Below are 115,343 nucleotides of genomic sequence, written 5' to 3'. Positions count from 1 at the left end.
TGCAAGCTGAGGAAGTTCAAGTTATCTAACTTGTACTGATTCAGTAAAAAACCCCGCCCTTAAAAGCGGGGTTTTTTTATGCCTGTCGTTTAAAGACCTTGTAGGAGCGAGCTTGCCTCGCGATCTTTTGATCATTTAAAAAGATCGCGAGGCAAGCTCGCTCCTACAGGGGTTTACGGGGTATCAGTCGTCGCTGGTGGTAATGGTCGGCATGGCCTGGGTGGCGGCTTCGCTCAGAACAATCCGTGCACCGACGTGTCGGGCCAGTTCTTGGTAGATCAAGGCTATCGGGCTATTGGGGTCGGCAATCGCGGTCGGCTTGCCGTTATCAGCCTGCTCGCGGATTTCCATCGCCAGCGGCAATGAAGCCAGAACTTCCACGCCATATTGGGTCGCCAGTTTCTCGCCACCACCTTCACCGAACAAATGCTCTGCGTGACCGCAGTTCGAGCAAATGTGCACAGCCATGTTCTCTACAACGCCCAGGACCGGAATGTTCACCTTACGGAACATTTCGACACCCTTGCGCGCGTCGAGCAAGGCCAGGTCTTGCGGCGTCGTCACAATCACAGAACCCGCCACCGGGACTTTCTGTGCCAAGGTCAACTGGATATCGCCCGTGCCGGGCGGCATGTCGATCACCAGGTAATCGAGGTCATTCCAGGCGGTTTGGGTCACCAACTGCAACAGGGCGCCCGACACCATGGGGCCGCGCCAGACCATCGGCGTGTTGTCGTCAGTCAGAAAAGCCATCGACATGACCTCAACGCCATGCGCCTCAATCGGCACAAACCATTTCTGATCACGGATTTTCGGGCGGGTACCCTCAGCGATACCGAACATCACGCCCTGGCTTGGGCCATAAATGTCGGCGTCCAGAATCCCCACCCGCGCACCTTCACGCGCCAGCGCCAGCGCCAGATTGGCAGCCGTGGTGGATTTACCGACGCCGCCTTTGCCTGAGGCAACGGCCACAATGTTTTTCACATTGGCCAGCCCCGGGATTTGCGCCTGCGCCTTATGCGGGGCAATCACGCAAGTAATCTCAACCTTGGCCGAGGACACGCCATCCAGATTGCTAATGGCCATTTGCAGCATTTGCGCCCAGCCATTCTTGAACAGGCCGGCGGCATAACCCAGTTCGAGCTGAACATTGACATGCTCGCCCTGGACTTCAATGTGACGTACACACCCGGCGCTGACCGGATCCTGGTTCAAATATGGGTCGGTGTATTGGCGAAGGACGGCCTCCACCGCTGCGCGATTGACTGCGCTCATGGGCAACTCCCGAAAAAGGCTGAGTGAAACAAGTCGCTATCGTACCTGTAATAAATCACCTGGCGCAGGCTTTTGAACCGCTCAAAAACACCAGAAAGCATCAGATAGCCGCCCACGGGGTGAAATATATTGCCCGGCGCTTTATAGTGGCCGACCACCGTCTCATCAAGTAGCCGAGCCCCATGTCCGAGCCACGCAAGATCCTCGTCACCAGCGCCCTGCCCTATGCCAATGGTTCAATCCACCTTGGCCATATGCTTGAGTACATCCAGACCGATATGTGGGTGCGCTATCAAAAGCAACGCGGCAACCAATGCACTTATGTCTGCGCAGACGACGCCCACGGCTCGGCCATCATGTTGCGTGCCGAGAAAGAAGGCATCACACCTGAGCAACTGATCGCCAACGTGCAGGCCGAACACTGCGCCGATTTCTCCGAATTCCTCGTGGAGTTCGATAACTATCACTCGACTCACGCCGAAGAAAACCGTGAGCTGTCGAGTGCGATTTACATCAAGCTGCGCGAAGCCGGCCATATCGCCACGCGCTCGATTACTCAGTACTTCGACCCGGAAAAGAAAATGTTCCTGGCCGACCGCTTCATCAAGGGCACCTGCCCTAAATGCGGCACTGATGATCAGTACGGCGATAACTGCGAAAAATGCGGCGCAACTTACGCTCCGACGGACCTGAAAAATCCGAAGTCGGCGATTTCCGGTGCCACACCGGTTCTCAAGGATTCCCAGCACTTCTTCTTCAAGCTGCCCGACTTCGAAGCCATGCTCAAAAGCTGGACACGAAGCGGCGCACTGCAAGATGCGGTCGCAAACAAAATCGCCGAATGGCTGGATAGCGGCCTGCAAGAGTGGGACATCTCCCGCGATGCGCCGTATTTCGGTTTCGAAATCCCGGGCGAGCCAGGCAAGTACTTCTACGTCTGGCTGGACGCGCCGATCGGCTACATGGCCAGCTTCAAGAACCTGTGCGAACGCCGCCCAGAGCTGGACTTCGACGCGTACTGGAACAAAGACTCCAGCGCCGAGCTTTACCACTTCATCGGCAAGGACATCGTGAACTTCCACGCCCTGTTCTGGCCAGCTATGCTCGAAGGCGCAGGCTATCGCAAGCCTACCGCGATCAACGTTCACGGCTACTTGACCGTTAACGGTCAAAAAATGTCCAAGTCCCGTGGCACGTTCATCAAGGCGCGTACCTACCTTGATCACCTGTCGCCGGAATACCTGCGCTACTACTACGCGTCCAAATTGGGCCGTGGCGTCGATGACCTGGACTTGAACCTCGAAGACTTCGTGCAAAAGGTCAACTCTGACCTGATCGGCAAAGTGGTTAACATTGCCAGCCGTTGTGCAGGCTTCATCCACAAAGGCAATGCCGGTGTGATGGTTGAAGGCAACGCAGCGCCTGAGCTGACCGAAGCCTTCTTGGCTGCAGCACCAAGCATTGCCGATGCTTACGAAGCCCGTGACTTCGCGCGCGCCATGCGTGAAATCATGGCGCTGGCCGACCGTGCCAACGCCTGGATCGCCGAAAAGGCGCCTTGGGCCATGGCCAAGCAGGAAGGCAAGCAAGACGAAGTCCAGGCCGTGTGCGCCTTGGGCGTCAACTTGTTCCGCCAGTTGATCATCTTCCTCAAGCCGGTGTTGCCGCAGTTGGCAGCCGATGCCGAAGCGTTCCTGAATGTGTCTCCTTTGACCTGGGACGACCACAGCACCTTGGTCGCCAACCATCAGCTAAATGCCTTCAAACCGCTGATGACGCGTATCGATCCGGCGCACGTGGAAGCCATGGTCAACGCGTCCAAAGAAGACCTGATCGCCAGCCAGACCGATACCGGTACTGCTGCGCCAAAAGGCAATGGCGAGCTGACCAAAGAGCCTTTGGCAGCCGAAATCGAGTTTGACGCGTTTGCCGCTGTTGACCTGCGCGTCGCCTTGATCCTCAAGGCCGAGGCTGTCGAAGGGGCTGACAAGCTGCTGCGTCTGACCCTGGATATCGGCGACGAACAGCGCAACGTGTTCTCGGGCATCAAAAGCGCCTACCCGAACCCGGCTGAGCTGGAAGGTCGCTTGACCATGATGATTGCCAACCTTAAACCCCGCAAAATGCGTTTTGGGGTTTCTGAAGGCATGGTCATGGCGGCGGGCCCTGGCGGTGAAGAAATTTACCTGCTAAGCCCGGACAGCGGTGCCAAGCCTGGTCAACGCATCAAGTAACACGCCCTCCTCATCTGCCAGCGGCCTGCACGTCGCTGGCAGATGTTCGTTGTAGCCTCCCCTCCCGCCATGTCGGATAATCAGCGCCGTTCGTTTAACCGCCTCGCACTCATTACTCACTGCGCAGGATGACTGTCGCCCGGGCGCGGCTCGCTGTCGCTGGACTGATCACACCATGAGCCTGATTCAACGTATTGACGCCTTATTACCGCAAACCCAATGCGGAAAATGCGGGCATCCTGGCTGCAAACCCTACGCAGAAGGCATCAGCCAGGGCGAAGCCATTAACAAATGCCCCCCCGGCGGGACTGAAACCATCGCTGCGCTGGCCAACCTGTTGAGCATTCCCGTTATAGCACTCGACACCGAGCGCGGCGTGGCACCAGCCCAGGTGGCCTTTATTCGTGAAGCTGAATGCATTGGTTGCACCAAGTGCATTCAGGCCTGCCCGGTGGACGCCATATTGGGCGCCGCCAAGCTCATGCACACGGTGATTGTCGATGAATGCACCGGCTGTGACCTGTGCGTTGCGCCCTGCCCTGTCGACTGCATCGAAATGCGACCGCTACCCGCCAATGTGATCCCCATCGTCGGCGGGCTTGCACAGACGCAAGAGCAGCTCAATGCACGCACTGACAAGCGCAACCACGCCCGTAGCCGTTTCGAGCGACGTGACGAACGTCTACGACGAGATGAACAGCAACGTCAGGCAGAACGCCTGGCGCGGGCTCAACGAGCACCTGTGGCGCCTGCTGACACCCTGGCGCTTGAGCCATCGCAGACAGAGCCCTCCTTGCTCAGCGATGCAGCGCTTAAAAAAGCCAAGGTCACCCTGGCCATGGCTCGCGCCCAACTGCATAAATCGCTCAAAGCCTTTGGTCACCCGCCGACGGCCCCGCAGCAGGCACAACTGGTTGTCCTGCAAGCACAATTTGAGGCTGCCGAAAAAGGCCTGGCGCAACTGGAGGCCGCCCCGGTGATAGCGGTGCCTGCGCCCAGCAGCGGTACTGCAGATCTCAAGCGGGCAAAAATTCAGTTGGCCATGCACCGGGCAGCACTTAAAAAGGCGCAGACGCAGGCACACACCAGCGCTGAGCTCGCACTTTTGAATGACGCCGTGCTACGAGCAGAACAGACACTCAACGCTTTAGCCCCAACCAAAAGCTGATAGCTTGCCGTCACGAGATACGTTTCTCTTCGATTAACGGACTGCTCTCCAGGAAAAGTTTTTACCCATGAATGCCGCAAAGCGCCTTGAAATCTTCCGTCGGTTTCACGAAGACAATCCAGAGCCAAAAACTGAACTGGCCTACACATCGCCTTTCGAACTGCTGATAGCAGTCATTCTTTCGGCGCAGGCCACTGACGTCAGCGTGAACAAGGCCATGGCAAAATTGTTCCCGGTCGCCAATACCCCAGAAGCCATCTACGCTTTGGGGGTGGAAGGGTTGTCGGAATACATCAAGACCATTGGCCTGTACAACAGCAAGGCCAAAAACGTGATTGAAACGTGCCGCTTGCTCATCGAGCGACATGCCAGTGAGATACCCCAAACGCGGGAGGCGCTTGAAGCACTTCCAGGTGTAGGACGAAAAACAGCCAATGTGGTGCTCAACACCGCTTTCAGGCAACTGACCATGGCCGTAGATACCCATATCTTCAGGGTCAGTAACCGAACCGGAATAGCGCCAGGCAAAAATGTGGTCGAGGTTGAACAGCAATTGATCAAATTCGTGCCTAAGCCGTACCTGCTCGATGCCCATCACTGGCTCATCTTGCATGGTCGCTACGTTTGCCAGGCACGCAAGCCACGCTGCGGGAGTTGCCGCATTGAAGACTTGTGCGATTTCAAGGAAAAAACCTCCGACGATTGAGCGATAGAGGTTTTATGGGCGGATCGATTGAGAAAAACTTTTTTACCCGTAAAGCGTTTATCGCTATAAGGGGCGCCATTGAATGTCTTAGCCTGGAGTGAACTGAATGAGCACTGGCAAAGAACAACTGGAAGTAGAGGATTTTCCAACGACCGACCCGGACGACGCTGAATTGACAGAGCGCCCAGTCGAAGTCGCTAAAACCAACTTGGCTAAACGCCGTACGATAGACGCCTTGCTGGCTGAAAAAAGACTCCAGAAAGAGCTCGAAGACTATCCCTACGACTTGTAATCGTCAGCGCTTAACACCAAAAACCTCCTGCCCGGAGGCTTTTGGTGTTAAGGGGGTTGTGGAGCAAGCCGCTCCTCACCCCTGCCACTCACACCAAGCCATTTCGCTGTGCCAGCTCAATAAGATCAACCAGTGAGCGAGCATTGAGCTTGAGCAGTAGACGCGTTTTGTAGGTACTGACTGTTTTGTTGCTCAGAAACATGCCATCCGCTATTTCCTTATTACTCTTACCGCGCGCCAACTGCTGCAATACCATCATTTCTCGACCAGAGAGACGGTTCACCATATCGGCTTCACTGGCATTCCCCAAGCTTGAGCGCACTGAATGCAACGCTTGGTTAGGAAAATAACTGTAACCGGAAAGCACAGCCTTGATGGCACTTAAAAGCTCGGTTAAATCCTGCTGCTTGCATACATAACCTGCCGCACCGGCCTGCATGCAACGCATTGAAAAATGACCGGGAGCTTGTGAAGTCAGCACTAGCACCTTTATAGGAATCGCGGGTGTTGAAAGTCGCGCAATAACTTCAAGCCCGTCGAGTTTGGGAATACCAATATCCAGAATTACAATATCCGGCGCGTACTCACGCGCCATTTGCAAAGCATCCACTCCATTATCCGTCTCTGCGATAACTTCGTAGCCATGTCGTTCCATGAGCATACGCACAGCAAGACGAATTACAGGATGATCATCCACGATCAGCACTTTATTCATGGGTAATTCCAATTTTTTCGCTGTTCGAATTTTAGAGTCAGCACAATAGCCTAGTCACAACACCCTGGGCATAGTGCCCCCCCCCAAGCACCAACAACCAAAGACATTTCCTACGCACAATAAAGATTTGCCCTACGAATAAATCACTCATAAAGATCACACTCCCACCCTACCCCTCACTTAACCGACACACGAGGAAATCACACAGGCCGATCTTTATATTAAGAGTTCAATTCTAATAACTATCGGCAACATCCTTGATCAAGCTTCAAAAAAGACGTTGGCTTACATCCTGAATACCAATAATTGGCCTGACCCAAGTACTACCAAACCCTGGCGCCCATCATCCTTTATTGCTAACTCATTCAAACAGCAACCAACCTCCTTTTCCTTCAAATGCAGCAGTTTCAAAGGTCAAAACCAAAAACAGCTGATACGATATACAACCGCCTGAGCCCAAACACACCATGTTTCAACCCTCTACTTTAGTTATTCATTCGCTCAATTTAACCGTACTCCAATAGAAAGACCGACTCAACCCAATCAAAAAAAAACATCCCCCTTCAGCTCCTGGTCAATCTCTATCCAGAACTCATATAGATAAACAGTACCTCTCACCCCCCCTTTGGAAAAAACCAATCCAGTTAAAATCTACTCTTTTTTTAGAAAAAAATATTACCATTTCAAACTTAAAGAAGAAGACTACAAGGCATTCGGAAAGCCCTTAAAATACGATCGAACGACATACCCCTCCCCCCCTTTCAAACCGGCACCTCGACCCTGACCAAAAATTAATTTAACGGAATACTAAAATGTTACTTATTCCCTCCACGCCATATCTCACATAAAAAAACTGAGCTCCCAGTTCTACTAGCACAAATCACCTCTTAACCCGGACTAATCCTACAAAAAAGCAAACCAATTCCTCGATCACAGGACGTCCTATAGAAATAATAAATACAAAAAACTTTTGATTTGCAGTTTCATAAAGCCACGACTAAATTTAAGACAAGCCCCTGCCGCATACCTTCAACTTCGTATCTGCACAGGTTATAACTGCGACAACTGCTAGCACTCGATACAAAAGCAACACGCTTGTTAAAGCACTTCTATAGCTTTTACTCTAACCAGAATTTATCCGCAGGCCACACCATGATAAAAAATAAAATACGGGTGAATAACCCGCTCACTGTCATTGCTATTTTTTCAATGTTAACTGAAGCCTCTGCAGCGGTTTCATTGCCGTATATCGACAGGGAAAATCAAAAAATATATGTCTGGTTCTTAATTGTGTTCCCTTCAGTTTTGATCACCTTGTTTTTTTTGACCCTTAATTTCAATAACAAAACCCTTTACACCCCCATGGACTATCCCAAGGAGAACGTCCGCGAAACACCCGAACCGCTAGGGCCGGAGGGCCGCATCGCGCGCGCAAGACCAGCCGAAGCCCCCTGTGCAACTGCATCCCTGTCAGCACCACTGCTCTCCAAACCAGGGATAAAATTCATTTCCTACAGCCCTAAAAATTTTATCTTTCTGCCACAAGGACACAGGGACTACGACTCAATAATAGAAAAGGCTACACATAAAAAAACTCACTCAATACATGAGGGTCATCAATTACCGCAGAATGAAGAAGTTCCAAGCAGTTTGTATCTGATCGATTTCAGCCACCCTTCTTTAAGACTGAACAATGACCACACCTTGGGGGATATTCTGCAGACTTACTACGAAATGGCACATCCAAAAAAAGAGCGCCTGCACAAGAACGATATTTTACTCCTGCTAACCAGTAGCCCATTGACGGCTCAGTGGAGTCACCAGCAACGCCTCGAACTTGATACAAACATCTCATCGCATTTAGGAGATGCCATGGTCATTACTTACAACACGCAAACCCGCCAGCTCAATACATTGAGCTGAAAAGATGACTAACCCGCCTTTATTTATGATTTTCAAGCATAAAAAAACCCGACCAATGGCCGGGTTTTTTATGCAGGTGCGGTTAGAACAACTTGCGACCCCGGTTAGCAGCAATACGCATACGCAAGGCATTCAACTTGATGAAGCCAGCAGCGTCGGCCTGATTGTAAGCGCCGCCATCTTCTTCGAACGTTGCGATATTGGCATCAAACAGCGAATCGTCAGACTTGCGACCGGTAACAATCACATTGCCTTTGTACAATTTCAGACGTACCACGCCGTTAACGTTCACCTGAGAAGCGTCGATCATTTGTTGCAGCATCAAACGCTCAGGGCTCCACCAGTAGCCGGTGTAGATCAGGCTGGCGTACTTGGGCATCAACTCGTCTTTCAAGTGGGCCACTTCGCGGTCCAGAGTGATCGACTCAATGGCGCGGTGCGCACGCAACATGATGGTGCCGCCCGGGGTTTCGTAGCAACCACGGGACTTCATGCCGACATAACGGTTCTCAACGATGTCGAGACGACCGATACCGTTTTCGCCACCGATGCGGTTCAGCGTGGCCAGAACGGTCGCAGGTGTCATTTCAACACCGTCCAGCGCAACGATATCGCCATTGCGGTAGGTCAGTTCCAGATAAGTAGGGGTATCCGGCGCGTTTTCTGGCGACTTGGTCCAACGCCACATGTCTTCTTCGTGCTCGGTCCAGGTGTCTTCCAGTACACCGCCCTCGTAGGAGATGTGCAGCAAGTTGGCATCCATCGAGTACGGGGATTTTTTCTTGCCGTGACGCTCGATCGGGATCGCGTGCTTTTCTGCGTAATCCATCAATTTTTCACGCGACAGCAGATCCCACTCACGCCAAGGAGCGATCACTTTTACGCCCGGCTTCAGTGCATAGGCACCCAGCTCGAAACGAACCTGATCGTTACCTTTGCCGGTTGCGCCGTGAGAAATAGCATCAGCACCGGTTTCGTTAGCGATTTCGATCAGACGCTTGGCGATCAGCGGACGCGCAATAGAGGTACCCAGCAGGTACTCGCCTTCGTAAACAGTGTTGGCGCGGAACATTGGGAACACGAAATCGCGGACAAACTCTTCGCGCAGGTCGTCGATGTAGATTTCCTTGACGCCCATGGCTTGCGCCTTGGCACGTGCAGGCTCAACCTCTTCGCCCTGACCCAGGTCAGCGGTAAAGGTTACGACTTCACAGTTATAAGTATCCTGCAGCCACTTCAGGATCACCGAAGTGTCCAGGCCGCCCGAATAAGCCAGAACGACCTTGTTTACGTCCGCCATGCCATCACTCCACGGGTTGTTCTAAAAGCCGAGCAGTCTACCGCCCGCGGGGCTTAATTTACAGAGGGGCGACAGCTTAAGACGACAAAGCGACAGTAACTTTCAGCAACACGACGCCAAAAAACCTCAAGACAGCGTCGCAGGATTGGTATTTCCCACCGCAGGGGGCGGCTTGGGAGGCTCTGGCATGCGCTCCAGGCGCACACTGACACGGCGATTTTTCGCCCGATTAGCCGCACTGGTATTGGGCACCAATGGGTATTGCTCGCCATGAAAACGCATCGTGATCTGCGATTCCTGCAGGCCGTTTTCCTGCAGGTAGTTCATGACCGCCAGAGCGCGACGCCGGGACAGCTCTCGGTTGGTCAACCGATTACCGGAATTATCCGAATAACCGTCCAGCATGACGTGGTTAACCGTGGGGTCGGCCTTCATGTACTCCAGCATGATCTGCAGATCAGCGCGGCCCTTGGCATCCAGTTCATTGCCGCTCCCCGGAAAACCGATCTGGCTTTGCCGGACCTGATCGAAATTCTTGGCCAGGAGCTTGGTGGTACAGGCTTCATAATCGCCATAAGCCTGGCGAAATCTCACGGGCAGAAGGCGGACTTCCGACAAACCGCCCGTCGCCGAGTAATGCCTGATCAGCGGGCTACGCCCTTCCAGCAATCCGCGAAACAAACGACCGGCCTGCGCCTGCGAGCTATTGAACAGCACATTGCCACGCCCGATGCGCACGGTGCCCAGATCGATATCACCGCGCCCCGGCTGCCACGGCGCCGCTGCAGCTAATAACGTTGCCGAACCTTCGCCCAATACCGAGTTGTAGGCATTGAGACGGAAGACAGCCTGCTCTCCGGCGCGGCGCACAAACACCCCGGCGCCAAAATCAGTGATCGGCTGGATCAGGCGGCACTCAAATTTGTCACCTTCCACTTTCCACTCCACATTCTCCAGTCGGGTCTGGAAAGTCAGGGCCATGGCAGGAACGCTGGCAAACAAGCTGAGGAGGATGAAATAACGCTGGCGCACTGAGGGCTCCGCAGATGGGTACTGGCAAAACACCGTTCACCGTTTTTACGACATACCTCGAATGTATCGGTTAACGCAGCTAAAACTTGATAGCGAGTGCCTGAGAGAGTCTTTTCCGGTAGCATTCGCATCAGTTTGACCCGCCTGGAATCCCCCAATGTCTGACCGCCTGACCCTGCTGCGTCCCGACGACTGGCACATTCATCTTCGCGATGGTGCTGTGTTGCCTCACACTGTGGCGGATGTTGCGCGCACCTTTGGCCGCGCCATCATCATGCCTAACCTCGTACCTCCGGTGCGTAACGCAGCTGAAGCCGATGCCTATCGACAGCGCATTCTCGCTGCTCGCCCGGCTGGCAGCCGTTTCGAACCGCTGATGGTGCTCTACCTCACCGACCGAACACAGCCAGAAGACATTCGTACAGCCAAAGCCAGCGGCTATGTACACGCTGCCAAGCTGTATCCGGCTGGCGCAACAACCAACTCCGACTCGGGCGTGACCAGCATCGATGCGATCTTCCCGGTCCTGGAAACCATGGCCGAAGTGGGTATGCCTTTGCTGATCCACGGTGAAGTGACCCGCGCCGATATCGACGTGTTCGATCGCGAAAAGGTCTTCATCGAAGAGCATTTGCGTCGTGTTGTGGAGCGATTCCCGACGTTGAAAGTGGTGTTTGAACACATCACCACGTCGCACGCGGTCCAGTTCGTCAACGAGGCTTCGGCCAACGTAGGCGCAACCATTACCGCGCATCACCTGCTGTACAACCGCAACCACATGTTGGTTGGCGGTATTCGCCCGCACTTCTATTGCCTGCCGATCCTCAAGCGCAACACCCACCAGGAAGCCCTGCTGGATGCGGCCACCAGCGGCAGTGCGAAGTTCTTTCTGGGCACTGACTCGGCACCGCATGCCCAGCATGCCAAAGAAGCCGCCTGCGGTTGTGCCGGTTGCTATACCGCCTATGCTGCTATCGAGCTCTATGCCGAAGCGTTTGAACAGCGCAATGCGCTGGACAAGCTCGAAGCCTTTGCCAGCTTGAATGGCCCGCGTTTCTACGGCCTGGCACCGAGCACCGAATACATCACCCTGGTTCGCGAAGAGTGGACCGCCCCAAGCAGCCTGCCTTTCGGTGAGCTGAACGTAATCCCGCTGCGCGCCGGTGAAAAACTGCGCTGGCGCCTGCTGGAGGAAAACGCGTGAGCGACGACCATTTTGATGACGAGCACGATGGCGGTCATGGCGGCGGTTCGCGCCATCCGATGGCCGAGCGCTTTCGCGGCTATCTGCCGGTCGTAATCGATGTTGAAACCGGCGGTTTCAATAGCGCTACCGACGCGCTGCTGGAAATCGCTGCCGTCACCATCGGCATGGACGAAAGAGGCTTTGTGTTCCCGGAACACACCTATTTCCACCGTGTGGAGCCTTTTGAAGGCGCCAACATCGAAGCCGCAGCCCTGGAGTTCACCGGCATCAAGCTGGATCATCCGCTGCGTATGGCGGTCAGTGAAGAAACAGCGCTGACCGACATCTTCCGGGGGGTGCGTAAAGCGCTGAAGGCCAATGGTTGCAAACGCGCCATTCTGGTGGGGCATAACAGCAGCTTCGACCTGGGCTTTCTGAATGCGGCCGTGGCGCGTCTGGACATGAAACGTAACCCGTTTCACCCGTTTTCGAGCTTCGACACCGCAACCTTGGCTGGCTTGGCTTATGGCCAGACCGTTCTGGCCAAGGCCTGCCAGGCAGCTGACATCGATTTTGACGGACGTGAGGCGCACTCGGCGCGTTACGACACCGAAAAAACCGCTGAGCTGTTCTGTGGCATCGTCAACAGCTGGAAACAAATGGGCGGCTGGAAAGACTTCAACGACTGATCACGTCTTTCGGGCTAATCACCGCGCATAAAAAAACCGGACCCAGGGTCCGGTTTTTTTATGCCGCCAAAAAGCTTACAGCTTGCCAGCATTCTCAGTCAGGTAAGCCGCAACGCCTTCAGTCGAAGCGGTCATGCCTTTGTCGCCTTTCTTCCAGTTAGCCGGGCACACTTCGCCGTGCTCTTCGTGGAATTGCAGTGCATCAACCAGACGCAGCAGCTCGTCCATGTTGCGGCCCAGTGGCAGGTCGTTAACGATCTGGGAGCGAACAACGCCCTTGTCATCGATCAGGAATGCGCCGCGCAGTGCTACGCCGCCTTCAGTTTCAACGTCGTAGGCTTTGCAGATCGCGTGGTTGATGTCGGCAGCCATGGTGTATTTCACCTGGCCAATACCGCCATTGTTCACCGGGGTGTTGCGCCATGCGTTGTGAGTGAAATGGGAGTCGATAGAGACTGCAACCACTTCAACGTTACGCGCCTGGAAATCAGGAATACGGTGATCCAGAGCGATCAGCTCCGATGGGCAAACGAAGGTGAAGTCCAGTGGGTAGAAGAACACCAGGCCGTATTTGCCTTTGATAGCAGAGGACAGCGTGAAGCTATCAACGATTTCGCCATTGCCGAGTACGGCTGCGACGGTGAAGTCAGGGGCTTGTTTGCCTACGAGTACGCTCATTGGATATCTCCTGGGTGCGACGTGAAAAACGGGACCCGGCTGCAAAGCCCTTGAGAAACAACAGGCTTGCGACCTGATCACCGCGTAAAAAGAGCGGCATCATACACCGTTCGTCTGCACAACCTGAACAAACCCCCGCCGTGCCCCAATCTACTTTGACAATCATTCTCGTTAACATTAAGATCCGTTTCATTGAATCCCAACCAGCGATGGTTCTTATTTATGTACGTTTGCCTCTGCACTGGCGTTACTGACGGAAAAATCCGCGATGCAATCTACGAAGGTTGCTGCAGCTACCGAGAAGTGCGCGAAGCCACCGGCGTCGCCAGCCAATGCGGCAAATGTGCTTGCCTGGCCAAGCAAGTGGTTCGCGAAACCCTGACCTCGCTTCAAGCCAGCCAGGCAGCCTTGGGTTTTCCAGCAGAATTTTCTGCAGCGTAATTATCAAGTTTCTAATGAACCGGACTTAACGTCCGGTTTTTTTATGCCAAAAATTCAAGTACTTAGGGCCAAAACGCGGAACACAAACATTCTTATTCCGATTAATTTTCATTTATTATTCAAACACTTAGGTTTGACAGTCGTTAATACGCAGATCAAACTCTGCCTTATATACGGTTAACTAAGGCAGGCCCTCGCGATGAAAGGCGATATTTCAGTCATCCAGCACCTCAATAAAATCCTCGGTAACGAGCTGGTTGCGATCAACCAATACTTCTTGCATGCACGTATGTATCAAGATTGGGGCCTGGAAAAGTTAGGCAAACACGAATACAACGAATCCATCGACGAGATGAAGCACGCTGACAAGCTGATCAAGCGCATCCTGTTCCTGGAAGGCCTGCCGAACGTTCAAGACCTGGGCAAGCTGCACATTGGTGAACACACCAAAGAAATGCTTGAGTGCGACCTGCGCATTGAGCGTACCGGCCACGCTGACCTCAAAGCAGCCATCGCCCATTGCGAAGTTGTTGGCGACTTTGGTAGCCGTGAACTTCTGGAAGATATTCTGGAATCCGAAGAAGAACATATCGACTGGCTGGAAACTCAGTTGGGCCTGATCGATAAAATCGGTATTGAGAATTACCTGCAATCGCAGATGGGCGAGTAACTAACGCCCACAAAAAAACCCCGCCCTGTTTATACAGAGGCGGGGCTTTTTTATGGGCTGCTACTTGATCACTCAAGTAGCAGCAACGTCAGCCATTAAGCTTCAGTTTTGGCCGCGGCCGCTTTTGCAGTCGCTTCTTTGATCAACGTCTGCAAAGAGCCGTCTGCAAACATTTCAGCCATGATGTCGCTACCGCCAACCAGCTCACCGCCTACCCACAGTTGCGGGAAGGTCGGCCAGTTCGCGTATTTAGGCAGGTTGGCACGGATTTCAGGGTTCTGCAGGATGTCCACGTACGCGAACTTCTCACCGCAGCCCATGACGGCCTGGGCCGCTTTAGCCGAAAAGCCACACTGCGGGGCATTCGGAGCGCCTTTCATGTAAAGCAGAACGGTATTGTTGGCAATCTGATCTTTGATAGTTTCGATGATATCCATGGAGCACCTCGGCTGAACTTTCCGACTCAGTTGTCGGCACGGTGGCGCATTGTAACGGAAAGCCGAGCATGACGCTCGGTCTCCCAGACAGACAATCGTCGCAACTTCATCTCACAGTCCAGCTGTGCACACGTGGGCAGTAATGCCCCGCGTTCACTGAGAATTGCAAAACAACCTGAGGGCAGTGTACAACTGGGCAGCTGAGGTGAGGCGAATCACTTAACCGTGGTTTCAGCCGCGTGCTCATGCAGCGCAAGACTCGCATAAACCTCAAAACGTGACCCATATTGGCAAGACGCGACATTTCCTTATAAGATCGCGCCTTCCCCTATTTCGTCGCCCCGTGCGGCTTTCGCCGCAGGTCTCGCCGTTTTTTCCGAAAAACCCGGCTTTGAGTTCTGCGGTCGTTGCAAAGAAGGTAGTTAATGATGAGCGCAAGGCACTTTCTCTCCCTGATGGATTGCACGCCCGAAGAGCTAGTCAGCGTCATCCGTCGCGGTATCGAGCTAAAAGACCTGCGTGATCGCGGCGTTCTTATCGAACCTTTGAAAAACCGCGTCTTGGGCATGATTTTCGAAAAGTCATCGACCCGCACCCGTCTGTCATTTGAAGCCGGCATGATCCAACTGGGCGGCCAGGCTATTTTCCTGTCCCCTCGCGATACTCAATTGGGCCGCGGTGAGCCGATTGGCGACTGCGCAATTGTAATGTCGCGCATGCTCGACGCCGTGATGATCCGTACTTTTGGCCACAACACCCTGACCGAATTCGCCGCCAATTCGCGCGTCCCGGTGATCAACGGCCTGTCCGATGACCTGCACCCGTGCCAGTTGCTGGCCGACATGCAAACCTTCCTCGAACACCGTGGCTCGATCAAAGGCAAAACCGTGGCCTGGATCGGTGACGGCAACAACATGTGCAACAGCTATATAGAAGCCGCCATCCAGTTCGACTTCCACCTGCGCGTTGCCTGCCCTGAAGGCTACGAGCCGAACCCTGAGTTCGTTGCGCTGGCCGGCGATCGCGTGAGCATCGTGCGTGACCCGCGTGAAGCGGTGCGCGATGCACACCTGGTCAGCACAGACGTCTGGACCTCCATGGGCCAGGAAGAAGAAACCGCCAAACGCCTGAAGCTGTTTGCGCCCTACCAGGTTGACCGTGCCCTGCTTGACCTGGCCGCCGAAGACGTCCTGTTCATGCACTGCTTGCCCGCTCACCGTGGTGAAGAAATCAGCCTCGACCTGCTGGACGACCCGCGCTCTGTAGCCTGGGACCAAGCGGAAAACCGTCTGCACGCGCAAAAAGCGTTGCTGGAGTTTCTGGCCAAACCTGCGTACCAACCCGCATGAGTCAGCCGCTATTGCTCAACCTGCGGGATCTGGCCTGTGGCTATCAAGGCCAGAGCGTGGTGCAGAACCTCAATCTGCACCTCAATGCTGGTGATATTGGTTGCCTGCTCGGCTCCTCGGGTTGCGGCAAAACCACAACGCTGCGGGCGATTGCCGGTTTTGAGCCGGTTCACCAGGGTGAAATCCAGCTTGCGGGCGAAGTCATCTCCAGCGCCGGTTTTACCCTGGCCCCGGAAAAACGTCGCATCGGCATGGTGTTTCAGGACTACGCCCTGTTCCCACACCTGAGCGTGGCCGACAACATTGCGTTTGGTATTCGCAAGCACCCGAACAAAGACCGCGTGATCGAAGAACTGCTGGAACTGGTCAATCTAAAAGACCTGGGCAAGCGCTTCCCGCACGAGCTTTCGGGTGGCCAACAGCAACGCGTTGCCCTCGCCAGGGCCTTGGCTCCGGAGCCCCAACTGCTGTTACTGGACGAGCCCTTCTCGAACCTTGACGGTGAACTACGCCGCAAGCTGAGCCATGAAGTGCGCGACATTCTAAAAGCGCGCGGTACCAGTGCCATTCTGGTGACCCACGACCAGGAAGAAGCCTTCGCCGTCAGTGATCACGTAGGGGTGTTTAAAGAGGGTCGCCTGGAACAGTGGGATACGCCCTACAACCTTTACCACGAGCCTCTGACGCCATATGTAGCGAGCTTTATCGGCCAGGGCTATTTCATTCGTGGGCAATTGCTCAGCCCTGAGTCGGTACAGACCGAGTTGGGCGTATTGCGCGGCAACCGGGCTTATAGCTGGCCAACCGGCGGGGCTGTTGATGTCCTGCTGCGCCCGGATGACATCGTCTACGCCCCTGATAGCGCGCTTAAAGCCAAAATCATCGGCAAGACCTTCCTTGGTGCATCGACCCTGTACCGCTTGCAACTACCCACGGGCAGCCAGCTAGAGTCGATTTTTCCAAGCCATGCCGATCACGCACCCGGCACGGAAGTCGGCATCCGGGTGGCGGCAGAACACTTGGTGATGTTTCAGGGCAGCGGCAGCACAGCGGCTCAGATCCCTCACTCGGAATCCGGCGTAAGGCGTTTTAGCACCGCTCAGTGATACGAATGGTTTGTCCCGCGATCTTTTGATAGTTAAAAGATCGCGAGACAAGCTAGCTCATACCTTTTTATTCCCGCCCGATCTCTGCAAACTTGGCCTGCGTGTGCTCAGCCAGCACGGCCGGAGCCAGCTCCACTTCCAGCCCGCGCCGTCCGGCGCTGACATAAATCGTCTCGAACGCCTTGGCGCTTTCATCAATAAACGTTCGCAGACGCTTCTTTTGCCCCAGCGGGCTGATCCCGCCCAACAGGTAACCCGTGGCACGTTGGGCTGCCGCAGGGTCAGCCATTTCGACTTTTTTGACCCCGGCCGCCTGCGCCAGCGCTTTAAGGTCAAGACTTCCGACGACCGGTACAACCGCAACCAATAATTCACTCTTTTCACTGCTGGCCAACAGCGTCTTGAACACTTGAGCCGGTTCAAGGTTGAGCTTTTCTGCTGCCTCCAGCCCGTAGGACGCGGCCTTGGGGACATGCTCATAGCTGTGTACTCGATGTTCGGCGCGAACTTTTTTCAGCAGGTCCAATGCAGGCGTCATGACAGCCCCTGTGATGAATTGACTAAAGAATCCAGGGCCGGATTTTAAGCCATTAGCCGACAAAAAACGCGCTGGAACGGGCTTCCCGGCACTATTTAGCGCTGAAACGTTACACTCTTTCCTGCCAATTTGTATTTTTTTCTTACATAAAACCAGCACCAAAAGCTCATGTGAAAGTCAGAATGTGGCGCATCGTTCACTTTCGACCTTTGACAGCAGTGTTTGTTGTCTATATTTTTCGAATCTGAACATACCGCCTATTACCTATGTTCTGTTACCGACCCATGATTTTCCTAAAAAACGGCATCTGTTTTTTCTGTACCGCTGCACTGCCACCCCTGACTAACGACGTCAAAAAACAACAAAAAAGAGGTTTCAAATGACGACTGCAACGCAGCACCCCAAGCTTTCAGGTCAGTGCCTCGCCGAATTTCTCGGCACTGCACTGCTCATATTTTTCGGTACAGGATGCGTTGCGGCTCTCAAGGTCGCGGGCGCCAGCTTTGGCTTATGGGAAATCAGCATCATCTGGGGCATTGGCGTCAGCATGGCGATTTACCTGACAGCCGGGGTTTCCGGTGCACATCTGAATCCGGCGGTCAGTATTGCGCTGTGCCTGTTTACCGATTTTGATAAACGTAAGCTGCCGTTCTACATCCTTGCTCAAGTCGCCGGGGCCTTTTGTGCGGCGGCGTTGGTTTATACGCTCTACAGCAATTTGTTCTTCGATTATGAACAAGCGCACAACATGGTTCGCGGCAGCCAGGCCAGCCTCGAATTAGCCTCGGTCTTCTCTACTTACCCGCACCCGGCGCTCTCCACGTTGCAAGCTTTCCTCGTTGAAGTGGTGATCACCGCCATCCTCATGGGCGTGATCATGGCCCTCACCGACGACAAAAATGGCCTGCCACGCGGCCCGCTGGCGCCATTGCTGATTGGTCTGTTGATTGCCGTAATCGGCAGCTCGATGGGCCCGCTGACCGGTTTTGCGATGAACCCGGCGCGTGACTTCGGACCTAAACTGATGACTTTCTTTGCTGGCTGGGGTGAAATTTCCTTCACTGGTGGCCGCGATATTCCTTATTTCCTGATTCCAATTTTTGCACCCATCGTCGGTGCCTGCCTCGGCGCGGCCATTTATCGCGGGCTGATTGCCCGTCACTTGCCCCAGCCTGAGTCCGCACCTGCGCACGCTCCAGCGGTCGCCGAGGTTAAAACCCAGGCGTCCTGATATCGACTTATGAAACGGGGCGCATGAGACTACTGCCCGTAACCTGCTCGCGCCCGGAAACCATTACTTCATTCTGCAAGGCAACCCCATGACCGACATTCAGAATAAGAACTACATCATTGCGCTGGACCAAGGCACTACCAGTTCGCGAGCGATCATTTTTGATCGTGACGCCAACGTGGTCTGCACCGCGCAACGCGAGTTTCAACAGCATTACCCGCAAGCCGGCTGGGTTGAACATGACCCGATGGAAATCTTCGCCACCCAGAGCGCGGTCATGGTCGAGGCGCTGGCCCAGGCCGGTCTGCACCACGACCAGGTAGCGGCAATCGGCATCACCAACCAGCGTGAAACCACGGTGGTGTGGGACAAGATCAGCGGCCGCCCGATCTACAACGCCATCGTCTGGCAATGCCGTCGCAGCACCGAAATCTGCGAACAGCTCAAGCGCGGTGGTCATGAACAGTACATTCGCGAAACCACCGGCCTGGTGACTGACCCCTACTTCTCCGGTACCAAGCTCAAGTGGATTCTCGACAACGTCGAAGGCAGCCGCGAGCGCGCGCGCAAGGGCGAATTGCTGTTCGGCACCGTCGACAGCTGGCTGATCTGGAAATTTACCGGCGGCAAGACCCACGTCACCGACTACACCAACGCCTCGCGCACCATGCTCTTCAACATCCACACCCTGGAGTGGGATGCCAAGATGCTGGATGTGCTGGATATCCCGCGCGAAATGCTGCCAGAGGTTAAATCCTCTTCCGAAATCTATGGCCGCACCAAAAGCGGCATCGCCATCGGCGGGATTGCCGGTGACCAGCAAGCCGCGTTGTTTGGCCAGATGTGCGTCGAGCCGGGTCAGGCTAAAAATACCTATGGCACCGGTTGCTTCCTGCTGATGAACACCGGCACCAACGCGGTTCAGTCGACCCACGGCATGCTGACCACCATCGCTTGCGGCCCACGCGGCGAAGTGGCCTATGCGCTGGAAGGTGCGGTCTTCAACGGCGGCTCGACAGTGCAATGGCTACGCGACGAGCTGAAAATCATCAACGATGCACACGACACCGAATACTTTGCCAACAAGGTCAAAGACAGCAATGGCGTGTATCTGGTGCCTGCGTTCACCGGCCTGGGCGCGCCTTACTGGGACCCGTATGCCCGTGGAGCACTGTTCGGCCTGACCCGTGGCGTACGGGTAGACCACATTATTCGTGCAGCCCTTGAGTCGATTGCCTACCAGACTCGCGACGTACTGGACGCCATGCAGCAGGACTCGGGCGAACGCCTGAAAGCCTTGCGCGTTGACGGTGGCGCGGTGGCCAACAACTTCCTGATGCAATTTCAGGCTGACATCCTCGGCACCATGGTCGAACGCCCACAAATGCGTGAAACCACAGCCTTGGGCGCCGCCTACCTGGCCGGTCTGGCCTGCGGCTTCTGGGGCAGCCTGGATGAATTGCGCAGCAAAGCGGTGATCGAGCGCGAATTCGAACCTCAGCTTGAAGAAGCGAGCAAAGAGAAGCTCTACGCTGGCTGGAAAAAAGCCGTAGAGCGTACACGCGACTGGGAACCCCACGAAGAAAGCAACTAAGCCTGCACGGTTAAATTGTCGGTAAAACACCCAACGGGCGCCCTTCGCGCCCGTTGTCATATCTGTATTCATGGCACCTGCGTGTAGCAGGTCGGGCCCTTCCTGCGGCATCATGAGCGACTTTTGCTTCGCCGCCCAAAGGAAACTCCATGAATCTGCCTCCACGCCAACAGCAGATCCTCGAACTCGTTCGCGAGCGCGGCTATGTCAGCATCGAGGAAATGGCTCAGTTGTTCGTTGTTACACCGCAGACCATCCGCCGCGACATTAACCAGTTGGCCGAGGCCGATTTGTTGCGTCGTTATCACGGTGGCGCGGCCTATGATTCCAGCGTTGAAAACACGGCCTATGCCATGCGCGCCGACCAGATGCGCGATGAAAAACGCCGTATCGGTGAAGCTATCGCCGCCCAGATTCCTGACCACGCCTCGATTTTCATCAACATCGGCACCACCACCGAGTCGATTGCCCGGGCACTGCTCAACCATAACCACCTGAAAATCATCACCAACAACCTGCACGTTGCCTCAATCCTCAGCGCCAAAGACGACTTTGAAGTGCTGATAGCCGGCGGTAACGTACGCCGAGACGGCGGCATCGTGGGCCAGGCCAGCGTTGACTTTATTAATCAGTTCAAGTTTGATTTCGCCCTGATCGGCATCAGCGGTATTGATTCGGATGGCAGCTTGCTGGATTTCGATTACCAGGAGGTGCGCGTTTCTCAGGCAATTATCTCCAACGCCCGACAAGTGATTCTGGCGGCGGACTCCAGCAAATTCGGCCGTAACGCCATGGTACGACTGGGCCCGATCAGCTTGATTGATTGCCTGGTGACCGACCAGCACCCAGTGCCTGAACTGACCCAATTGCTGGCACAGAACAAAATCCGCCTCGAAGTGGTTTAACCCACACCAAGCCCCCACTGTGAGCTGCCGAAGGCTGCGATCTTTTAATACCACTTTAAAAGATCGCAGCTTTCGTGCCTCAGCAGCTCCTACAGCGCCCTGCGACACTCTAAATGTTCGAAAATCTTCCTTTCGACGCTCTTCGATGAGTTTTTTCAATCGAAGTAAGCTGGCTGTGCGCGTCTTTATCCGCTAACATTTTCGAAAATGAACATTAATGTTCGAATTCAAATATGCGTGAACAACGCGAGGCCCCGACATGCCCTTGACCACCTTGCCTGCCACCCCCCTCTCAGAGGTATACGACGTTGCCGTGATTGGCGGCGGGATCAATGGTGTCGGCATTGCGGCTGACGCTGCAGGGCGCGGCCTGTCGGTATTCCTGTGCGAAAAAGACGACTTGGCCAGCCATACCTCGTCTGCCAGCAGCAAGCTGATTCACGGCGGCCTGCGCTACCTTGAACATTACGAGTTCCGCTTGGTGCGCGAAGCCCTGGCCGAGCGTGAAGTGTTGCTGGCCAAAGCCCCGCACATTGTCAAACCCATGCGCTTTGTATTACCGCATCGCCCACACCTGCGTCCGGCGTGGATGATTCGTGCGGGTCTGTTTTTATACGACAACCTGGGCAAACGCGAAAAACTCGCTGGTTCTGTGAGCCTTAAGTTCGGCGCCGACAGCCCGCTCAAGCCTGAAATCACTAAAGGCTTCGAATACTCCGATTGCTGGGTCGATGACGCTCGCCTTGTCGTACTCAACGCCATGTCTGCGCGTGAAAACGGCGCTCACATCCACACCCAGACTCGCTGCGTCGGCGCGCAACGTAGTAAAGGCCTGTGGGAATTGAACTTTGAGCACGCTGACGGCAGCCTGTTTTCGATTCGCGCCAAAGCCTTGGTAAACGCTGCTGGCCCTTGGGTTGCCAAATTTATTAAAGACGATCTGAAACTGGACTCGCCGTACGGCATCCGCCTGATTCAAGGCAGCCACCTGATCGTGCCCAAATTGTATGACGCGCCTAACGCGTTTATTTTGCAGAACGAAGACCAACGGATCGTGTTCACCATTCCTTACCTGGACCAGTTCACCATCATTGGCACCACAGACCGCGAGTACACAGGCGACCCGGCCACGGTCAGCATCACCGAGGCAGAAACCGATTACCTGTTGAACGTGATCAACTCGCACTTCAAGCAGCAACTGAGCCGTGACGACATTCTGCGCACTTACTCCGGTGTACGCCCATTGTGCAATGACGAGTCGGACAACCCGTCAGCGGTAACCCGCGATTACACCTTGGCTCTGTCAGGCGCTTCGGGCGAAGCCCCGCTGCTGTCCGTATTCGGTGGCAAATTGACCACTTACCGCAAACTGGCCGAGTCGGCCATGGCGCAACTGACACCGTTCTTCACCCAGATCAAACCGAGCTGGACGGCCACAGCGACCTTGCCGGGCGGCGAAGACATGACCACGCCTCAAGCCCTGAGCGCGGCCCTGATCAGCAAACACAACTGGCTGGACGCAGCCATTGCCAAACGCTGGGCAATTACCTACGGAAGCCGCTCCTGGCAGTTGCTGGACGGCGTGCAAAGCTTGAGCGAGATGGGTGAGCACATCGGCAGCGGCCTCTATAGCCGCGAGGTGGACTACCTGTGCCGCCAGGAATGGGCACTGGATGCGCAGGACATCCTGTGGCGCCGGACTAAATTGGGCCTGTTCACCACTGCCGCCGAGCAAGAGCGCCTGGCGCACTACATGGCCAGCCTGAACCTCAAGCAGCGCAAGGTTGAAGCGGCTTAACCCCTGTACGCATGAATATGCCGTTGCAGGTGTAAACCCCGCGATCTTTTAAACATAGAAAGATCGCGGTGTTTCTTCTCCCCCACCGATAAGCGGTATTTCCCCATTCGGTTTTCCGAACACCTATCGCCGTACTATTCGGCTTTCCGGGCGCCCCTCCTCCCACGCCCCGCCTAAAAAACTTTAAAACCTTTACAAATCAATAATTTAAAGTTTAATTCCGTCTCTGGCATGACTCATGCTCTACACTCAGGGCCGAATGCGAAAACAGCGTTTAATCTGTTTAGCGTTTCGAAGTATCTAAAGGGCTCGTGAACGGGCTCAAATAAAAAAAACAATGTCGAGGAAAAATCGATGCGCATCGTTCCGCAACTTTTGAGTGCAGCCATTGCTGTAGCTCTGATTAGCACTCCAGTATTCGCCGCTGAACTGACCGGCACACTGAAGAAAATCAAAGAATCCGGCACCATCACCCTTGGGCATCGTGACTCCTCTATCCCGTTTTCTTACATCGCTGATGGCACCGGCAAGCCGGTTGGCTACTCGCACGATGTGCAACTGGCAATCGTTGAAGGGCTGAAAAAGCAACTCGACCTGCCGGACCTCAAGGTCAAATACAACCTGGTCACCTCCCAGACCCGTATCCCGCTGGTACAAAACGGTACCGTTGACGTTGAATGTGGCTCCACCACCAACAACGCCGAACGCGCTCAGCAAGTGGATTTCTCGGTCGGCATTTTCGAAATCGGTACCCGTCTGCTGTCCAAAAAAGACTCGCAGTACAAAGACTTCGCTGACCTGAAAGGCAAAAACGTCGTCACCACCGCAGGTACCACCTCCGAGCGTATCCTCAAGGCCATGAATGCTGACAAGCAGATGGGCATGAACGTGATCTCGGCAAAAGACCACGGCGAAGCCTTCAACATGCTTGAGTCGGGCCGTGCTGTTGCCTTCATGATGGACGACGCCCTGCTGGCCGGTGAAATGGCCAAAGCCAAGAAGCCGGATGACTGGGCCGTAACAGGTACACCACAGTCGTACGAAATCTACGGCTGCATGGTGCGCAAAGGCGATCCGGACTTCAAAAAAGCTGTAGATGACGCCATCGTGGCTTACTACAAATCAGGCGACGTTGAAAAATCCTACGCCAAGTGGTTCCAGTCCCCTATCCCGCCAAAAGGTCTGAACCTCAACTTCCCGATGAGCAAAGAGCTCAAAGAGTTGATTGCCAATCCAAATGACAAGCCTGCGCCAGAAAAACCAGCAGCCTGATACCTGAACACCTAAGCGTGTGAGTGCGCATAAGCGCACTCGCAGGCTTTGTTCTCCTGCTGCGCACTGGCTTCTTATTGATTAGTGAGCACTCGAACCGTTGGTTATCGAGCGGTTTGCGTGTGCCCGACAGCACTGTCGGTGTGAACGGATTCCCTGAAGCACGTGCTTGTCTATAGACCCATCTGAGGGGAGACCCTGAATGAATTACAACTGGGACTGGAGCGTATTCTTCAAGTCCACCGGCGTAGGCAGCGAGACGTATCTCGACTGGTTTATTACCGGACTGGGCTGGACCATCGCGATCGCTGTTGTCGCCTGGATTGTCGCGCTGATACTGGGTTCGCTGCTGGGCGTGATGCGCACCTTGCCGAACCGTTTTATCGCGGGTATCGCCACGGTTTACGTGGAAGTTTTCCGAAATGTACCCCTGCTGGTACAGCTGTTCATGTGGTACTTCCTGGTACCCGATCTGCTGCCGCAAAACCTGCAGGACTGGTACAAGCAAGACCTCAGCCCTACGACCTCGGCCTACTTGAGCGTGGTGGTGTGTCTGGGTCTGTTTACCGCTGCACGGGTGTGCGAACAAGTGCGTACCGGTATCGAAGCCTTGCCGCGCGGCCAAGAGTCGGCTGCCCGTGCCATGGGTTTCAGCCTGTCGCAAATCTACTGGAACGTGCTGCTGCCCCAGGCTTACCGCATCATCATTCCACCGCTCACCTCTGAGTTCCTCAACGTGTTCAAGAACTCCTCGGTGGCGTCCCTGATCGGTTTGATGGAACTGCTGGCGCAAACCAAACAGACGGCCGAGTTCTCCGCCAACCTGTTTGAAGCCTTCACCTTGGCCACGCTTATCTACTTCACCCTGAACATGAGCCTGATGTTGCTGATGCGTCTGATCGAGAAGAAAGTCGCCGTACCCGGTCTGATGTCTTTGGGGGGTAAATAATGGACTTCTTCGATTTCAGCGGTATCGTTCCAGCCCTGCCGGGCCTGTGGAACGGCATGATCATGACCTTGAAGCTGATGGTGCTCGGGGTTATCGGTGGCGTTGCACTCGGCACCGTGCTGGCATTGATGCGCTTGTCGTCCAGCAAGTGGCTGGCCAACCTGGCCGGCGCTTACGTGAACTACTTCCGTTCGATCCCGCTGCTGCTGGTGATTACCTGGTTCTACCTGGCCGTGCCGTTCGTGCTGCGCTGGATCACCGGCAAAGACACGCCAATCGGTGCTTTCGAGTCGTGCATGGTGGCTTTCGTCATGTTCGAAGCCGCCTACTTTTGCGAAATCGTACGGGCCGGTGTGCAGTCGATTCCCAAAGGCCAGATGGGCGCAGCCAAAGCGCTGGGCATGAGCTACGGCCAGGCCATGCGCCTGATCATCCTGCCTCAGGCGTTTCGCAAGATGACCCCGTTGCTGTTGCAGCAAAGCATCATTTTGTTCCAGGACACCTCGCTGGTTTACACCGTGGGCCTGGTTGATTTCCTCAATGCTTCGCGCTCCAGTGGCGATATCATCGGCCGCTCCAACGAATTCCTGATTTTCGCCGGTCTGGTGTATTTCATCATCAGCTTTTCCGCCTCGCTGCTGGTCAAGCGTCTGCAAAAAAGGTTTGCCGTATGATCTCGATCAAGAACATCAACAAGTGGTACGGGGACTTCCAGGTACTGACCGATTGCAGTACCGAAGTCAAAAAAGGCGAAGTGGTTGTAGTCTGCGGCCCGTCGGGCTCGGGCAAATCGACCTTGATCAAGTGCGTCAACGCCCTTGAACCGTTCCAGAAAGGCGACATCGTGGTTGACGGCACATCGATTGCCGATCCGAAGACCAACCTGCCAAAACTGCGTTCGCGCGTTGGCATGGTGTTCCAGCATTTCGAACTGTTCCCGCACATGACCATCACCGAAAACCTGACCATTGCGCAGGTCAAGGTCCTGGGTCGCAGCAAGGCAGAAGCCACCAAAAAAGGCCTCGAACTGCTGGAGCGCGTAGGTTTGTCGGCCCATGCCCACAAGCACCCCGGCCAATTGTCTGGCGGTCAGCAGCAGCGTGTCGCAATTGCCCGCGCCTTGGCCATGGACCCGATCGTCATGCTGTTCGACGAACCGACCTCGGCACTCGACCCGGAAATGGTGAACGAAGTCCTCGACGTTATGGTTCAACTGGCCCACGAAGGCATGACCATGATGTGCGTGACCCACGAAATGGGTTTTGCACGCAAAGTGGCCAACCGGGTGATCTTTATGGACCAGGGCAAGATCGTCGAAGACTGTGAGAAAGAAGAGTTCTTTGGTGACGTAAGCGCCCGTTCCGAGCGTGCCCAGCACTTCCTCGCCAAAATCCTGCAGCACTAAATAACGCTACTGTAGCCGCTGCCGAAGGCTGCGATAAGGGCCGAAGGACCTTCGCTTTTAATAGAGCCGGGGCTGCGATGCAGCCCATCGCAGCCTACGGCAGCGGCTACATGTCCGTAATACATTAGTGCGCAGTGGTTGACCCAAGGCATCTGTGATGAAATGCGACCCCAACCTTTATCGCGGTGCCCCGCCCTCACTTGCCGTGAAACCACGTCTGCTTCGTCACTTGCTGCTGCCGCCGCTGATTATCCTGATGATGATCGGGTTAGGTTATGCGGGTTACCGCATCAGTGAACATTTTGGCATCACCACCCTGAGCGAAAGCGGTGAGCGCCAGCTTGAACTGCACGCGCGCACCGTCGAAAGCGAACTCAGCAAATACACTTACCTGCCCAGCCTCCTTGAGCTGGAGTCCAGTGTGTCCACATTACTGGCTGACCCGAGCGTGCAAAACCGGGTCGCCGTCAATCAATACCTCGAAGGCTTGAACCGCCGCAGCCGCAGCCGGGCCATTTATGTGCTCGACACCACCGGTCGGGTCGTTGCCACCAGTAACTGGCGGGATATCGACAGTTACCTGGGTGAGGACTTGTCTTTCCGCGCCTATTTTCAGGACGCGGTACGCGGTCAGCCCGGGCGTTTCTATGGCATCGGCAGCACCACGGGCGAGCCCGGTTATTACCTGGCCCATGGCCTGGAAGAACAAGGCAAGATTATTGGCGTCGCGGTGATCAAAGTGCGTCTCGAAGCGCTTGAAGAACGCTGGCAACGCGCCCGCCTCGAAGCCTACGTGAGTGATGAAAACGGCATCATTATCCTGTCCAGCGATCCAAGCCGACGGCTCAAGTCGGTACGCCCGCTGACCGCTGACATCAAAGAGAAGTTAGCCCGCAGCCTGCAGTACTACTGGTGGCCGCTGATCGAACTCGAACCCCTTGAGCGCGAGCATCTGGGCGATGGCATTGAAAAAGTCACCTTTACCGCCAACAGCGAAGTGGTGACCGACGACAAAGAAGTCAGTTACCTGGCCCAGACTCGCAGGCTTAACGACACGCCGTGGGACATCACCCTGCTGACGCCCTTGCAGGACCTGCGCCGCGAAGCTGCCAACCAGGGCATGCTGCTGGCAGGCGCGTTTGCACTGCTGGCCATTCTGCTGATTGCCTGGAATGAACGGCGCAAAGTCATCGCCACCCGGCTGGCAGCCCGTGAGGCCTTACAAGAGGCCAATAGCCAGCTGGAACGCAAAATCACTGAGCGCACAGCCCACTTGCGCGCCAGTAACGAACGCCTCAAAGGCCAGATTCGCGAGCGGCGCCAGGCCGAAGAAACCCTGCGCCGTGCCCAGGACGAACTGGTCCAGGCCGGAAAACTGGCGGCCATCGGGCAAATGTCCACCAGCATTGCCCATGAACTGAACCAGCCCCTGGCGGCCCTGCGCACCCTGTCCGGCAATACCGTGCGTTTTCTGGAGCGCGGCGACCTGACCGTTGCGGCCAACAACCTCAGCACCATTAATAACCTGGTTGACCGCATGGGCCGCATCACCGCCAACCTGCGCTCGTTTGCCCGACGCGGCGACGATCATGGCCAGGCCAACCTGAACAAAGCGGTCGAAGCCGTATTGCAACTGCTCGTCAGCCGTCTTGAAGGCTCCGGCATTGAACTGCATCGACACTTCAGCGATGCCGCCCTCAAAATCGATCAAACCCGACTTGAGCAGATCCTGCTCAATTTGATCGGCAACGCCCTCGACGCTCTTCAGGAACAGCCAACGGCTCCACAGCTATGGCTTGAGGGCGAGCACAGTGACGGCAAATACCGATTGCGTGTGCGCGACAACGGCCCGGGTATTGATCCCGAAAACCGTAAGCATCTGTTTGAACCGTTTTTCACCACCAAACCCGGCGAACAAGGCCTGGGCCTTGGCTTGACGCTGTCTGCCAGCCTCGCCGCAGCGGCGGGCGGCAACCTTAGTGTCGAGTTCCCGCAGACCGGTGGTGTTGCGTTTGTCCTCCTTTTACCGCTGGTGCAACCCGCTAAGGCCGAGCCGATATGAACCACGAGCTGACCGTCCTGATTGTTGAAGATGACCCTCACGTACTCTTGGGATGCCAACAGGCGCTCGCACTGGAAGACATTCACAGCGAAGGCGTCAGCAGCGCCGAACAGGCGCTGGAACGGGTAGGTGATAACTTCCCCGGCATCGTCATCAGTGACATTCGCTTACCAGGCATCGATGGCCTGGAGCTGCTCAAACGCCTTAAGGCCCGCGACCGCAGCCTGCCGGTGGTGTTGATTACCGGGCATGGCGATATTTCCATTGCCGTGGGCGCAATGCGCGACGGCGCCTATGACTTCATGGAGAAGCCGTTCTCCCCGGAACGGCTGGTCGATGTCGCACGCAGAGCGCTGGAGCAACGCAGCCTGGCCCGTGAAGTGTGGTCGCTGCGCCGGCAACTGGCCGAGCGCGACTCGCTTGAGGGACGTATCATCGGCCGCTCCCCGGCCATGCAGCAATTGCGCGAATTGATCGCGAACGTCGCCGATACGTCAGCCAACGTGCTGATTGAAGGCGAAACCGGCACCGGCAAAGAATTGGTCGCCCGTTGCCTGCACGACTTCAGCCGCCGCCAGCCCCGGCAATTTGTCGCGCTTAACTGCGGCGGGCTTCCGGAAAACCTCTTTGAAAGCGAAATCTTCGGTCACGAAGCCAATGCCTTTACCGGTGCTGGAAAACGCCGGATTGGCAAAATCGAGCACGCTAACGGCGGCACGCTGTTTCTCGACGAAGTCGAAAGCATGCCGCTCAACCTGCAAATCAAATTGCTGCGGGTGTTGCAGGAGCGGACCCTGGAACGCCTGGGCTCGAACCAGAGCATTGACGTCGATTGCCGGGTCATTGCCGCCACCAAGTCCGACCTTGATCAACTGGGCAAAGCCGGCCAATTTCGCAGCGACCTGTATTACCGTTTGAACGTGGTCACCCTCGAGCTGCCGCCTTTGCGTGAGCGTCGCGAAGACATCCTGCAACTGTTCGAATATTTCCTCCAGCAGTCGTCCCTGCGTTTCGACCGCACCGCGCCAGAGCTGGACAATCAAACCTTGTCCAACCTCATGAGCCATGACTGGCCGGGTAACGTGCGCGAACTGCGCAACGTGGCCGAGCGCTTTGCCCTGGGCCTGCCCGCGTTTAAAAAGCCCGGCAGCAATGCCTCGCAAGGGTTGGGCTTTTCCGAGGCCGTCGAAGCCTTCGAACGGACCTTGCTCAGCGATGCCTTGCAACGCAGCGGTGGCAACTTGACGCAAGCCAGCCAGGAACTGGGCATGGCCAAAACCACGTTATTCGACAAAGTTAAAAAATACGGGCTCGCACACTGATGGATCTGATTCTTAAAGCGGCATTAGGGGCAGCGGTCGTCATCATCCTGGCGATCCTGGCCAAAACCAAAAACTACTACATTGCAGGGCTGGTGCCGCTGTTCCCGACCTTCGCCTTGATCGCCCACTACATCGTCGGCAAAGGACGCTCGTTAGACGACCTGAAGACCACCATCGTGTTCGGCATGTGGTCGATCATTCCGTACTTCGTTTACCTGGCCGCTTTGTACGTGCTGGTAGACCGATTGCGTCTTGAAGCTTCGCTGGCATTGGCAGCAGTGGCCTGGCTGATAGCTGCCACCGTGCTGGTGAGCGTTTGGGTACGGTTGCACTGACACACATTACCTGCAGGAAGGGCCACCCCGTCTTCGACGCCGCGCTGTCGCGCAGCAAACAGGCCACCGAATATCTTCAGCATCCCCCAATCGGTTCCCTCTCCTTCGGGAGAGGGCTAGGGTGAGAGGGCTCTTGTACTTCTGTACATATCCATTGCTGTGGCAACGGCCACTTAGGGTTCCGCCCTTACGGCGCGTCACTTTGCAAAAAGCGTGTAGAGACCGGACACATGGTTGACGGGGCCTTTTAGATCAAGACCTCAAGCCAGATCAAGATCAAAAGATCGCGAGCAAGCTCGCTCCTACAGACGCAGATTGGCAAAGCAGGCACGCACCTTGCATTTACCCTGAAAAGCCCGCCCGGCATAGTCCGGCGGCGATTGAATGGGGTAAATCACACATTGAACATTCTCGATCTCGATCACAGCCTGACCGCTCAAGCGCCTATTGCGCAGCGATTGGCCGATGGCCGCGCAACCCGCCTCGATTTATTGGCCCTGGGCCCAAAATTGCGTCTCTGGTCAACCGAGCGCAATTACCAGCGCTTCGTCAAACAGCTGCAACAACGCCCGAAACCCCGTGCGAACACGCCAGAAATCTTCTTTGTCGGCTCCGGTGACTATCACCATCTCACCCCGGCCCTGCTGGCTGATCTGAGCGAACCGGTGACACTGATTCACTTCGATAACCACCCCGACTGGGTTCGCTTTGCGCCCCGCCGCCATTGCGGGTCGTGGATCAATCGCGCACTGAAACTGCCGAATATCAAACGCATCATCACTCTCGGCCCGTGCAGCGATGACCTGGAGAACCCGCAGTTCAAGGGCGGCAACCTCGGTGCCATACAACGAGGCGACTTGCAGCTCTTCCCTTGGCAACACGCGCCCACCAAAGTCTGGGGGCGGATCGGTGATGCCGCTGGCCATGAACAACGGGAAAACCTCCTGCACTGGCGCAACCTGGCTGATCAGGACTGGCCGACCTTTATCGAGCAACTGACTCTGGGGCTGCCGACAGACGCCATTTGGATCACCATAGACAAAGACGTGCTGGCCAGTGAAGACGCGGCCACCAACTGGGACCAGGGCGGCATGCGCTTGAGCCACTTGTTGCACGCCATCCGCGCCCTCGCCGCGAGCAAGCGTGTACTGGGCATTGATGTGTGCGGCGAGTTTGCCAAAGCCCCGCACAGCAACGTGCTCAAACGCTGGGAGGCCAAGTCCGATCAACCGCCGCCGGAGCGCTGGAGTGACACTGACCTCTTGCGCAACTCAACCACTAACGACGCGCTGATTACGCTGTTTGAGGAGTTGTTCCCGTGACGCTGATTGTGATTTTGCTGGTGGCGTTTTCTATCGTGCTCGATGTCATCGGCCAATTGTGTTTCAAGGTCGGCCTCGACCGTTTGCCTGAGCTCGAAGGCGGTTTTCGCCTCAATGCGTTCTGGGGCCAGGTGTTTAACGCCCCCCTGCTGTGGGCCGGGATCGGCGCCTATGTGATCGAATTTTTTGTCTGGCTCGAAGCCTTGTCACGTGCACCGCTGAGCCTGTTATTCCCCGCCGCTGCGCTGGCGTATTGCGGCGTGGTGTTCGCCGGCAAGGTGTTTTTGGGGGAACACGTCAGCCGTCGGCGCTGGATAGGAACCCTGGTGATCACCCTTGGCGTGATGCTGGTCTGCATCGCCGGAGCTTAAGGAGCTAATGCGTGGAAAAAACTGAACCGATGAACACAACAGCCGACGGCTGGCTGCATGGCCGCTTGGGCACCGTGGTGCTGTGGGCGCTGCTGATCATCCTCGAAAGCGGCGGGCAAATCGCTACCAAAGTCGGCGGCGACCAACTCGGGCAGATGGATTTCACCCTGCAATGGTTGCAAGCGGTCATGACCAACCCGGGTGTTTGGGTTGCTATCGCTTGCTACATCGGGGCCTTTTTTGTGTGGATGCTGATTCTGCGGCGCAGCAGCCTGTCGCTGGCCTTCCCGCTGAGTTCGCTGGTGTTTGTGGGGGTTTTGCTGGGGTCGTGGCTAGGGCTGGGAGAACACATCAGCCTGCTGCACTGGGCGGGCGTGGCGGTGATTATTGTCGGCATTGCGCTGCTGGCCGATGGTGAACCAGAACACTGACTGTAGTCGCTGACGAGGCACGAGGCTGCGATGCAGGCCGCAGGACCGCCGCCTGGAGGTCGCTTCGCAACCTGTCGCAGCCTCGTACCTCGTCAGCGGCTACATGTTTAAAACTTGTAGCTCACCGCTGTCTGTACCGTGCCCTGGTTCACATCGCCTATTTCTTTGACGATGCTGCTGTCGGCCGCCGAGCCGACCAGACGTATCCAGCTCGCGCTGGCCACCAGCGACCAATGTTGCGCCAGCGGGAATTCAAAGTTCTGAGTCAGGGTGACATTCTGGAAACCGCCACTGGCGTTGTACCGCGCAATGCCCGACGCCTGGGCCTCACTGGCATTGACCCCAAAGAAGGTCGACATCTGCCGGCCATCGGCAAAGTGCGCTGACAATTGGCTGCTGCCAATAATCCCGAAGCCCAGCGGATAACCCAACTCGCCGCCCACCTGGCCCAACACACCGCCCTGCCCGCCAGCGGCGCCCACCGTTTGGCCCACTTGCACATATAAACGCCAAAAGTCAGCCGGGCTGTATTGAACAAAGCCGCCCAGTTGCGCCATGTCGGACACATCGCGCAAGCCGCGCAACGAGCCGTTGGCATTACGCCCCGGCAAATAGTTGATAAATGGCCCCGCCGTCCAGCCATTGGCGTTGAGCGCGTTCCAGGTCAGGCCGTCGTCGGTGTCCAGACTGAAATCGCCCCAGTCCACATCAAAATAAGGCAGCGGCACTGTCTGGTAGCGGCTGCCACTCGGGTCGTATGGCTGATAGCCCACCCCTACGCCTGCTTCACCACTCGGGCCATCGGCCGCGTGCGCACCAGCGCTTAGCAGAGTGAACAGCACAAAAGCAGACAAAGGCGTTTTCATAAAACGGGTTCCATAGAAATTCATGCGCGCATCAATCGCTTTTTTGGCCGAACGACGCAAGCACTGATGTTGTTTGTAGCGAGCTACAAAAATTGTAGCTCCACGACGCCAATTTGCTCGCACCCGCCGCCAAGGCCCGCGCCCGCGGGGCTTTGGCAAGTTGGCACAGTCGATGCAATTGCCTGTTCATGCGCAAACAGCGCCTCTCCTCAACAGGACAATGCAGATGATGCAATGGCATATCGTGTGTGATTTCGACGGGACCATTACCCGTACCGACGTCATCGACAACATTCTTCAACGCTTCGCTGACCCTAGCTGGGAGACGATCGAAGAACAATGGGTGCAAGGTGAAATCGGTTCGCGTGAATGCCTGAGCCGCCAGCTGTCGCTGGTCAAAGCCTCGCCAGCCGAATTGCTGGCCTATTTCGATACGGTGGAGATTGACCCGGACTTCCCGGACTTCGTCGATCACGTCATCGGCCTCGGCGCGACCCTGGAAGTGGTCAGCGACGGCATCGAGCAAGGCATCGCGCGCATCCTGGCACGCAATTACGTGACCCTGCTGCCGATCCTCGCCAACCGCTTGCGTCAGGTTGACCAGAACAGCTGGCGCATTGACTTCCCTTACTCCAGCGACGCCTGCCGCGCCGCCTCGGGCAACTGCAAATGCAAGTCCACGCCTAGCGGCAAACGCGTGCTGGTAATTGGCGATGGCCGTTCCGACATGTGCGTGGCCTCGTCCGCCGACTTCGTGTTTGCCAAAGACAGCCTGGCCGACCACTGCGAGCGCAACGGCATCCCGTACGCACGCTTCGACTCTTTCGCTGAACTCCCGGCCTTGCTGGCCAAATTGCCAAGCAACGCCGCTAACGCCCCTCATTATTCTCGTGACCAGCAGGAACTCTTCAATCATGTCTGATATTCGAATCGCTACCGCTGAAGACCAGATTCTTCTGGAAAAAGAAGCCAAGTACTGCTCGTACGGCGATACCGTTCACTACATCGAGCCACCACGTATTTTCAGCCGCTGCGAAGGCTCCTACGTTTGGGACACCGAAGACCAGGCCTACCTCGACCTGCAAATGTGGTACTCGGCGGTTAACTTCGGTTACGCCAACCCGCGCCTGAACAACGCGCTGAAACAACAGATCGACACCCTGCCGCAGATCGCTAGCCAATACCTGCACAAAGGCAAGATCGAGCTGTCGGAACGCATCGCAGTCGACGCCAAAAACAAGTTCGGCCTCGACGGTCGCGTGCACTTCAACGTCGGCGGTTCGCAGTCCATCGAAGACTCCCTCAAAGTAGTGCGTAACGCCAGCAACGGCAAAAGCCTGATGTTCGCCTTCGAAGGCGGCTACCACGGCCGTACCCTGGGCGCGTCCTCGATCACCTCGAGCTACCGCTACCGTCGCCGCTACGGTCACTTCGGTGAGCGTGCCAACTTCATCCCGTTCCCGTACCACTTCCGCGGCCCTAAAGGCATGACCAAAGAAGAATACGGCAGCCACTGCGTACAGCAATTCGCCCGTCTGTTCGAAACTGAATACAACGGCGTGTGGGACCCGAAAGTCGGTCAAAGTGAATACGCAGCGTTCTACGTCGAGCCGATCCAGGGCACCGGCGGCTACGTGATTCCACCGATGAACTTCTACCGCGAACTCAAGCAAGTGCTGGATCAACACGGCATCTTGATGGTGGTCGACGAAATCCAGATGGGCTTCTGGCGTACCGGCAAGCTGTGGTCGATCGAACACTTTGACGTCAAACCTGACGTGATCGTCTTCGGCAAGGCACTGACCAACGGCCTGAACCCGCTGGGCGGCATCTGGGCCCGTGAAGAGCTGATCAACCCTAAGGTATTCCCGCCAGGTTCGACTCACTCCACCTTCGCCTCCAACCCGCTGGGCACCGCCGTGGGCCTGGAAATGTTCAAAATGACCAGCGAAGTCGACTACGGCGCGATGGTCATGGCCAAAGGCAAATACTTCCTGGAAGGCCTGCAAGAGCTGCAAAAACGCTACCCGATCATCGGCGACGTCGACGGTCTGGGCCTGGCCCTGCGCTGCGAAATCTGCGGCCCGGACGGCTTCACGCCAGACAAGGCAACCCTGGACTACATGGTTGAAGAAGGTATGAAGGGCGACATCGAAATCGACGGCAAGCGTCTGGGTCTGATTCTGGACGTGGGCGGCTACTACAAAAACGTCATCACCCTGGCACCGTCGCTGGAAATCAGCTACGAAGAAATCGACCTGGGCCTGGCTCTGCTCGACCGCCTGCTGCACCGGGCGATGAAACGGTGAACGCGTCAGAGATCGATCTGGGCGAAGGCGACGCCGGTTTCGTTCTCGGCACAGGTGAGGTCGGGATCCTGTTGATCCACGGCCTAACCGGCACCCCGACGGAACTCCGTCGGGTGGCCCAGGGCCTGGCCAAAGACGGTACGTGCACCGTGTACGTACCGACCCTGGCCGGGCACTGCGGTGACAACAGCGACCTGCAAGCCACCGGCTGGCAAGACTGGTACGAAGGCGTGCGCAAAACCTTCGCCGGCATTCGCCAACGTCACCAGCAGGTGTTCGTTGGCGGCTTGTCGATGGGCGCCGTGATGTCGATGTACGTGGCCTCCGAACACCCCGGACAGGTCGCCGGTTTGCTGATGTATTCCACCACCTTGCGTTACGACGGCTGGAGCATCAACAAGCTGGCGTTCCTGACCCCGCTGCTGATGGCGATTCCGGGTGGTGTGCACCTGTGCAGCTTTGAAGAAAAACCGCCTTACGGCATCAAGAACGAGCGCTTGCGGGCGATTGTCGAGCGCCAGATGAAAGCCGGCGAAAGCAGCAATGCCGGGTTGCTGACGATGGAAGGCGTGACCGTGCGCGAACTGCACCGGATGAACGCCGTGGTGAAAAAACGCATGCCGTCGATCACCACGCCTGCGCTGGTGTTGCACTCCATCGAAGACGACATCACCAGCCGCTGGAACGCTGATTACGTGGAGCGCCACTTGGGCGGCCAAGTGACCAAAGTGTTGCTCGACAACTGCTACCACATGATCACCGTCGACCTGCAATACCGCCGCGTGATCGAGTTGAGTGCCGCCTTCGTAAAAAAGAACAGCAACGTCACCGCGCAACCGATTGAGTATTTGCAACAAGCCTGACCCCAAGGACGCCTCATGATTACTGCCCACGCCTTTTCATCACTCCAGGCCATCGAGCGCGAGGCCTGGAATGACTGTTTCCCAGGTGCTCTGGAGGATTGGGACTACATCATGGCGGTCGAAAAAGCCGGCATCGAGGGCTTCGAATGGCGTTACCTGACGCTGTTCGAAGGCTCGACCTTGATTGCAGCGGCCACCGCATTCACCACCCGCTATCGGCTCGACACCACGGTTCAAGGCATCGGTAAACGCTTTACCGAGCAATTGAATCGCGTGATGCCCGGGTTGATGCACTTACACTTGTATGCCATCGGCTCGCCGGTGACAGAACAATGCAGCGCGGGCACAGCCAGCCACATTGCCGCCTCCGAACGCCCCGCCCTGCTCGCCCAACTCCTTAAGCTGGCCCACAGCGACGCCGCCCAACTGGGCATCGGCCTGATTGCCGTGAAAGACGTGCCCAGCCACGACAATGACTGGGCGCACAGCTGCAAGGCGGCGGGTTTTCAATCCATGCCCAGCCTGCCCAGCGCCATGCTCCCGGTGCCCTATGGCTCGGTCGACAGCTACCTTGGCTCTCTGGGTAAATCGACGCGCAAAGACATGCGCCGCAAGCTGCGGGCGCCAGAACCGCGGGTGGAATGGCGCAACAATATCGACGACGTCTTGCCCGAGGTCATGCGCTTGTACGAAGCCACCCTCGAACGCAGTGATTTGCAATTTGAACGCTTACCGCCTGCCTATTTCACCGGTATTCTCGAGCAATTGGGTGACCGGGCGCTGTGCGTGTTGTATTGGGTCGACGACCACCTGGTCGCCTTCAACCTGGTGCTGATCGACGAGCATCGGTTGATCGACAAGTTTTTTGGTCATGACCTGACACTCAGCCGCGAGTACAACTTGTATTTCAGGAGTTGGGTAGTGAATGTCGACTACTGTATTCGCAACAACATTGCCTTATACGAATGTGGTCAGGCAGGCTATGCCAGCAAGATTCGCCTGGGTTGCACGTTTCAGAACAACACCCTGTTCTTCCGTCATCGCAACCGCTTGATCAATGGCGTGCTCAAACTGGTCAAACTGTTCATCCGCCCAGACCGCCACGACCCTGCTCTGGCTGCCGCGATAAGCGAGACATAATGCCCATCACGCCTGAATCTTCGCGCAAACCCCAGCCCTTCAAGGTGTCGCGCTGGACGGTGCAGCGCAAATTGGTCCTGGCGTTTTGGCTGGTCAGCGTTGTGCCAACCATGATCGCCGCAGAACTGGCCGCCACCACGCTGTCGCAGATTTTCGACAGCAACGTGCGGGTCTGGCTGCAGGAATCGACCAAAATCGTCAAAGACGAAATCAGCGAGATCCTTCAGGACAACGCCCGCGTCGCCAAGCTGTTCCAGCAATACACCCACCCGCCGTCCTCCAACAAAGCCATTCGCCACGACAAACTCACCGCCGACATTGCCGACGCGATGGGCATTGATGTAGTGGCACTGATTCGCACCAGCGACCATAAAGTGGTGTTCAGCACCGCCAGCGACAACATCGTCGACCAGATCAGCCTGGCCCCCAACGCCGTCTTGCAGACCATCAATGTCGGCGGCGTGCCGACCGGCACCGTGGTGTCGACGTTTCCTACCGCTCAAGACGGCGAGGACTTCCAATTGCTGGTGGCGACCTTCATGGACAGCAGCTTCCTGACCAGCGTGGCCGATGTGCACTCCCTCGACCTGCGCCTGTACCTGTCCAATGCCAATGGCTTTGCCGAGATTTTCTCCAGCCAGCACTTTGATGAACACAAGCCCACGCTCTCTCACAGCATCGAGAAAACCCTGCGCGAGACCAAGCTGCCCAGCGAACAATTCACCAGCCGCTACAGCGGTCTGTACTGGCCCATCCTTAACGACAACGGCGAGTTGCAAGGCGTGATTTACAGCGGCCTGCTGCGCCATTCCAGCCTCGTCGGGCTGGTCAATCAGACCAACCTGTTTGCGCTGATTTTTCTGCTCGGTTCGCTGCTGTCACTGACCGTCGGCTGGCTGGTGTCTGAGCGCCTGACGCGGCCGCTGCGCGCCTTGTCCGAAGGCGTGCGCGCAGTGACAGCGGGGGATTACAACCAGCGCGTCGCGGTGTCGGGGCACGATGAACTGGCCGAGTTGAGCAGCACCTTCAACCACATGACTGCGCGCCTGGGCGAATTACAACACCTCGAAGGCCAACTGCGTCGGCGCGACCGCCTGCATGCCCTGGGCGAAGTGGCCATGGGCCTGGCACACGAGATCCGCAACCCGCTGGGCATCATTAAAACCGCCACCCAGTTGCTGCACCGCCGGGCCGACCTGGGCGAGACCGACAAACGCCATCTGGAGTACGTGGTCAGTGAAGTCACACGCATCAACGAACTGATCACCGAGTTCCTCGACTTCGCCAAACCCAGCGCCCCTGTGCGCTCGCAGCAACTGGCGCGGCCATTGGTCGAAGACATCCTGGGCTTCTGCGAGCCCGAGCTGAAGAGCCACAGCATCGAGGCCCAGATCGACGATCAGGCCCCCGGTGCGACCCTGTATGCCGACGCCCGGCAGTTGAAACAGGCGTGCCTGAATTTGATCATCAATGCCATCGACGCCATGCCTGACGGTGGCTACCTGACCTTGCGCATTGCGCAGGACGACAACGGCGATACCGTGTTGAGCATTATCGATACAGGCCAAGGTATTGAAGCTGACATGATCGAACGCATTTTCACCCCATTTGTTACCACCAAAGCCTCGGGCACCGGCTTGGGCTTGCCCAAAGTCTTTTCGATCCTGGAAAACCATGACGGCCGCGTTGAATGCCTCAGCGAGAAAGACGCAGGCACCACTTTCAACTTGTATATTCCGGCCCACGGAGGGGATGAGTCATGAGCCATAACGTACTGGTAGTCGACGATGAGCCCAAACTCTGTGACCTGCTCAGCTCGGCGCTCACCCAGAACGATGTTCACGTGTTTACCGCTGGCAACGGCCTGCAAGCCCTGGCCATTCTTGAGCAGGAAGACATAGACCTGGTGATCAGCGACTGGCGAATGCCCGGCATGGACGGCCCGCAGTTACTGGCCGAAGTCAAAGTGCGCTACCCGCAATTGCCGGTGATCGTGATGACCGCCTACAGCACGGTGAAAAACGCCGTGCAATCGATGCGTAACGGTGCCTACGACTACATCGCCAAACCCTTCGACATCGACGAGCTCGACATCACTGTCAGCAAAGCCCTTCAATTTCGCGACATCGTGCGTGATAACGCGCGCATGCGCGCCGAACTCGATGAACACCAGCACATAGACAGCCTGGTGGGTGAAAGCCCGAGTTTTCGTCGTGTCCTGCAGGCCATCGACTCGGTGCGCGACAGCAGCGCCACCATCTTGCTGACCGGCGAAAGCGGCACCGGCAAAGAAATGGTCGCCCGCGCCATCCACCGGCATGGCAGCCGGGCAGACAAGCCCTTTGTTGCGGTCAACTGTGCAGCCATTCCAGAAGGGCTGTTGGAAAGCGAGATGTTTGGCCATCGCAAAGGCGCTTTTACGGGCGCGGTGGCCGATCGCGTCGGGCGCTTTATGCAGGCCGACAAAGGCACGTTGTTTCTCGATGAAGTAGGCGACATGCCGCTGGCCTTGCAGGCCAAAATTTTACGCGCGTTGCAAGAACGGGTGATTGAACCCGTAGGCGACCCGCGAGAACGTAAAGTGGACGTGCGGGTGATTGCCGCGACCAACAAAAACCTGCTGGAAGCCGTGGCCAACAAAGAGTTTCGCGAAGACTTGTACTACCGCCTGAATGTCTTCCCGATCCCGCTGCCCGCCTTGCGCGAACGCATTGAAGACATCGGCCCGCTGGCGCGGCACTTTGCCCACAACCTGGGCGCTACCGCAGGTAAACGAATCACCGGTTTTAGCCCGAGCGCCTTGCAGGCAATGACGCAATACAACTGGCCGGGGAACATTCGCGAACTGCAAAACTGCGTTGAACGCGCCACCATCGTGGCCCAGAGCAGCACAATCGAAGACAGTGATTTACCGCCTTACCTGTTCAGTGCCCAACCTTTGCAGAGCAGCACCCTGATGACGCCAGAAGTCAGCGTACCACCGGACCTGGAAGCCGCTCTGGCCGAGGTTGAAAAGGCCTACATCCTGGCCGCCTTGCAACAGGCCCAAGGCGTTCAGGCGGCGGCTGCTCAACTGATTGGTATCTCCGAGCGCAGCTTTTGGTATCGCCTGAAAAAACTCGATATACATGTCGACAAGATTGCCAGGTAAGCGCATGACCTCGCGATCTTTTAATTTTTGAAAGATCGCGAGACAAGCTCGCTCCTACAGGGTAGCCAGTTCAACCATCGACACCCACGGCAACATGAGACAAACTCAACGCTTTCGTGTTGATCATCAAGTTTACTCATGGAGTCACCGTGCTGGAAATTCGTCACCTCAAAACCCTGCACGCTTTACGCGAGTCCGACAGCCTGGTTGAAGCAGCCGAGCGCTTGCACCTGACTCAATCGGCGCTGTCTCATCAATTCAAAGAATTGGAAGAGCGCATGGGCATGCCGCTCTTTGTGCGCAAGACCAAACCCGTGCGGTTCACCAGCGGCGGGTTGCGCCTGCTGCAACTGGCTGACGCCATGCTGCCATTGCTGCGTGCGGCTGAACGCGATATCACGCGGCTGGTGGGCGGCACCGCCGGGCGCTTGCACATGGCGATTGAATGCCACAGTTGCTTCCAGTGGCTGATGCCCACCATCGACCAGTTCCGCGATGCCTGGCCTGAAGTTGAACTCGACCTGGCGTCGGGCTTTGCTTTCGCGCCTCTGCCTGCGTTGGCGCGGGGTGATCTGGACCTGGTGGTGACATCTGACCCGCAAGAAATCGCCGGGCTGACTTACGTGCCGCTGTTTACTTACGAAGCCATGTTAGCGGTGGCCAACCAACATCCGTTGGCCAGCAAGCCGTTTATCGTGCCGGAAGACCTGAGCACAGAAATCCTCATCACCTATCCGGTGGAGCGTGACCGCCTCGACATCTTTACTCGCTTTCTGGAGCCTGCGGATATTGAACCGGCGCACGTGCGGACCTCCGAGCTGACGGTGATGATGATGCAGTTAGTGGCCAGTGGCCGAGGCGTGTGCGGGATGCCGCATTGGGCGCTGCATGAATACAGCTCACGGGGCTATGTGCAGGCCAAGCGCCTGGGTGAGAAAGGCTTGTTCGCCACGCTGTATGCCGCTGTGCGCACCGATATGCTGGATGCGCCTTACATGCGCGACTTCTTGCTGACCGCAAAAGACACGTCGTTCTCGACGCTGGATGGCGTAAGCGCAGTGAAATAAAGCACAGCTCCTGCCCTTATTCCTCGGGCGTCGTCAGACGCCGCATATGCACCCGGTCATAATAGTCGTCGCCAACCCGAATCGCACTGTCTTCCAGCCCCGATTGCTCAAAACCACAACGCCGATACAGTGCCAGCGCCGCCGTGCTGCTGGCACTCACGGTCAGTTCAACCGCTTTGATATCAGGTTCTTGTTCGGCCAGCGACAGCACCGCCTGCACCAGTTGCTCGCCCACCCCTTGCCCGCGAAAGGCGTGGGGTACGTACAGGCCAAACAACGTGGCTTTGTGCTGCGCGTCTTCCCAGGGCTCAAACGCCAATCCGATAATGCCCACCAGTTGCGCGTCAATAAAAGCACCAAACAGGGCGCTTAACTCGTCATCCAATTGCCCTTCCCACCAGCTCAGCGGCAATTTTTCACGGTCAGCAATACTGGACACAAAGGCCTCAGGGTGCAGCGAGTACGCCTCCAGCATCAACTGGCGATAAGCCTTGGCGTAGGAGGGATCAAGCAGTTCAATAGCCATTACGGTGGGTCCCAATCATGCGGTTTTACGTTGTTCCAACAGCAGCCTGATCGCCAGCCCCGCCAATACAAAACCCATCACAAAACGTTGCGCGATCAACCACGTGGGGTTACGCGCAAACCACACGGCGATACCGGAAGCAAACAAGGCGATCAGCAGGTTAACGCTGAAGCTGACAGTGATTTGAGTAAAGCCCAGCACCAGGCTCTGGATAAACACCGAGCCATGCTCAGGGGTGATGAATTGCGGGAATATCGAGAGGTAAAACATCGCCACTTTGGGGTTCAGCACACTGGTCATAAACCCCATCAGCATCAGCTTTGGCGTTGAGTCCGGCGCCAGGTCACGCGCTTCGAACGGCGAGCGCGCCCCAGGTTTCAAGGCTTGCCAGGCCATCCACAACAAGTACAGCGCGCCTGCCCATTTCAACGCCTCATACGCCATCGGCACGGCCAGAAACACGGCTGTCAGGCCCGCTGCCGCAGCAAACATATGCACGAAGAAACCGGCCACTACGCCGACCAGGGAGGTGATCCCCGCTTTACGCCCCTGACAGATCGAACGTGAAATCAGGTAAATCATGTTCGGCCCTGGCGTCAGCACCATCAACAAACAGGCCGCAGCAAAAATCAGCAGATCATGAGCAGGAATCATGGGCAGTCCTTGGGTGTGATATCAGGCCAGCGATTGGCGATAAAACGGCAGGATCAGGTCACGTGTCAAGGGCGCCAGAATCAGATCGCCATCGGCTGCCGGATCAATCCAGCGCACCTCTTCAATCTCGGCGGCCGGGGTGACCGGCTCGTCGATAGTGACCTGGAACAACTCGGCCTCCACGGTATATCCCGGCTCGTTGACGGCGGCTGCCGAAAAGTTACCCAGGTATACGGCGTCCGTGGGCTCAATGATCAGGCCAAGTTCCTCATGCAGCTCACGGGCCAAGGCCTCGGCAGGCTGCTCGCCTGCATCAATCTTGCCACCGGGCTGCATGAAAGCCTGAGTACCGCGCTTGCGTACGAGCAAGGTCTGGCCATTGGGCTCGATCAATAAAGCAGCAGCAATACGGATGGTTTTGGACATGAAAAAAGACGCCTTGAACATAAAGGCGGCAAGGATCACACGAGTCTCAAGTCGACCACAACCGATGCATTGTCGAGCGCTGTATTCAACACACTGAACCGCCTACTGACTGACTGCGGTGTTCTTTTCGTCAGGCGCAATGGACTACTTTCTCGACTTCTCTTTCAATCTGCGCCCCTTTTGCAATTTCAGCGGTGCGCAGGTCGTAAGCTGTTTGCAGATTCAGCCAAAATTGCGCCGACGTGTCCAAGGCGATAGCCAAGCGCAACGCCACATCCGCGCTAATGCCACGACGCATCAATACAATTTCATTCACTGTCGGTGCAGAAACCCGTAAGGCTCGCGCCAGTGCAGCGGCTGTCAGGCCAAGCGGATCCAGATACTCCTCTTTGAGAATCTCTCCGGGATGTATGGGCCGCATGCCGTTTTTAAACATGATTCACCTCAGTGGTAGTCCACAATTTCGACATTTTCCGCGCCGTTGGGGCCCCAAAAAAAACAGATCCGATACTGACCGTTGATTCGAATACTGTATTGGCCTTCTCTATCCCCATACAGTGGCTCTAACCTGTTTCCAGGTGGCGAGCGCAAATCGGCGAGTTCAAGGGCAGCGTCCAGCATGGTCAGTTTTCGCTCAACCACCGAAGCTATTGCGAGCCACCGTCGGGTTCGGCCGGTCTCAAAAAAGATTCTGGTGTCTGCGCATCTGAAGCTTTTTATCATAATTTAACGCTTAACGTTATTCGTTAATAATCACTGTACTCTTAATCCCCCAACACTCGATGTACGAAAAGTCGACCCGCGACAGACGGTCCGCGTAAATAGCAGCCATAAAAAAGGGCCGCCTCATTATCTGAAGCGGCCCTGAGGTAAATCAGCTGGCCTGATTACGCTTCGGCTTTTTTGCCTGAGCCAAAGGTGGCGAAGCGTTTGTTGAACCCGGCGATCCGGCCTTCGGACTGGGTCTTGCGCTGCTGGCCGGTGTACACCGGGTGGGAAGCGCTGGACACGTCAAGGGCCACGTATGGGTAGGTGTTGCCGTCGCTGTGGGTGTGGCTGCGATCGGTGTCGACCGTGGAGCCAATCAGGAAGAAAACGTCAGCGGCGGTGTCGTGAAACAGTACGGTGCGGTAGTCGGGATGGATACCAGGTCTCATAAAGCCTCCGGGGCGTCTGGGTGTTTTTGACGTGTTATACAGTAACATAACAAATACACCCAAACGAGAACCGATTGCAATAAGGTTAGACCCAAGGTTTATCAGGACGCTTCCTGGAAGTCCATTTCCGGGGGTTGTTTGGAGAAGCCGCGAGTCAGGAAGCCCAGGTAAATACAGCCAATCACCAGCCAGGTCAGGCCCAGGTAGATGGCGAGGTGGTCAAGGCTGATCATCAACCACAGGTCTGCCAGCAGGCCGATGGTCGGGAACACCAGAAACAGCACAACTTCACGCAGGCCACGGGTTTTGCCGCCGATCCAGTAGTGGAAGATCACCGACAGGTTCACCAGGGTGAACGCCAGGAAAGCACCGAAGTTGATGAACGACGTCGAGGTGGTCACGTCCAGTTTGAGCGCCAGCAAGGCAACCACAGCACACAGCAGAATGCTGTTCACCGGCGTGCCGTATTTGGCGTGCAGGGTGCCGAAGAACGACTTGGGCAATACACCGTCACGGCCCATCGCAAACAGCAGGCGCGAGCCACTGGCCTGAGCCGACAGGCCCGAAGCAAATTGGCCGACGATCAAACCAATCATGAAGACCGACACAAACAGGTCGCCACCAATATTGCGGGCGATCTCGTAGGCCGCCGAGTCGACGTCCGCGAACTGGAACGACGGGTGAGCGATCTGCACGAAGTACGACACGCCAACAAAGATCAGCCCGCCGATCAAGGTGATCAGCATGATTGCCCGTGGAATGGTGCGACGTGCGTCGCGGGTTTCTTCAGTGAGGGTACTCACCGCATCAAAGCCCAGGAACGAATAGCAGGCGATGGCCGCACCGCTCATGATCAACGGCATTTGCATCTGGCCATTGAAGAACGGTTCGATGGTCCACAACGGCTTGCTGGCGTCACCACCGATGTAATGCACACACAGCGCCACAAACGCGATCAGCACCAATGCTTGTACCAGCATCAGCAACGCGTTGACGCCATTGGCCAGCTTGAGGCCAACGATGTTGATCAGGCTGGTGATACCGATAAAGGCCAAGACCCAGAGCCATTGAGGCACCGAAGGGAACGCCGAGTGCAGGTACGCCGCGCCGATCAGCCAGATGGCCATTGGCAAGAACAGGTAGTCGAGCAGCACCGCCCAACCGGCAATAAAGCCAAGCTTGGGGCTGATGGCCTTGCGCACGTAGGTGTAAGCGGAACCGGCCACCGGGAAGGCCGAAGCCATACGCCCGTAACTCATGGCGGTGAAGAACATCGCCACCAGGGCAGCCAGGTACGCGGCCGGCACCATGCCGCCGGTGGATTGCGCCAGAATGCCGAACGTGCCGAGGACGATGATCGGTGTCATATAGGCGATGCCAAACAGCACCACCGACCCTAGCGACAGGGTGCGTTGCAAACGAGCCATGGGTGAATCTCCGCGCGATTATTGGTTTTATGGCAGAACTGAAAGTCGGTGAAGCTGATTTTTTTTATGGTCGAGCCTTCCCGCGCACAGCGCAGGAAGGTCGCCTTGGACGCTCCGCGTCCCAATTACGCAGGGATCAACAGCTCCCGTGTCCCGTCAGCGCGCTCGATGACCTCACCCGGTAATTTCAAGCGCTGGTCGTCCAGGTAGCGGTAGTCCTTGCGCGCCGCTTTCAATTGCGCCAGATCCAGCTCTACGCGGAATTGGCCTTCTTCACGCCCTGCTTCAAACAACAGTGTGCCGAATGGGTCCACCAGGGCGCTGCCGCCCGCAAACAGCAGCCCGCCATCGCCCTCTTCCACCCGGTTGACCATCAGCGCGAACGCCTGGTTTTCCTGGGCGCGGGCCATGATTGAGGTGCGGTGCGTCGGACCGTACGGGTCCATGTTGCCGTTGGTGACGATGAGCAGTTCGGTGCCCAGTTGCGCCAGGGCACGGGCGCTCTCCGGGAACTCGATGTCGTAGCAGATCAGCAGGCCGACGCGCACGCCGTTCCACACGCAAGTGCTGTAGCGATCGCCAGCGTTGAATACGCCACGGTCCGAGGCCCACAGGTGGGTCTTGCGATAACGCAAGGCCACGCCTTCGGGGGTGATCATCAGCGTGGTGTTGTAGAATTTGCCGTCGTCGTTTTCGGCCATGCCGATGACCACGGCAATGTTGCGCGCTTTGGCGGCCTGAATAATGGCCTGCACAGTCGGGCCGTCGATCGGTTCGGCAACCGCTGCTACTGTTTCGGCAGAGGGGAAACCCATCAGGTGCGTTTCCGGGAACACGATCAACTGTGTGTCGGCCGCGCACGCTGCAATGGACGCAAGGGCCCGTTCAAGGTTGTAGGCGGTGCCGTTGTCACGGCCTGCCAATTGAGCAAATTCGACCTTCATGGGTATTCCCGTTCTTTTATAAGTGTTCTCGTTGCCGCAGTATGCTTAGCCACAACCTGCCAGGGAATCACGCGGCGGGGGTAACCCGATAGGGGTAGATTGATGACCATGTCGCTTGAAGACATCGCCTGGCACCGTTCAGTCGGGCAAATGATAGACACTCTGGATCAGGCCAACTTCTGGACTCAACTGGTGCGCCTGCTGGAGCACTATGTGCCGTTTGACAGTTGGGTGGTGCTGCTGTTCAGCAGCGAGCACAAACCGCTGGTATTTGCCGAGTGCCCGGGGCAAGACGGCAGCCCGGACCAGTTGTTTCAGGATTACCTCAACGGCCTGTACCTGCTCGACCCGTTCTATATCGCCAGCCGCGAACACTCGCGCACCGGCCTGTTGCGCCTGGCCGAAGTGGCCCCGGAGCATTTCGAACTCACCGAGTACTACCAGCGCTACTTTCGCCTGAACGTGGTGGCCGATGAGATCCAGTTCAACAGCCACCAGCCGGACGGCCGTACCTTGTGCCTGTCACTGGGCTCGCGCCAGCGTTTTGACCCCGAGCAGATCGCCCTGTTGTCGCTGATCCAGCCTTGGGTACTGAGCCTGCTGCGCCAGCGTCTGCCGTACGAACTCAAACAGGTGAATACACCAGAGCCGCCAGAGCTCAACGACGAATGGGGCACACACCTGACCGCCCGCGAACTGGATGTAGGCCGCTTGATGCTCAGCGGCTGCTCCAGCAAAGAGATCGCCCGCAAGCTGGATATCTCGGTAGAAACCGTGAAAGTTCACAAAAAACACATCTACCGCAAGCTGGGGATCAAGTCGCAATCAGAGCTGTTCTCGATCTTTTTGCAGGCTCAAAAGGACCAGGGCGCGCCCCAGACAACCTAAGCTCACAGCTCCTCAGCCCGGCCGCAGAGCCCTTAGTCCTTGTCCGGGCTTTACCGACAGGCGCAGAATGCCTGACCGACCTGAGCGTCAAATCCAAGGAAAACCGTATGAGCCTGTCGTTACTAAGCCGTTACGCCTTCTTTGCCTTCTGTGTCATTTTCACCCTCGCCAGCCTTCCTTTTATGCATCACGAATGGCTGTGGCCCTTCACTGCGGTGACGCTGGCCCTGAGCCTGCTGGGTATTTTCGATTTGCTCCAGGGCCCCCACGCGGTGCGTCGCAACTACCCGATTCTGGGCAATATTCGTTATCTGGTTGAAGCCATTCGCCCGGAGATCCGTCAGTACCTGCTGGAGTCCGACAGTGACGCGCTGCCCTTTTCACGTGCGCAGCGCTCGTTGGTGTATTCGCGGGCCAAGAATGAAACGGCCGACAAACCGTTCGGCACGCTGATTGATGTGTACGAACCGGGCTTTGAATTTATCGGCCACTCCATGCGCCCCGCGCCATTGACCGACCCCAACAGCTTTCGCATCACCATCGGCGGCCCGCAGTGCACCCAACCGTATTCAGCCTCGATTTTTAATATCTCGGCCATGAGCTTTGGCTCGTTAAGCGCCAATGCGATTCGCGCCCTGAACAAAGGCGCCAAACTCGGCAACTTTGCCCATGACACCGGCGAAGGCAGCATCAGCGCTTATCACCGTGAAAACGGCGGCGACCTGACCTGGGAACTGGGCAGCGGCTACTTTGGCTGCCGCACCTCGGATGGCCGCTTCGACCCGGAGCGCTTTGCCGCCCAGGCGCAAACTCCACAAGTACGCATGATCGAAATCAAAATGAGCCAGGGCGCCAAGCCGGGCCACGGCGGCATTTTGCCCAAGCACAAGGTCACCCCGGAAATCGCCGAAACCCGTGGCGTACCCATGGGCGAAGACTGCATCTCGCCGTCACGCCACAGCGCTTTCTCAACCCCCATTGAAATGATGCACTTCATCGCGCAACTGCGTGAGTTGTCGGGCGGTAAACCGGTGGGCTTCAAGTTCTGCCTGGGCCACCCGTGGGAGTTCATGGGGATCTGCAAAGCCATGCTCGAAACCGGCATCCTGCCTGACTTCATCGTGATTGACGGCAAGGAAGGCGGCACTGGCGCCGCCCCCGTGGAGTTCACCGACCACATGGGTGCACCGATGCGCGAGGGCCTGCTGTTTGTGCACAACACCCTTGTCGGCCTCAACTTGCGCGACAAGATCAAACTCGGTGCCAGCGGCAAAATCGTCAGCGCCTACGATATTGCCAGCGTGTTGGCCATTGGCGCCGACTGGGCCAACTCGGCACGCGGTTTTATGTTCGCCATTGGCTGCATTCAGTCACAGAGCTGCCACACCAACAAATGCCCGACCGGCGTTGCCACCCAAGACCCGCTGCGCCAGCGCGCCCTGGTAGTGCCCGATAAAGCTCAGCGGGTGTTCCAGTTCCACACCAACACCCTTAAGGCGCTGGCCGAAATGCTTGCGGCGGCGGGCCTTGAGCACCCGGCACAACTGAACGCCAAGCATTTGGTACGACGCATCTCGCGCACAGAAATCAAGCTGTTCTCGCAGTTGCACGTGTTCCTCAAGCCCGGCGAACTGCTGACCGGCGAGGCCAATGGCGAGTTCTATTCACGCATGTGGCAAATGGCCCGAGCGGACAGTTTTGAACCTGACGTGATCGCCGCTGCGTGATCGGATGCCTGTTCCCGAACATCAAAAGTTTAATGTTCGGGTACAGGTCCAACACAGCAGTAGAGCAATAAGGTATTACATAGTTAACAACAACACTTGAATACTTGCTCAACTGACCGGCCGCACCATCAGTTATTTAACCTATTAATAGTCCCGGCATTGTTTCTAGACTGGCATGACTTCCCCTACTGCGGATATAACTCATGTCGACTGCTCCGTTAACCCACACATCATTAAAACCGCCTGATTTAAAAGACCTGGGTATTCATCACGACCTGATCAAAGCCAAAGCACAATCAGCGATCAATAACTTTCATGCTTCATTGATTCCAGCCCTGCACAACCAAGCCTATCCGCCGATGTCCGGTTACAACCTTCTGAGTGCTGAACAGCAACAAGGTCTTCGCGAACATCAGGCACTGTCACGTACTAACCTGATCAATCTTCGCCATTACCTGGACAACATCAGCAGTGTCGAGGCCTTTGCCGAACCCCTGTTGCAAGACGCCTTGTTAAAAGCGTTCGGGATTGCCTGTGATGTCAGAAAAAACGTGATCACCCTCACGACGCTCAATACCTTCACAGGGGAGATTACAAGCCGTGCCACACAGACGCTCTTGCAAGCCGCCCTGCACAATTTTTTGCCGGAGCAAGCTGAAACTGGCGGCATACCGAGAGGCTCACATCTCTGGGATTACAAATCCACGCGCTCCAGCGACCCGGCGCCAAAACTGCTTGAGATTGACCCCGTTGCCTTCGCCCGTTTATGCCGGGAACTGGATATCGGTAAACGCTATCAGGAACATCTGGCAGCCATAATCAGCCCGCCACACGCGCAAGACAAACTCGCGGTCGCCTCTGCTTTTATCGACCATGAGCGCAGCATGCTGTTATTACAAGCCGATGTGGCCTTGATGAATAAACATATCAAGCCCGAGACCCACGCCACCTTGATGCGTTTTGGTGCGGGAGATGAACGGTCCTTATTTGGCACTCTGCCCATAAGTTGTAACTATATGAAACTGGATGAAGTGCAATTTTTATCCATGGTCCTTTTTCATGGCGACCCTCTTGAACAAGAACAGCGTTGTATTGTTTATATCCCTGGCGACCCGGTCAGTTGCCTGAAAGAGTACGACAACTTAAGAGCCGCCCACGCCGACTTAATGATTAAATTGCAAGATGCCACTTACCGTGAGTTCTTTATTCACCTGGCCCCGCAATCACAGAAACTTGCACTGACCAAGCGTTTTAACAACCGTTTTACAAAAGGCGGCAGAGACCCGTTGGGAATGACCCAGCAGCCTGTCTCCGGTAATCTCTTCCAGCATTTGTATACCCGCAAGATCCAGCAATTGATGGCGGATACACGGTTCCTGGCCGTGCCGACCGATGACATCAATCGCATCGCCTTACTGGATCGGCTAGAGCATTACCTGGACGTCAGCCTGAATGTGCTGAACGTCGCTGCATTCTTTGTGCCGGGGCTGGGCGAAGTCATGGCGGTGGTTTTTGCAGCGCAGATCATGGGCGACGTTTACCACGGCATTGAAGCCTGGGAGCAAGATGACAAGGACCTCGCCTGGGCCTACACCAAAGGTGTGCTGATCAATCTGGCCACTGCCGCAGCCATTGGCAAATTAGCCTCTGAATTCGCCCGCCCGTTGCCGGTAAAACCCGTGCCGCTGATCGAAGAACTGGCGGTCTTTACCCAGGAAGAGGGCCAAACCAAGCTCTGGAAGCCCGATATCACCCCCTTCGAACATGACATCAGCCTGCCACCGGCGCTAAAACCCGACGCCAAGGGCCTGTATTACCACATGAGCCGGTATTACCTGAAGCTGGAAGACAAGCACTACAGCGTCGAAAAAACCGGCGAACAGACGTATCGATTGCGCCATCCCACAGAGCCCACAACCTACGGGCCCGAACTGTCGCATAACAACCATGGCGCCTGGAAACACGCGGAAGAAGAGCATGCTGACTGGGATGAAAATACCTTGTTCAGGCGCTTGCACCCCACCTTGAGCACCGTTGACAGTGAAACGGTTGAACAGATGCTGCATGCCTGCGGTGTTGACGAAGCTGAACTGCGTCAGGTGCACGTCGACCAAAGCCCGCCTCCGGCACTGCTCAATGACAGCACCACACGCTTGGCCATCGACCAGGACTTGCAACGTTTTATCCAGCGGATGCAGGCGGGAGATCGAACGGCCGATCCACAGATTCAGCTCCAATTGCTGGTTGAAAAGGATATGTGGCCCCCCACCAAAGCTTTGCGCTTTATCGATATCGAGGGAAAAACCATCACTGAGTACGGCAATAACGCGACCAGGAAACTGCCCATCATCCAAGTCCTCGACAGCCAGTTGCGCCGAGGTGAGATGTTGAAAGTCGTGCTCGAATCCCTGGCTCCCGAAGAAGTGACCGCGCTGGTGGGGCTCAGTACTGAGCAGGGTGAGATTGGCAGCAGCTTGGCGGAAAAGGCCAATGCTTTGCACACACGCCTGACCCAGCGAGCCAGACAGCGCGCAGACAAACTCTTTGCCTCGCGCTACACATCACCGCCTATGCCTGACTCCCCTGCTGCCCGGCAATTACTCAAGCGATTCCCCACACTCCCCGGCCCGGTGGTCGATGAGTTGCTGGCCTCTGCCACGCAAGCCGAGTTTGAGGTCCTCGACAAGCAAATACGGGTGCCCGTGCGCATTGCCGAGGAAGCCACTATTTATGCCCAGGAGCTGCGCCTGACCCGTGCCTTTGAAGGCCTTTACCTTGAATACCTGAACAATGCCGACACGCAAAAGCTACTTTTGCACAGCCTTGCGGACATGCCGGGCTGGTCGAAAGACGTGCGCATCGAAGTGCGTGACGGCGAGTTTTCAGGCCCGTTGCTCGACCATGTGGGTGCAGCCGATGCACCGATCCGTAAAGTGCTGGTCAAGGAGGGCAGCCAGTATCAAACCTACGACGCCAACAATCTTAACCTGCATGGCCTGGATGACCTCTATGCCAGCGTGATGCATGCCCTTCCCGATGCGCAGCGCCGAGCGCTGGGGTTTCCCCATCCGGCACAAGGCCCGGCCCTCAAGGCAGCGCTGGCGCAACGCCCCCCCATGAGCCGCGACGCCCTGCGGGAGGTGCTACGAATACCCCGTGGTCAAGACACTTCACCCATGCAACGGGCAAAAGGACGCCCCGTCGATTCATTCCCTCAACCGGCTACTGCACGCTGCGCCCGCTCACCGTTCGCCTGTTTCAGATCAAACCCGCGGCGAGTCAGAAGCCTGATAACCGAGTTGTACCCAACCCATACAGCCGAGGCGGTTGAAGAGTTTTTGGGGCTTGAAGACCTCTACAGTCGCGAAGGCCTGCAGCGCCTTGAGGCCTTGAAGACAGAGTTTAGAACGCTGGTCAGAGACCTCGAAAACTGGAAAGCCAAGCCGCCGGAGCTGGCTCAGGTCAGTCACCACCATGTCCGTTTGGTTCATCCCATGGACAAGCAACGGGTCATCAACAAGCTGATCAAGTGCTGGCAACGCAGAATCACCAGACCCCGAGGCAGCACCGAGATACCGTCAGACGTAACGCTGGACATTGACGGTATCCACTTCGGTGCACTTCCCGAACTCACCGCAGACTTCAGCCATGTCAAACAACTGCAGTTCAGCAACTTTTACCTGCAACCCGGTTTCAATGGGTTTCTGAGGCGTTTCCATGGTCTGACTTCGCTCAAATTGAGTTCAACGCATCTGCTTGAAATACCTTCGAGCATTTTCGATCTGGACTCATTGACCCATCTGAACCTGGGCGGCAACAGCATTACTCTGTCCGTTGAAGAGGCCGGCAAACTCAGCGAAATGACCCAACTTAACGTGCTGGACCTTAACAACAACCCACTGGGTGAAGTGCCCGACTTCACCCACATGAATCAATTGCAGCAACTGAACCTCAGAAACACCCGCCTCAGCACATGGCCCTCGGGCCTCGAAACGCTGCAGGAACTGACGAATCTTGATCTTCGCGAGAACAACCTGACAGCTTTACCGCAGAGTTATTTCCAGTTGCCTCCAGAACGCTTGCGCAGCACCTATGTTCATGGCAACCCCCTGCCCGCCGCCACGCTTGAAGCAGTGTTGGCTTACCGAGAACAACTGGGCTTGCGCTTTGAAGCGCGCGTGCATGCGCGAGGCGCTGAGCCACATCCGGCAGACGTCTGGCTGGATAACACGCAGCATTCCGAGCAACGCCTGGACCAACTCGAACTCTGGTCAGCCGTGCAGGCCGAGCCCGGCAATCGGGATTTTTTCAGGGTGATTCATGACCTGTCGGAATCGCCTGACTTTCGCTTTGCACGCGAACAACTAACCCAACGGGTGTGGCGTGTCATCGCGGCGGCCGCTGAAGACACTTCGCTCAGGCACGAATTTTTTGGCGGTGCGGTTGAGCATCAAACCTGCATTGACCGCGTCCAGACGGTATTCAGCCGATTTGGCTACAAGGTGCTGCTGCATGAGATCGGTCTACTGCAAGGCGTCGCCAAAGAGACCGAACTGCTGAAGTTGATCAAGGGGCGCACACGCCTGCTGCAACTGGATGACATCGCGCAAACCCAAATCGACCTCCAGACCAGCGCCTACAACACAGCGCGCGAGGAAGCTCGGCTCTCACCGGGACAGATCGCAGAACTCAAACCTGACCCGCTCGAAGTGCAACTGATCTATCAAGTTGACCTCGGCGATCGCCTGGAATTGCCGTGGCAGCCAGCCCATATGAAGTTTCGTAACCTGGCGAAAATCACTCCCGCGCAAATTGAAGAAGCCTTCAACCTGGTCATTAACCAGGAGAAAATCCCCGGCTACCTGCCGAAAAAAATGCTCGAGGAAGAGCCCTGGGTGGATTACCTGACTGAGCACTACGGCGCAGAGATTGAAGCTGAGCGTGAGCCGCACCTACAGCGCATCAAAGACATCGATCAGTTGCAGGAGCTGCAAGAACAGTGGACCGAAAAGCAGGCCGAAGGCGACAGCGACGCTCTAAAAGCGCTGACCAGTGACTTAAAAGCCTTAGCGCAAACGCTGGGGGTGGATGAGCAAAAGGTTTTTACCAAAGCGCCGATGCTCGATGAGGACTACTACGCGTTACAACTCAAGGCCCGTGCTGAACTCGACGAAGTGATGGTCAAACTCACGCAAACCCTACTGGATAAAAAACAACTGTCCGTCAACCAGGACGAATAAATCCGAACTTCAGTGACAATCAGTAATACCCGAACTTTGCATTTCTCGCCCAATAGCTTCACCCTGCGCGCCGCCGATGTGCGGCGCGAAACTTCTGTTTATCGCGTAAGACTTTATTACCTTCTGCTTGAGAATTTGCCGTGATGATTAACGGACGCGACCACCGCATAGACTTTTTTCGCGGGCTGGCGCTGATCTTTATTTTTTGGGACCACATCCCGCACAACCCGCTGGCTGAACTGACCGTGCGTAATTTCGGTTTCAGTGATGCGGCGGAAATTTTTGTCTTTCTGGCCGGTTATGCCGCCGTGCTGGCCTACGGCAAAATTGCCCGGCGTGATGGCTTGTTGATCGCCAGTGTGAAGATCTGGCGCCGCGCCTGGGTGCTGTATGTGGTGCATATCTTCTTGCTTGCGGTGCTAATGGGCATCGTCTTTTTTGCCAACAGCCACGTTGAAACCCGTGACCTGGTGCAAGAAATGGGTTTGCAGTACTTCTTGAGCAACCCGCAGCAGGCACTCACCGATGAGTTGCTGCTGCGCTTCAAGCCCAACCTGATGGACCCGCTGCCGTTGTACATCGTGCTGCTGATCGGCTTGCCGCTGGTCCTGCCCATGCTGCTGCACAAGGCGCGCTACGTGGTGGGTGTTTCGCTGGCGCTGTACTTGATAGCGCCGTACTGGAACATGGCCTCGCAAGAAGGCGGCGTGTGGTTTTTCAACCCGGTTGCCTGGCAGTTCCTGTTTATTCTCGGCGGCGCGCTGGCGCTGTATGGCCAGGACAACCCTGCGGTGGATCATCGGCCGTTAAGCCGTCAGCCGTTGTTTCTGGGCGCGGTGGTTTACCTGCTGGTCACCGGACTGGTAGCGGTGTCATGGAAATGGCCGCACCTGCACGACGCGGTCATGCCCGTGGTGTTAGGCGAGTGGGTGTACCCCATCAGCAAGACCAACTTGTCACCTGTGCGTCTGTTGCACTTTTTGGCTTTGGTGTACGTGGTGGCCAAAATCGTGCCGCACGGCCAATGGCTGAACCAGTGGTTCGCCCGACAAGTCTGCCGCATGGGTCGTTATTCGCTGGAGGTGTTCTGCCTGGGCGTGATCCTCGCCCCGCTGGCAGACATGTTCAATGCACTGGGCGGCGACGGCTGGGCTGTGCAGGTGTTCAGCGCCCTGATGGGCGTAGGCCTTATGGCCGTGCTGGCCCAGTGGCTGGACTGGAACAAACGGCTGGGACAGCCGCCTAAGGCATGACGTGTGCCTCGCGATCTTTTGGTCTTTAAAAGATCGCGAGGCGTGCTCGCTTTTACAGGCAGCGTTTTAAGCAGACCTTAATGAGCTGAAGAAGCCACTGCGGTCTGATCTTTTGGCGACAGTTTGAACACGTAGAACAACACCGTCAGCAGGATCAGGAACGCCGGGCCTACAAACAGGGCCACGCGGGTTTCTTCGAAGTAGGCCATCAGCCCGACCACCATCAGCAGGAAAGCCAGCGCCGCAAACGAGCTGTAAGGGTACAGCCACATGCGGTACTTGAGGGCGGCCGCCTCTTCACGGCTGAGGTTTTTGCGAAAACGCAATTGCGCCAGCAAGATCATCAACCAGGTCCAGATCGCACCAAAGGTCGCAATCGCCGTCACCCACACAAACACCTTCTCCGGCGCCAGGTAGTTGAGCACCACGCCCAGCAGCAACATGGCAATCGACAGCAGCAGCGCGTTGCGCGGTACGCCGTTTTGCGAGGTGGTGGCGAAGTTGGCCGGGGCCTGACCGTTTTGCGCCAGGCTGTAAAGCATGCGCCCGGTGCTGAAAATGCCGCCGTTGCAAGACGACAAGGCTGCGGTGATCACCACAAAGTTAATAATGCCGGCTGCGGTTTTGATGCCCAGGCGCTCGAACGTCATGACGAACGGGCTGCCTTGGGTACCGATTTCATTCCACGGATAGATCGACAGGATGACGAACAGTGCGCCCACGTAGAACAGCAGAATGCGCCAGAACACCGAGCCAATCGCGCTCGGGATGGTCTTTTGCGGGTTGCGGGCTTCACCGGCGGTCAGGCCGATCATTTCAACGCCCAGGTAGGCAAACATCACCATTTGCAACGACATCAGCACGCCCTGAATCCCGTTCGGCATAAAGCCGCCTTGGGTCCAGAGGTTGGAGATGCCCAGCGCTACGCCGTCATTGCCGAAACCGAAGGCAATGATGCCGATGCCGCCGATCACCATCGCGATGATGGTGACGATCTTGATCAAGGCAAACCAGAACTCGAACTCACCGAATGCTTTAACCGCGATCAGGTTGATCGAACCCATGCTCAGCAGTGCCGCGAGGGCCCAGATCCAGCGCGGGACATCCGGAAACCAGATGCCCATGTACACCGCCACGGCGGTGATTTCGGCAACGCACGTCACCAGCCACAAGAACCAGTAGTTCCAGCCGGTCAAAAAGCCCGCCAATGGGCCGAGGTAGTCTTGCGCGTAGCGGCTGAAAGAGCCAGCTACCGGGTTGTGCACGGCCATTTCGCCCAATGCACGCATGATCACCAGAATGGCCAGGCCACCCAGGATGTAAGACAGCATGATGGCCGGACCGGCCATTTCGATCGCTTTGGCCGAGCCCAGGAACAGGCCTACGCCGATACAGGCGCCAAGCGCCATCAAGCGGATATGGCGTTCGCCCAGTTCGCGTTTGAGCGGGCCGCCCTGCGCGGTTTCACCGTGGGGCTGGTGGTTGCCGACTGGCATAAAAGTACAACCTCATAATTGTTATTGGATGTGCATCACTAGAGCGTTCCAAGAGCTTGGCCGGTTGCCAGACTCCCCTTGCAAAGGCCTCTAACCTCGTGGGTCGGACGTTCAAAAGGGAAATACCCTACTGAGATCGGCGGCGAGTATTGCACAGGGTTGGTGCACAGTCATTCCCCTACCTAGGGCGTATTTACCCTGAGCAAGGGCTCTATCCCGTCACTTTGCGCGCCTGTAAAAACCTGTAGCCGCTGCCGAAGGCTGCGATGGGCAGCGCAGCGGCCCCATTTTCATCTGGCCCACCCCCTAGCAAGATGAGAACAATTACCGTTCGTCAATTCTATTTGCGTAATCTTAAGATATATCTTAAGTTACTTCGCACACACAGAGGACGAAGAAAATGAGAGAGCATCACCACCCCCACCACCACCGCGAACACAATGTCGGTCAAGACGGTTTTGAAAAACGTGCCGGTCAACGCGGCGGCCGAGGCCCGCGGGTATTTGCCCCCGGCGATCTGAAATTACTGCTGCTGGCCCTGGTTGCCGAGCAGCCTTGCCATGGCTACGACCTGATCCGCCAGATCGAAGGCATGTTCGATGGCGCCTACAGCCCGAGCCCGGGCGTGATCTACCCGACCCTGACCTTTCTGGAAGAAAGCGAGCTGATTGAAGGCGACGCCGCAGGCGGGAAAAAACGCTACAGCGTGACCGACGCCGGTCGCCAGTCCCTGCTGGATCAAGCCATCGCGCTGGACGGTGTGCGCATGCGTATCGACGTCAGCAAGCGCTCGCTGCGCGGCCATGACCGGCCTGCCGAAATTCACGAGGCGGTGCACAACCTGCGCCATGCCTTGCAGATGCACCATGGTCGCTGGAACCCGGCAGAAATTGCCCGGGTACGCGACTTGCTCAACAACACCGCCAAAGCCATCGTCGATGGCCCTGTTACTGCCCAGCCTGCGCAGGAGAACGCTGAATGAATACCGCTAACCCCCAAACCATTCACCGCGTCATGCATGAAATCAAACGTCGCAAGTTAGAGGTGCTGCGCGTGGTCGACCTGACCCCGCGCATGCGCCGCATCACGGTAGGCGGCCCCGAGCTGGCCGGTTTTACCAGCCTGGGCAGCGACGACCACGTAAAGCTGTTTTTCCCGCAGACCGCCGAAGAACAAAGCGCTCTGGAGAACGTGGAACTGAGCGGCGGGATCAAAAACAAAGTCATGCCGCCCATGCGCGACTACACCCCGCGCCGCTACGACCTGGACACGTTTGAACTGGATCTGGATTTTGTCTTGCACGGCGACGGCCCTGCCTCCACCTGGGCCGCGCAAGCCCAACCGGGCCAGTTCCTGCACATCGGCGGCCCACGCGGCTCAATGATCGTGCCGGATATTTTCGACAGCTACCTGTTGATCGGCGACGAAACCGCCCTGCCGGCCATTGCCCGCCGTCTCGAAGAGCTACCGGCCAATCGCCGTGCGCTGGTGGTGGTTGAAATTGAAAACGCCCAGGAGCAACAGCCGCTGAACAGCGCTGCGTCGGTTGAAGTGATTTGGGTGCACCGCGACGCGCCAACTGAAGACCTGCTGAGCACCGTCGAACACCTGAAGATTCCAGCAGGCGACCTGTACACCTGGGTCGCGACTGAAAGCGCACTGTCACGCAAAGTGCGCCGCGTCTTGCTCGACACCCACGGCCTGAACGATGAATTCGTTAAAGCCGTCGGTTACTGGCGCCTGGACGACAGCCCGGAAGAGTAAAACCCTACCTTGTCTCGCGATCTTTTGAACGATCAAAAGATCGCGAGACAAGCTCGCTCCTACAGAGAGGATCGGCCGCGCCAGCGGTCAATCGCCACCATCAGCAACGCCACCGCCACAAACCCCACCAGAATCCCCAACGCGTTCACAAACGTCTGCGCATACCCCAGTTTGTTGACATCAATAAACGGGTACGGGTACATGCCCAGCGTATGCCCGCGCCACAGCAAATAGGCAAAGTACACAATCGGGTACAACGCCCACACCGCGATATGCCTCAGGCGCAATGAGCCTTTGGGCACGCAAAACCACCAATACAGGCTGAACAGCACGGGCATGACATCGTGCAACAGTTCATTGGCCAGCCAGTGCAGCCCCTGCGGTTGCCAAAGGTTGCGCAGCAACAAGCTGTAGGCGGCGCCCACCACGATGATGCTCACAGCAATCCCGCTGGTGACCCACGGCTGCAAGAAAAACCTCCGACCCTTGGAGTCCTGCGTAAGAGCGGCGTAGGTCAGCACAGTGGCGGTCAGGGTATTGCTCAGCACCGTGAAAAAGCTGAAGTAATTAACCAGCCCACCCAGCAGGCTTGCGCCGGATGTCCAGCGGGCAATCAATACCATGTCGAGCTGAATCGCCAGCCCGCTCCAGCCCAGAATGGCCATTAACGCGAACCAGCGGTGAGTGTGCGTTGCACGCATACGCCGATCAGAGCTCACGCTTTGTGCGGGCGTATTTCACGTAGAGCTTCTCGACCTTCTCACGCGCCCACGGCGTTTTACGCAAAAACGTCAGGCTCGACTTGATGCTCGGATCGCTTTTGAAGCAGCGAATATCAATGCGCTCGGCCAGCCCTTCCCACTCGTAATGCGCCACCAGCGCAATCAGGATCTGTTCCAGCGTGACGCCGTGCAGGGGGTTGTTGTTGGGTTCAGTCATGCCGAGCCTTTTTAAGCAGAAGTAGGAAAGCCGCGCACCTTAGCTCAGGGGCCAGTCATTTGGAACACGGTGAGTTTAGCGGGGCCTGAGCCCTTGCAGAAAAAGTTCCGCTTGGCGCGACCAAATGCGATGTTATATTGTAACGATACAGTCGTTATCAGAGCGCTCAGCGCCACGCTTTTCATCACCCTTGCCAAGGAATCTGCAATGTCCTCCCCTGCTTTGCCACGCCCACTGCGCCGTCTGCGTTTGACGCCGCTCGCCACGGCCCTGCTTATCGCCTCCCCCGCCTATGCCCTGGAGCTGCAACCCCAAGTCATCACCGGCAACCCGCTGGGCAGCAGCCAGCTGGCTTCTCCCACTACCGTTTTGGAAGGTGATGACCTGACACTGCAGCAACAAGGCAGCCTGGGTGAAACCTTGAACAAGCAACCGGGTGTGTCGTCGTCTTACTTCGGCCCGGGCGCCAGCCGACCGATCATTCGCGGCCTGGACGGCGACCGGATCCGCATTTTGCGCAATGGCGTGGGCGCGCTGGACGCTTCGTCGCTGTCCTACGACCACGCCGTGCCACTGGATCCGGTCAACGTTGAGCGCATCGAAATCGTCCGTGGCCCGGCCGCCCTGCTCTACGGCGGCAACGCCATCGGTGGCGTGGTCAACACCTTCGACAACCGCATCCCCACCGAAGCCATCAACGGCATTCAGGGTGCAGGCGAGTTGCGTTATGGCGGCGCCGACACCACGCGCAGCAGCGCAGGCAAGCTGGAAGCCGGTGACGGCACGTTTGCCCTGCACCTGGACGCCAACGCCCGTCAGTTCAATGACCTGAAAATCCCCGGTTACGCCCGCGATCGTCACGCCCCGGAAGGCGAAGACGACAGCGATCAAAAGAAAGGCCGCCTGAGCAATAGCAGTGGCCGACAGGACGGCGGTGCGGTTGGCGGTTCCTACACATGGGATGACGGCTACGCGGGCATCTCCTACAGTAACTACGACTCCAACTACGGCTCCCCTGCCGAAGACGACGTGCGCATTCGCATGAAGCAGGATCACTACGCCTTCGCCTCGGAGATCCGCAACCTGCAAGGCCTGTTCAGCTCGCTCAAACTGAACGCCGGCTATACCGACTACGAACACCGTGAAATCGAAGGCGGCGAAGTCGGCACCACCTTCAAGAACAAAGGCTACGAAGCGCGTGTTGAAGCGCGTCATGTGCCGATCGGCCCGTTGAACGGGGTGATTGGCGCGCAGGTCAACCGCAACGAATTTTCGGCCCTCGGCGAAGAGGCCTTCGTGCCGCAGACCGATACCACCACCGGCGCGCTGTTTATTCTTGAAGAGCTGCAAGCCACCGAGCGACTCAAACTCAGTCTCGGCGGGCGCCTGGAACACACCGTGGTTGACCCGAATGCCAAAGGCAATGAGCGCTTCGAAGCGGCCGACAATTCCAAGCGCTTCACCGCGGGCAGCCTGTCTTCAGGCGCGGTGTTCACCCTGACACCGATCTGGTCGCTGGCCGCGACGCTGGGCTACACCGAACGCGCGCCGACTTTCTATGAGCTGTATGCCAACGGCGCCCACGTTGCCACCGGCACTTACGAGTTGGGTAACCCTAACCTGTCAAAAGAAAAGGCCGTGTCCAGCGACCTGGCCCTGCGCTTTGACAATGGCACCCACAACGGCAGCGTTGGCGTGTTCTATAGCCACTTCTCCAACTACATCGGCCTGCTCGGCACGGGCCGCACCTTGAACGACGAAGGCGAGCCAGACGCCAGCGGTATTCCGGAATACACCTACTCCGGCGTACGTGCACGTTTCGTAGGGTTTGAGGCCAAGGATCACTGGAAGCTGGGTGAAAACGCCTACGGCAAATTTGCACTGGAGCTGTCGGGCGACTACACCCGCGCCACCAACCTCGACACCGGCGAATCATTGCCCCGTATTGCGCCGTTGCGCCTGAGTAGCGGTTTGCTATGGGAACTCAATCGCTGGCAGGCACGGGTCGATGTTGAACACGCCAGCAACCAGGGCCGCGTACCGGACAACGAGTCAGGCACCAATGGCTACACCACCCTGGGCGCCAGCGCCGGTTACAACTTTACGGTGGGTCGCAGCCAGTGGCTGGCCTTCGTCAAAGGCGACAACCTGACCGACCAGACCGTGCGTTATGCCAGCTCGATCCTGCGAGACATCGCCCCGGCACCGGGCCGCAGTGTTGAAGTAGGCCTGCGCACGACGTTCTAAGCCATACCCCTGCCGCTGTAGGAGCGAGCTTGCCTCGCGATCTTTTGATCTTTAAAAGCAAAAGATCGCGAGACAAGCTCGCTCCTACAGTTTTTTTTCTAAACCATTCCCTACCTCATTTCCCGCAAACACCGTCGAACGTGAGGCAAAAAGCCCCTGAGACGAACGGTCGCAGGCGACTGTTACCAAATCCGAAATGATCCATGTCAATTAAAGTGCTGTTTCTAAACGTTTCGTCGCTTTATCATTTCCGCATCAAGGGCTGAAACGTTTCACGCCAGCCCTTACATTCTGAAAGTGTGAGTCCTGCCTGCAAAGACAGCGCTACCCACTTCACCGCCCGACCAAAAAGACCTTCATCTCGACCTATGTCCACATTTCTGACTTTGCGCAAAGACAGCGCGCTATTCCCTATGGCCGGGCAAAAAGCCCTGACCCTGATCGGCGGCATTACTGCCCTGGGTTTTGCCAGCTTCGTACAGGCCGCACCGGCGTTCGACAGCGATTCAAAATGGATGTTCGGCGATTGGGACGGCTCTCGTACCGCACTGGAAAAGCAAGGCTACAGCTTCTCGCTCGACTACGTGGGCGAAGTCGGCTCCAACCTGCACGGCGGCTACGACCATGACCGCACCGCGCGTTACAGCGATCAGTTCGGCCTGGGCACGCACCTGGATTTGCAAAAAATCCTGGGCTGGCACGACGCTGAATTCCAGCTGACGATTACCCAGCGCGATGGCAACAATATCAGCAATGACCGGATCAACGACCCACGGGTCGGCGGCTTCACTTCGGCCCAGGAAGTCTGGGGCCGTGGCCAGACCACGCGTTTGACGCAGATGTGGTACCAGCAAAAATTCTTCGACCAGAAGCTCGACATCAAGGCCGGACGCTTTGGTCAGGGCGAAGACTTCAACAGCTTCCCTTGCGACTTCCAGAACCTCGCGTTCTGCGGCTCGCAGGTCGGTAACTGGGCCGGCAGCATCTGGTACAACTGGCCGGTCAGCCAATGGGCGCTGCGCATCAAATACCACCTCACGCCCGAGCTGTATGCGCAGGTCGGCGCCTACGAGCAAAACCCGTCCAACCTGGATCGCGGTAACGGCTTCAAGCTCAGCGGCAGCGGCACGCAAGGCGCGGTATTGCCAGTTGAGCTGGTGTGGACACCGACACTTAATGGCCTGCCGGGCGAGTACCGCGCGGGTTATTACTACAGCAGCGCCAAGGCCACCGACGTCTACAAGGACGCCAACGGCCAACCGGCAGTGTTAAGCGGCGCAGCCTATCGCAGCAGTTCGAGCAAGCACGGCCTGTGGCTGGGCGTGCAACAGCAACTCACCAGCCGCGCCAGCGATCAATCCCGTGGCTTGAAGGTGTTTGCCAACGCCACCCTGCACGACAAAAAAACCAACGCCATCGACAACTATGTCCAGGCAGGCGTTGTGTACAAAGGCGTGTTCGATGCACGCCCCAAAGACGACATCGGCTTTGCCATGGCTCGCGTTCACGTCAACCCGGCCTACCGCAAAAATGCCGAAGCCACCAACCAGGCTCGCGGCGTTTACGACGCCAGCAATCTGGACTACTTGCCGCCTCAGCACACTGAGTACAGCGCCGAATTGTATTACGGCGTGCACGTTACCGACTGGCTGACGGTGCGACCGAATCTGCAATACATCCGCCATCCGGGCGGTGTTTACACCGTGGATAACGCCCTGATCGGCGGTTTGAAAATTCAAAGTTCGTTCTGACGAACGGGCTGCAAGACAGCAGCGGTACGCTTGAGGTGTGCCGCTTGCCGCTAAATCCTACCTTCAACGGAGAACCTCACTATGAGCACTGATGGTGCTTTGAGTAGAAGCCGCTTGCTGCCGACATTGCTCGGTATCCTGCTGGTGTTAATGGGCCTGGCCATGTTGGTCGGGGGTATCAAGCTGGTGACACTCGGCGGATCGACGTACTACCTGCTGGCCGGTCTCGGCTTCGGGCTGTCGGGCGCCCTGCTGATCGCCGGGCGCCGTGCGGCGCTGGCGTTGTACGCACTGGTGTTGTTCGCCAGCACCGTCTGGGCGCTGGTCGAAGTCGGCCTGGACTGGTGGCAACTGGTGCCGCGTCTGGCCCTGTGGTTCGCCATCGGTATCGTTTTGCTGCTGCCATGGTTGCGTCGCCCGCTGTTGCGCGGCCAGTCGGCACCGGTAGCAACGGGCGCGCTGAGCATCGCCGTGGTCCTGGCGGGCGTGGCTGCACTGGCAAGCCAGTTCACCAACCCTGGCGAGATCAAGGGCGAGCTGGGTCGTGACGCCGTTCCGGGCATGGCCAACACCGCACCCGACATGCCTGAAGGTGACTGGCAGTCCTATGGCCGTAGCGGCTATGGCGATCGTTACTCGCCACTGAAACAAATCACCCCGCAAAACGCCCACAGCCTGGTGCCTGCCTGGACCATGCGTACTGGCGACATGCCAGGGCCGAATGACCCGGGTGAAACCACCGCTGAAAACACCCCGCTGAAAGTCAACGGCATGCTCTATGTGTGCACGCCGCACAGCCAGGTGATTGCGCTTGATCCGGACAGCGGCAAGGAAATCTGGCGCTACGATCCGAAGATCAGCACGCAAAATGCTGCCAACTTCAAAGGCTGGGCACACATGACGTGCCGTGGTGTGAGCTATCACGACGAAAATGCCTACGCCAAAGCCAGCACTGAACAAAGCGCTGCCGAGCCGGCTGCAGCCACGTCGAGCAATTCCTGCCCGCGTCGTCTGTTCCTGCCAACCGCCGACACCCGCCTGATCGCCCTCAATGCCGACACCGGTAAAGTCTGCGAAGACTTCGGTGACCACGGCTCGGTCGACCTGCGCCACAACATCGGCAGCTTTGCACCCGGTGGTTACTACTCCACATCGCCACCTGCGGTCACCAAAGACCTGGTGGTGATTGGCGGCCACGTGACCGACAACATCTCCACTGACGAGCCATCCGGCGTGATCCGTGCGTACGACGTGCGCACCGGCAAGCTGGTCTGGAACTGGGACAGCGGCAACCCGGAAGACACCACGCCGATTGCCGAAGGCCAAACCTACACCCGCAACTCGCCAAACATGTGGTCGATGTTCGCGGTCGACGAAAACCTCGGCATGCTCTACCTGCCAATGGGCAACCAGATGCCTGACCAATATGGTGGCGACCGTACCGAAGACTCCGAGCGTTACAGCGCTGGCGTAACGGCACTGGACATCACCACCGGTAAGGTTCGCTGGTACCGTCAGTTCACTCACCATGACCTGTGGGACATGGACGTGGGCGGTCAACCGACCCTGATGGACCTGAAGACTGCTGACGGCGTGAAACCGGCGCTGCTGGCCTCGACCAAGCAAGGCAGTATCTACGTTGTTGACCGTCGTAATGGCGAAGACATCGTGCCGATCCGCGAAATCCCGGCACCGGGCGGTGCTGTCGCCGGTGACCACACCGCGCCGACCCAACCGCGTTCGGACCTCAACATGATTCCGCCGCAACTGACCGAGCGTGACATGTGGGGCGTGACCCCGTTTGACCAAATGCTCTGCCGGATCAACTTCAAATCCCTGCGTTACGACGGCATGTACACCCCGCCTTCGCTGCAAGGTTCGATCGTTTACCCGGGCAACTTCGGCGTGTTTGACTGGGGCGGCATCTCGGTTGACCCAGTGCGTCAGATCGCGTTCCTGAACCCGAGCTACATGGCGTTCACCTCCAAGCTGGTACCCCAGGCTGACGTAGCAGCCATGGGCCCGCGCAAAGGCGAAACCTCGGGCGTGCAACCGAACAAGGGCGCTCCGTACGGCGTGATCCTTGAGCCGCTGCTGTCGCCGGTTGGCCTGCCTTGCCAGGCGCCGTCGTGGGGTTACGTTGCAGCGGTCGACCTGACCAACAACAACGTGATCTGGAAACACAAAAACGGCACCGTGCGTGACAGCTCGCCAGTACCGATCCCGCTGCCAATGGGCGTTCCAAGCCTGGGCGGGACCGTGACCACGGCCGGTGGCGTTGCTTTCCTGAGCGGCACCCTGGACCAATACCTGCGTGCTTACGACGTGAACAACGGTAAAGTCCTGTGGGAAGGTCGCCTGCCAGCAGGCGGTCAAGCCACGCCAATGACCTACGCAGGCAAGGACGGCACCCAATACGTGCTCGTCATGGCCGGTGGTCATGGTGGTCTGGGCACCCAGAAGGGTGACTACATCATGGCGTTCAAACTGGCTAAATAAGCGTTACAGCCAGGTCTGAAAAAGGCGGCTATCGAGAGATAGCCGCCTTTTTTTGGGGGGTTGGCGTCACGATACTCGTGCTGCAAGTTCCGCTTCGCGGGCGGCGATGGCGAGTTCCAGTTCCGGGGAGCGCTTGGCCCATTGCTCGGGTGGGAGGGGTTTGGACCATTCGATGATGTCGGGGTGGTCGAGAGTGGGAGGAGGCGAGAGCTTCCACATCTGAAGCATAATTGCGACTGGAGCCGCAAAAAATATCAATCCTATCAATAACCAAGCTGCTTTAAAAAGCTCGCCAGCACGCAAGTGCTGCCAAATACTTTCTGAGTATTCGCAGCATATCCCCCAGATAATCCCGCGTCCTTTCAGAACCTTGCGCCCCCCTTCAAAATCATTAGTTTCAGGTAATGCATGAGGACCAATTTCCATAAAACTTCGCATGCACTCCCACACTGACATTGCCGCTTCATTGCCGCCGCAATTAAAACCCCAGTAAAAGTGCTTATTATCTTCTTCAGCATGAGGGTCTGGATTATCAAAGCCTATAAACAACATCCCTGAGATATTTCGACCTGCTTGACTGACTGACGAGCTCTGCGCCGCAGCGGCGGTTACCGTTTCCCAAGGCACAATCCAATACTCGCCATCTTTACGCGGTACGCAGACTTCACGGCGCTGACGGTTAAAGCGGATAGGTAAGGGGGTTGGGCGGTAGAGCATGTTAATCAGCATTAGCGCAGGAATACCTGTACTGACTCCGCCTATGACAAACATAATTTTACTAAAGTCAGGCGCTATGCTCAAAAACCCAAAAGCCATCCCGAAATAAAGCAATGCCATCGGCCATAAAATCATCAAAGCTGAACCAATACTGTAATTACCAATATCTATAAATATGTCGTTTTTTCTCCAAACAATGTTCAGTGTATCGGTTGGCTTCTCCCCGGTTGGTATTGGCAAGGGAGCCAAATAATCTCGCTGTGAAAACAAGCCAGTTTTACTTGTCCCAGCGGTTGGTGCGCTCATCGCTTGATGCCTGGCTGCAAAAAAATTGAACACTGTTGACCGCCCAACGGATAGCGCTTAGCGATATCCAACTCTGGCGCTGGGTCATTACGCAAGGCTATTACTCCAGTCGCGGAACTCAATGTGAATGCCACTCCTCGATCTCCGCCCACAAAATTGTGGAGTCCTAGCATTGAAGTCAAAGGTGTGTTGTATCGCAAGCGCAAAAATACGGTTGTGGGTTTGGAGCCATACAGGTCAGGGACTGTGTTGAATGGGCCACTCAAACGTAAACCCTGCCCTTGATTAGGAGGAATCCACTCACAACGACTGGCGTGCATCCAATAGCTCCCAATATCTTGCATTGGCTCTTCAGGAGAGTATTTCCGCTCACCACTTTTTATCCGCTCGCGCATTGCCAGGGTATCTAGCGGATTGCCAACCATGCTTATTTCCAGATAAACATTACTGGGTTCAGCTCCTGGCAGATCAATGGTGAGTTTTTTGATCGGACTGCTCGCTACACCGGACTGCAAAGAACTCATCACACTGCTTTGCTCTACGGATTCAAAGCTGATTCTGGGAACATAAAGAATCCCGTACAAACGATTAAGTTCGTCTTGCTGAGCATCCAAACTTATTGGATTTAGATCGCGGGCGCGAGACTTTGCCCAGCAGCAATTATTTAATAAACTTTGCATCGGCGTTTGCTGAAAATACCAGGCAATCAGATACAACACGCCAAGTACAGCAATTAACAAATTAAGCGGCCCCATCCATAACAAGTACCCTCCCACTGCTGCGCTTACTGTGAGTCCTCCAGAAACAGCTCTAAAGGTATATATCAAACCTAACATAGCCTGAGTTGCAAAGGCGATAACTTGCCCACCTACTATATTTCGACGCATCTTTAACCACGGATCAATAGTACCGTGAGCATTTTCGATCTGTTTCTGTAAAGACAGAAACTCCATAGCAGCAGCACCTGCGGATAGACCACCAATCACACCCCCAAATAGAGTTAAAACAGGGACAGCGGCCCAACTATTGTTTAACGTTTTAAATATAAACGCCCTCTCCTTAAAACCTCCCCTCACCTGATTATCAATCACCGCGACCAAAGCCGCCCCGGCATACAACGTCGCCGACGCAGTGTCGTATACCCGCTGCTGATCCATCCCCTCCAGTACTCCGGCCTGCCCCAGATAATTACTGGCATTCCAGCTATTGAGCAGCAACGCCGTCAGGGCGATCAGGCCTCCGCTGTTTTTAACGGCGGGCGAGTCGACAATTTTTGCAATGTGGCCACGGCCGATGGCTTTACCAGTTGTGTTAACCCACTGGGCGAGATCTTCTGCTGCCTTGCCAAATTGCTGTAGAACCTGATGCTTCCCTTGAATAATTAGCCGTAAGCCAATTTGATTGGCTACACGCACAACCGTCATCATCGCCAGCCAAGGTCCTTTCAATGGTTCGCCTACTTTGCTGCTGAGCAGCAGCAAAGAGGCACTCAGGCGTTTTATTAGAACGCTCCAAAGACTATTGGCATCGTTAGAGATCACTGAGAGATTCGACAGAATATTGATACCTTGTGGCCCCAACGCCTTGCTCAACGCCGCCATCGCATTGGCCTGATTTTCAACTTCTAGCGCAGCCATCAATTCTGTCGCACGGCTGTTGGTATTGACCGCGCCTTCGAGCGTGGGGCTCCAACCGTAAAACAGCTGCCTCAGCGCCCCGTCATCCGCACTGCGCACATAGTCCGCATATTGCTCGGCGCCAACTGTGCGCAAGCACTGCGCGCTAAGGCAGGCCAAAGCCAGTTCGTCCAGCCATTGGCGATGGTCGCTGTCTTGATAATCCACAAACCACGTACCGCTATGGTGACGCGACAGGTAAGTGCCACGATCGGCATAGAGGGTTTCGTGTCGCTCTTTCAGGTGATCAAAGTGTCTCGGGGCCGTTTTGTCGAGCCAATAGTTCATGGCGGGCAGGTCGATGTATTTCTCGACCTTGTCGGAGGTGTGTTTGTTTCTCAGGTTGTTGACTTTGCTTTCCTGGTAATCGCGCACTACTTGCAGCACTTCATCATGCAATTGAAGTGGGATGAACCCGCGGATTGGCGCTACTGCGGCTTGTTCACGCAGGTGTATTTCTGCCAGTCGGGTATCTGCTTCTAGATTGCTGTGGGTGGTGCCGCGTCGAATGTTGGCGGTGTAACGTTGTCTCGCCAGTTGCTCCAGTCGGGTGCGCGCATTGAGCAACATCTGCGCCTGCTCACGCGTCAGTTCAATGTCCTGTTCCCGATAGCGGTAAACCAACATACCGATCACTTCGTCGGGATCCTCCGTAATCAAACTCCGCACAAACCCGCCAATACTCAGCCGCAGGTTGTTATCGGCCTGCCACTGTTCATGCCGCGATTCGATCAGTTCTTGCTCATGATTGATGTCGCGCAAAATACCCAGGTCATCGTCAAGGCAGGCCAATACCGTGAACAACCCGCGGGCCTGCACATGAGCCTGCTCCATCAGGTCTTGCGTGCGGATGGCAGTCCATTGCTCAGCGCTCCATTCCCCCGGCGGCGTGACGTCGTCCGACACAGCCGGGTAGCCCGCCGACGCTTTTTCCCGCTCATGCAGCCAATGCATGGCATCGGTGTAAGCCTTGATGTTGTCGGGTGTCGGGGCTGCCATGACCTTCTTGCCTAGTTGGTCCGCACTCGCGCGTAAAGCCGGTTGATGACGCTGGTAATCAATCGCCATCGACAAGTCATAGGTGTCCGGAATCAACTCGGCCATCACACTTTTCGATTCGCTCAGCGGCACGCAATGCGGCGCTTGCAGCATATTGGCCACTTGCCGCAGGTCGAGCTGGCGCATGCGTTTGGCGCGTTGTTGAGGGTCGTGCAGGTCGGCGCAGGCGGCCGGGTTGAGGGGGATTTCGCTGTAGAGCAGCCAGGCGTCTTGTTGCTTGGCCAGCGCCAAGCCACTCAAGGTGCCGGACTGGACGACGGTGTCATCCTCATCCAGACCCTGGCTGAGCAGCAGGTTGTTTTCAGCCACTGCATAGCGCTGCAACGGGCCGCGGCCTTGCCACACATAGACAAACCCTGCGCGCAACAGGCGCGCAGCCATCGGGTGGCTTTGGGTCTGAGTGCCGGGCTGGCACGCCGGATGGCTGGCGGGCTCTTCGCTGAGGGCGTAGCGCACCGGCACGACAAATAAATGCGGCTGGCTGGCCGGGCACTGTTGAACGGTGCTGTTGATGTCAACGTGTTCGCAGGCACTGGCGGCGCGCCGGGCTTCGGCCAGATTAACCAGTGTGGCAAGGCTTTTATCCAGGCTCATACGGCGTTATCGCCGCACGCAATGTGCCTGGAGAACTCGTTTAAGACTGGATCAACGTGAATAGAAAAGTGTCTGTTATTGGGCATCCATGACTCCTCTGAAGTGAGGACTCACGTCGAAAAGACCGCCTCAACACAAAGGGGTGAACGCTAAAGGATCGGCTCGAGCGTGGATGTAGGAGATATCTCTAATTCAAGATCGAAAAAAGATCGCGAGATACCGTCATGCCGTAGCCTGCAACTCATTCAACCAGCTCTCAAACGCCGCAGCATCCAGCGGGCGGCTGATCAGGTAGCCTTGCGCCGTGTCGCAATGCCAGCGCTTGAGCAAGTCGAGGCTGTGGGGGTATTCAACGCCCTCGGCCACCACCTTTAGCCCCAGGTTATGGCTCATTTCAATGGTCGAGCGCACGATTACGGCATCTTCACTGGCTTCGTCCAGGTTGCGCACAAAGGACTGGTCAATTTTCAATTCCTGAACCGGCAACCGCTTGAGGTGGGCCAGGGAGGAATAGCCCGTGCCAAAGTCGTCCACCGACAAACTGATCCCGCAATCGCGTAGCCCTCTGAGCACCGCCAGCGAATGCTCAGGGTCGTGCATCACCGCGCTTTCGGTGATCTCGAAAGTCAGTTGCTGCGCTGCCACCTGATACTGCGCCAGCAAGGCCTGCACTTGCGGGGCCAGGCCATCACCGCGCAAATCGTCAGCCGAGATGTTGATCGACAGTTGCAGGTGCAGCCCACGGAGGTTCCACTCGGCCAGTTGCCGAATGCTTGCTTCAATCACCCAGTCGGTCAGCAGTTTCACGCTCCCGGAGCGTTCTGCCAGCGGGATAAATTCTGCCGGTGAGACCACACCAAACACCGGATGCTGCCAACGCACCAAGGCTTCGGCCTGGCTCACATGCCCGCTGCGCAGGTCGAGTTTGGGCTGGTACTGAATAAACAGTTCGCCGTCGCTGGCGGCATGGCGCAAGTCCCGGATCAACTGGATTTGCCGCTGATGCGCGAGGTCGCGGTCCTGTTGATAGACCTGCAGATAGCCGGTCAAGGCCGCTGCATCACTGCGCGCAATGGCTGCGCGGGCCACCAGTTCTTCGGCGGTTTGGCCGTGGGTCGGGTACATCGAGATGCCCATGCGAACATCCAGTTGCACATCATGCCCGTCGAGGTTCAGAGGCTGGCTCAACAACCCATACAAGCGATCCGCCATTGCCACCCCGGCATCGACCTGGGTGTTTTCCAGCAGCAACAAGAATTCGTTGCCGGTGATACGAGCGGCCGTGCTGCTTTCGGGCAGCGCCTCGATCAGCACATGGGTGGTTTTCAGCATGATCAACTCCAGCCCTTGCGGGCCGGAGCTTTCGCTGATCAAACGGTAGTTTTCGATCCCCAGATAGATCAACACCACGCTGCGTCGGGCAGTAATGGCGCTGCCCAGACGTTCCATGACCAACGCCCGGTTGGGCAACCCGGTCAATGGATCGTGCAATGCGTTGTGCGCCAATTGTTGTTCACGCACGGCAATCCCGTTTTGCATGGCATTGAATGCCCGGGCCAGAAAGCCCAGTTCATCGCGGCGTTTAAGCACCACCGGCGTCGAGTAGTCACCCCGCCCGATACGCTGCGCCGCTGCGGCCAGCAGGCTGACCGGGCGCGACACTTCACGCGCCAGCCACAAAGCGCCCAGCAATGAGGCCAGCAAGGCCGCGAGGGAGATCCACAAAAACTTGCGGTCCAGCGAGGTGAACGCCTGTAACGTCTGGTCCAGCGGGCTTTGCAGCAAGGCCATGACCTGGCCGTTGGCGGGGTCGCCCGAGTTGGCCATTTGCAGCAACTGCCCTAAAAAACGTTTACCGGCGAACTCGCTGAAGTGCGTCAGGGGCCCCGGCGGGTTGTCGCGCAAGAACCTGACAATACTCTTGGCCATCGCCTCTGGCTGGGTGCTGGCCAACGGCCCGGAACGCCCGTCTTTCACCCCCAAAAACGACACTTCAAGGTTGCTCAACGTGCGTAACTCTTGGGCAAACATTTCGTCCATCGGCATCGCTGACACCACCCGCATCACGGGCAAAGGCGCCAGCACCACGCCTTGCACCATCATGTAGGGGCGCCCGTCGAGTACCCCGATCAGCTTGATCTGTGAGCCGCGCCGCGCCTGGCTCAAGGCTTGGGCATACGGAAAAGTCTGGCCTGGCGGCAGGCTCGCCAGGGTACTGATGATGATCTTGCCCTGCAGGTCGAGCACGAACAGATCACTGTCGCGCAGGCTGGCCTCGAAGGTTTCCAGGGCGTGTTCAATTTCTTGCGGGCGACCATCGATGACGGCTTCACGAAAATCCTGGTCATTGGTCAGCCAGTTAAGGCCGTACTGAATACGCCGCGCACGAAAATCGACAAACCGCTCGAACACCCGGGTGCCGTTTTTCAACTGATTTTCAGCTTGATCGCTGGCCGCCGTGACGGTCGCCGCCTTTACCGCGAAATACACGGCACCGATCACGACCAGCAACAGCAGCGCGAGTACGAAGCTGATATGAGCCTGAAAGCTATTGCGCAATTTCATCGGCGGGCCTCAATCCATTGACGATGTACTGCCTGTGTAACGAATCCCTGAGGCATGCGGGCACTCTCTCGCCAACTTAAAAGTCAAATAACTGACTTTTAGCCCAGCTTTGATAATTTTCCAGCCTCGTCGTCACTAACAAGAAGATCGCCTAATAAATACGGGCCGTCTACCGTCAAGTTGTTGGCGACAAAGGCATAGCTTTTTACGGACATGTAACAACGCAACACGCGCACGGAAAGAAACGGCGCCTTGGCCTATGGTTGGGTGTTGGCTGATTTACGCGGTGAACAAAACTTCACCATTGAAACCTCTGGCTCCGTGCCCCATCTAAAGCACATACCCCATTGCGCAGGTGCCCCATGAGCGACCAGCAAAATTTTAAAGAGAACACCGTCGAGCACGCTGATATAGAACACAACGAAGCTGAATCAACCGCTCACAAGGGCGGGACCGAACTGGCCCTGCCGGGTCAGAACCTGCCGGACAAGGTGTACATCATCCCGATTCACAATCGGCCGTTCTTCCCGGCACAAGTGCTGCCGGTCATCGTCAATGAAGAACCCTGGGCCGAAACCCTCGACTTGGTCAGCAAGTCGCCTCATCACTCGCTGGCGTTGTTTTTTGTCGACACGCCCACTGATGACCCGCGCCATTTTGATACCACCAGCCTGCCCGAGTACGGCACGCTGGTGAAAGTGCACCACGCCAGCCGCGAAAACGGCAAATTGCAATTTGTGGCACAAGGCCTGAGCCGCGTGCGCATCAGCATGTGGCTCAAACACCACCGTCCGCCGTATCTGGTAGAAGTCGAATACCCGCAGGAAGCCAATCAGCCCACCGATGAAGTCAGGGCTTATGGCATGGCGCTGATCAACGCGATCAAAGAGCTGCTGCCGCTTAACCCGCTGTACAGCGAAGAGCTGAAAAACTACCTCAACCGCTTCAGCCCTAACGACCCTTCGCCCCTCACCGACTTTGCTGCCGCCTTGACCTCGGCCACAGGTAACGAGTTACAAGAAGTGCTCGATTGCGTGCCAGTGCTCAAGCGCATGGAAAAAGTCTTGCCGATGCTGCGCAAGGAAGTCGAAGTCGCCCGCCTGCAAAATGAAATTTCCGCCGAAGTTAACCTCAAAATTGGTGAACACCAGCGTGAATTTTTCCTTAAAGAGCAGCTCAAGGTCATTCAGCAAGAGCTGGGGCTGACCAAAGATGATCGCAGTGCCGACATCGAGCAATTCAAGCAACGCCTTGAAGGCAAGACCCTGCCCGCCCAGGCCCGCAAGCGCATAGACGAAGAAATCAACAAACTGTCGATTCTTGAGACCGGCTCGCCCGAGTACGCGGTAACCCGCAATTACCTGGATTGGGCCAGCTCAGTGCCGTGGGGCGTGTTCGGCAAGGACAAACTGGACCTCAAGCACGCGCGCAAGGTGCTCGACGCCCACCACGCCGGGCTGGATGACATCAAAGACCGCATTCTCGAGTTCCTCGCCGTAGGCGCTTATAAAGGCTCGGTCAGTGGCTCGATCGTGTTGCTGGTCGGCCCGCCGGGCGTGGGTAAAACCAGTGTCGGCAAGTCGATTGCCGAATCGCTGGGCCGTCCGTTCTACCGCTTCAGCGTTGGCGGCATGCGCGACGAAGCCGAGATCAAGGGCCATCGTCGAACCTACATCGGTGCCCAGCCGGGCAAACTGGTGCAGGCGCTCAAAGACGTTGAAGTGATGAACCCGGTGATCATGCTCGACGAGATCGACAAAATGGGCCAAAGCTTCCAGGGCGACCCGGCGTCCGCGCTGCTGGAAACCCTCGACCCGGAACAAAACGTCGACTTCCTTGACCATTACCTGGACTTGCGCCTGGACCTGTCGAAAGTGCTGTTTGTGTGCACCGCCAACACCTTGGACTCGATCCCCGGACCTCTGCTCGACCGCATGGAAGTGATCCGCCTCTCGGGGTACATCACCGAAGAGAAAGTCGCGATTGCCAAGCGTCACCTGTGGCCTAAACAGCTGGAAAAAGCCGGTGTCGATAAAGCACGCCTGAGCATCACTGACAGTGCGCTGCGCTTGCTCATAGATGGCTATGCCCGTGAAGCCGGTGTGCGCCAGTTGGAAAAACAACTGGGCAAGCTGGTGCGCAAGGCCGTGGTCAAGTTGCTCGACAACCCTGACGCGGTGATCAAGATCGGCCCCAAAGACCTCGAAGCGTCGCTGGGCGCCGCGGTGTTCCGCAACGAGCAGGTCATCAGTGGCGTCGGCGTGATCACCGGCCTGGCCTGGACCAGCATGGGCGGCGCGACCTTGCCAATCGAGGCCACGCGCATTCACACGCTCAACCGCGGCTTCAAGCTGACGGGGCAATTGGGCGAAGTGATGAAAGAGTCTGCTGAAATCGCCTACAGCTACATCAGTTCCCACCTGAAGCAGTTTGGCGGGGATCCGCGTTTCTTTGACGAGGCCTTTGTGCACCTGCACGTGCCGGAGGGCGCCACACCTAAAGACGGCCCGAGTGCCGGGGTCACCATGGCCAGCGCCTTGCTGTCCCTGGCGCGCAACCAGGCGCCGAAAAAAGGCATCGCCATGACCGGCGAACTGACCCTCACTGGCTATGTCCTGCCGATTGGAGGGGTTCGCGAGAAGGTCATTGCGGCCCGCCGGCAGAAAATCCACGAGTTGATCTTGCCCGAGGCTAACCGCGGCAAATATGAGGAACTGCCGGACTACTTGAAAGAAGGCATGACCGTGCACTTCGCCAAGCGCTTCACCGACGTGGCCAAAGTACTGTTTTAAACGCTACATGTACTGCCCTCCGAGCCAATAGGGCGCAAACCCTTGCGCCAAAGAGGCTCGCATAAACAGGTTTGGTCGCTGGCCAAACCTGTTTAGCTAAACACCTGTTATTTCTGACAGTAGACACATCTGTATTTCCCAACGTTAATAGCGTCTCAGCCGACAGGTATTAACGTTGGGAACTGCTATGCCACTTCACCATCCTGCGTATCAAAATCCCGATGCCCTTTGGCGCAACGCTACGGGCCCAAGCGCTTTCAACCCCAGAACCCGCGGTGAACTCAAGGCCGAGCTACTCGACAGGCCCACGTTTGCGGCGCAAGAAATGACCTTCGCCAGCAGCCACAAAAAAATCACCCTGACAGCTGAGTTCGACGAGTTCGGTTCCAAGGCCTATCGCGCCATTGCCCTGAACCTGGACATCAATATCCAGTCGGGTATTTACCTGTTTAAAAAGGGCGAGCCGGGTCCTGTGTTGGGCATGTCCTACATCGAATACGTCGAAGTCGATGGGCGCGAGATGTATCACTTGAACCAGGCCAATGTCGGCACCTTGCACCTCAGCGTGATCGAGAGTTGCTACAGCGCCCGCCTGTTTACCTTTGAAGGCACGGACCATAAAGGCGAAGCCCTTGAAATGTGCGGTGATTTCACCATCAGCCCACCCCACGCCACCTTCTGACCTTCCGGCTTGAGGCCGACGACAAATGGCGCAGCCGCCATCATGGGGTATGCTGCGCACTTGTCTTTGTCCGACCGGAGCCTGCAATGTCCCTCGCACGTTTAGTCCCGCTGCTCAGCCTCGGTTTGCTGGCCGCCTGTGCGCACCCGCCTGCGCAAAACGTTACTGTTGAAGAACAAAGCGAATGCCCGATTCAACTGCATGTAGGGCAAAACCTCATGCTGTCGCTGCCCAGCAACCCTACCACCGGCTACCGCTGGGCCATCCAGGACTCGGCGGGCGGCGTGCTGCGCAGCCTTGGCCCGGAGGTCTACAACAGCAGTGATGACGGCCAGTTGCTCGGCAGTGGCGGGCATTCGACCTGGCGTTTTGAGGCCTTTGCTGCGGGCACCGGCCGCCTGCGCCTGACCTCTCAGCAACCCTGGGAGCCCGAAGCAGAACCGGCGCAAACCTTCGATTGCCCCATCACCGTGAACTGAGCCGGCACGGCTTATCAGACAGACCGCGCATCCCGGCGCCAACTTGGCTAAAATGCGCCCCCGTTTTAACTATCCAGCGCCGGAACTGTCGTGAGCAAAGAAGTCGTGAGCAAAGAACCTGACCGTATTTTCGCCCAGCCCCTGGCCCAGGTCCCGGACTTCGCCTTTAACGAAGACGTGGTGCGGGTGTTCCCGGACATGATCAAGCGCTCGGTGCCAGGTTACCCGACGATTGTCGAAAACCTGGGCGTGCTCGCGGCTCAATTCGCCCAACCCGACAGCGTGCTGTACGACTTGGGCAGCTCACTGGGCGCGGTGACCCAGGCTTTGCGCCGCCATGTTCGCACCGATGGCTGCAAAGTCATTGCCGTGGACAACTCCACCGCCATGGTCGAGCGCTGCCGTGAATATCTCAACGCCCAGAACTCAATGTTTCAGGAGTTGCTGCCGGTCGAGGTGATCGAAGGCGACATTCTGGCCCTCGAATTTCAGCCGGCCTCGGTAGTGGCGCTGAATTTCACCCTGCAATTTATCGCCCCTGACCAGCGCCTGGCTTTGCTCAGCCGGATTCGCCAGTCGTTGTTGCCGGGTGGCGCGATGATCCTCTCCGAGAAGCTGCGCTTCAGTGATCCCGAAGAGCATGCGCTGCTGACCGACCTGCACATCGCCTTCAAGCGGGCCAACGGTTACAGCGACCTTGAAATTGCGCAAAAGCGCAGCGCCATCGAAAACGTCATGAAGCCCGACAGCCTCGAAGAACACCGCGAACGCCTGCTGGCGGCCGGGTTCTCGACAGTCGTGCCGTGGTTCCAGTGTCTTAACTTTGCCTCGTTGATTGCCTTGCCATGATTGATCTTTCCCCCCTCGCCCGCCGTTTGGCCGGGACGCCCTTGGCTGAATGGGCCAACACCCTGCAAGCGCAGCTCGACGTCAAAATGGAGAAAGGTCACGGCGACCTGGAACGCTGGCAAAGTGCGCTGGACGCCCTGCCCAACGTCCTGCCGACCGAGATCGATCTGCTTAACGGTCTGACCCTGGACACAGACTGCGACGACGCCACCCGCGCGCAAATGCGCCAGGCGCTGCTCGGCCTGTCACCGTGGCGCAAAGGCCCGTTTGACTTGTTCGGCGTGCACGTCGACACCGAGTGGCATTCGGACTGGAAATGGTCACGCGTGGCGCCGCACATCGACCTCAAGGGCAAGCGCATCCTCGATGTTGGCTGCGGCAATGGTTATTACATGTGGCGCATGCTCGGCGCAGGCGCCCACAGCGTGATCGGCGTCGACCCGAACTGGCTGTTCTTCTGCCAGTTCCAGGCCGTTCAACGTTTTTTGCAGCAAGAAGCCGCCTGGCACCTGCCCTTCCCGTTCGAAGACCTGCCGCCCAACCTGGAAGGCTTCGACACGGTTTTTTCCATGGGCGTGTTCTACCACCGCCGCTCCCCCATCGAGCATTTGCTGGCGTTGAAAGACTGCCTGGTCAAAGGGGGCGAACTGGTGCTGGAAACCCTGGTGATCGAAGGCGATGTCAACCAGGTGCTGGTGCCCGAAGACCGTTACGCGCAGATGCGCAACGTGTGGTTTCTGCCTTCGATCCCCGCCCTGGAACGCTGGCTGCGCCGTGCCGGTTTCAGCGACGTGCGCTGCGTCGACGTGAGCATCACCACCGTAGAAGAACAACGTGCGACTGAATGGATGAAATACCAGTCGCTGAGCGACTACCTGGACCCGAACGACCACAGCAAAACCATCGAAGGCCTGCCCGCGCCAATGCGCGCCGTGATCGTCGCTAAAAAATAAAACCATCCACCCCCCTGTGGGAGCGGGCTCGCTCCTACAAGGGGCGGCGGATTATTTCGCCCGTCGGGCCTTGAAGAATTCGCTGAGGATGGCGCCGCATTCGTCGGCCAGCACTCCGCCTTCAAACAGCACCCGATGGTTCAAAAAGCCCTGGCTGAAGAACTGCCCTTGGCTTTGCACAATCCCGGCCTTGGGCTCCAGCGCACCGAACACCACTCGCGACACCCGTGAATGCACGATCAAGCCTGCGCACATGCTGCACGGCTCGAGCGTCACGTACAGCGTGCTGCCGGGCAGCCGGTAGTTGCTGGCCGCCGTGGCTGCGGCGCGGATGGCGATCATCTCGGCATGGGCGCTGGGGTCGCTGCCGCTGATGGGGCAGTTGAAGCCACGGCCGATGATTTCACCGTTTTGCACCAGCACCGCGCCCACCGGCACTTCACCCAAGGCTGCGCCTTGCGCCGCCAGCGCCAGCGCTTCACGCATAAAGTCTTGATCGCGGCTGCGGTCGATAATCTGGGGTTGACGCCCTTGTCGCATCAGGAAACCTCAATAGCGGCCATGAGGCCGGTTTCCATGTGGTCAATCACATGGCAGTGGAACATCCACACGCCGGGATTATCGGCCACCAGGGCCACGCGGGCACGCTCGTTTTTGCCCAACAGGTACGTGTCGGTGAAATACGGCGTGATTTTTTTGCGATTGGACGCCAGCACCTTGAAGCTCATGCCGTGCAGGTGGATCGGATGCTGGTACTGAGTCATGTTCTTGAATTCAAACACGTAGCTCTGGCCCAGCTTGAGCTTGGCAATCGGCCGGTCAGCGCAGGTTTTGTCCTTGATGTCCCAGGCTACGCCGTTGATCTGCCACAGGCTCGGCGGCTGATCCGCGCCCAGGTTCTCGGACACAGAACCGACCCACTCAAAGTTGAAATTGATCTTTTCGGCCTTGTCGACATCAGGCTCGGCAATCGGATTAGCCGGCAACGCGGGCGGCCATTGTGCAGGTGCATCGTTATTAGCCACCGACAACAGTGTGCCCAAACGCACCGGGCCATCGCGCAACGACAGTTCTTCACCCGCCGCCGGTGCCTTGATCGCCAGGCAAATACGCATGCCGGGGCCCAGCCAATATTCTTTGCCCAGCGGGCGCGGCGCGATGGGGTTGCCATCCAGCGCATAGATTTGTGCCTCGACACCGGGAATATTCAGGCGATAGGTCAGGGTGTTATCGAGGTTGAGAATCCGCACGCGGGTAATCTGCCCGGCGGGCAATTCAATGGTCGGCACATGGCTGCCATTGATCGTCGACAAGCGCCCCGCCGTACCGCCACGCGCGGCCTCACGGGTGATGCTGAAAGGCAGAAAGTTGCCTTCTTCATCGACGTGCCAGTTTTTAATGCTCAGCGTGCGCTCGTGCTTGAAGCCCGTAGGCTCGCGCTCTTCGACAATCAGCGGGCCGACCAGACCACGGCCCAGTTCTTCGCTGCTGTTGACGTGGGGGTGATACCAGTAGCTGCCCGCATCGGGCACGCGGAACTTGTAATCGAAGTATTCGCCGGGCAGTACCGGCAATTGCGAGACGTACGGTACGCCGTCCATTTCCAGAGGCAGGCGGATGCCGTGCCAATGGATCGTGGTCGCAACCGGCAGATGGTTGATAAACCGCACGCGCAGCCATTCGCCTTGGCGCACCCGCAACTCAGTGCCCGGCGCCGAAGGGCCAAAGGCCCAGGCCTCGGTCTGATGACCCGGCACCAACTCAACGTCCAGCGGCGCGGCAATCAGCTCGTAATCGTGACCGGCCTGCTCATCGGCCATCTTGCCCAACCAGTAACGCGAAGCGCCCCCTGCGCCAACACCCACCACGACCAGGCCGGCTAAACCACCGAGTATTTGTCGACGGGTAAAGGACATGGACTTAACTACCTCTCGTATCCGGCGCGGGCTTAGCGCCCGCAAAAGGCGAATACGATACACCTGCAACTGCGAAACAGTAAGGGTGGGGTGACGACGGACTGCAAAAGCCCCTCTCCCTAACCCTCTCCCAAGGGAGAGGGAACCGACTGGGGGATATTGCAGAGGTGCAGCACCGTGAAATGACTCCATTGAATCCATAATCGATTCGATTTCTCAGGTCGATGCATCTTGTGGAACAACTCGGTCAGTCCCCTCTCCCGCCGGGAGAGGGTTAGGGAGAGGGCAGTATTCAGTCGTTAACGCCCACCAAATGCACCACACCGCCCGCCAGGGTCATCAGCCCCGGCACACCCGCCAGTCGCAGAGCCTGAGGGTCAACACGTGACGTGTCATTCAACTCCACACGAATGCGGGTCAACGCCACGCGCTGCTCGGACTTGAGGTTGCTGGCGCCGCCAAGGGCCGCGACCACCGCGCTCTCCAACGTCGATTTATAGGGGGCGGGCTCATCCGCCACCAGGTCCGGGGTCAGTGCTTTCCAAAAAGCCTGCTGCAATTTTGCAAACATGTTCAGTTCTCCAGCACCAATGAATGAGCAACGTTAGCCGCGTGTGACGGCTGCAGGGCGGCACGCACCTGCTCTGCACTTTCCAGCCCCAGCACCTGCTGCGCCAACACTTGGCAGTCCTTGAGCGTCAGCTCGCGAACCCGCGCTTTAATGGTCGGGATCAACGGAACGCTCACCGATAACTCGTCCACGCCCAAGCCCACCAGCAGCGGCACCGCCAACGACTCGGACGCCAGCGCGCCGCACACGCCCACCCACTTGCCGTGGGCATGCGCGGCCTTGACGGTCGTGGCGATCAGGCGCAGTACCGCCGGGTGAAAACTATCGGCCTGGCTGGCCAGACGCGGGTGATCGCGGTCCATCGCCAAGGTGTATTGGGTCAGGTCATTGGTGCCAATCGAGAAGAAGTCGACTTCAGGGGCGAACACGTCAGCCATCAGCGCGGCGGATGGAACTTCAATCATGATCCCCAGTTTGGGCAACCGCGTAATGCCCAGGCGTTGCGCTTGCTCTTCGAGCAACTGGCGGGCGAGGCGCAACTCAGACACCTGAGTGACCATCGGCAACATGATGTGCAGGCGGGTCAGGTCGGCACTGGCCAGGATCGCGCTGAATTGCTCACGCAGCAGTTCAGGACGCTCCAGACACAGGCGAACCCCGCGCATGCCCAAAAACGGGTTGGCCTCAGGTTCTATCGGCACGTAGGCCAGCGGTTTGTCACCGCCGACATCCAGCGTGCGCACCACCAGGTTGTATTCAGGGCCAACCGCACGGGCGATGGCGCTATAGGTCGCGACCTGTTCGTCGTGGCTCGGCGCGCTGCTGCGGTCCAGGTACAAGAACTCGGAACGCAACAAGCCCACGCCTTCACCGCCCAGGCTCATGCCCTGCTCAGCCTCGGCCAGCGAGGCGATGTTGGCAGACACTTCGATATGCCGACCATCGCGAGTGTCCGCCCGCAACGCCGCGTGCGCCAGATCCCGTGCCTGGCGCACGCGCTGCTGCTCACGCTTGGCCGTCAGCGCTGCAACCGCCGCTTCGCTGGGGCGCACATGCAACTCGCCCTGTTCAGCATCGAGCAACACCGGCGTGCCGCTGGCCAAGCTCAGGACCTGCGCAGGCAAGCCGCACATGGCCGGCAAGCCCAAGGCCCGCGCCAGAATCGCCACATGGCTGGTGGCGCCGCCGCCCACGGTGGCAAACCCCACCACCTTGGTTTTATCAAGCCCGGCGGTTTGTGAAGGGCTGAGCTGGTCGGCGATCAAGATGGCGTTGTCGGGCAGCGCCTGAACCGCGTCCTCGACCCGCAGAATCAACTTGAGCACGCGCTGCCCGACATCTGCGAGGTCTTGCGCCCGTTCCGCCAGAAACGCATTGCCCAAATTGCGGAAAACCTTTTCGTTGGCTTCAACCGCAGCGGCCCACGAAAACGCCGCGCTTTTGCCCGACGCCAACAGCGGGTAAGCCTGCTCCAGCAAGCTTGGGTCTTGCAGCAGTTCACGGTGGGCATTGAAGATTTGCCCTTGCGGGCCTTGGCTGAACTCACGGCCCAAGGTGTCCAGTGCGGTGTCCGCTTCGAGCAGGGCGCGTTGCAATTGCGCCCGTTCAAAGGCTTCACCCGCCCCCGCCTCCGGGTAGTCGAGGGTCTGCGCGGCGATTTGCACCACCTGCCCAAACACCGCCCCGGAAGACGCGCAAACACCGCGCAATAAGGTGTCATCCACCCGCACCGGTTCAGGTGCCGGTGCGTAAGTAGTTTCAGTGGCCACCTGGGCTACGGGCGTCACCGCCTCGCCGCAACCGGCCACCAACAGATCTGAAAGCACACGAATCGCTTGCTCGGCATCCTCGCCGGTGGCGCTGATCTGCACCACATCGCCGTGGCTGGTTTGCAAGGTCATGATCGCGACCAACGATTTAGCGTTGATGCGCTGCTCGTGTTTGTGCAGCTCGATGGTGGCCGCAAAGCCCTTGGCGGCCTGGGCAAACACCGCCGCCGGGCGGGCATGCAAACCGTTCGGGTTGGGCAGCGCAATGGCCAGCGAAAACAGCGTGTCACCCTGGCTAGACGCTTGATGCGTCGAGACTTGCGCGGCCGCGCCCACACGCAGCACCGGCTGGCCAGCCTCGACCAGCACGTCGTTGCCCGACACGTCGGTAATGCTTTCACCGCTGACCACCAGCATCAGGGTGAGCAAGCTGCGCGCATGTTGCGCGACGTAATCGGCATCAAACTCGATCAACGCTTGCCCGGCCACCACCTGCTGGCCTTCCTCAACCAGGCAGGTGAAGCCTTGGCCGCCGAGGTTTACCGTGTCCAGACCAATGTGCAGCAGCACTTGCACCCCGCTGGCATCGGTAATGCTCACGGCATGCCCGGTGTGCTGCAGGTTGCTGATCACACCGGCCAGCGGCGCGCAAAGCACCTGCGACGTCGGGTCGATGCACAGGCCATCGCCCATCAAACGGCTGGAGAACACCGGGTCAGGCACTTGCTCAAGCGGCATCAGGACACCCGATAACGGCGCCAGCAGTTCCAGTTGTTGGGTTGTAACCATGACTTCACCTGCAGTTGATTCGGTTAAATGCCGATGGAGCGCGAGCCCCGCAGCGTCGCTTATTTCCACCAGTACTCGATCTGTACACCGGCGTTGGAACCATGCCGCGCCGAGCCAAAGGCGCCGCTGTCAGACAATGCAGAACCTGCATCAAACTCATTGGCCGCACGTTGCGCGGCGGCGTTCCAGCTCGCGTAGGTGTAATACAAGCGGATTTCCGGGCGTGCCCAGAAGCTTGGACCGTTGGGCGACCAGGTCGGCGCAAAGGTGAACTTGCTCAGCTTGCGCGTGCCGTCGGCGGCCCGCACCTGATCATGCCCAAACTCGGTCACCAGCTTGAACTGCTCGGTGATCGCGTAGGTCGGTCGCACGCCTAGCGAGAGCCACTCCTGATTGCCGCCGTCCGGGCGGAAGTCCTTTTGATACACCGCCTCGATCTGCCCGCCGAAACGCGGGGTCACTTGCCAATCAAAAAACTCGACGATCCGGTAACGCTTGCTGCTGTTATCCAGCCGGGTATCGCCGGTGTAGCCCAGCCCCGTGCCGGAGCCTTCGCCGTATTGCAGGGCCAGTTTGTTCTTGCCGCCCAGAAACTCGCTCTGGACGTGCTGCGCCGTGATCGCCCAGCCACTGTGGGCTTCGGTGCGCTGGGGTTTTTCCAGATAGCTGAGGCCAAATTCCAGTTGCCCGCCCGGGTTGGTGTTGAACCCGGCGACGTTAAAATCGTGACGCGTGACGTAGTCTTCCTGATACAGGCTGTCTTTGCGCGACAGCGCGTAGCTGTATTTCAGGCCGCCGATCAACACGTCCTCGATGCCCGCACCGGTGGCGCTCTGGTTCCAGTAGTAGAAGTCGGAAATATGAATGTCGTTACGCTTGTAGTAACGCCGCCCGGCCCATACCGAGCCGCCATTGAGGCTCGGCAAGTTGGACCACTGCGCGTACAACTGCGGCAAGCGCGCCGAACCGTTATCGCCCTGGAACGTCAGCTGGCGGTTGTATTGGTTGTACAGCGAGGCCATACCGTCAACGCTGAGAACCGAACCGTCATCAAAGTTATAAACGTCCTGGCGCAACTCCAACTCAGCATACTGCTCGCATTCATTGCCCAACCGGTACTTGGCCTCGGCGCCAGGCAGCTTGAAACACGACTGCTTGCCGCCTTCCAGCGAGTTGCCGATGCCACTGCGCAAGTACCCGGCGAACTCCAGGGCGTTGGCCGAAAGCGGCGCCAGCAGGCACACGCAAGCGGTGAAAATACTGCGATTGAGGGTTGTGTTCATGAGTGGCCTTTTTATTTTTATTGTGATGAAACCGATAAAGCCTCTGTAGGAGCGAGCTTGCCTCGCGATCTTTTAAAAGATCAAAAGATCGCGAGACAAGCTCGCTCCTACAGGGTTATTGCGTTGTCAGGTGCACGGCAAACGACTCGTAGGGGCGCAAGGTGATGCGCTGCGTGCGCGTCGGCTGGTCGTCGTAGTTGCTGATCAACAGGCGTTGGGCCATGTCTTGGCTGATCACGCCGTCAGGCAAATCCACCACGCACTCGGTGCCGTAGAAGTTGTTAAGCACCAGCACGCTTTCACCCTCGCCCTGACGCACATACGCCCAGACCTGCGGGTGCTCGGCCAGCAACTGGCGGTATTCACCGAGTGACAGCAGCGGCTCTTCTCGACGCAGCGCAATCAGGCGGCGGTAGTGATGCAGTACCGAATCCGAGTCATTCAATTGCGCTTCGACGTTGATCTGCGCAGCGTTTTCAGGGATCCCGATCCACGGCTCTGCCGTGCTGAAACCGGCGTTGGCCTGCTGGTTCCATTGCATCGGCGTGCGGCTGTTGTCCCGTGACTTTTGCAGGATCGCCGCCATGCAGTCCTCGTGGGACACCCCGGCTTCGCGCTTGAGGCGATAGATGTTCAGGGTTTCGACGTCGCGGTACTGCTCAATGCGCTCGAAACCCGGGTTGGTCATGCCGATTTCTTCACCCTGATACACATACGGCGTGCCTTGCAGGCAATGCAGGGCGGTGGCGAGCATCTTCGCCGAGACCACGCGGAACTCACCGTCATCACCAAAGCGCGACACCGCACGGGGCTGGTCGTGGTTACACCAGAACAACGCGTTCCAGCCGCCACCGGCCTGCATGCCCACTTGCCAGTCCGACAAAATGCCTTTGAGCGCGAGGAAGTCGAAGTCGGCGCGCACCCACTTTTGCATGTTCGGGTAATCGACTTTCAAGTGATGAAAGTTGAAGGTCATCGACAGCTCTTTGCTCTCTGGCCGCGAGTAGCGGATGCAGTGCTCAAGGCTGGTAGAAGACATTTCGCCAACACTGACCAGGTCGTGCCCGGCGAACACTTCGCGGTGCATCTCTTGCAGGTAGTCATGCACGTTGGGGCCGTCGGTGTAGAAGCGCCGACCATCAGTGTTGTCTTCCGGGAAGTGCGCAGGCTTGGAGATCAGGTTGATCACGTCCAGGCGGAAACCGCCCACACCCTTGTCACGCCAGAAGCCCATGAGTTTGTAGACTTCGGCGCGCACCTTGGGGTTGTCCCAGTTCAAATCGGCCTGGGTGTGGTCAAACAGGTGCAGGTAGTACTGACCGGTTTGCGCCTCGTATTCCCAGGCCGAACCGCCGAACTTGGACTCCCAGTTGTTGGGTTGGTCACGCCAGATGTAGAAGTCGCGATACGGGTTGTCGAGGCTGCTGCGCGCTTGCTGGAACCACTCGTGTTCGATGGAGGTGTGGTTGACCACGATGTCGAGCATCAGCTTGATCCCACGGGCCTTGGCCTCGCTGATTAACAACTCGCAATCGGCCATGCTGCCGTAGCTCGGGTCGATGGCGTAGTAGTCGCTGATGTCATAGCCGTTGTCGCGCTGCGGCGAGCGCAGAAACGGCGTCAGCCACAGGTAATCCACGCCCAGCCATTGCAGGTAATCGAGCTTGTCGACCACGCCCAACAAGTCACCGGTGGCGTTGCCCGCGTGGCTGTGAAAACTTTTTGGGTAGATCTGATAGATCACCGAACGCTGCCAGTCTTGCATGAGAGGCTCCTTGCATAATCTTTGTTGAAGGGGCCGCTTCGCAGCCCATCGCAGCCCATCGCAGCCTTCGGCAGCGACTACAGAACGAGGGTCAGGCCACGCGGTAGCCGGGGCGGATGATTTTCAGGCTGAGCGCGCACGTCAGGACAAACGGCACGATGATCGCGACCAGCATGCCGATGACGAACATCGGGATGTACTGCGGAATGATCGAGATAAAGCCCGGCAAGCCGCCGACACCAATCGCCGAGGCCTGGACCTTGTTCAGCGACAGGAAAATGCTGCCCAGCGCCGAGCCGATCAGGGCCGCGTAGAACGGAAATTTGTAACGCAGGTTGACCCCGAACATCGCCGGTTCAGTGATGCCGAAATACGCGGACACTGCCGAGGTAGACGCCATGCTGCGCTCGCGCACGTTGCGGCTCATGTAGAACACGCCAAGCGCCGCGCTGCCCTGGGCCAGGTTGGACATCACGATCATCGGCCAGATAAACGTGCCGCCTTGGGTCGAGATCAATTGCAGGTCAACCGCGAGGAACATGTGGTGCATGCCGGTGATCACCAGCGGGGCGTACAACAGGCCGAAGATCATGCCGCCGAGCACTGGCGCCAGGTCAAACAGCATGACCACGCCTTCGGTGATCAGGATGCCCAGGTGACGGGTCACCGGGCCGATGATCGCCAGCGCCAGCACGCCGGTAATGACGATGGTGGTGATGGGCACGACCAGCAATTGAATGGCATTGGGCACCCGTGCGCGCAGCCATTTCTCGATCACGCTCATCACGTATGCAGCCAGCAGGATCGGCAGGATTTGCCCCTGGTAGCCGACCTTCTCGATCTGGAACACCCCCAGAATGTTGAAGTACGGCAGGCTTTGACCGTCCAGCCCGGCCACGGCCTTGCCGTAGTTCCAGGCGTTGAGCAGGTCGGGGTGTACCAGCATCAGGCCGAGCACGATGCCGAGGATTTCACTGCCGCCAAAGCGCTTGGCCGCCGACCAGCCCACCAACGCGGGCAAGAACACGAACGAGGTGTTGGCCATCAGGTTGATCAGGCTCCACACCCCGTCCAGCGACGGGTAGGCATCGAGCAGGGTTTTGTCGGCAATGAACATGCCTTTGGCGCCGAGCAGGTTGTTCACCCCCATCAGCAGGCCGGCAATGATCAGCGCGGGCAGAATCGGCATGAACACATCAGAGAACACCCGCACCAGACGCTGCATGGCGTTGGCCTTGTCGGCGCCCTTTTGCTTGACGTCGGCAATGGTCGACGCGGCGAGGCCGGTTTGCTCGCGCAAGGCGGCGTAGACCTTCTCGACGTCGCCGGGGCCGATGACCACTTGGTACAGGCCACCGGTAAAGAAGGAACCTTTGACCAGGTCAATCTGATTGAGGGTTGCGCTATCGACCAGGCCGGGGTCTTTCAGCGCGAGGCGCAGGCGGGTGACGCAGTGCGCGGCTTGCTCCAGGTTGTCGACGCCACCCAGGCATTGCAGCAACTCACCGGCAATCTTCGAATAATCGTGGCTCATGCGTTGTCTTCCGCTTGAAATTTTTATTATGGAGCGTCGTTTTGGCAGCACGCCGAAGCGAAAAATACTCGTCTGTACGAGTTAAAGCAACAACTGGTACAGACGAGTTTGAAAAATAACCCGTGGGCTCTGCTTTACTGTGCAGTAGTTGGCAATCAGCAACATCAGCCACCTCTGAAGAATGCGCCTGAATGTTCCTAAAACAGAGCCTTAACCGCAGAGCTTGCGCTGCTCCCCCCCTGCCCTTAAGGTTCGGGCCTTGAACACCTTCGGCATAGAGCCATCGTTATGACTAAATACAGCCAGATCTACACCGATCTGCTTGCAAACATCACCACTGAGCGCCTGGCGCGCGGTGCGCGCTTGCCGTCCGAAACAGAATTGATGACCCGCTACGATGCCAGCCGCGGCACTGTGCGCAAGGCGATTGAACAGCTTCAGGAACGCGGCTTTGCGCAGAAGATCCATGGCAAAGGGACGTTTGTGTTGTCTTCCAGCCCCATTGAGTTCCAGCTGGGCGGTATCGTCAGCTTCCAGGAAACCTACCCGAGCCTGGGCAATGACGTCAGCACTGAAGTGGTTGAGTTTGAGCACTTCCCGCTGGAGGGCGCGCTGACAGACAAGATCGACGCCGAGCCAGGCAGCCTGATCACTCGCGTCAAACGCGTGCGGCGCATAGATGGCAAACAGGTGATTCTGGACATCAACTGCTTCGTCAGCGAGCTGATTCCGGGGCTGACACCGGAGATAGCGCAGCACTCGATCTACGCCTATATCGAGCAAACCCTGAACCTGCAGATCAGCTTTGCCCAGCGCACCATCGAAGCGGTGCCGCGCAGCAAGGATGATCAAATACACCTGGATCTGGATGGGCAAAGCCACGTGATTGTGGTGAGCAACCAGACGTTCCTGCAGGACGGCCGGCAGTTTGAGTACACCGAGTCGCGGCATACGTTGGACAAGTTTTACTTTTCGGACATTGCCCGGCGCTAAACGTGTAGGAGCGAGCTTGCCTCGCGATCTTTTAAGCAGTCAAAAGATCGCGAGGCAAGCTCGCTCCTACAGTTTGCCGTGCGCAGTGTTTAGTGTTTGAACATCACGTGACGGATGGTGGTGTAGTCCTCCAGGCCGTACATCGACATGTCCTTGCCATAGCCTGAGAGCTTGGCGCCGCCGTGGGGCATTTCGCTGACCAGCATGAAGTGCGTGTTGACCCAGGTGCAGCCGTATTGCAGGCGGGCCGCCAGACGATGGGCGCGGCCGACATCGAGAGTCCACACCGAAGACGCCAGGCCATAGTCGGAGTCGTTGGCATACTGCAAAGCCTGCGCTTCGTCGTCGAATTCGGTGACAGACACCACCGGCCCGAAGATCTCATGGCGCACCACTTCATCGTCCTGACGCGCACCCGCCAAAACGGTCGGTTCAAAGAAGAACCCCGGCCCCGCCACGCGCTTGCCGCCCGTCACCACTTCAATGTGCGACTGCTCACGGGCACGCTGGACAAAGCCTTCGACACGCTCCAGATGCTGCAAGGTGATCAACGGCCCGAGTTCTGTCTCAGGGTCGTCCTGCAACCCATGGCGAATACTGGACACAGCCTCACCGAGCTTTCTTACAAACTCGTGGTACACGCCCTTCTGCACATAAATACGGCAGGCGGCAGTGCAGTCCTGGCCGGCGTTGTAGAAGCCGAAGGTACGGATGCCTTCAACCGCCGCGTCGATGTCGGCATCGTCAAACACGATCACCGGGGCCTTGCCGCCCAGCTCCATGTGCATGCGTTTAACGCTGTCGGCCGTACCGGCGATGATCCGGCTGCCGGTCGCGACCGAACCGGTCAGCGACACCATGCGCACTTTGGGGTGGCTGGTCAGCGGTTTGCCGACACTTGGGCCACGACCAAAGACCACGTTAATGACACCCGCAGGGAAGATGTCCGCCATCAACTGCGCCAGTTTCAACGTGCTCAACGGGGTCTGTTCAGACGGTTTGATTACCACGGTATTACCGGCCGCCAGCGCCGGCGCGAGCTTCCAGGCGGCCATCATCAACGGGTAGTTCCAGGGCGCAATGGACGCCACCACGCCCACCGGATCACGGCGGATCATCGAGGTATGGCCCGCCAGGTATTCGCCTGCTGCACTGCCTTGCAGGCAGCGGCTGGCGCCCGCGAAAAAGCGGAACACATCGGCAACGCCGGGCAGTTCATCGTTGAGCGCAGCGGTGTAGGGTTTGCCGCAGTTATTGGACTCCAGGCGCGCCAGTTCCGGAGCTTGGGCGTCGATGGCGTCGGCCAGCTTCAGCAACAATTGCGAGCGGTCCTTGGGCGTGGTCTGCGACCAGGCGTCGAACGCCGCGTCGGCCGCACACACCGCAGCATCGACCTGCGCCAGGCTGGCCTCGGGGATTTCTACCAACGTGGCACCCAACGACGGGTTAAGCACCGGGAGTTTTTCGCCTTCACCGGCGATGAGTTGACCATTGATCAGCAGGCAAGTTTGCATGGTTTCTCCTGTGGGCGGCGTGAGCCACCCCATCAAAAAGGCGCAACCTCCCCGCATGCGCCGCAATCAAGGCGCACGTGGGTAGTTGCAAGGGCTAAGGGGTCGGGGGCGTCAGAGCGCGGGTTCAGGCACGGCGGTGCTGAACAGGCGGGTACGGAAGGCCAGGTACACCAGCCCCAGCACGACCCAGCATGAGCCGAGAATCAGCGCGTCGGCGTCCAGGCTGATGAGCATCCAGCCCGAGGTAATGGCCCCGATCAACGGGAACAACACCCCGCGCAGCACACCGGCTTTGTCGCCCAGCGCACGGTCGAAGGTCAGTTTCAGCGCGCACAGGTTGACGGCGGTAAAGGCCAGGAATGCGCCGAAGTTAACCAAGGACGTGGCGGTGGCGATGGTCAGGCCAAAGCCGACAAAACCAAAGGCGCCGCACAGCACGATGTTGAACACCGGGGTCTTGTAGCGCGGGTTGAGCACGCCAAACAGCTTTTGCGGCAATTGGTTGTCACGGCCCAGGGCATACAGCAGGCGCCCGACACTGGCCTGGAACGACAGGCCAGCAGCAAAGTGGGCAATGATGATGCCGGTCAGAACCACTGCAAAAAACAGGTCGCCGCCGATGGTCTTGGCGATTTCAAACGCCGCGCCGTCGATGTTCTCGAACACGCCCACCGGATGCGCCAGGTACATGAAGTACGAGGAGCCGACATACAGGCTGCCGCCGATCAAAGCCACCAGCAAAATGGCCCGCGGGATGGTGCGTTCTGGTTCAACGGTTTCTTCGCTCAAGGTCGACAGGGCGTCAAAGCCAAGGAACGAATAAGCCGCAATGGCAGCACCGGCCATGGTCGCCGAGAACGGTACATCGGCATTGAAGAACGGTTTGACCGACAACAATCCGCCCGGACCATTGATCGCGCTGACATAGTGCCAGCACAGGGCGATGAACACGGTGATGATGGTGAGCTGGATCAGCATCAGGATGATGTTGAAACGGTTAGCCACCTGGATCCCGAGGATGTTGAGCAACGAGGTGGACACGATAAAGCCGGTGATCCAGACCCACTGCGGTACATCCGGGAACGCCAGGCTCAGGTAGCTCGCCCCCAGCAGCCAGATCAGCATCGGGATAAAGAAGTAATCGAGCAGCGCCGCCCAGCCGACCATAAAGCCGATATTGGGGTTAAGCATTTTACGGGTGTAGGTGTAAGCCGAACCCGCTGCCGGAAACACCCGCACCAGTCGCCCGTAGCTCAACGCGGTAAAGATGACGCCGATGGACGCCACCACATAAGACAACGCCACGGTGTTTTGGCTGGCCTGGGCGATCACGCCGTAGGTACCAAACACAATCAGTGGCGCAATAAAGGCCAGGCCGAACAGCAACACAGACACCGGACCCAAGGTGCGGCGCAGATGCGGAGTCGAAATCGATGCGCTCATGACGATGCCCTCAAGCTGAGTAGTGGTAGGCGGCACGAATCACATCGAGGTAGCTCTCGACGGTCATGTCTTTGATGTTGCTGGCATCGGAAATATTGCTCTTGGACTTCTGCGCGATGGCCGCGAAGTCTTCTTCGCGCACCCCGGCCACGTCGGCGAAACGCGGGATGCCCAGCTCGCGGTTCATGCGAAACAGTTGATCGACGCCCGCTTGGGCCGCATCCACAGCGCTCAGGTTGGGGTCGATCCCCAGGGCATACGCCACATCGGCGTGGCGGCGCAGGTCGGCGTCGCGGTTATGGCTGAACACAAATGGCAGGAAGATCGCGTTGCCGATGCCGTGCGGGGTGTCGTACATGCCGCCAATGGCTTCGGAAATACAGTGCACGCTGGCGATGTCGGCATTACCGAAGGCCATACCGGCGATCAGGCTGGCAATCAGCATTTGTTCGCGGGCTTCACGGTTGTCCGGTTCTTGCACGGCGGGCTTGAGGTGTTGCGCGATCAAACGGATCGCGTGCAGCGCCAGGCCGTCACTGATCGGGTTGGCGGGTTTGCCGGTATAGGCCTCGATGGCGTGGGTCAGCGCGTCCATCCCGGTGGCCGCGGCAATGTGCGGCGGCAGCGTGGCGGTGATGTCTGAGTCGAGCAGCGCCAGCACCGGGCCGATGCGGTAGTCGAGCAGGCTCATTTTGAACTGGCGGCGGGTATCGGTGATCACCGAGAAAAAGGTCACTTCGCTGCCGGTGCCTGCGGTGGTCGGGATCGCCACAATCGGCAGTACCGCGTTCTTGAGGGCAAACGCGCCTTCGTAGTCTTCAACGATGCCGTCATGGGTCAGCAAAACGCTGATGGCCTTGGCGGCGTCCATGGCACTGCCGCCGCCGACCGCCAGTACGCCGTCGATGCCTTTACCGCGATACAGTTGCGCGGCACGGTTAACGTCTTCGCTGCGCGGGTTGGGTTTGACGTCGGCGATTTCGTCATAGCGAATGCCGGCCTGTTCCAGGCTGGCATAGATGCTGTCGAGCAAACCGGCGTTCTTCACGCCCGGGTCGGTAACCAGCAGCACGTGGCTCAAGCCCAGGGCGAGCAGATGTTCGCCGGTACGCTGGCGCAGGCCAGGTTCCATGACGATTTTGGTGGGTAATAGAAACTGGAATTGCATGGGGACGTTCCTCTCGCTCTGTGGCGCTTTGCAATGTTGTAGTTATGGCAGACGAGTCAGGGAGCCGCAGGGGCGGCCACTATCGGTTTTTATTGTTGAAGGTGCCGCATGGCGGTATGGGTCGAAACACTAAGACACAGGTAGCAGATCAACAAATACTTAAAACTCAAGGGAGCATTCGATTAAATCGAATGCTCTGCGATCACCTGCAGGGGCTGGGCGTGGCGCATACCCCGTAGTCGTTGACGAGCACCGCGAGGCTACGATCGATTGCGAAGCGATCGTAAATCCTGAAAAGCAGGTTTGGTGTCGACGATTACAAATGCTGGCCGTGGCGGGCCATGATGTGGCGCACCACGCTGTAGTCCTGCAGCGAATCGCTGGACAGGTCTTTGCCATAGCCCGAACGCTTCAGGCCGCCGTGGGGCATTTCGCTGACCAGCATGAAGTGGCTGTTGATCCAGGTGCAGCCGTACTGCAAGCGCGCTGCCACTTGCATGGCCTTGTCGAGGTTTTGCGTCCAGATCGACGAGGCCAGGCCGTATTCAGAGTCGTTGGCCCAGTCCACGACCTGCGCCAGTTCATCAAAACGGGTCACGGTCACCACCGGCCCAAACACTTCGCGCTGGACGATTTCATCGCTTTGTTTACAACCGGCCAGCAGCGTCGGCTGGTAATAGAAGCCCGGCCCCGGATGCGCAGCGCCCCCCGTCACACATTCAATGTGCGGCTGACCCAGCGCACGCTCGACAAAACTGGACACCCGATCACGCTGACGGGTGCTGATCAGCGGGCCGATCTCGTTGTCGGCATCGCGCTTGCCGGCAAAGCGGATACGGCTCACGGAATCCCCCAGCGCCGCCACCAACTTGTCGTAAATACCGGCCTGCGCATATACCCGGCACGCCGAGGTGCAATCCTGCCCCGCGTTGTAATAGCCGTATGTGCGCACCCCTTCGACCACGGCCTCAAGATCCGCATCGTCGCAGACGATCACCGGCGCTTTGCCGCCCAGTTCAAGGTGGGTGCGCTTGAGGGTTTTGGCCGCGGTGGAGAGGATTTTCTGCCCGGTGACGATATCGCCGGTCAATGACACCATGCGCACTTTCGGGTGGCTGACCAGATGGCTGCCGACGTTTTCACCGCCGCCACAAATGATGTTCAGCACCCCGCGCGGCAGGATTTCGGCCAGCATCGGCGCCAGGGCCAGAATCGACAGCGGTGTGTGCTCGGAAGGTTTGAACACCAACGTGTTGCCCGCCGCCAGCGCCGGGGCGATTTTCCAGGCGGCCATCATGATCGGGTAGTTCCACGGCGCAATCGAGGCCACCACGCCGATCGGGTCACGGCGCACCATGCTGGTGTAGCCGGGCAGGTATTCGCCACTGAGCTGGCCGGTCTGGCAACGCACGGCACCCGCAAAAAAACGGAACACATCCACCGTGGCACTCAAGTCGTCCTTGCGCGCCAGATGCAGCGGCTTGCCGCAATTCAACGCTTCGAGACGAGCAAGGTAGTCGGCGTTTTTTTCAATCGCACTGGCGATTTCCAGCAGCAGGTTAGACCGTTGCTGCGGCGTGGTCCTCGCCCAGCCGTCGAAGGCCCGGTGTGCGGCAAGGATCGCGGCCTCGGTCTGCTCGGCGCTGGCCTCGGCGATCGACGTCAGCACCTCACCCGTGGTCGGGTTGATGATGGGTTCGACAATGCCCTGCCCGGCGACTGATTCACCGTCGATCAACAGTGCGGTGAACAATGGTGTCTGCGCGGCGGGCATGGTAGGGCTCTCTTGTGGTGTGCGGTCGTGGTGCGCCCCGCTCTGTGGGCTGGACCGTTTTATAGAGGCTGCAAGATTAGTCTTGGCGCAGTGCGAACGACAAACACTAAATCCAGATTAAATCGCCAGCTTGCGCCCGCCATGGGGCTGCTCGCGGGCGACGGTCAAAAACGGATCGACCAACGGCGGCCGCGCGGTCCCCCGGCGCCAGGCCAGGCCGACGTCGAGTGTCTGGTTAAGGTCGGCAATGGGCCGGGCCTCGATGATGTCGCCTTCCAGCGACCAGGGCCGGTAGGTCATGTCCGGCTGGATCGAGATCCCCAGCCCCGCCGCGACCAGGCTGCGCACCGCTTCGGTCGATGCCGTGCGCAAGGTTATGCTTGGTTGCAGACCCGCCTGCGCCCACAAGCGCTGGGCATTGCTGTCCATCTCATCGACGTTCAGTTGGATCAACGATTCTTTGGCCACGTCGGCCAGGTTGATGCTGTCCAGTTCCAGCAAGGGATGCTGGGCCGGCAGCCACACACGGTGCGGCGAATGGGTCAGCACCTCGGACTGCAAGGCGTGGCGATCTTCAAGATTGGAAAGGATCAACACCCCGACATCAATCTCGCCACTGACCAGCAAATGCTCGATATACGGGCGTTCGTCTTCCATCACGCGGATTTCGACGTTGGGGTAGGCGCGCTGAAAACGGGTGAGCAAATCCGCGAGGTAATAACCCGCCACCAGGCTGGTCACGCCGACGATCAACTGCCCGGCTACCTGATCGGTGCTCTGCTGCAAGCTGCGCTTGGCGTTGTCCACCGTGGCCAGGATCAAATGCGCCTGGCGCAAAAACTGATGGCCCTGGTGGGTCAGGGTCATGCCCTTGGCGTGGCGATTGAACAGGCTGACGCCGATTTCCTGCTCCAGTTGCTGGATCGCCAGGGTCAAGGTCGATTGAGAGATGTACACCGCTTGGGCGGCAGCCGAGATGGAGCCCGTCTCGGCCACGGCGATGAAGTGACGGATCTGACGCAAAGTCATCATGAAAACACCCCTCCAGCGGACTGATTTTTTGTGATGGGCGAGTGTATATCTTTTTTATCGATAGCTCGGCACAAACCTCAGCGCTGCTTTACTGACCGTTACCCTTATTCACATTTGCTTACGACAGTCGCAGGCAGGGATCGCAGTATCATCCTGACACCTGACCACCGAGAACTTTAGTCATGCCCACTGCTGCCTCCAAACGCTGGCTGATCCTGATCGCCGTGATGCTGGCCTTTGTGCCCATCGTGATTGATATGACCATTCTGCATATTGCTGTGCCGTCGCTGACGCTGGCGTTGGGCGCGTCAGGGGCGCAGGTTCTGTGGATCATCGATATCTACCCGCTGCTGATGGCCGGTTTGCTGGTACCCATGGGCACCCTTGCCGACCGCGTGGGTCATCGGCGCATCCTGCTGTATGGCCTGAGCGTGTTCTGGGTGGCTTCGTTGCTTGCCGCGTTCGCGCCGACGCCGGCCATGCTCATCGGCGCGCGGGTGCTGCTAGCGCTGGGCGGCGCGATGATCATGCCGTGTGTGCTGGGCATTATTCGCCGCACCTTCGAAGACGAAAAAGAACGCGCCTTGGCCCTCGGTCTGTGGGGGACTGTGGGCGCGGCGGGCGCCGCGGTGGGCCCGCTGATCGGTGGCGCACTGCTTGAGCACTTCTGGTGGGGGTCGGTGTTTTTGATCAACGTCCCGATCATGGCGGTGGTGATCCCGGTGGTGTTCGTGCTGTTGCCACGCGTCGAGCACACCACACCCGGCAAATGGGCCGTCGGCCAGGCGCTGGTGCTGATCGCCGGGATCATCGGCGTGGTTTACGGCATCAAAGCCAGTATCGGCGCCACGCAATCGCTGTTGTTCGCCATGCTGGTGCTGGCGGCCGGGCTTGCATTGCTGGTGCTGTTCGCACGCCAGCAACTGCGCTCTGCCACGCCGATGCTGGACCTGTCGCTGTTCGCCCACCCGGCGCTGCTGGGCGGCATGATCATGGCGCTGGTGACCATCGGCGCGCTGGCAGGCGTGGAGCTGACCCTGGCCATGGAGTTGCAATACGTGCTGGACAAAACGCCGTTGCAGGCGGGGATCTTCCTGATCCCGATCATGGCCGCCGCCGCGCTGGGCGGGCCGGTCGCTGGTTATTTGTCCAACCGCTTTGGCTTGCGCGGGGTCGCCAGCCTGTCACTGGCCCTGTCTGCCGGGGCGTTGGGGTTTCTTGCCTTTGCTGATCTCAATGCCCCCGGCATTGCGGTGCCGGCCATGCTCGCGGTATTGGGCTTGGCGCTGAGTATCGGCCTGACCGCCTCGTCGATCGCCATCATGGGCTCGGTAGACGCCAGCAAGGGCGGCGCGGCCGGTTCATTGGAAGCCACCGCTTACGAGCTGGGCACCGGCCTGGGCATCACCGTGTTCGGGGTGTTCATGTCCAAAGTGTTTGGCAGCACCCTGTCGCTGCCCGCTGAACTGGCGCCAGCCCTTGCCGAGCGGGCCGCCAGATCCATTGGCGACACTTACGTGGTGGCCGGTGAACTGCCTGCCGTCCAGGGCAATGCCTTGATTGAAGCCGCCAAGCTGGCGTTTTCGAGTACCCACTCGGTCCTGCTCACCACATCGGCCGTGGTCATCGCCCTGCTGGCGGTGGTGGTGTTTGTGCTTTTTGGGCGGCAACGCCAGCAGATTTAGGGGGCATGGGCCGGGGTAGTTACAAAAAGGTGCGTACTTGTGGGAATGTCGAGGCGACCATAGATTGCGCGCCTCAACCCCTGGAGCCCGATACCATGCGCACCCTGATCATTCTTGCCCACCCTACCCTCGATAAATCGGTGATAAACCACGCCTGGCTGAAAGCCCTGGCGGCCAGTGACTTGGAGGTCACTGTGCACCGCCTCTATGACGCCTACCCGAATGGCGGCCCCCTCGATGTAGAAGCCGAACAGGCGCTGGTCCGCGCCCATGACTCGATTGTCTGGCAGTTCCCTTTTTACTGGTTCAGCACCCCGCCACTGCTCAAGCAATGGCAAGACGAAGTACTGACCCATGACTTCGCTTACGGCCACGCAGAAGGGCAACGCCAGTTGGCCGGCAAGCGCATCGCCATGGCGATTTCGGCAGGCATCAAGCAAGAGGATTATCTGGACAGCGGGCGCTACCGCTACAGCCTCGACGAACTGCTACGACCGCTCCAAGTCACCATTCGCTACATCGACGCGCTGGCCGTAAAGCCATGGGTGTTTTATGGCGCCGAGCACGACATTGACCTGACGCAACTGGAAGAAAACGCCCAAGGGTACGTGAACTACCTGCGCCAACTGACCCAAGCGGCCTGAGTCAGGCCTCAGTGACCTGCGCTGCAGATTCAGCGGGCAGCGGGTTGCCCGCATGCAGCGCGCCCCACTGACACATCGCCTCGATAATCGGCTGCAAGGTGCGACCCAGTTCGGTTACCCGGTAAACCACCTTGGGCACCTTGCCCGGGAACGCCTCCCGGTCGATCAGGTGGTCGCCCTGCAACTCCTTGAGTTGCTCGGTGAGCACCTTCGATGACAAGGGCTGCATAAGGCGCAGCAACTCGCCGGTGCGTTTGGGGCCTTCCATCAGGTGACAAAGAATCGCGCACTTCCAGCGCCCACCGATGGCCTGAATCGTTGCATCGATAGGAAAGTTGAACACCCTGTTGGTCATCGCCAGCATCTCCGCATAAGCCTCACAGCCCGTAATTAGACACACTGCGGCCCACATAAGCAAAACACCAACTGTAGGAGCGAGCTTGCCTCGCGATCTTTTAAACATCGCGCCCCGACCGGCAGCGCTCCTCTATTCACTTCTAAACCACCCCGCCGCACAAATAGTTGTACAAATTAATTGACTTGTACAACACGCTCCCTATTCTCTAAAAACCTGTACAAGATATTTTCTTTGTACAAGAAAAGGAGGGAGTCAGATGCTCGATGCCATAGACACCGCCCCACTCGGGATCAGCCGCTTAGCCCGGCATGGCGACCTATCGGGTTGCGGGAGGCTCTGTGTCTGACTTCCTGCACGATTTCGCCCGCCGTTTTGCCGCACTGGATGCCAACAATCTGCACACGCTCCATGAGCTGTACAGCGACGATATTCAGTTTCGGGATCCGCTGCATGAGATCCACGGCCTGGCAGCGCTGCAAGCCTATTTTGCGCAGCTCTACGCCAACGTCAGCGAGCTGGGCTTCACCTTTCACGGTTATGACCAGGTGCAGGACGGTAGCGGGTATCTGCGCTGGACCTTGCACTATCGGCACCCGCGCCTGAGCCGTGGCCAACGCATAGACGTGGCTGGCTGCTCGCATCTGTTATGGCACGAGAAGGTCTACCAGCATCGCGACTATTTTGATGCAGGCGCCCTGCTCTATGAGCACCTGCCGCTGATGGGCCCCGCGATTGGCTGGTTGAAAGGGAGACTGGCATGAAGCGTATCTGGCTCACCGGCGCCAGCAGCGGCATTGGCGCTGCTCTGGCAGAGATCCTGTTGAATCAGGGCCATTTGCTGGCCGTGAGCGCGCGCAATGCCCAGGCCCTGGAGACATTGCACGCGGCGTTCCCGCAACAGGTCCTTGCGCTACCCGGCGACCTGACGGATCCGCTCCAGGTTCGAGCCATCGGCGAACAGATCGGGCAAGTCTGGGGTTATCTGGATCAGGTCATCTTGAATGCCGGCACCTGCGAGTATCTGGACGCGGGCCACTTCGAGGCCAACATGATTGAGCGCGTGATGCGCGCCAATGTGTTTTCGGCGGCCTATTGCGTGGAAGCCGCGCTGCCGCTGTTGCGCAAGGCTAAGCGGCCGCATCTGGTGGCCGTGTGCAGTTCGGTGACCTACCTGCCGCTGCCCCGCGCCGAGGCGTATGGCGCTTCCAAGGCGGCGATGCGCTATCTGTTTCAGTCGTTGCGCATCGACGTGGCCCACGAGGGTATCGATGTCACTGTCGTCAGCCCGGGCTTCGTCGATACGCCGCTGACCCAACACAATGACTTCCCGATGCCGATGCGCTGGCCAGTGAACAAAGCGGCCACTTACATCGCCACCCGCCTCGACAAACGACCGCTGGAAATCGCTTTCCCAGGTCCTTTTATCGCCGTCCTTCGCTTACTGGCGGCTTTGCCTCAGCGCCTGCAATTGGCCCTGGGCAAACGCATGGCGCGTCCTGACACAGAAGAATCTTCATGAAAATAGCCATCATCGGCAGCGGTATTTCCGGCCTGACCTGCGCCTATCTGCTCAACCGCCAGCACGACATCACTGTGTTTGAGGCCAGTGACTGGGTGGGCGGCCACAGCCATACGGTTGACGTTGAAGTGAAGGGCGAACGCTTTGCCATCGACACCGGTTTTATTGTGTTCAACGACTGGACCTACCCCAACTTCATCCGCCTGCTGGATCAACTGGGCGTGGCCTCGCAACCCACCGAGATGAGCTTCTCGGTGCGCGATCCGAAGTCGGGCACCGAATACAACGGCAACAACCTCAACAGCCTGTTTGCCCAGCGGCGCAACCTGTTGTCGCCGGGCTTCTGGGGCATGTTGCGCGACATTTTGCGCTTCAACCGCGAAGCCCTGCGCGACCTGCACGAACAGCGCATCGCCGCCGACACCACCCTCGGCGCCTACCTGCAACAGAAGGGCTACGGTCAGCGCTTTATCGATCACTACATCGTCCCGATGGGGTCGGCGATCTGGTCGATGTCGTTGGCCGACATGCAGGGTTTTCCGCTGCAGTTCTTTGTGCGCTTTTTCAAGAATCACGGGCTGCTGTCAGCGACTAACCGCCCGCAATGGCGTGTGGTCAGCGGCGGTTCGCGCAGTTATGTGACGGCGCTGAGCACCAGCTTTGCTGAGCGCATCCGCCTGAACTGCCCGGTGCAGCAGGTAGAGCGCGATGCGACCGGGGTCACCCTGCACAGCGCCGCAGGCACTGAACGTTTTGACAGCGTGGTGTTCGCCTGCCACAGCGATCAGGCCCTGAGCCTGCTGGCGGCGCCCAACCAGGCCGAGCGCGAGATACTTGGAGCGCTGCACTACGCCGACAACGACGTGGTGCTGCACAGCGACACCCGTGTGTTGCCGAACCGCCGTCTGGCGTGGGCCAGCTGGAACTACCGTCTCGGCGGCTCAACCCGGCAACCCGCCGCGCTCACCTACAACATGAACATCCTGCAAGGGCTGCAGAGCGACACGACCTTCTGCGTCAGCCTCAATCAGAACGAGGCGATTGACCCAAGCACCATCCTCGGTCGCTACCGCTACGCCCACCCGCAATACACCTTGGCAGGCGTACAGGCGCAGGCACGCTGGGCAGAACTGCAAGGGGTGCAACACAGCTACTTTTGCGGGGCCTACTGGGCCAACGGCTTTCATGAAGACGGCGTAGTCAGCGGCTTGCGCGTGGCGGCGGCGTTCGGAGAACAGCTATGAACAGCGCGCTCTACCGCGGCTGGGTCAGCCACCGTCGGTTGCTGCCGCGCGCCCACGCATTTCGCTACCGCATGGGCATGCTCTACCTCGACCTTGCCGAGCAAGCGCAGGTGCTGGGCCTGTCGTGGCTGGCCGGGCGATCGCGCTGGGGCGCATTTACCTTCCGCGAAACAGACTACTTGCCCCACGCCACGCGCCAGGGCGTAACGCTCAGTGATGCCGTGCGAGCGGTTGTCGAGCAGGCCTTGGGCCACGCCCCACAAGGGCGTATCTGCCTGCTGACGCAGCCGCGCAGTTGGGGTTTATCGTTCAACCCCATCAGTCTGTTTTACTGCTTCGAAGCTGATGGCAGCCTGGCCGCCATCCTCTGCGAAGTCAGCAACACCCCGTGGCGAGAACGCTACCACTACGTGCTGCCGACCCACGCCAGCGGTGAGTCAAGCCACCGGGTACCTAAGAGTTTTCATGTCTCGCCCTTTCTGCCTCGCGACCTGGAGTACCGCATGCGTTTCTCTGCGCCGGAGCAACAGCTGAACGTGACCATGCAGGACTGGCAGGGCGAACAAAAAGTCTTTGAGGCGGGCATGGGCCTGGAGCGCATCGAACTGACGCGCCACAGCCTGCATCGCCACCTGCTGGAGTTCCCCTGGATCACCGGCAAAACCGTACTCGCCATTTACTGGCAGGCCCTGCGCCTGCTGCTTAAACGCACGCCCGTGTTTTCCCATGAAGCCGCCAACGGTGAACAGCGCACCGCCCACTTGGAGTCTCGCCATGACAAACCCTAGTCTGAACCCCACCAGTACCGGTGATTCTGCAGCCAATGGACTAGGCGCACGTCTGCTCAAAAAAGGCGTGTTGCGCAAATTGGCCCAACTGCGCCACGGGCATTTGCTGGTCACGGTCGACGGTGAGCCCCTGAGCTTTGGCCAACCCGGCGCGGAGCTGCACGGCACACTCGAAGTGCATGACGCGGCCTTCTGGCCCATGGTGGCCTTGAATGGCTCCATCGGTGCGGGCGAGGCGTATATCCATGGGTATTGGAGCAGCCCCGACTTGACGGCGGTGATCCGCATTTTTGTGGCCAACCTCGACGTGCTGGATGACATGGAGCGCGGCCTGGCATTGCTACGCCGCCCGGTGGCAAAAGCCCTGCACTGGCTCAACCGCAACACGCGCCAAGGGTCGCAACGCAATATTTCAGCGCACTACGACCTGGGCAACGCGCTGTTCGAAAAACTGCTCGACCCGACCATGATGTATTCCGCGGCCATGTTCCGCTCCGCCAACGACACCCTCGAACAGGCTCAACTGAACAAGCTCGCGTGCATTTGCGAAAAACTCGACCTCAAGCCCAGCGACCACCTGCTGGAAATCGGCACGGGCTGGGGCAGCATGGCCTTGTACGCGGCCACCCACTACGGCTGCAAAGTCACCACCACGACCCTGTCCCATGAGCAGTTTGCGTACACCCAGAAACGGATTGCCGAACTGGGCCTGCAAGACCGCGTCACCCTGCTGTTGCAGGACTACCGTGATCTGACGGGCACCTACGACAAGCTGGTCTCCATCGAGATGATCGAGGCCGTCGGCCACCGCTTCCTGCCCACCTATTTCAAACAGTGCGCCCACCTGCTCAACGATGACGGGCTGATGCTGTTGCAGGCCATCACCATTCGGGACCAGCGCTACGAGCAGGCGAAAAAAACCGTCGACTTTATCCAGCGCTACATTTTCCCCGGCGGCGCCTTGCCTTCGGTGACCGCCATGCTGAGCACCATCAGCCGCGACACCGACCTGAACCTGCATCACATGGAAGACTTCGGCCTGGATTACGCACGCACGCTGCGCCTGTGGCACGACAACCTGCGCAGCAACCAGCACAGCCTGGAAGCGCTGGGCTACGACCAGACGTTTTATCGCCTGTGGGAGTTTTACCTGTGCTACTGCGAAGGCGGTTTTCTGGAGCGCAGCATCGGCACCGCGCATCTGCTGCTCGCCAAACCTGGCGCCAGGCCGCAGCCCTATGGGCTAAAAGCCTGAACGGGCGTGGCCGGCTGTTTCTGAATGCCGGGCTTTTCCAACTGGGATGGTTCGCGTGTGTGTGGGGCGCTCAACGCCCCTGGCTGTTGCTGATTGCAATCGCCTGTCTGGCGCTGCAACTGGGGTGGGTGGCAAAGGCTTTCAATGAGTGGCGCGGCGTGCTGCGGGTGGCAGCCTGCGGTTGGCTGCTGGACAGCGCGCTGATGCACCTCGGGTTGTTCACCTTTGCCGGGGGCACCGTGGTGCTGCCGTTATGGCTGGCGCTGCTTTGGCTGCTTTTCGCCAGCACTTTGAACTACAGCCTGAACTGGACAAAACATCCATGGTGGCTTGGCAGCCTGCTGGGCGCTGTCGCGGGGCCGTTCTCCTATTGGGGCGGCGCGACGGTGGCAGGTGTAGGCCTGCCGCTGGGTATTTGGCCCAGCCTTGTAGTACTCGCATTCATTTGGGCGATACTGATGCCCGCGCTGCACTGGGTGGCCGGGCACCCGGCCCGTTGTAGTCGCTGACGAGGCACGAAGGCTGCGATGCGGGCCCATCTCAAGGTTTGGCCTCGCCCAGCAATTGGGCACGCAACTGCGGGTTGCGGGTTCGCGGGGCCAGCCAAATCGCAAAAAAAGCTTTGGCGAACGCATCATCCTTGACCACATGCTGCAACGTGTCGCCGACGTAAAAACGCACGCCCTCGCCCGGCATATACACACCGGTGATGCGGTCACCGGGGCGTACATCGACAAACGCTTGCTGCATTTCCCGTTCCCAGCGCGCCGCCAGCTCCGGGCTCAGAGAACCCGGGGTGAGACGGCGTATTTCCTTGAGGCTGGCCTCGACCAAATCATCGCGACTGATCGCACGGCTGTAGGTCAGCTCCAGCGCAAAAGGCGTGTCGGCACCCAACGGTTGGCGCGGGCTCCAGAAACGCGCGTTGTAAATCGAGAAGCCGAACATGCGCATCTCCCCGCTACCCAGAAGGTGAGCATCGGGTAAATCCTCACGCCAATCCGCCAGTAGCTCTGCGCTCTGGAGCAGCACAGCAAGGCAGATCACGCAGCGGGTCAAGCGGTCCATCGGCATAACCATGCGAGACCTCCAGAGCACTCAATGGACGCCTTGAAAACTTATACGAAATTATCGATTTGTACAGGTTATGTATGAAAGGAGGGTAAAAGAGCGCGACGCCGGAAAGCAAAAACCCGCAATTAAGCGGGCTTTGACGTGGTTGCATCACGGAGCGATTACTTGGCAGTGGCAGCTTTAGCCGGAACACCAACGGCTTTGCGTTCACCAGTTGTAGACACTTCATACACGCTCGTAACCCAAGTGTCGGCGATCACGGTTTCTACCACGTAACTCTTCTGGGCTTGTGGTGTGAATTGCTGCGCAACGGGCTGTTCTTTGTCGAACGGTGTCGGCATGGGGATACCGTTGAAGGTGAACTGCTTGGCCTTGACCTGCCCTTCTACGTATAACGTTTTGTCAGCCTCGACCAGCTTGCTGATGCTGTCAGTGCCACCGGCCATTCGCTTTAGATACGCCGGTATGCGCTTGAAGTAAGCCGTGTCATAAACCCGGTCACCTGCGCTATCAATACCAATATTGGTATACCCGTACATGTAACTGACCGGGTGATCGCCCTCACCGCCGATGGTGCGGAACGTCACGCTGGCTTGATGATCATTCATGACCAGTGGCACCACCGGTGCTGAAGTAAGATCACCCGCCTTGCGGCTACTGCAACCGGTCATCGCAACAGCGAGTGCGATGGCTAACGGAAATGCCAGATAACTTTTCATTCGATCCTTGAACACGTTAAGAGAAGGACCGTATTGAACCATTTGCTGAAGGAAAGTTCCCTGTACGCTGTGGGAGCTTCACACCTTATCCGAGCTCAACCCTAAAGGATTAGCGCTATGAGCACGAAGTACCTGTTGCTGAGTTTTTGCGCTGTGTTACTGGTCGGCTGCACAGGCAGAGGCTTTCAACCGCCGCCCGGGGACTACACGCAGTGGTACAAAAAGGGCGTCACCCAAGCGGGCGTCGACAACGCTATGCGTGCTTGCGGGTATACCAACCTTGATGGCGTGGGCGACACCTCACCAATTGATGTTGTGCTGACGCGGTTCTACTGCATGAAGGACGCGGGGTTCAAGCGCAGGGATAACTTGGACCTGTGCAAGCAAGGCCGCATTGGCGAATCACCGGTGTGTGAAGGTCGGCGGTGATTGGAGAAGTACGCAGGAACCAAAAGCCCGCAGTGATGCGGGCCTTTGGTTATCACTTAGAGGGGATCATTCCCACTCAATCGTCGCCGGTGGCTTGCTCGATACGTCGTAGGTAACGCGCGAGATGCCTTCGATTTCGTTGATGATGCGACCGCTCACGGTTTCGAGCAGTTCGTAAGGCAGGTGAGCCCAACGCGCGGTCATGAAGTCGATGGTTTCGACGGCACGCAGGGCAACTACCCAAGCGTAACGGCGGCCATCGCCTACAACGCCAACCGATTTAACCGGCTGGAACACAACGAAGGCTTGGCTGACTTTGTGGTACCAGTCGGCTTTGCGCAGTTCTTCGATGAAGATGTGGTCAGCACGACGCAGCAGGTCGGCGTATTCCTTTTTCACTTCACCCAGAATACGCACGCCCAGGCCCGGGCCCGGGAATGGGTGGCGGTAGACCATGTCGTACGGCAGGCCGAGTTCCAGGCCCAGACGGCGGACTTCGTCTTTGAACAGCTCGCGCAGGGGTTCTACCAGCTTGAGGTTCATTTCTTCCGGCAAGCCACCTACGTTGTGGTGCGACTTGATGACGTGGGCTTTGCCGCTTTTGGCGCCAGCCGATTCGATCACGTCCGGGTAGATGGTGCCCTGCGCCAGGTACTTGATGTTGTCCAGTTTGTTGGACTCGGCATCAAATACGTCGATGAAGGTGCGACCGATGATTTTGCGCTTTTTCTCGGGGTCGTTTTCGCCAGCCAGGTTGTTCAGGAACTGGTCGGCAGCGTTGGCGCGGATCACTTTAACGCCCATGTTCTCTGCGAACATGGCCATCACCTGGTCACCTTCGTGCAGGCGCAGCAGGCCGTTGTCGACGAAGACGCAAGTCAGTTGGTCGCCGATGGCCTTGTGCAGCAACGCTGCTACTACCGAAGAGTCAACACCGCCGGACAAGCCCAGCAGGACGTTGTCGGTGCCGACCTGGGCACGGATGGTGGCGATGGCGTCTTCCGCGATTTTCGACGGCGTCCACAGCGCATCACAGCCGCAGATGTCGAGGATGAAGCGCGACAGGATGCGACCGCCCTGCTTGGTGTGGGTCACTTCCGGGTGGAACTGCACGCCGTAGTAAGCACGTTCGTCGTTGAACATACCGGCAATCGGGCAGCTCGGGGTGCTGGCCAGAACGTGGAAGTCGGATGGCATTTTGGTGACTTTGTCACCGTGGCTCATCCACACGTCCAGACCGAACAGGCCGTCAGCGTCGATGTGGTCTTCAATGCCGTCGAGCAGGCGGCTTTTGCCGACCACGTCTACGCGGGCATAACCGAATTCACGCAGCTCGGAACCTTCAACCTTGCCACCCAGCTGTTCAGCCATGGTCTGCATGCCGTAGCAGATACCGAAAACCGGCACGCCGAGGTCAAATACCGCTTGCGGGGCACGCGGGCTGTTGGCTTCGTGTACAGACTCCGGGCCACCGGCAAGGATGATGCCTTTAGGGGCAAATTCGCGGATCGCTGCGTCGTCCATGTCGAACGGGTGCAGTTCGCAGTAAACACCGATTTCACGAACGCGACGGGCGATCAACTGGGTGTACTGAGAACCGAAGTCCAGAATCAGGATGCGGTGGGCGTGAATGTCGAGGGACATGACTAAATCTCGATAAATTTCAGAAACGACACGGGGCTGAATCAAACAGCCCCGGTGATTTAATTCGTATCGCACCCGGGTTGGAGCCCGGATGCGACCACTATCAACCTACGCGATAGTTAGGTGCTTCTTTGGTGATCTGCACGTCGTGGACGTGGGATTCAGCCATGCCAGCGCCGGTGATGCGCACAAACTCAGGCTTGGTACGCATTTGCTCGATGTCGGCGCTGCCGGTGTAACCCATCGAGGAACGCAGACCGCCCATCAGTTGGTGAATGATCGCGGTGAGCGAGCCTTTGTACGGCACGCGACCTTCGATGCCTTCCGGCACCAGCTTCTCGGCACCCGCGGAGGAGTCCTGGAAGTAACGGTCGGAAGAACCCTGGGATTGCGACATCGCTCCCAGCGAACCCATGCCGCGATAAGCCTTGTACGAACGGCCCTGGAACAGTTCGATTTCGCCCGGTGCTTCTTCAGTACCGGCAAACATCGAACCCATCATGACGCAGGAAGCACCGGCAACGATGGCCTTGGACAGGTCACCCGAGAAACGGATGCCGCCGTCGGCGATCAACGGTACGCCCGAGCCTTCAAGGGCTGCGGCCACGTTGGCAATCGCGCTGATTTGCGGAACGCCAACACCGGCTACGATACGGGTGGTGCAGATCGAGCCTGGGCCGATACCGACTTTAACGGCGTCAGCGCCAGCTTCTGCCAGGGCCAAAGCCGCAGCACCAGTGGCGATGTTGCCGCCAATGACCTGTACCTCAGGGAAGTTCTGCTTGACCCAACGTACGCGGTCAATCACGCCTTTGGAGTGACCGTGGGCGGTATCAACTACCACCACGTCAACGCCAGCAGCCACCAGGGCTGTGACGCGATCTTCGGTGTCCTTGCCAGTACCGACAGCAGCGCCTACGCGCAGACGACCTTGGTCATCCTTGCTGGCCAGCGGGTACGCCTTGGCTTTTTCGATGTCGTTGACGGTCATCATGCCTTTGAGGGCAAAGCTGTCGTCGACGATCAGCACGCGCTCGATGCGGTGCTTGTGCAGCAGTTCACGGGCTTCGTCCTTGTCGGCGCCTTCCTTGACCGTGACCAGACGCTCTTTAGGCGTCATCACTTCACGTACGGTGGCTTCCAGACGGCTTTCAAAGCGCACGTCACGGGACGTCACGATGCCGACCAGGTCGCCATTGTGCAGTACAGGTACGCCGGAAATATTGTGCTGGCGGGTCAATTCGAACAGTTCACGCACCGTGGCGTCAGCTTCGATAGTGATGGGCTCTTTAACCACACCGGCTTCGTAGCGTTTGACCTTGCGCACTTCGTGAGCTTGCTGCTCGATGGTCATGTTCTTGTGGATGATGCCGATGCCGCCTTCCTGAGCCATGGCGATTGCCAGACGGGCTTCAGTGACGGTGTCCATTGCGGCGGAGACCAGCGGAATATTCAGTTCAATGCCACGGGTCAAACGAGTCTTTAGACTGACTTCGTTCGGAAGAACCTCGGAATAACCGGGAACGAGAAGGATGTCATCGAAGGTGAGTGCTTCTTGGCTGATACGCAGCATCGCTGGGGCTCCCGAGCGGGAAAATGGAAGCGCGCCATTGTACTCAAAACACCTGTGGCTCTCAACGGAAACCTTTAGAGAGTTTTGCGCTAAAAGCCATGATTTATTGACCCGCGAGGCAGAAAAAGCCCTTACAACTCGACTTTGACCCACGCCACCGGCTGATCCAGCCAGTCGGCAAACTCGTCAATGAAGCTCTGTTTGAATCCCGCCTCGGCCCAGTTATTGAAAATAAACCCCAGGTTGGAGAAGCCGCACGGCTGCAAAAACAGAAAGCCATTGATGTCGTCTTCATGGCCACACAAAGGGCAAACAAAGTTGTCCGTGTGCCCTGGCATCCATTCTTCTAGGCTGTCGAACAACGCCTCGCCGACTTCCTTACGGCACTCGGCGCAGCCTGCTTCTTCCAGAAAACCTTTGACCGGCGTGTAGATGCAACGCTTGGTGATGATCTCCAGACCGTTGATCGGGTGGCCAAACGGCAGCGCTTCAGGGTGCAACACCACGCTGGCGGCACCCGGTGCGATGGCATAGGCCATGGCGCTGCCATTGCGCCCGCATGTGCTGAGCTCTTCTTCAATGATGTTTTTACGCACCAGCCAGCGCACGATCGCGCGGGCACGCGGCTCATGGACCGGCAAGGTGGAGATTTTAGGAACGATGATGCTTTGCGAATTCATGGGTACGGCACATATAAGAAAAAAGAAATCTATCACCCGTGGGAGCGGGCTTGCTCGCGATGGAATCTGCGCGGTGGGTCTGGCTAACCGAGTTGTCTACATCGCGAGCAAGCCCGCTCCCACGAGGTGTCGGAAAGGATAATTCTGTGGTCAAGCGCTCAAGTAGCGCGCAATCAGCGCAACGCCGCTGGCCAGCACCAGCCAGGTCACCAGCCGGACAAAGGCCTCGCGGGACAATTTGATCGCCAGTTTACGCCCTATCCACAGCCCCAGCGCCATGGCCGGTAACAGAAAGGCGGCCAACCATAACAACTCGCCATCGGTGTACACGCCCGCGATCACGAACAGGCTCAAACGCACCACGGTGCTGCAACTGATCAACGCACTTTGCGTGGCCCGCGCAGCGTCCTTGGAGAGCCGTGCATTCAGGTACAGCGCGTATAAAAAGCCGCCGCTACCAAATAGCGCACCAAATAACCCGCCTATGACCCCGGTCGGCACCGCCCACCCCGCCGCCACTTGGCGGGGCCGCACTTTTACCGCCAGGCTGTACACCGCATAGGCGCTGACAAACACGCCCATCAACAGCAGCAACAGGTCCGATTGCAGGTTGAGCAAGAACACCACGCCGATGATGCAACCCACGGCCATGCACGGTAGCAAGCGCAGCAACTCCGGGCGAGACACGTCACGACGGGCGGGCAACCAGTTACCAAAGGCGGCGACGAAATCCAGCAGCACCAGCAGCGGGATGATCTTCGACAGCGGCAGGCACAGGATCAAAATGGGCCCGGCCACCAGTGCCGTACCAAACCCCGCCACGCCAAACACGATGTAAGCCAGCGCCACAGCCAGCTCAATCAATACCCACTCACCGCCGGTAAAAGGCAAATCCATTGCTGCGCTTCCTTATTTTTGGAGCGCGGACTTTAACCAGCAGGTGCAGTCAAAACAATCCGCCCTTATGATGGCCGGCATGATTAAAGATCCCTTTGCACGACTCAATCTCGACCGGGAAGTCCTGACCGTCAGCCAGCTCAACGGCCGCGCGCGGGTCTTGCTCGAAGACGTGTTCAGCAATATCTGGGTCGAGGGCGAAATCTCCAACCTCGCCCGCCCGGCGTCTGGGCATATTTACTTCACCCTTAAAGACAGCGGTGCCCAAGTGCGCTGTGCGTTGTTTCGCAACAACGCCGCACGGGTGCGCCAGGCGCTGAAAGACGGCCTGGCGGTCAAAGTACGCGGCAAGGTGTCGCTGTTTGAAGGGCGCGGTGATTACCAGTTGATCCTCGATACCGTCGAGCCCGCTGGTGACGGCGCATTGCGCCTGGCCTTTGATGCCCTGAAAGAAAAGCTCAGCGCCGAAGGCTTGTTCAGTGCCGATCGCAAAGTCCCGCTGCCGGCTCACCCGCAGCGCATCGGCATCATCAGTTCGCCAACCGGGGCGGTGATCCGCGACATCATCAGCGTGTTCCGCCGCCGTGCACCGCAAGTAGAACTGACCCTCATCCCTACTGCCGTGCAGGGCCGCGAAGCCACCGCGCAAATCGTACGGGCGCTAAAGCTGGCCGATGCGCGGGGCTTTGACGCTTTGATTCTGGCCCGGGGCGGCGGTTCGCTCGAAGACCTCTGGTGCTTTAACGAAGAAGCCGTTGCGCGGGCAGTGGACGCCTGTGTGACGCCGATCGTCAGTGCCATCGGGCACGAAACCGATGTGTCGATCAGTGACTTTGTTGCTGACGTGCGGGCGCCGACGCCGTCTGCTGCGGCCGAATTGCTGGCGCCGGATGCCAGCGACCTGCAACACCGTGTCGACAGCCTGCAGCGCCGACTGGTCATGCGTATCCGCGACCGCCTGATGCGCGACCGCCTGCGCCTTGATGGCCTGGCACGACGCCTGCGCCATCCGGGCGAACGGCTGCGCCAGCAGGCACAGCGCCTCGACGACCTGGACATGCGCATGCGCCGCGCGTTTGAGCGCAGCCTCAATACCCGCCGTGAGCGCTTGATACGTCTCGAAACACGCCTGTCAGCGCAGCATCCGGGTCGTCAGCTAGCCTTACTCCGCCAGCGCCTGGACAGCCTTGCTGAACGCTTGCCACGGGCGATGCGCGAAGGCCTCAAGGCCCGTCGCCTGACGCTGCACAGCCAGATGCAAACCCTGCACGTGGTCAGCCCGCTGGCCACCTTGGGTCGCGGCTACAGCATTTTGCTCGATGAGCGCGGCAATGCCATTCGCAGCGCCGAACAGACCCACAATGGCCAGCGCCTGAAGGCACGACTGGGCGAAGGCGAATTGCAGGTGCGGGTTGAAGACAACCACCTGACACCCGTGACCCTTTCTTTACTGGATTGAGCTGATGCCACGCTTTTTAACTGCTGCTTTATTGCTGTGCCTTGCTTTCAATGCCTCGGCCGCCGACAGCTACATCACCCGACTGCTCAACAAGCCAGTACCGGGTGGCGTGGCAGTGATCGACCTGGGCACCGACGCGCAACGCCCAGAGGCCAAATACGACGGCAAACCGGTGCTGGTAGTCAAAGAGCAAGACACCTGGCGCGCCATTGTCGGCATCCCGCTGACCGTCAAGCCGGGTACGCAAACCCTGAATGCCAACGGCCGAAACCTGAACTTCAGCGTGGGCAACAAGAAGTACCCCGAGCAGCACATCACCCTGAAAAACCAGCGCCAGGTCAACCCCAACCCGGATGACCTCAAACGCATCGACAACGAGTTGGCGGTACAGATCAAGGCGTACCGCACCTTCAGCCCGAACACGCCCAGTAACTTGCTGCTGGACAAGCCCGTCAATGGCCCGCTGTCGAGCAAGTTTGGCGTGCGCCGTTTCTTCAATGGCGAAGAGCGCAACCCCCATGCGGGCCTGGACTTTGCTGTGCCCGCAGGTACACCGATCAAAACCCCGGCCGCCGGCAAAGTCATCCTGATCGGCAACTACTTTTTTAATGGCAACACCGTGTTTGTCGATCACGGGCAGGGCTTTATCAGCATGTTCTGCCACATGTCGAAAATCGACGCCAAGCTCGGCCAGCAACTGGCGCGCGGCGATGTGATCGGCAAAGTCGGTTCAACCGGCCGCGCCACCGGGCCACACATGCACTGGAACGTCAGCCTGAACGACGCCCGGGTAGACCCGGCGATCTTTATCGGGGCCTTTCAGCCTTAGCGAATACGCGGGGTTTGGTCACTGCTCGTGAGCAAACCTCCCCGCACTAGTTATGTATGTCAGGCGCAGTCAAGCCGGGGCAGATACTCCTCACAACTTTCTCTGTGAGGTGTAACCCATGAGTGATGTATTTCATTTATCCCAAGACTTGAGCGCCGACCTGATTGCGGTCAGCGCCCAGGACGAACAAGACCGTATCAATAAATGGGTGCAAATCGACACTCAGATCCAGACCCTGCTGGCTGTACAACCCACCCTCCACTCATTCATACACAGCGAGCTGAAGGCGACGTTTACCCACGCCACGCAGACGCTTGATCCTGAGCAATTGCTGATCAGTGAAGAGGGTGATACGCAGCTCACCGGTGTGCTGGATATCCTGCTACAAGCGCTGTGTGACGGCCATGCGCCGGAGTACAACCTGCTGAAGGCCACGCTTAAGGTCGTGGATGACACCTCGCCCGCCACTGTGACGGTGGGGGATTTGCAGACATTTATATCCCGTGCGCGACTTTTTTTTGCCAGTGATTGCAAGACCCACACAGCGCAGTTTTGGCAGGATAAAAGCAGCCAAACCGGCACTCAATCGCGCAAGTCCTGGCTGCTCGACAAGCTCAAAGAAGTGCTTAAGGCTGAAACCGAACTGCTGTCCCACGATGCCACGCTGACACCGGGCCAGGTGCAACTGATCAATCATGTAGTGCGTTACCCCTCGCTGAGCACCCGGGCTGCGCTCCCGATCAGTTCGCGCCCGGCTATTTACGCCCTGACACTCAAGGACGAATCAAAAGAACCGCCGATTGCGTTTGCCGGAGCCTGGGTGATGACCGCACGCGACGGATCCGCAACCGTTGACGCTTCAGGCATAACCCGCCTTTCTGACAAAACGACAGAAGTTGAGATCAACGCCAAAGCCAATGCCGGTGAGGCTGTGTTGTACACCGCTTCAGGTGGTTTGCAGGGCTTTGCTTCGCTGCAGGCATTAGAGATCGAACTGAACCGGCGTCACACGGAAATCGCTGAATTCGAATCATTACTGGAGCTCTTGTCCCCCACTGATCTGATGCGGGTTCAGGCGCTGTCTGAAAAGGCTGAAACTTCTCTTGAATTCACGTTTAAGGAGATTCACGGCTCAGTGTTTGAGTATTGGTTCAAGGTGCATGACGATCAGCGTCAAGCCAACCTGGAACACACATTGTCGTTAGCCAAAACGGTTTCGCCCGCCCAGTTGAGTGACCACCTGGAGTATG

At 57.9% G+C, this 115,343-nt stretch carries 101 protein-coding genes (2 of these 101 only partly in view); 60 read left to right on the top strand and 41 right to left on the bottom strand.

Annotation, left to right across the window (positions count from 1 at the left end; genetic code table 11):
- Positions 1-29, top strand: partial view of a cold-shock protein gene (locus tag GHO32_RS01830; protein ID WP_002554837.1) — the final stretch only. 181 nt of this gene lie to the left of the window's left edge; the window shows 29 of its 210 coding nt (coding positions 182-210); its start codon lies beyond the left edge, outside the window; the stop codon is at positions 27-29.
- Between the two features lie 154 nt (positions 30-183).
- Here the strand turns inward: GHO32_RS01830 and apbC are convergent, their stop codons facing one another.
- A complete protein-coding gene (apbC, locus tag GHO32_RS01825) occupies positions 184-1,278 on the bottom strand; it encodes an iron-sulfur cluster carrier protein ApbC (RefSeq protein WP_123751906.1) in 1,095 nt (364 codons plus the stop codon).
- A gap of 182 nt (positions 1,279-1,460) precedes the next feature.
- On the opposite strand from apbC, the gene metG reads away from it, so the two are divergent.
- The 4 genes from metG to GHO32_RS01805 all read left to right on the top strand — a co-directional run bounded on the left by metG (position 1,461) and on the right by GHO32_RS01805 (position 5,678).
- Entirely contained in the window at positions 1,461-3,512 is a 2,052-nt protein-coding gene (gene metG / locus GHO32_RS01820) for a methionine--tRNA ligase (protein ID WP_153333771.1), read from the top strand.
- 76 nt (positions 3,513-3,588) lie between these two features.
- Entirely contained in the window at positions 3,589-4,680 is a 1,092-nt protein-coding gene (gene rsxB, locus GHO32_RS01815; protein ID WP_350579416.1) for an electron transport complex subunit RsxB, read from the top strand.
- Between the two features lie 67 nt (positions 4,681-4,747).
- Positions 4,748-5,386, top strand: coding sequence for an endonuclease III (nth, locus tag GHO32_RS01810; protein ID WP_048369428.1), 639 nt, complete (start codon positions 4,748-4,750; stop codon positions 5,384-5,386).
- A gap of 106 nt (positions 5,387-5,492) precedes the next feature.
- Positions 5,493-5,678 (top strand): PA3496 family putative envelope integrity protein, encoded by a 186-nt coding sequence (locus GHO32_RS01805; protein WP_048369427.1) that lies wholly within the window; start codon positions 5,493-5,495, stop codon positions 5,676-5,678.
- Positions 5,679-5,766: 88 nt separating this feature from the next.
- Here the strand turns inward: GHO32_RS01805 and GHO32_RS01800 are convergent, their stop codons facing one another.
- Positions 5,767-6,393 carry a response regulator transcription factor gene (locus tag GHO32_RS01800; RefSeq protein WP_123751901.1) on the bottom strand — a complete coding sequence of 209 codons (627 nt, stop codon included), beginning with the start codon at positions 6,391-6,393 and terminating at the stop codon, positions 5,767-5,769.
- 1,152 nt (positions 6,394-7,545) lie between these two features.
- Here GHO32_RS01800 and GHO32_RS01795 point away from each other — a divergent pair.
- Entirely contained in the window at positions 7,546-8,316 is a 771-nt protein-coding gene (locus GHO32_RS01795) for a hypothetical protein (RefSeq protein WP_153333766.1), read from the top strand.
- Between the two features lie 82 nt (positions 8,317-8,398).
- Here the strand turns inward: GHO32_RS01795 and GHO32_RS01790 are convergent, their stop codons facing one another.
- Both GHO32_RS01790 and GHO32_RS01785 read right to left on the bottom strand, forming a co-directional pair.
- Complete coding sequence (locus GHO32_RS01790) at positions 8,399-9,616, bottom strand: argininosuccinate synthase (RefSeq protein WP_048369425.1); 1,218 nt, start codon at positions 9,614-9,616, stop codon at positions 8,399-8,401.
- 126 nt (positions 9,617-9,742) lie between these two features.
- Positions 9,743-10,648 (bottom strand): OmpA family protein, encoded by a 906-nt coding sequence (locus tag GHO32_RS01785; protein WP_368668304.1) that lies wholly within the window; start codon positions 10,646-10,648, stop codon positions 9,743-9,745.
- A gap of 157 nt (positions 10,649-10,805) precedes the next feature.
- On the opposite strand from GHO32_RS01785, the gene pyrC reads away from it, so the two are divergent.
- Entirely contained in the window at positions 10,806-11,852 is a 1,047-nt protein-coding gene (gene pyrC, locus GHO32_RS01780; RefSeq protein ID WP_153333764.1) for a dihydroorotase, read from the top strand.
- On the top strand, positions 11,849-12,523 hold the full coding sequence (gene rnt, locus GHO32_RS01775) for a ribonuclease T (protein ID WP_262124873.1): 675 nt from the start codon (positions 11,849-11,851) through the stop codon (positions 12,521-12,523). The genes pyrC and rnt overlap by 4 nt, the downstream gene beginning before the upstream one ends.
- Before the next feature lie 75 nt (positions 12,524-12,598).
- Here rnt and GHO32_RS01770 read toward each other — a convergent pair whose 3' ends face one another.
- Positions 12,599-13,201, bottom strand: coding sequence for a peroxiredoxin (locus tag GHO32_RS01770; protein WP_153333760.1), 603 nt, complete (start codon positions 13,199-13,201; stop codon positions 12,599-12,601).
- 222 nt (positions 13,202-13,423) lie between these two features.
- On the opposite strand from GHO32_RS01770, the gene GHO32_RS01765 reads away from it, so the two are divergent.
- Positions 13,424-13,642, top strand: coding sequence for a bacterioferritin-associated ferredoxin (locus GHO32_RS01765; protein ID WP_048369420.1), 219 nt, complete (start codon positions 13,424-13,426; stop codon positions 13,640-13,642).
- A 199-nt stretch (positions 13,643-13,841) separates the two neighbouring features.
- The gene (bfr, locus tag GHO32_RS01760) at positions 13,842-14,312 is read left to right on the top strand and encodes a bacterioferritin (RefSeq protein ID WP_048369419.1); all 471 of its coding nucleotides are present in this window, start codon (positions 13,842-13,844) and stop codon (positions 14,310-14,312) included.
- 95 nt (positions 14,313-14,407) lie between these two features.
- Here the strand turns inward: bfr and grxD are convergent, their stop codons facing one another.
- Positions 14,408-14,749: a Grx4 family monothiol glutaredoxin gene (gene grxD, locus GHO32_RS01755; protein ID WP_123751896.1), complete on the bottom strand. Its 342-nt coding sequence runs from the start codon at positions 14,747-14,749 to the stop codon at positions 14,408-14,410.
- A gap of 428 nt (positions 14,750-15,177) precedes the next feature.
- Here grxD and argF point away from each other — a divergent pair, with 428 nt between their 5' ends.
- Both argF and GHO32_RS01745 read left to right on the top strand, forming a co-directional pair.
- A complete protein-coding gene (gene argF, locus GHO32_RS01750; RefSeq protein WP_153333823.1) occupies positions 15,178-16,098 on the top strand; it encodes an ornithine carbamoyltransferase in 921 nt (306 codons plus the stop codon).
- On the top strand, positions 16,095-17,204 hold the full coding sequence (locus GHO32_RS01745) for an ABC transporter ATP-binding protein (protein ID WP_048386013.1): 1,110 nt from the start codon (positions 16,095-16,097) through the stop codon (positions 17,202-17,204). The genes argF and GHO32_RS01745 overlap by 4 nt, the downstream gene beginning before the upstream one ends.
- A 67-nt stretch (positions 17,205-17,271) precedes the next feature.
- Here the strand turns inward: GHO32_RS01745 and ybaK are convergent, their stop codons facing one another.
- Complete coding sequence (ybaK, locus tag GHO32_RS01740) at positions 17,272-17,742, bottom strand: Cys-tRNA(Pro) deacylase (protein WP_153333758.1); 471 nt, start codon at positions 17,740-17,742, stop codon at positions 17,272-17,274.
- Between the two features lie 379 nt (positions 17,743-18,121).
- On the opposite strand from ybaK, the gene GHO32_RS01735 reads away from it, so the two are divergent.
- The 14 genes from GHO32_RS01735 to GHO32_RS01670 all read left to right on the top strand — a co-directional run bounded on the left by GHO32_RS01735 (position 18,122) and on the right by GHO32_RS01670 (position 32,739).
- Entirely contained in the window at positions 18,122-18,973 is an 852-nt protein-coding gene (locus GHO32_RS01735; protein WP_048369415.1) for an MIP/aquaporin family protein, read from the top strand.
- Between the two features lie 88 nt (positions 18,974-19,061).
- A complete protein-coding gene (gene glpK / locus GHO32_RS01730) occupies positions 19,062-20,567 on the top strand; it encodes a glycerol kinase GlpK (protein ID WP_048386009.1) in 1,506 nt (501 codons plus the stop codon).
- A gap of 149 nt (positions 20,568-20,716) precedes the next feature.
- Complete coding sequence (locus GHO32_RS01725; RefSeq protein WP_048369413.1) at positions 20,717-21,472, top strand: DeoR/GlpR family transcriptional regulator; 756 nt, start codon at positions 20,717-20,719, stop codon at positions 21,470-21,472.
- A gap of 259 nt (positions 21,473-21,731) precedes the next feature.
- Positions 21,732-23,270: a glycerol-3-phosphate dehydrogenase gene (gene glpD, locus GHO32_RS01720; RefSeq protein ID WP_153333756.1), complete on the top strand. Its 1,539-nt coding sequence runs from the start codon at positions 21,732-21,734 to the stop codon at positions 23,268-23,270.
- Positions 23,271-23,624: 354 nt separating this feature from the next.
- Positions 23,625-24,542 carry a glutamate/aspartate ABC transporter substrate-binding protein gene (locus GHO32_RS01715; RefSeq protein WP_153333754.1) on the top strand — a complete coding sequence of 306 codons (918 nt, stop codon included), beginning with the start codon at positions 23,625-23,627 and terminating at the stop codon, positions 24,540-24,542.
- A 202-nt stretch (positions 24,543-24,744) separates the two neighbouring features.
- Complete coding sequence (locus GHO32_RS01710) at positions 24,745-25,491, top strand: amino acid ABC transporter permease (RefSeq protein WP_153327213.1); 747 nt, start codon at positions 24,745-24,747, stop codon at positions 25,489-25,491.
- Positions 25,491-26,165, top strand: a complete 675-nt coding sequence (locus GHO32_RS01705; protein ID WP_048369409.1) for an amino acid ABC transporter permease — start codon at positions 25,491-25,493, stop codon at positions 26,163-26,165. The genes GHO32_RS01710 and GHO32_RS01705 overlap by 1 nt, the downstream gene beginning before the upstream one ends.
- Complete coding sequence (locus tag GHO32_RS01700; protein WP_123751463.1) at positions 26,162-26,896, top strand: amino acid ABC transporter ATP-binding protein; 735 nt, start codon at positions 26,162-26,164, stop codon at positions 26,894-26,896. The genes GHO32_RS01705 and GHO32_RS01700 overlap by 4 nt, the downstream gene beginning before the upstream one ends.
- Before the next feature lie 157 nt (positions 26,897-27,053).
- Positions 27,054-28,958 carry an ATP-binding protein gene (locus tag GHO32_RS01695; RefSeq protein WP_153333752.1) on the top strand — a complete coding sequence of 635 codons (1,905 nt, stop codon included), beginning with the start codon at positions 27,054-27,056 and terminating at the stop codon, positions 28,956-28,958.
- Positions 28,955-30,280 (top strand): sigma-54 dependent transcriptional regulator, encoded by a 1,326-nt coding sequence (locus tag GHO32_RS01690; protein ID WP_153333750.1) that lies wholly within the window; start codon positions 28,955-28,957, stop codon positions 30,278-30,280. Before GHO32_RS01695 ends, GHO32_RS01690 begins: the two co-directional genes overlap by 4 nt.
- Before the next feature lie 8 nt (positions 30,281-30,288).
- Positions 30,289-30,615, top strand: a complete 327-nt coding sequence (locus tag GHO32_RS01685) for a GlpM family protein (RefSeq protein ID WP_368668314.1) — start codon at positions 30,289-30,291, stop codon at positions 30,613-30,615.
- 401 nt (positions 30,616-31,016) lie between these two features.
- Positions 31,017-31,937 (top strand): arginase, encoded by a 921-nt coding sequence (locus GHO32_RS01680; RefSeq protein ID WP_153333746.1) that lies wholly within the window; start codon positions 31,017-31,019, stop codon positions 31,935-31,937.
- Positions 31,934-32,308: an EamA family transporter gene (locus GHO32_RS01675; RefSeq protein WP_323370802.1), complete on the top strand. Its 375-nt coding sequence runs from the start codon at positions 31,934-31,936 to the stop codon at positions 32,306-32,308. The genes GHO32_RS01680 and GHO32_RS01675 overlap by 4 nt, the downstream gene beginning before the upstream one ends.
- A gap of 29 nt (positions 32,309-32,337) precedes the next feature.
- Positions 32,338-32,739: an EamA family transporter gene (locus tag GHO32_RS01670; protein WP_153333821.1), complete on the top strand. Its 402-nt coding sequence runs from the start codon at positions 32,338-32,340 to the stop codon at positions 32,737-32,739.
- A gap of 107 nt (positions 32,740-32,846) precedes the next feature.
- Here GHO32_RS01670 and GHO32_RS01665 read toward each other — a convergent pair whose 3' ends face one another.
- Positions 32,847-33,605, bottom strand: a complete 759-nt coding sequence (locus tag GHO32_RS01665; protein ID WP_153333744.1) for a MipA/OmpV family protein — start codon at positions 33,603-33,605, stop codon at positions 32,847-32,849.
- Positions 33,606-33,831: 226 nt separating this feature from the next.
- Here GHO32_RS01665 and GHO32_RS01660 point away from each other — a divergent pair, with 226 nt between their 5' ends.
- The 7 genes from GHO32_RS01660 (at position 33,832) to metR (ending at position 42,135) form a co-directional block, all read left to right on the top strand.
- Positions 33,832-34,527 (top strand): MtnX-like HAD-IB family phosphatase, encoded by a 696-nt coding sequence (locus GHO32_RS01660; protein WP_048385988.1) that lies wholly within the window; start codon positions 33,832-33,834, stop codon positions 34,525-34,527.
- A complete protein-coding gene (locus GHO32_RS01655) occupies positions 34,520-35,914 on the top strand; it encodes an aspartate aminotransferase family protein (RefSeq protein WP_153327219.1) in 1,395 nt (464 codons plus the stop codon). Before GHO32_RS01660 ends, GHO32_RS01655 begins: the two co-directional genes overlap by 8 nt.
- Positions 35,911-36,777: a carboxylesterase gene (locus GHO32_RS01650; RefSeq protein WP_123751457.1), complete on the top strand. Its 867-nt coding sequence runs from the start codon at positions 35,911-35,913 to the stop codon at positions 36,775-36,777. The genes GHO32_RS01655 and GHO32_RS01650 overlap by 4 nt, the downstream gene beginning before the upstream one ends.
- A 15-nt stretch (positions 36,778-36,792) precedes the next feature.
- Positions 36,793-37,917, top strand: a complete 1,125-nt coding sequence (locus GHO32_RS01645) for a GNAT family N-acetyltransferase (RefSeq protein WP_153333742.1) — start codon at positions 36,793-36,795, stop codon at positions 37,915-37,917.
- A complete protein-coding gene (locus GHO32_RS01640) occupies positions 37,917-39,680 on the top strand; it encodes a HAMP domain-containing sensor histidine kinase (protein ID WP_153337852.1) in 1,764 nt (587 codons plus the stop codon). The genes GHO32_RS01645 and GHO32_RS01640 overlap by 1 nt, the downstream gene beginning before the upstream one ends.
- Positions 39,677-41,068 (top strand): sigma-54 dependent transcriptional regulator, encoded by a 1,392-nt coding sequence (locus tag GHO32_RS01635; protein WP_153333738.1) that lies wholly within the window; start codon positions 39,677-39,679, stop codon positions 41,066-41,068. The genes GHO32_RS01640 and GHO32_RS01635 overlap by 4 nt, the downstream gene beginning before the upstream one ends.
- Before the next feature lie 149 nt (positions 41,069-41,217).
- Entirely contained in the window at positions 41,218-42,135 is a 918-nt protein-coding gene (metR, locus tag GHO32_RS01630) for a transcriptional regulator MetR (protein WP_048385979.1), read from the top strand.
- Between the two features lie 16 nt (positions 42,136-42,151).
- On the opposite strand, the gene GHO32_RS01625 is transcribed toward metR, so the two are convergent.
- The 8 genes from GHO32_RS01625 to GHO32_RS01590 form a co-directional block, all read right to left on the bottom strand.
- Positions 42,152-42,661, bottom strand: a complete 510-nt coding sequence (locus GHO32_RS01625; protein ID WP_153333736.1) for a GNAT family N-acetyltransferase — start codon at positions 42,659-42,661, stop codon at positions 42,152-42,154.
- Positions 42,662-42,676: 15 nt separating this feature from the next.
- On the bottom strand, positions 42,677-43,315 hold the full coding sequence (locus GHO32_RS01620; RefSeq protein ID WP_153333734.1) for a LysE family translocator: 639 nt from the start codon (positions 43,313-43,315) through the stop codon (positions 42,677-42,679).
- Positions 43,316-43,336: 21 nt separating this feature from the next.
- Positions 43,337-43,741: an NUDIX domain-containing protein gene (locus GHO32_RS01615; protein ID WP_123751477.1), complete on the bottom strand. Its 405-nt coding sequence runs from the start codon at positions 43,739-43,741 to the stop codon at positions 43,337-43,339.
- Positions 43,742-43,871: 130 nt separating this feature from the next.
- Positions 43,872-44,177 (bottom strand): HigA family addiction module antitoxin, encoded by a 306-nt coding sequence (locus GHO32_RS01610; protein WP_048367001.1) that lies wholly within the window; start codon positions 44,175-44,177, stop codon positions 43,872-43,874.
- 8 nt (positions 44,178-44,185) lie between these two features.
- Positions 44,186-44,464, bottom strand: a complete 279-nt coding sequence (locus tag GHO32_RS01605; protein WP_153333732.1) for a type II toxin-antitoxin system RelE/ParE family toxin — start codon at positions 44,462-44,464, stop codon at positions 44,186-44,188.
- A gap of 164 nt (positions 44,465-44,628) precedes the next feature.
- Positions 44,629-44,898: a type B 50S ribosomal protein L31 gene (locus GHO32_RS01600; protein WP_048367004.1), complete on the bottom strand. Its 270-nt coding sequence runs from the start codon at positions 44,896-44,898 to the stop codon at positions 44,629-44,631.
- Positions 44,899-44,999: 101 nt separating this feature from the next.
- Positions 45,000-46,325, bottom strand: a complete 1,326-nt coding sequence (locus tag GHO32_RS01595; protein ID WP_153333730.1) for an APC family permease — start codon at positions 46,323-46,325, stop codon at positions 45,000-45,002.
- Between the two features lie 125 nt (positions 46,326-46,450).
- Entirely contained in the window at positions 46,451-47,269 is an 819-nt protein-coding gene (locus GHO32_RS01590) for a carbon-nitrogen hydrolase family protein (protein WP_153333729.1), read from the bottom strand.
- Positions 47,270-47,371: 102 nt separating this feature from the next.
- Between GHO32_RS01590 and GHO32_RS01585 the strand changes: the two genes are divergently transcribed.
- From GHO32_RS01585 to GHO32_RS01570, 4 genes are all read left to right on the top strand, one after another.
- On the top strand, positions 47,372-48,157 hold the full coding sequence (locus tag GHO32_RS01585; RefSeq protein WP_153333727.1) for a helix-turn-helix transcriptional regulator: 786 nt from the start codon (positions 47,372-47,374) through the stop codon (positions 48,155-48,157).
- 107 nt (positions 48,158-48,264) lie between these two features.
- Complete coding sequence (locus GHO32_RS01580) at positions 48,265-49,884, top strand: FMN-binding glutamate synthase family protein (protein WP_153337854.1); 1,620 nt, start codon at positions 48,265-48,267, stop codon at positions 49,882-49,884.
- Positions 49,885-50,087: 203 nt separating this feature from the next.
- On the top strand, positions 50,088-55,124 hold the full coding sequence (locus GHO32_RS01575) for a dermonecrotic toxin domain-containing protein (protein ID WP_153333723.1): 5,037 nt from the start codon (positions 50,088-50,090) through the stop codon (positions 55,122-55,124).
- A gap of 143 nt (positions 55,125-55,267) precedes the next feature.
- Entirely contained in the window at positions 55,268-56,377 is a 1,110-nt protein-coding gene (locus tag GHO32_RS01570; protein WP_153333817.1) for an OpgC family protein, read from the top strand.
- 77 nt (positions 56,378-56,454) lie between these two features.
- On the opposite strand, the gene GHO32_RS01565 is transcribed toward GHO32_RS01570, so the two are convergent.
- Positions 56,455-57,873, bottom strand: coding sequence for an amino acid permease (locus GHO32_RS01565; RefSeq protein ID WP_048367014.1), 1,419 nt, complete (start codon positions 57,871-57,873; stop codon positions 56,455-56,457).
- Positions 57,874-58,273: 400 nt separating this feature from the next.
- Between GHO32_RS01565 and GHO32_RS01560 the strand changes: the two genes are divergently transcribed.
- The gene (locus GHO32_RS01560; RefSeq protein WP_153333721.1) at positions 58,274-58,855 is read left to right on the top strand and encodes a PadR family transcriptional regulator; all 582 of its coding nucleotides are present in this window, start codon (positions 58,274-58,276) and stop codon (positions 58,853-58,855) included.
- Complete coding sequence (locus tag GHO32_RS01555) at positions 58,852-59,637, top strand: siderophore-interacting protein (RefSeq protein WP_153333719.1); 786 nt, start codon at positions 58,852-58,854, stop codon at positions 59,635-59,637. Before GHO32_RS01560 ends, GHO32_RS01555 begins: the two co-directional genes overlap by 4 nt.
- A gap of 59 nt (positions 59,638-59,696) precedes the next feature.
- Here the strand turns inward: GHO32_RS01555 and GHO32_RS01550 are convergent, their stop codons facing one another.
- Complete coding sequence (locus GHO32_RS01550; RefSeq protein WP_153333717.1) at positions 59,697-60,338, bottom strand: Pr6Pr family membrane protein; 642 nt, start codon at positions 60,336-60,338, stop codon at positions 59,697-59,699.
- Between the two features lie 7 nt (positions 60,339-60,345).
- Positions 60,346-60,576, bottom strand: coding sequence for a VF530 family DNA-binding protein (locus GHO32_RS01545; RefSeq protein WP_048367018.1), 231 nt, complete (start codon positions 60,574-60,576; stop codon positions 60,346-60,348).
- A 207-nt stretch (positions 60,577-60,783) separates the two neighbouring features.
- Here GHO32_RS01545 and GHO32_RS01540 point away from each other — a divergent pair, with 207 nt between their 5' ends.
- The 3 genes from GHO32_RS01540 (at position 60,784) to GHO32_RS01530 (ending at position 67,073) form a co-directional block, all read left to right on the top strand.
- Positions 60,784-62,823 (top strand): TonB-dependent receptor, encoded by a 2,040-nt coding sequence (locus tag GHO32_RS01540; RefSeq protein ID WP_153333715.1) that lies wholly within the window; start codon positions 60,784-60,786, stop codon positions 62,821-62,823.
- Between the two features lie 368 nt (positions 62,824-63,191).
- Positions 63,192-64,574 (top strand): carbohydrate porin, encoded by a 1,383-nt coding sequence (locus GHO32_RS01535; RefSeq protein WP_123751445.1) that lies wholly within the window; start codon positions 63,192-63,194, stop codon positions 64,572-64,574.
- 81 nt (positions 64,575-64,655) lie between these two features.
- Positions 64,656-67,073: a glucose/quinate/shikimate family membrane-bound PQQ-dependent dehydrogenase gene (locus GHO32_RS01530; RefSeq protein WP_153333713.1), complete on the top strand. Its 2,418-nt coding sequence runs from the start codon at positions 64,656-64,658 to the stop codon at positions 67,071-67,073.
- 66 nt (positions 67,074-67,139) lie between these two features.
- Here the strand turns inward: GHO32_RS01530 and GHO32_RS01525 are convergent, their stop codons facing one another.
- From GHO32_RS01525 to GHO32_RS01510, 3 genes are all read right to left on the bottom strand, one after another.
- Positions 67,140-68,096, bottom strand: coding sequence for a hypothetical protein (locus GHO32_RS01525; RefSeq protein ID WP_153337855.1), 957 nt, complete (start codon positions 68,094-68,096; stop codon positions 67,140-67,142).
- A complete protein-coding gene (locus tag GHO32_RS01515; protein WP_178113823.1) occupies positions 68,093-71,425 on the bottom strand; it encodes a toxin VasX in 3,333 nt (1,110 codons plus the stop codon). Before GHO32_RS01515 ends, GHO32_RS01525 begins: the two co-directional genes overlap by 4 nt.
- 222 nt (positions 71,426-71,647) lie before the next feature.
- Positions 71,648-73,990, bottom strand: a complete 2,343-nt coding sequence (locus GHO32_RS01510) for a bifunctional diguanylate cyclase/phosphodiesterase (protein ID WP_153333709.1) — start codon at positions 73,988-73,990, stop codon at positions 71,648-71,650.
- A 362-nt stretch (positions 73,991-74,352) separates the two neighbouring features.
- Between GHO32_RS01510 and lon the strand changes: the two genes are divergently transcribed.
- The 5 genes from lon to cmoB all read left to right on the top strand — a co-directional run bounded on the left by lon (position 74,353) and on the right by cmoB (position 79,745).
- Positions 74,353-76,782 (top strand): endopeptidase La, encoded by a 2,430-nt coding sequence (gene lon / locus GHO32_RS01505; RefSeq protein ID WP_123751442.1) that lies wholly within the window; start codon positions 74,353-74,355, stop codon positions 76,780-76,782.
- A 187-nt stretch (positions 76,783-76,969) separates the two neighbouring features.
- A complete protein-coding gene (locus GHO32_RS01500; RefSeq protein WP_153333707.1) occupies positions 76,970-77,464 on the top strand; it encodes a hypothetical protein in 495 nt (164 codons plus the stop codon).
- Positions 77,465-77,550: 86 nt separating this feature from the next.
- Positions 77,551-77,943, top strand: coding sequence for a protease inhibitor I42 family protein (locus GHO32_RS01495; protein ID WP_153333705.1), 393 nt, complete (start codon positions 77,551-77,553; stop codon positions 77,941-77,943).
- Positions 77,944-78,048: 105 nt separating this feature from the next.
- Positions 78,049-78,792, top strand: a complete 744-nt coding sequence (gene cmoA, locus GHO32_RS01490; protein WP_368668315.1) for a carboxy-S-adenosyl-L-methionine synthase CmoA — start codon at positions 78,049-78,051, stop codon at positions 78,790-78,792.
- Complete coding sequence (gene cmoB, locus GHO32_RS01485) at positions 78,789-79,745, top strand: tRNA 5-methoxyuridine(34)/uridine 5-oxyacetic acid(34) synthase CmoB (protein ID WP_153330648.1); 957 nt, start codon at positions 78,789-78,791, stop codon at positions 79,743-79,745. Before cmoA ends, cmoB begins: the two co-directional genes overlap by 4 nt.
- A gap of 51 nt (positions 79,746-79,796) precedes the next feature.
- Here the strand turns inward: cmoB and tadA are convergent, their stop codons facing one another.
- The 7 genes from tadA to treP all read right to left on the bottom strand — a co-directional run bounded on the left by tadA (position 79,797) and on the right by treP (position 89,372).
- Complete coding sequence (gene tadA, locus GHO32_RS01480; protein ID WP_153333703.1) at positions 79,797-80,285, bottom strand: tRNA adenosine(34) deaminase TadA; 489 nt, start codon at positions 80,283-80,285, stop codon at positions 79,797-79,799.
- Positions 80,285-81,661: a multicopper oxidase family protein gene (locus GHO32_RS01475; RefSeq protein ID WP_153333701.1), complete on the bottom strand. Its 1,377-nt coding sequence runs from the start codon at positions 81,659-81,661 to the stop codon at positions 80,285-80,287. Before GHO32_RS01475 ends, tadA begins: the two co-directional genes overlap by 1 nt.
- A 292-nt stretch (positions 81,662-81,953) precedes the next feature.
- Positions 81,954-82,232 carry a PTS transporter subunit EIIB gene (locus tag GHO32_RS01470; protein ID WP_153333699.1) on the bottom strand — a complete coding sequence of 93 codons (279 nt, stop codon included), beginning with the start codon at positions 82,230-82,232 and terminating at the stop codon, positions 81,954-81,956.
- 2 nt (positions 82,233-82,234) lie between these two features.
- Positions 82,235-84,790, bottom strand: coding sequence for a phosphoenolpyruvate--protein phosphotransferase (gene ptsP, locus GHO32_RS01465; protein WP_153337856.1), 2,556 nt, complete (start codon positions 84,788-84,790; stop codon positions 82,235-82,237).
- A 59-nt stretch (positions 84,791-84,849) separates the two neighbouring features.
- The gene (locus tag GHO32_RS01460) at positions 84,850-86,073 is read right to left on the bottom strand and encodes a carbohydrate porin (protein WP_153336742.1); all 1,224 of its coding nucleotides are present in this window, start codon (positions 86,071-86,073) and stop codon (positions 84,850-84,852) included.
- A 115-nt stretch (positions 86,074-86,188) separates the two neighbouring features.
- Complete coding sequence (gene treC, locus GHO32_RS01455; RefSeq protein ID WP_153336741.1) at positions 86,189-87,838, bottom strand: alpha,alpha-phosphotrehalase; 1,650 nt, start codon at positions 87,836-87,838, stop codon at positions 86,189-86,191.
- Between the two features lie 91 nt (positions 87,839-87,929).
- Complete coding sequence (treP, locus tag GHO32_RS01450; protein WP_153336740.1) at positions 87,930-89,372, bottom strand: PTS system trehalose-specific EIIBC component; 1,443 nt, start codon at positions 89,370-89,372, stop codon at positions 87,930-87,932.
- Positions 89,373-89,660: 288 nt separating this feature from the next.
- On the opposite strand from treP, the gene treR reads away from it, so the two are divergent.
- Entirely contained in the window at positions 89,661-90,365 is a 705-nt protein-coding gene (treR, locus tag GHO32_RS01445; RefSeq protein WP_153336739.1) for a trehalose operon repressor, read from the top strand.
- A gap of 89 nt (positions 90,366-90,454) precedes the next feature.
- Here treR and GHO32_RS01440 read toward each other — a convergent pair whose 3' ends face one another.
- From GHO32_RS01440 to GHO32_RS01420, 5 genes are all read right to left on the bottom strand, one after another.
- Entirely contained in the window at positions 90,455-91,879 is a 1,425-nt protein-coding gene (locus tag GHO32_RS01440) for a gamma-aminobutyraldehyde dehydrogenase (protein ID WP_153336738.1), read from the bottom strand.
- 111 nt (positions 91,880-91,990) lie between these two features.
- Positions 91,991-93,322 (bottom strand): APC family permease, encoded by a 1,332-nt coding sequence (locus GHO32_RS01435; protein WP_153336737.1) that lies wholly within the window; start codon positions 93,320-93,322, stop codon positions 91,991-91,993.
- Between the two features lie 10 nt (positions 93,323-93,332).
- Complete coding sequence (locus tag GHO32_RS01430) at positions 93,333-94,490, bottom strand: iron-containing alcohol dehydrogenase (protein WP_153336736.1); 1,158 nt, start codon at positions 94,488-94,490, stop codon at positions 93,333-93,335.
- Positions 94,491-94,806: 316 nt separating this feature from the next.
- Positions 94,807-96,264: a gamma-aminobutyraldehyde dehydrogenase gene (locus GHO32_RS01425; protein WP_153336735.1), complete on the bottom strand. Its 1,458-nt coding sequence runs from the start codon at positions 96,262-96,264 to the stop codon at positions 94,807-94,809.
- A 117-nt stretch (positions 96,265-96,381) separates the two neighbouring features.
- Positions 96,382-97,296, bottom strand: a complete 915-nt coding sequence (locus GHO32_RS01420) for a LysR family transcriptional regulator (RefSeq protein ID WP_048367043.1) — start codon at positions 97,294-97,296, stop codon at positions 96,382-96,384.
- A gap of 182 nt (positions 97,297-97,478) precedes the next feature.
- Here GHO32_RS01420 and GHO32_RS01415 point away from each other — a divergent pair, with 182 nt between their 5' ends.
- Positions 97,479-98,981, top strand: a complete 1,503-nt coding sequence (locus GHO32_RS01415) for an MFS transporter (protein WP_153336649.1) — start codon at positions 97,479-97,481, stop codon at positions 98,979-98,981.
- 95 nt (positions 98,982-99,076) lie between these two features.
- Positions 99,077-99,625 (top strand): NAD(P)H-dependent oxidoreductase, encoded by a 549-nt coding sequence (locus tag GHO32_RS01410; protein WP_153336648.1) that lies wholly within the window; start codon positions 99,077-99,079, stop codon positions 99,623-99,625.
- Between the two features lies 1 nt (position 99,626).
- On the opposite strand, the gene GHO32_RS01405 is transcribed toward GHO32_RS01410, so the two are convergent.
- Entirely contained in the window at positions 99,627-99,980 is a 354-nt protein-coding gene (locus GHO32_RS01405; protein ID WP_153336647.1) for a helix-turn-helix domain-containing protein, read from the bottom strand.
- Between the two features lie 341 nt (positions 99,981-100,321).
- Here GHO32_RS01405 and GHO32_RS01400 point away from each other — a divergent pair, with 341 nt between their 5' ends.
- Genes GHO32_RS01400 through GHO32_RS01375 form a run of 6 tightly spaced genes read left to right on the top strand, consistent with a single transcriptional unit; the run spans position 100,322 to position 105,298 of the window.
- Entirely contained in the window at positions 100,322-100,744 is a 423-nt protein-coding gene (locus tag GHO32_RS01400) for a nuclear transport factor 2 family protein (protein WP_368668305.1), read from the top strand.
- On the top strand, positions 100,741-101,502 hold the full coding sequence (locus tag GHO32_RS01395; protein WP_153336645.1) for an SDR family oxidoreductase: 762 nt from the start codon (positions 100,741-100,743) through the stop codon (positions 101,500-101,502). Before GHO32_RS01400 ends, GHO32_RS01395 begins: the two co-directional genes overlap by 4 nt.
- Positions 101,499-102,746 carry an NAD(P)/FAD-dependent oxidoreductase gene (locus tag GHO32_RS01390; protein ID WP_153336644.1) on the top strand — a complete coding sequence of 416 codons (1,248 nt, stop codon included), beginning with the start codon at positions 101,499-101,501 and terminating at the stop codon, positions 102,744-102,746. The genes GHO32_RS01395 and GHO32_RS01390 overlap by 4 nt, the downstream gene beginning before the upstream one ends.
- Positions 102,743-103,534 (top strand): DUF1365 domain-containing protein, encoded by a 792-nt coding sequence (locus GHO32_RS01385; protein ID WP_153336643.1) that lies wholly within the window; start codon positions 102,743-102,745, stop codon positions 103,532-103,534. Before GHO32_RS01390 ends, GHO32_RS01385 begins: the two co-directional genes overlap by 4 nt.
- Positions 103,521-104,789 carry a cyclopropane-fatty-acyl-phospholipid synthase family protein gene (locus GHO32_RS01380; protein ID WP_153336642.1) on the top strand — a complete coding sequence of 423 codons (1,269 nt, stop codon included), beginning with the start codon at positions 103,521-103,523 and terminating at the stop codon, positions 104,787-104,789. The genes GHO32_RS01385 and GHO32_RS01380 overlap by 14 nt, the downstream gene beginning before the upstream one ends.
- On the top strand, positions 104,786-105,298 hold the full coding sequence (locus GHO32_RS01375; protein WP_153336652.1) for a DUF2878 domain-containing protein: 513 nt from the start codon (positions 104,786-104,788) through the stop codon (positions 105,296-105,298). Before GHO32_RS01380 ends, GHO32_RS01375 begins: the two co-directional genes overlap by 4 nt.
- Positions 105,299-105,329: 31 nt before the next feature.
- On the opposite strand, the gene GHO32_RS01370 is transcribed toward GHO32_RS01375, so the two are convergent.
- Positions 105,330-105,863, bottom strand: coding sequence for a chalcone isomerase family protein (locus tag GHO32_RS01370; protein WP_153442727.1), 534 nt, complete (start codon positions 105,861-105,863; stop codon positions 105,330-105,332).
- A gap of 161 nt (positions 105,864-106,024) precedes the next feature.
- Positions 106,025-106,582: a hypothetical protein gene (locus tag GHO32_RS01365; RefSeq protein WP_153336641.1), complete on the bottom strand. Its 558-nt coding sequence runs from the start codon at positions 106,580-106,582 to the stop codon at positions 106,025-106,027.
- Between the two features lie 117 nt (positions 106,583-106,699).
- On the opposite strand from GHO32_RS01365, the gene GHO32_RS01360 reads away from it, so the two are divergent.
- On the top strand, positions 106,700-107,011 hold the full coding sequence (locus GHO32_RS01360) for a hypothetical protein (RefSeq protein ID WP_153336640.1): 312 nt from the start codon (positions 106,700-106,702) through the stop codon (positions 107,009-107,011).
- A gap of 66 nt (positions 107,012-107,077) precedes the next feature.
- Here the strand turns inward: GHO32_RS01360 and guaA are convergent, their stop codons facing one another.
- From guaA to GHO32_RS01340, 4 genes are all read right to left on the bottom strand, one after another.
- Positions 107,078-108,655, bottom strand: a complete 1,578-nt coding sequence (gene guaA / locus GHO32_RS01355) for a glutamine-hydrolyzing GMP synthase (protein ID WP_048367063.1) — start codon at positions 108,653-108,655, stop codon at positions 107,078-107,080.
- A gap of 103 nt (positions 108,656-108,758) precedes the next feature.
- Complete coding sequence (gene guaB, locus GHO32_RS01350) at positions 108,759-110,228, bottom strand: IMP dehydrogenase (RefSeq protein ID WP_048367064.1); 1,470 nt, start codon at positions 110,226-110,228, stop codon at positions 108,759-108,761.
- 131 nt (positions 110,229-110,359) lie between these two features.
- Entirely contained in the window at positions 110,360-110,908 is a 549-nt protein-coding gene (locus GHO32_RS01345; protein ID WP_153336639.1) for a sugar ABC transporter ATPase, read from the bottom strand.
- 150 nt (positions 110,909-111,058) lie between these two features.
- Entirely contained in the window at positions 111,059-111,805 is a 747-nt protein-coding gene (locus tag GHO32_RS01340; RefSeq protein WP_153337857.1) for a sulfite exporter TauE/SafE family protein, read from the bottom strand.
- 79 nt (positions 111,806-111,884) lie between these two features.
- On the opposite strand from GHO32_RS01340, the gene xseA reads away from it, so the two are divergent.
- The 3 genes from xseA to GHO32_RS01325 all read left to right on the top strand — a co-directional run.
- Complete coding sequence (gene xseA, locus GHO32_RS01335; protein WP_178113822.1) at positions 111,885-113,264, top strand: exodeoxyribonuclease VII large subunit; 1,380 nt, start codon at positions 111,885-111,887, stop codon at positions 113,262-113,264.
- Positions 113,265-113,268: 4 nt separating this feature from the next.
- Positions 113,269-114,093, top strand: a complete 825-nt coding sequence (locus GHO32_RS01330; RefSeq protein WP_153336943.1) for a peptidoglycan DD-metalloendopeptidase family protein — start codon at positions 113,269-113,271, stop codon at positions 114,091-114,093.
- A 118-nt stretch (positions 114,094-114,211) separates the two neighbouring features.
- On the top strand, positions 114,212-115,343 hold the start of the coding sequence (locus tag GHO32_RS01325; RefSeq protein WP_153337859.1) for a dermonecrotic toxin domain-containing protein. Its footprint extends 3,104 nt past the window's final position; the window shows 1,132 of its 4,236 coding nt (coding positions 1-1,132); it begins with the start codon at positions 114,212-114,214; the stop codon falls past the right edge of the window.

The sequence above is a fragment of the Pseudomonas sp. FSL R10-2189 genome (assembly GCF_009600325.1).
Lineage (GTDB): Bacteria > Pseudomonadota > Gammaproteobacteria > Pseudomonadales > Pseudomonadaceae > Aquipseudomonas > Aquipseudomonas helleri.
Note: the sequence above shows the minus strand (reverse complement) of the source record. Positions and strands in the feature narration are given on the sequence as shown.

Excerpts from the sequence above, each read along its gene's own strand:
- apbC (WP_123751906.1), bottom strand. The coding sequence starts at position 1,278 with ATGAGCGCAGTCAATCGCGCAGCGGTGGAGGCCGTCCTTCGCCAATAC.
- metG (WP_153333771.1), top strand. The coding sequence starts at position 1,461 with ATGTCCGAGCCACGCAAGATCCTCGTCACCAGCGCCCTGCCCTATGCC.
- nth (WP_048369428.1), top strand. The coding sequence starts at position 4,748 with ATGAATGCCGCAAAGCGCCTTGAAATCTTCCGTCGGTTTCACGAAGAC.
- GHO32_RS01805 (WP_048369427.1), top strand. The coding sequence starts at position 5,493 with ATGAGCACTGGCAAAGAACAACTGGAAGTAGAGGATTTTCCAACGACC.
- GHO32_RS01800 (WP_123751901.1), bottom strand. The coding sequence starts at position 6,393 with ATGAATAAAGTGCTGATCGTGGATGATCATCCTGTAATTCGTCTTGCT.
- GHO32_RS01795 (WP_153333766.1), top strand. The coding sequence starts at position 7,546 with ATGATAAAAAATAAAATACGGGTGAATAACCCGCTCACTGTCATTGCT.
- GHO32_RS01790 (WP_048369425.1), bottom strand. The coding sequence starts at position 9,616 with ATGGCGGACGTAAACAAGGTCGTTCTGGCTTATTCGGGCGGCCTGGAC.
- pyrC (WP_153333764.1), top strand. The coding sequence starts at position 10,806 with ATGTCTGACCGCCTGACCCTGCTGCGTCCCGACGACTGGCACATTCAT.
- GHO32_RS01770 (WP_153333760.1), bottom strand. The coding sequence starts at position 13,201 with ATGAGCGTACTCGTAGGCAAACAAGCCCCTGACTTCACCGTCGCAGCC.
- GHO32_RS01765 (WP_048369420.1), top strand. The coding sequence starts at position 13,424 with ATGTACGTTTGCCTCTGCACTGGCGTTACTGACGGAAAAATCCGCGAT.
- bfr (WP_048369419.1), top strand. The coding sequence starts at position 13,842 with ATGAAAGGCGATATTTCAGTCATCCAGCACCTCAATAAAATCCTCGGT.
- grxD (WP_123751896.1), bottom strand. The coding sequence starts at position 14,749 with ATGGATATCATCGAAACTATCAAAGATCAGATTGCCAACAATACCGTT.
- argF (WP_153333823.1), top strand. The coding sequence starts at position 15,178 with ATGAGCGCAAGGCACTTTCTCTCCCTGATGGATTGCACGCCCGAAGAG.
- GHO32_RS01745 (WP_048386013.1), top strand. The coding sequence starts at position 16,095 with ATGAGTCAGCCGCTATTGCTCAACCTGCGGGATCTGGCCTGTGGCTAT.
- ybaK (WP_153333758.1), bottom strand. The coding sequence starts at position 17,742 with ATGACGCCTGCATTGGACCTGCTGAAAAAAGTTCGCGCCGAACATCGA.
- GHO32_RS01735 (WP_048369415.1), top strand. The coding sequence starts at position 18,122 with ATGACGACTGCAACGCAGCACCCCAAGCTTTCAGGTCAGTGCCTCGCC.
- glpK (WP_048386009.1), top strand. The coding sequence starts at position 19,062 with ATGACCGACATTCAGAATAAGAACTACATCATTGCGCTGGACCAAGGC.
- GHO32_RS01725 (WP_048369413.1), top strand. The coding sequence starts at position 20,717 with ATGAATCTGCCTCCACGCCAACAGCAGATCCTCGAACTCGTTCGCGAG.
- glpD (WP_153333756.1), top strand. The coding sequence starts at position 21,732 with ATGCCCTTGACCACCTTGCCTGCCACCCCCCTCTCAGAGGTATACGAC.
- GHO32_RS01715 (WP_153333754.1), top strand. The coding sequence starts at position 23,625 with ATGCGCATCGTTCCGCAACTTTTGAGTGCAGCCATTGCTGTAGCTCTG.
- GHO32_RS01710 (WP_153327213.1), top strand. The coding sequence starts at position 24,745 with ATGAATTACAACTGGGACTGGAGCGTATTCTTCAAGTCCACCGGCGTA.
- GHO32_RS01705 (WP_048369409.1), top strand. The coding sequence starts at position 25,491 with ATGGACTTCTTCGATTTCAGCGGTATCGTTCCAGCCCTGCCGGGCCTG.
- GHO32_RS01700 (WP_123751463.1), top strand. The coding sequence starts at position 26,162 with ATGATCTCGATCAAGAACATCAACAAGTGGTACGGGGACTTCCAGGTA.
- GHO32_RS01695 (WP_153333752.1), top strand. The coding sequence starts at position 27,054 with ATGAAATGCGACCCCAACCTTTATCGCGGTGCCCCGCCCTCACTTGCC.
- GHO32_RS01690 (WP_153333750.1), top strand. The coding sequence starts at position 28,955 with ATGAACCACGAGCTGACCGTCCTGATTGTTGAAGATGACCCTCACGTA.
- GHO32_RS01670 (WP_153333821.1), top strand. The coding sequence starts at position 32,338 with ATGAACACAACAGCCGACGGCTGGCTGCATGGCCGCTTGGGCACCGTG.
- GHO32_RS01665 (WP_153333744.1), bottom strand. The coding sequence starts at position 33,605 with ATGAAAACGCCTTTGTCTGCTTTTGTGCTGTTCACTCTGCTAAGCGCT.
- GHO32_RS01660 (WP_048385988.1), top strand. The coding sequence starts at position 33,832 with ATGATGCAATGGCATATCGTGTGTGATTTCGACGGGACCATTACCCGT.
- GHO32_RS01655 (WP_153327219.1), top strand. The coding sequence starts at position 34,520 with ATGTCTGATATTCGAATCGCTACCGCTGAAGACCAGATTCTTCTGGAA.
- GHO32_RS01645 (WP_153333742.1), top strand. The coding sequence starts at position 36,793 with ATGATTACTGCCCACGCCTTTTCATCACTCCAGGCCATCGAGCGCGAG.
- GHO32_RS01640 (WP_153337852.1), top strand. The coding sequence starts at position 37,917 with ATGCCCATCACGCCTGAATCTTCGCGCAAACCCCAGCCCTTCAAGGTG.
- GHO32_RS01635 (WP_153333738.1), top strand. The coding sequence starts at position 39,677 with ATGAGCCATAACGTACTGGTAGTCGACGATGAGCCCAAACTCTGTGAC.
- GHO32_RS01625 (WP_153333736.1), bottom strand. The coding sequence starts at position 42,661 with ATGGCTATTGAACTGCTTGATCCCTCCTACGCCAAGGCTTATCGCCAG.
- GHO32_RS01620 (WP_153333734.1), bottom strand. The coding sequence starts at position 43,315 with ATGATTCCTGCTCATGATCTGCTGATTTTTGCTGCGGCCTGTTTGTTG.
- GHO32_RS01615 (WP_123751477.1), bottom strand. The coding sequence starts at position 43,741 with ATGTCCAAAACCATCCGTATTGCTGCTGCTTTATTGATCGAGCCCAAT.
- GHO32_RS01610 (WP_048367001.1), bottom strand. The coding sequence starts at position 44,177 with ATGTTTAAAAACGGCATGCGGCCCATACATCCCGGAGAGATTCTCAAA.
- GHO32_RS01605 (WP_153333732.1), bottom strand. The coding sequence starts at position 44,464 with ATGATAAAAAGCTTCAGATGCGCAGACACCAGAATCTTTTTTGAGACC.
- GHO32_RS01600 (WP_048367004.1), bottom strand. The coding sequence starts at position 44,898 with ATGAGACCTGGTATCCATCCCGACTACCGCACCGTACTGTTTCACGAC.
- GHO32_RS01595 (WP_153333730.1), bottom strand. The coding sequence starts at position 46,325 with ATGGCTCGTTTGCAACGCACCCTGTCGCTAGGGTCGGTGGTGCTGTTT.
- GHO32_RS01590 (WP_153333729.1), bottom strand. The coding sequence starts at position 47,269 with ATGAAGGTCGAATTTGCTCAATTGGCAGGCCGTGACAACGGCACCGCC.
- GHO32_RS01585 (WP_153333727.1), top strand. The coding sequence starts at position 47,372 with ATGACCATGTCGCTTGAAGACATCGCCTGGCACCGTTCAGTCGGGCAA.
- GHO32_RS01580 (WP_153337854.1), top strand. The coding sequence starts at position 48,265 with ATGAGCCTGTCGTTACTAAGCCGTTACGCCTTCTTTGCCTTCTGTGTC.
- GHO32_RS01575 (WP_153333723.1), top strand. The coding sequence starts at position 50,088 with ATGTCGACTGCTCCGTTAACCCACACATCATTAAAACCGCCTGATTTA.
- GHO32_RS01570 (WP_153333817.1), top strand. The coding sequence starts at position 55,268 with ATGATTAACGGACGCGACCACCGCATAGACTTTTTTCGCGGGCTGGCG.
- GHO32_RS01565 (WP_048367014.1), bottom strand. The coding sequence starts at position 57,873 with ATGCCAGTCGGCAACCACCAGCCCCACGGTGAAACCGCGCAGGGCGGC.
- GHO32_RS01560 (WP_153333721.1), top strand. The coding sequence starts at position 58,274 with ATGAGAGAGCATCACCACCCCCACCACCACCGCGAACACAATGTCGGT.
- GHO32_RS01555 (WP_153333719.1), top strand. The coding sequence starts at position 58,852 with ATGAATACCGCTAACCCCCAAACCATTCACCGCGTCATGCATGAAATC.
- GHO32_RS01550 (WP_153333717.1), bottom strand. The coding sequence starts at position 60,338 with ATGCGTGCAACGCACACTCACCGCTGGTTCGCGTTAATGGCCATTCTG.
- GHO32_RS01545 (WP_048367018.1), bottom strand. The coding sequence starts at position 60,576 with ATGACTGAACCCAACAACAACCCCCTGCACGGCGTCACGCTGGAACAG.
- GHO32_RS01540 (WP_153333715.1), top strand. The coding sequence starts at position 60,784 with ATGTCCTCCCCTGCTTTGCCACGCCCACTGCGCCGTCTGCGTTTGACG.
- GHO32_RS01535 (WP_123751445.1), top strand. The coding sequence starts at position 63,192 with ATGTCCACATTTCTGACTTTGCGCAAAGACAGCGCGCTATTCCCTATG.
- GHO32_RS01530 (WP_153333713.1), top strand. The coding sequence starts at position 64,656 with ATGAGCACTGATGGTGCTTTGAGTAGAAGCCGCTTGCTGCCGACATTG.
- GHO32_RS01525 (WP_153337855.1), bottom strand. The coding sequence starts at position 68,096 with ATGAGCGCACCAACCGCTGGGACAAGTAAAACTGGCTTGTTTTCACAG.
- GHO32_RS01515 (WP_178113823.1), bottom strand. The coding sequence starts at position 71,425 with ATGAGCCTGGATAAAAGCCTTGCCACACTGGTTAATCTGGCCGAAGCC.
- GHO32_RS01510 (WP_153333709.1), bottom strand. The coding sequence starts at position 73,990 with ATGAAATTGCGCAATAGCTTTCAGGCTCATATCAGCTTCGTACTCGCG.
- lon (WP_123751442.1), top strand. The coding sequence starts at position 74,353 with ATGAGCGACCAGCAAAATTTTAAAGAGAACACCGTCGAGCACGCTGAT.
- GHO32_RS01500 (WP_153333707.1), top strand. The coding sequence starts at position 76,970 with ATGCCACTTCACCATCCTGCGTATCAAAATCCCGATGCCCTTTGGCGC.
- GHO32_RS01495 (WP_153333705.1), top strand. The coding sequence starts at position 77,551 with ATGTCCCTCGCACGTTTAGTCCCGCTGCTCAGCCTCGGTTTGCTGGCC.
- cmoB (WP_153330648.1), top strand. The coding sequence starts at position 78,789 with ATGATTGATCTTTCCCCCCTCGCCCGCCGTTTGGCCGGGACGCCCTTG.
- tadA (WP_153333703.1), bottom strand. The coding sequence starts at position 80,285 with ATGCGACAAGGGCGTCAACCCCAGATTATCGACCGCAGCCGCGATCAA.
- GHO32_RS01475 (WP_153333701.1), bottom strand. The coding sequence starts at position 81,661 with ATGTCCTTTACCCGTCGACAAATACTCGGTGGTTTAGCCGGCCTGGTC.
- GHO32_RS01470 (WP_153333699.1), bottom strand. The coding sequence starts at position 82,232 with ATGTTTGCAAAATTGCAGCAGGCTTTTTGGAAAGCACTGACCCCGGAC.
- ptsP (WP_153337856.1), bottom strand. The coding sequence starts at position 84,790 with ATGGTTACAACCCAACAACTGGAACTGCTGGCGCCGTTATCGGGTGTC.
- GHO32_RS01460 (WP_153336742.1), bottom strand. The coding sequence starts at position 86,073 with ATGAACACAACCCTCAATCGCAGTATTTTCACCGCTTGCGTGTGCCTG.
- treC (WP_153336741.1), bottom strand. The coding sequence starts at position 87,838 with ATGCAAGACTGGCAGCGTTCGGTGATCTATCAGATCTACCCAAAAAGT.
- treP (WP_153336740.1), bottom strand. The coding sequence starts at position 89,372 with ATGAGCCACGATTATTCGAAGATTGCCGGTGAGTTGCTGCAATGCCTG.
- treR (WP_153336739.1), top strand. The coding sequence starts at position 89,661 with ATGACTAAATACAGCCAGATCTACACCGATCTGCTTGCAAACATCACC.
- GHO32_RS01440 (WP_153336738.1), bottom strand. The coding sequence starts at position 91,879 with ATGCAAACTTGCCTGCTGATCAATGGTCAACTCATCGCCGGTGAAGGC.
- GHO32_RS01435 (WP_153336737.1), bottom strand. The coding sequence starts at position 93,322 with ATGAGCGCATCGATTTCGACTCCGCATCTGCGCCGCACCTTGGGTCCG.
- GHO32_RS01430 (WP_153336736.1), bottom strand. The coding sequence starts at position 94,490 with ATGCAATTCCAGTTTCTATTACCCACCAAAATCGTCATGGAACCTGGC.
- GHO32_RS01425 (WP_153336735.1), bottom strand. The coding sequence starts at position 96,264 with ATGCCCGCCGCGCAGACACCATTGTTCACCGCACTGTTGATCGACGGT.
- GHO32_RS01420 (WP_048367043.1), bottom strand. The coding sequence starts at position 97,296 with ATGATGACTTTGCGTCAGATCCGTCACTTCATCGCCGTGGCCGAGACG.
- GHO32_RS01415 (WP_153336649.1), top strand. The coding sequence starts at position 97,479 with ATGCCCACTGCTGCCTCCAAACGCTGGCTGATCCTGATCGCCGTGATG.
- GHO32_RS01410 (WP_153336648.1), top strand. The coding sequence starts at position 99,077 with ATGCGCACCCTGATCATTCTTGCCCACCCTACCCTCGATAAATCGGTG.
- GHO32_RS01405 (WP_153336647.1), bottom strand. The coding sequence starts at position 99,980 with ATGACCAACAGGGTGTTCAACTTTCCTATCGATGCAACGATTCAGGCC.
- GHO32_RS01395 (WP_153336645.1), top strand. The coding sequence starts at position 100,741 with ATGAAGCGTATCTGGCTCACCGGCGCCAGCAGCGGCATTGGCGCTGCT.
- GHO32_RS01390 (WP_153336644.1), top strand. The coding sequence starts at position 101,499 with ATGAAAATAGCCATCATCGGCAGCGGTATTTCCGGCCTGACCTGCGCC.
- GHO32_RS01385 (WP_153336643.1), top strand. The coding sequence starts at position 102,743 with ATGAACAGCGCGCTCTACCGCGGCTGGGTCAGCCACCGTCGGTTGCTG.
- GHO32_RS01380 (WP_153336642.1), top strand. The coding sequence starts at position 103,521 with ATGACAAACCCTAGTCTGAACCCCACCAGTACCGGTGATTCTGCAGCC.
- GHO32_RS01370 (WP_153442727.1), bottom strand. The coding sequence starts at position 105,863 with ATGCCGATGGACCGCTTGACCCGCTGCGTGATCTGCCTTGCTGTGCTG.
- GHO32_RS01365 (WP_153336641.1), bottom strand. The coding sequence starts at position 106,582 with ATGAAAAGTTATCTGGCATTTCCGTTAGCCATCGCACTCGCTGTTGCG.
- GHO32_RS01360 (WP_153336640.1), top strand. The coding sequence starts at position 106,700 with ATGAGCACGAAGTACCTGTTGCTGAGTTTTTGCGCTGTGTTACTGGTC.
- guaA (WP_048367063.1), bottom strand. The coding sequence starts at position 108,655 with ATGTCCCTCGACATTCACGCCCACCGCATCCTGATTCTGGACTTCGGT.
- guaB (WP_048367064.1), bottom strand. The coding sequence starts at position 110,228 with ATGCTGCGTATCAGCCAAGAAGCACTCACCTTCGATGACATCCTTCTC.
- GHO32_RS01345 (WP_153336639.1), bottom strand. The coding sequence starts at position 110,908 with ATGAATTCGCAAAGCATCATCGTTCCTAAAATCTCCACCTTGCCGGTC.
- GHO32_RS01340 (WP_153337857.1), bottom strand. The coding sequence starts at position 111,805 with ATGGATTTGCCTTTTACCGGCGGTGAGTGGGTATTGATTGAGCTGGCT.
- xseA (WP_178113822.1), top strand. The coding sequence starts at position 111,885 with ATGATTAAAGATCCCTTTGCACGACTCAATCTCGACCGGGAAGTCCTG.
- GHO32_RS01330 (WP_153336943.1), top strand. The coding sequence starts at position 113,269 with ATGCCACGCTTTTTAACTGCTGCTTTATTGCTGTGCCTTGCTTTCAAT.